The sequence below is a fragment of the Nocardia cyriacigeorgica genome, from assembly GCF_005863245.1.
Taxonomy (GTDB): Bacteria; Actinomycetota; Actinomycetes; order Mycobacteriales; family Mycobacteriaceae; genus Nocardia; species Nocardia cyriacigeorgica_C.
On sequence record NZ_VBUT01000001.1, the window covers coordinates 114,786 to 227,945 of the forward strand.

A 113,160-nucleotide genomic window follows, 5' to 3' on the forward strand; every position below is an offset into this window, starting at 1 on the left:
CGGGTGATCGTCGGCCGCGACGCGCGCCACGGCTCGGCCGAGTTCGCCACCGCGGCCGCCGAGATCTTCGCCGCCGCCGGCTTCCCGGTGACGCTGCTGCCCGAACCCCTGCCCACCCCGGTGACGGCCTTCGCGGTGCGCGAGCTGGGCGCGGTGGCCGGCGTCCAGATCACCGCGTCGCACAATCCGGCCACCGACAACGGCTACAAGGTCTACCTCGACGGTGGCGCCCAGCTCCTGGCACCGGCCGACACCGAGATCGAAGCCAGGATCGAGGCGGTGACCGAACCGATCCCGCGCACTCCGGTGGCGCCGTCGGATGCCGATCTGGTGCGCCGTTACCTCGACCGGGTGACCGCGTTGCCGACGGTGATCGGCGGGCCGGGCGAGCGCGCGACCATCCGGATCGCGCTGACCCCGCTGCATGGCGTCGGTGGCGACACGGCCCGAGCCGCGCTGACCGCCGCCGGTTTCACCGACCTGCACGTGGTGGAGGAACAGTTCACCCCCGATCCGGACTTCCCGACCGTCGCCTTCCCGAACCCGGAGGAGCCGGGCGCGACGGATCTGCTCGTCGCCCTGGCCGAGCGCGTCGGCGCCGATCTCGCGATCGCCCTCGACCCCGACGCCGACCGATGCGCGATCGGTGTACCCGGCCCCGATGGCAGGGTGCGGATGCTGCGCGGCGACGAAACCGGTGTCCTCCTGGCCGATTACGTGCTGCACCACGCACCGGCCGATGCCCTGGTCGCCACGACGATCGTGTCCTCGCGGCTGCTGTCGCGGCTGGCGCCCGCGCGCGGCGCCCGCTACGCCGAGACGCTGACCGGCTTCAAATGGCTGGCCCGCGCGGGCGACGGGCTCGTATACGCCTACGAGGAAGCTATCGGGCACTGCGTCGATCCGGCCACGGTGCGCGACAAGGACGGCATCTCCGCGGCCGTGCTGGCCGCCGATCTGGTGGCGCGGCGGAAGGCCGCGGGGCGCACCTTGCTGGACGAACTCGACGCCTACGCGGTCGAATTCGGGGTACACGCGGGCGATCAGGTCTCATTGCGGCTCGCCGATCAGGCGAGTGCGGCGGCGTTGCTGGCGCGGCTGCGCGCGACGCCGCCGGACGTCATCGCCGGGACGCCCGTGCGGGTCACCGACCTGAGCACCGCGCGCGGCCGGATGCGTACCGACGCACTGATTTTCGAGGGCGAGTCGGCGCGAGTGGTCATCCGGCCGTCCGGGACCGAACCGAAGCTCAAGTGCTATCTCGAGGTCGTGCGGCCCGTCGCTGGGCCAGGTGACCTCGGGCAGGCGAGAGCGATTGCCGCGCAACAGCTCCGCGAACTGCGCGCCTACTGCGAGGCGCTGGGCGAATCATCGTGAGCACACGAACGCACGTCCCAGCGACGACCTCAGACGCGTAGCTGGGGCTCGAACCGCTGAGAGCTCTGACCGCCGAGCGCTTCTCGAACCGCACAGCTCGAACTGCTGAGCGCAGCTCGAACAGCTCTGCGGCCCGAATCGCTCAGCGCGGCCCGAATTGCCGGTCGCCGGCGTCACCGAGACCGGGCACGATATAGGCGTCGGCATTGAGGCCGGTGTCGATGGCCGCGGTGATCAGCTGCACCGGCAGGCCGGAATCCTCCAGCAGCGCAACCCCTTCCGGCGCCGAGACGACGCACAGCGCCGTGATGTCGGTGGCGCCGCGACCGGCCAGCAGTTCCAGGGTGTGCCGCATGGACCCGCCCGTGGCCAGCATCGGGTCCAGCACGAACACCGGAATCCCGGACAGATCGGCCGGCAGCGATTCCAGGTACGGCACCGGCTGATGCGTCGTCTCGTCGCGGGCGATGCCGACGAAGCCGACCCGCGCATCCGGGATGAGTGCTGCAGCGGCGTCGACCATTCCGAGCCCGGCCCGTAGCACCGGCACCAGCAGCGGGGGCTGCGCCAGCCGCGCGCCCTCGGTGACGGTGATCGGCGTGTTGATGTCGAACCGGGTCAGCGGCGCGTCGCGCAACGCCTCGTAGATCAGCAGGCCCGTCAAGTCCCGCAACGCCGAACGAAACGCCGAGTTGGGGGTGCGCTCGTCCCGCAGAACGGTCAGCAGAGCCGCGGCGAGCGGGTGATCCACAGTGTGCGTACGCATGAAGGAACGATAAAGTCGGATCAGGGTTCGCCGCCGTAGTCGCCGAAAACTTTTTCCGACGATCTGGAACCGATCGGCGGATCGCTGCGTCGAATCAGGTAGATGACATACTCTGCCCGGAAACGAAGACGATGGGGGAAGCTCTGATGAAGAGGATCTCAGCGGATACCGAGGGCATCGCCGCGTACGGTGCCACCGCCGGGGTGATGGCGGGCGAGCTCGCGGCGGCGGGAGCGGGAGCCGCCGGTGCGGGCCCGGCGCTACTGGGTCCGATCTTCGGTCTGATCGGCGGTGATTTCCTGGCCGCGTATGCCGCCACCCACGCGGGCCATGTCGCCGCGATCGGCCAGCTGTCGGCCGTGGTGTCGAGCATGAGCACCGCAGCGGTGGGTGCGGCGGCCAACTACGCGGGCACCGACACCGATATCGCCGACTCGCTGCGGACCACGTCCGCAGAAGGGTGAGCCGGTGATCGACATCAATGTGCTGGCGAAACCGATCTTCGATCTGCTCGCCAGTTTCGGTACCGGTGTGCTTCCCGTCGGCGGCCCCGGCGACGCACTGCGCACCACCTCGACCGCGATCGACCAGGTGCACGAGCTCGGCCGCAACAGCATCAACCAGATGAACAGCGTGTGGGACGGTAAGGGCGCCGACGCGGCGACCTCCAAGGCGCTGCGCGTGCAGACCAGCGCGGCCACCATCTCCGACCGCGGCAACGAAATGTCGACCGTCGTCGGCCAGGCCGCGGCCGAGGTGGAGACCGGGCAGAAGGATCTCACCGCCATCGCGCAGTCGTTCGTCGACACCGCGGTGGCCGCGGGCCCGACGCTGACCACTCCGGTCGGACTGAGCATGCTCGTCGGCTCGGCCATCGACCATCTCGGTCAGGCCCTCGGCGTGGTCGGCCGAGTGCAGAACGAGCTGTCCACGCACACCGCCTCGATGCAGCAGCTGGCCCCGCCGCCGTCGACCGCGCCCGCCAGCGTGGCCGCGCCGGTCAGCGCGGCCACCTCCGGCCTCGGCTCGATGGCTTCGGGTGTCATGGGCACGGCGGGCTCGATGCTCAGCACGGTGATGAGCTCGCCGTCCACAAGCTCGGGCTCGCGCAGCAGCAGCTCCGGCAGCCGGACCGCCACCAGCTCGTCGTCGAAGTCCGGTTCCGGCACCACCGGCAGCGGCAAGGCCACCGGCGAGGGCGTCATGATCACCCTGCCCGACGGCAGCCAGGTCGAAGCGCCCAACGAGAAGGCCGCCACCGCGGTGAAGGCCGCGATCGGCGCGGTCGGCACGCCCTACGTCTGGGGCGGCAACACCCCGGGCGCGGGCATCGACTGCAGCGGCCTGACGAAATACGCCTACGGCGAGGCAGGCGTCGAACTGCCGCGTCTGGCGCAGGAACAGCACATCGGACACACCCAGGTGTCCCCCGGCGACCTCATGCCCGGCGATCTGGCGGTCTGGGACGGCCACGTCGCCATGGTCGTCGGCAACGGTCAACTCGTCGAGGCCGGCGACCCGGTCTCCATCAGCGCGATCCGAACGGAGAACTTGGACATGGAGTTCTACGGCTTCTACAGGCCCACCGAATGAGCGAACAGCCGACGCCCGCCATCCCCAACGTCACGGTGGCGGCCAGCAGCAACCGATCCGGCACCATCTCGGTGCGCGCCACCGACCAGGGGATGCCGGTGGAGATCAAGTTCGAGCGCAGCGAATACCGTTACGGCGCACAGGCTCTCGCCGCGGAGATCCTGCGGCTCACCCAGCGCTCCACCGTCGCCGCCAAGGCTCGCCGCCGCGAGGTGCTCGCCGAGTCGGGCATGCCCGACGACATCCTCGACCGGCTCGGGCTGCCGACGCGCCAGCAGGCGGTGGACGAGCTGGACCGCATCGATGACGCCGACACTGGACAGACGAGCTGGATGAGGCCGGTATGAGCGCGGAAATGGACGCCCTGGTCGCCGGGGCCACGCAGAAACTCGAGGCGCTCGAGGCCGCGCTGTACGGCCTCAAGCAGGTGCGCGGGCGTTTCACCACCGAAGACGGCATGGTCAGCGCCGAGGTGAACAGCGACGGCGCGCTGGTCGCGCTGTCGCTGGCGGAAACGGTCACCTCGCTGCCGCCGGCCGAGGTCTCCCAGCTCATCATCTGGGCCTGCCGGCAGGCCGCCGAGGACGCCGGCGGGCAGCGCTCGAACGTCGTTGCCGCACTGAACGAGTCGTTCGCGGCCGACTCGCCGACCGCCACGGGCACCGTTGGGGCCAGCCCGGATAGTGCCTGAGCCAGAAGCTCGATAGGCTTCGGCACATGGCTTCTGGAGACATCGTCCCGATCGAGCTCGGTCTGACCGACGGCGATCTCGTCACCCTGTGGGCACCGCGCTGGCGTGACGGTGACGACGAGTGGGAGGCGTTCCTCGGCCACGAGGACGCCCTCTACGGGTTCGAGTCGGTCGCCGAACTAGCGGCGTTCATCCGGACCGATACCGACAACGATCTGGTCGACCATCCGGCCTGGAAGGTCGTGGCCGGGTTGTCGGCGGTGGAACTGGAGCCGGAGGACAACTTCACCTTCGACCTGATCGGGGTTCCCGAGCTGGTCGCGAGCGATCCGGACGCCGAGATCGTCGCCGAACTCGAGGACACCCTCGCCATGGTGCGCAATATCGGCGAGGTGTGCGAGCTGGAGGTGGTGACCAAGTTCTTCGGCTCGCATCCGGTGCTCGGCGCGCTGCCCAGCGGCATCAACGCCTTCGTCGGCCGCGACGGTGAGGAGCTCTGGGATCAGATCGGCGCGGCCATCGCCAAGGACTGGGACGCCGTCGTCGATGCCATCGACTCGGTGGTGCAGACCCCCGACGTGGATGCCGACGCCGTCGCGGTGGCCGAGGCCGAGCTGCTGGCCGCCGAGGAGAACGTGGTCGAAGCCGACGACGCGGCCGATGCCGACACCGATTACGAGCCGGTCGACCTCACCGCGGACAACGACGAAGCCGAAGAGGACGTCGAAGACGACGAGGACGAGTCGTTCTGGACCGAGGTCGGCATCGACCCGATCAAGATCGTCACCGGCGAGGGCACCTACTTCACGCTGCGCTGCTACCTCGACGACGAGCCGATCTTCCTCGGCAGCAAGGGCTCCATCACCGTGTTCAACTCAGAGCGCGCGCTGGCCCGCTACCTGGCCGACGATCACGAACACGATCTGGCCCGGGTGTCCACCTTCGGTGAGGTGCAGACCGCGGCAGTGGACGGCTCGCTCGAGGTCGAGGTCACCGACGAGAACGTCTACGTGCTGCCCGGCCTGGCCGAGGACCTCGGCGACGGCCCCGAATCGGTCGATATCGAACAACTCGACCTGGCCGTCGAACTGTTCACCGACGCCGCCGACTACGCCGACGACGACACCGTGGAGCAGGGCCTGGCCCAGTCCACCCCGCTCGGCTGGTACGTCTCCTACCTGCTGAACCCGGACCCGTCCCGGATGGCGCCCAACCCGCCGTTCACCGCCGAAGCGAAGGCCTGGCGGGAGCTGGAACGCAACTTCGAGTCGCGACTCGACCCGCAGTGATCCGCACCGGCTGGACCGGGCGTCGGTATCACGCCCGGTTCAGCCGGATCCAGATCTGCTCGGCCCGCCCGAGCAGGCGGCCGTCGGCGCCGTAGACGGCGGTGGAGGCGAACGATTTGCGTCCCTGTTCGCCCTGGTCGGCGCCCACGACGACGCACTTCTCCCCCACCTCGGGCAACGCGAACACACTCGCGGTCATCGATCCGAGCAGCGCCGGACGCTCCAGCATCTCCGGCAAGGCCCAGCCACCCGGGCAGTCCATCGCGGCCCACAGCAGCGTCGGGTCGATCGGCAGCGAATCGCCGGGCACCCACGGCGCGGCGACCACACCTGGTCGTACCGCGCCGGGCGCGAGCCCCAGCCCGTCGCGGCGGGCGGTTCCGCAGACGAAGCAGTACCGGAACATCTCGCTGTCGTTGCGGTAAGCCACGGAGGCCGCGTCGGCGTCGGCGAAGGTCACCGCGTCCGGAACCGTGCGCTCGAATGCCCCGGCCGCGGCTTCGGCGATGACGGTGGCGTCGTCGTACAGCCCGTCCGTGCGCAGCACCAGCGGCACATCGAGCGGCGCGGGCGCCCGCAGCGTCACCCGAACGGGCGCCGCGTCGGCCGAGGCGATCGCGTCCGGCCCCTGAGACTGTGCAACGGCAGCACAGTGGCGTGCGACCAGGCCGGCCACATAACCACCGTTGCCGGAGCCGGAAGGACCATTGAACCGGGCAGAAATCCGCAATTCCGTCACGAATTCAAACTAACCGTTGCCCGTCTCGGCATACGGTGCGCACCCGGCGATCGGTCCCTGCCCCGGCCCGCTGACGCGCCGGACCAGCTCGGCCCGGGGCGTTCACGAAGTCTGCGGCCATCCCCGGCAACACGCCTCCCGGCCCCTACCCCAGCAGCACCGCATACCCCGGCTTGATGATGTCGTCGATGATGCGCAGCCGATCCGGGAACGGGATGAACGCCGACTTCATCGCGTTGATGGTGAAGCGTTCCAGATCGCTCCAGCCGTAACCGAAGGTGTCGACCAGTTTCAGCATCTCCGCGCTCATGGTGGTGTCGCTCATCAGCCGGTTGTCGGTGTTGACGGTGACGCGGAAGCGCAGCCGGGCCAGCAGGTCGAACGGATGCTTGTCCAGCGAGGGCACCGCGCCGGTCTGCACATTCGACGATGGGCACAGCTCCAGCGGGATGCGCATATCCCGCACGTAGTTGGCGACCACGCCCAGCCGGGCATCCTCGACCGCACCCGGTACGTGGATGTCGTCGGTGATGCGCACGCCGTGGCCGAGCCGGTCGCAGCCGCAGAACGCGAGCGCCTCGTGGATGGACGGCAGGCCGAACGCTTCGCCCGCGTGGATGGTGAAGTGGGCGTGGTTGGCGCGCAGGTATTCGAAGGCGTCGAGGTGGCGGGTGGGAGGGTAGCCGGCCTCGGCACCGGCGATATCGAACCCGCCGACGCCCTGGTCGCGGAACCGCACCGCCAGCTCGGCGATCTCGCGCGAGCGGGCCGCGTGCCGCATGGCCGTCAGCAGGCAGATCGCGACGATGGGCGTGCCCGCAGCCTCGGCCACTGCCATCCCCTCACGCAGACCTTCCAGCGTGTGCTCGACCACCTCGTCGAGGGTGAGCCCGGCTTCCAGATGTTGTTCGGGCGCGAACCGCACCTCGGCGTAGACGACGCCGTCGGCGGCCAGATCCTCGACGCATTCGCGCGCCACCCGGCGCAGCCCCTCCGGGGTCTGCATCACGGCCACGGTGTGGCTGAAGGTTTCCAGATAGCGTTCCAGCGATCCGCTGTCGGCGGCTTCGCGGAACCAGGCGGCCAACGCGTCGGCGTCGGTGGCGGGTAGCTGGTCGTAGCCGCAGTCGGCGGCGAGTTCGAGCACCGTGGCGGGGCGCAGACCACCGTCGAGATGGTCGTGCAGCAACGCCTTGGGCGCTTGGCGGATCGAGGCAAGGGTCAACGGCATCGGTCCAGTCATGTCCTGACGGTAGCCGCAGCGCGCCGAATCGGCAGCGGAGTGAGGCGTGGCGGTGGTCTCGGTGCGCCGCCGGTCTGGCGTCGATCAGTTCCCGATGCGGTCCAGGAACAGCGGCGGGGAGGCACCGTGGTCGCCGTCGGGGTCGATAGTTACGGCCGCGGTCACCGCCGCGACCGCATCCGGCAGCGCCTCGGGCGTATCGGTGTGCAGCGTGAACAGCGGACTGCCCGCACGCATCCACTCACCGACGCGCGCGTGCAGCTGCACTCCGGCGCCGGCCTGCACCGGATCGCCTTGCCTGGTCCGCCCCGCGCCCAGCCGCCAGGCCGCGATGCCCACGCCCATGGCGTCGAGCCGAGTGAGGACGCCGTCCGCGTCAGCGCAGACGGTCTCGGTGTCGGTGGCCCGCGGCAGCGGTGCGTCCGGATCGCCGCCCTGGGCGCGGATCATCGCCTTCCAGTGGTCCATGGCGCGGCCGTCGGCGAGCGCGGCGGCGGGGTCGGTGTCGATACCGGCGAGGGCGAGCATTTCCCGCGCCAGCGCCAACGTCAGCTCGACCACGTCGGCGGGCCCACCACCGGCCAGCACCTCGACGGCTTCGGCGACCTCGAGCGCATTGCCCGCGGTGCGACCGAGCGGAACATCCATCCCGGTCAGCAGCGCGACGGTGCGCACGCCCGCGTCCTCCCCCAGCTCGACCATCGTCGCCGCCAGTTCCCGCGCCTGCTCGACGTTCTTCATGAACGCGCCCGAGCCGACCTTCACATCCAGCACCAGCCCACCGGTGCCCTCGGCGATCTTCTTACTCATGATCGAGCTCGCGATCAGCGGAATGGACTCGACGGTTCCGGTGACGTCACGCAGTGCGTAGAGCCGCTTGTCGGCCGGCGCCAGATCCGCACCGGCCGCGCACACCACCGCGCCCGCGGCCGGGTCGGCGAGGATCTCGCGCATCCGGGGCACACTGAGATCGGCCTGCCAGCCGGGGATGGATTCGAGTTTGTCCAGCGTGCCTCCGGTGTGGCCGAGGCCGCGCCCGGACAGCTGCGGCACCGCAGCACCGCACGCGGCGACCAGCGGCGCGAGCGGCAAGGTGATCTTGTCGCCGACACCGCCGGTGGAATGCTTGTCGACGGTCGGGCGGGGCAGGTCGGTGAAGTCCATCCGCTGCCCGGAGGCGATCATCGCCGCGGTCCAGCGCGCCGTCTCCCGCGGCGTCATCCCGCGCAGCAGCACCGCCATGGCCAGCGCCGACATCTGCTCGTCGGCCACCTCGCCGCGGGTGAAGGCGTCGATCACCCAGTCGATCTGCTCGTCGGAGAGCTGTCCGCCGTCGCGTTTGGTGGTGATGATGGATATCGCGTCCAGTGCCGTCACGATCGTCAGTCTCGCAGCCGCCGAGCCGGCTCGCCGGGGAAAGCGCCGCCGTGTCCCCACGGGCCGAGTCCGTTCTCAGCGCTGCCCGGCGTCCAGATCGTCCGGTCCGAACGCGTCCGGCAGTAGCTGCGCCAACCGCACCGCGCCCTGCCGATGATCCACCAGCAGATCCGCCCCACCGAACTCGTAGAGCACCTGACGGCAGCGCCCGCACGGCATCAGGATTTCGCCCCGGGAATCGCTCACCGATACCGCCAGTAAGCGGCCCCCACCGGTGCTCTGAAAGTTACCGACGAGTACACATTCGGCACACAGGCCGAGACCGTATGAGACATTTTCCACATTGCAACCGCTCACAATTCGGCCGTCGGCACAGAGAGCCGCCGCACCGACCGGAAAGCGCGAGTACGGAGCATGCGCATTGCGCATTACTCCAATTGCATTGTCACGCAGGAGTTTCCAGTCGATTTCGGTCATTCCGAACTCCCCTCGAGCCGGCCGCACCAGGGCATGGACGGACCACCGCACAACCCCTCACCCACCGGGAAAGGTAACCCTAACCTACCGGAAATGCACGCAACGCGCGGCACTCCGAATTAGTTCCGCGATTCGGAGAGGATTAGAGTCCAACAACAGATCGGTTCAGGTTCCCGGCGGCGGGCCGGAGCGCAGCCACAAGCGAAAAACTCCTGGTGGCCGCGAGCTGGTTTGCACCGGATTTCCGGCTCGAAGCGCCGGCGTCGGATCTGCGACCGGGTCCATCAACGACGTTGGAGGCACCGCACTCTATGACCACGATAGAAGCTCCGGCTCAGCCGAAGCGGAAGACGCTGTACCGAGGCGACCCCGGAATGTGGTCCTGGGCGCTGCACCGGATCACCGGTGTGACCGTCTTTTTCTTCCTCTTCGTGCACGTCCTGGACACCGCCCTGGTGCGCGTCAGCCCCGCCACCTACGACGACGCGATCGAGACCTACAAAACGCCGATCGTCGCCCTCATGGAGATGGGCCTGGTCTTCTGCGTACTGTTCCACGCGCTCAACGGTGTGCGAGTGATCCTGGTGGACTTCTGGTCCAAGGGCCCGCGCTACCAGCGCCAGATGCTCTGGGGCATCCTCGGCCTGCTGGCCGTGCTACTCGTGCCCGCCATCGGCCGGATGTTCTACCTACTGTTCACGGAGCACTGATCCATATGACCGCACCTGTACTCGGCAAGTCGTATGACCGCCCGGCGAGCCTGGATCTGCCCCGCTCCCCGCGCGCTCGCGCCAACAGCAACTTCGAGAAGTACGCGTGGCTGTTCATGCGCTTCTCCGGCCTGGCACTGATCGTGCTCGTCCTCGGCCACATGTCGATCATGCTGCTGCTCGACGGCGGCGTGAAGCGGCTCAACTTCGCCTTCGTGGCCGGCCGCTGGTCCAGCCCGTTCTGGCAGATCTGGGACCTGGCCATGCTGTGGCTGGCCCAGCTGCACGGCGGCAACGGGCTGCGCACCGTGATCGCGGACTACTCCCGCAAGGACTCGACCCGCTTCTGGCTGAACACGCTGCTGGTGCTGTCGATGATCCTGGTCATGGGCGTCGGCACCTACGTCATCTTCACCTTCGACCCCAACATCAGTTAGGAACAGGCCACCTCCGATGAGTGAATCCCGGATTCAGGAGCACCGCTACGACGTCGTCATCGTCGGCGCCGGTGGCGCGGGTATGCGTGCGGCGATCGAGGCCGGGCCCCGGGCGCGCACCGCGGTGCTGACCAAGCTGTACCCCACCCGCAGCCACACCGGCGCGGCGCAGGGCGGCATGTGCGCGGCGCTGGCCAACGTCGAAGAGGACAACTGGGAGTGGCACACCTTCGACACCGTCAAGGGTGGTGACTACATCGTCGACCAGGACGCCGCCGAGATCATGGCCAAGGAGGCCATCGACGCGGTGCTCGACCTGGAGAAGATGGGTCTGCCGTTCAACCGCACCCCCGAGGGCAAGATCGACCAGCGCCGGTTCGGTGGCCACACCCGCGATCACGGTAAGGCCCCGGTCCGCCGGGCCTGCTACGCCGCCGACCGCACCGGCCACATGATCCTGCAGACGCTGTACCAGAACTGCGTCAAGCACGACGTCGAGTTCTTCAACGAGTTCTACGCCCTCGACCTGGTGCTCACCGAGACCGAGCGCGGTCCGGTCGCCACCGGCATCGTCGCCTACGAGCTCGCCACCGGCGACCTGCACGTCTTCCACGCCAAGTCGATCGTGTTCGCCACCGGCGGCTCGGGCCGGATGTACAAGACCACCTCGAACGCGCACACCCTGACCGGCGACGGCATGGCCATCGTGTTCCGCAAGGGCCTGCCGCTCGAGGACATGGAATTCCATCAGTTCCACCCGACAGGCCTGGCCGGACTGGGCATCCTCATCTCCGAGGCGGTCCGCGGTGAGGGTGGCATCCTGCGCAACGCCGACGGCGAGCGCTTCATGGAACGCTACGCCCCCACCATCAAGGACCTCGCGCCGCGCGACATCGTCGCCCGCTCGATGGTGCTCGAGGTGCTCGAAGGCCGCGGCGCCGGACCGAACAAGGATTACGTCTACATCGACGTCACCCACCTCGGCGAGGACGTGCTCGAGGAGAAGCTGCCCGACATCACCGAGTTCTCCCGCACCTACCTCGGTGTGGACCCGGTGAAGGAACTGGTGCCGGTGTTCCCGACCTGTCACTACGTGATGGGCGGCATCCCGACCCGCATCCGCGGCGAGGTGCTGCGCAACAACACCGACATCGTGCCCGGCTTGTACGCCGCCGGCGAATGCGCCTGTGTCTCGGTGCACGGCGCCAACCGCCTCGGCACCAACTCGCTGCTCGACATCAACGTCTTCGGCCGTCGCGCGGGCATCGCCGCCGCCGAATACGCCGAGCGCACCGAGTTCGTCGACATGCCGGAGAACCCGGCCAAGATGGTGCAGGACTGGCTCGCGCTGATCCTGTCCGACCACGGCAACGAGCGGGTGGCCGACATCCGCACCGAACTGCAGCGGTCGATGGACAACAACGCCTCGGTGTTCCGCACCGAGGACACGCTCAAGCAGGCCCTCACCGATATCCACGCGCTCAAGGAGCGGTACTCGCGGATCACGGTGCAGGACAAGGGCAAGCGCTACAACAGCGATCTGCTCGAGGCCGTCGAACTCGGCTTCCTGCTGGAGCTGGCAGAGGTCACCGTCGTCGGCGCGCTCAACCGCAAGGAATCGCGCGGCGGCCACGCCCGCGAGGACTACCCGGATCGCGACGACGTGAACTTCATGCGCCACACCATGGCCTACAAGGAGGGCACGGACCTGCTGTCCGACATCCGCCTCGATTTCAAGCCGGTGGTGCAGACCCGCTACGAGCCGATGGAGCGTAAGTACTGATGACTGCTGTTGCCGAAGCACCCTCTTCGCAGAAGCCGGCTCCGGTTCCCGAGGGTTCGACCATGATCACCGTGAAGGTGGCCCGGTTCAACCCGGAGGACGACAAGGGCGCGCACTGGGAGTCGTTCCAGGTGCCGGTCCTGCCGACCGACCGCTTCCTGAACGTGCTCATCTACATCAAGTCCTACCTGGACGGCACGCTCACCTTCCGGCGTTCCTGCGCCCACGGTGTGTGCGGTTCCGACGCCATGCGGATCAACGGTGTGAACCGGCTGGCCTGCAAGGTGCTGATGAAGGACATGCTGCCCAAGAACGGCAAGTCCATCACCGTCTCCGTCGAGCCGATCCGCGGCCTGCCCGTGGAGAAGGACCTCGTCGTCGACATGGAGCCGTTCTTCGACGCGTTCCGCGCGGTGAAGCCGTACCTGATCACCTCGGGTAACGAGCCGACCCACGAGCGCATCCAGAGCCAGGCCGACCGCGCCCGGTTCGACGACACCACCAAGTGCATCCTGTGCGCCTGCTGCACCACGTCCTGCCCCGTGTACTGGACCGACGGCAGCTACTTCGGCCCGGCCGCGATCGTGAACGCCCACCGCTTCATCTTCGACAGCCGCGACGAAGGCGCCCGCGAACGCCTCGACATCCTCAACGACGTCGAAGGCGTCTGGCGCTGCCGCACCACCTTCAACTGCACGGACGCCTGCCCCCGCGGCATCGAGGTCACCAAGGCCATCCAGGAAGTCAAGCGGGCGCTGCTGTTCGCACGCTGAGGTTGTGGGGTCCCACCGGATCCGCTGGATGATTCACGAAGGCCGCCTTCCCCGATCGGGAAGGCGGCCTTCGCCGTTCGTGGTGCACTCCGTCTCCGTAGCGGCGACGCACCCCGCTGCTCACTGCCGGCCAGCATCCGAACTTGAAGTTTCGGGTACCCGAACATTACTATTTGGTAGTGGAGAGAGTTAGTGCTCGGCGTGGTTTTCGTGGTCTGGCGGGGATCAGCGCGGTGGTCGCCGCCTGTGTCTTGGCAGTGGGGTCCACCGGTTGCGGTGCGATCGAGGACGACGACGGGAAGCCGACGGTGCTGACGACCTTCACCGTGCTCGCCGATATTGCCGCGAACGTGGCGGGCGAACACCTGACGGTCGAATCGATCACCAAGCCCGGAGCCGAGATCCATGGCTACGAGCCGACCCCCGGTGACATCAAGAAGGCGGCGAAAGCCGACCTGATCCTGGACAACGGAATGAACCTGGAGGCGTGGTTCAGCCAGTTCGTCGAGGATTCCGAGGCCGCGCACGTGACCGTCAGCGACGGTGTCGCGCCGATGAGCATCACCGAGGATGCCTACCAGGGCAAACCCAATCCGCACGCCTGGATGTCGCCGCTGAACGTGCGCACCTACGTCGACAACATGGTCACCGCGTTCAGCGAACTCGACCCGGACCACGCCGCCGATTTCCGTGCCAACGGCGACAAGTACAAGGCCGAATTGCAGCGGGTCAACGATGAGCTCGTCGCCGATTTGAGTGTGCTTCCACAGCATCAGCGGGCGCTGGTCACCTGCGAGGGCGCGTTCTCCTACCTCGCCCGCGACGCCGGCCTGACCGAGAAGTACATCTGGCCGGTCAACGCCGAACAGCAGGCCACGCCGCAGCAGATCACCTCGGCGATCGAGTTCGTCCGCGCCAACCAGGTGCCCGCCGTGTTCTGCGAATCCACCGTCTCCGACGCGCCGATGCGCCGCGTCGTCGAGGCCACCGGCGCCACCTTCGGCGGCGTGCTGTACGTGGATTCGCTGTCCGCACCCGACGGCCCGGTGCCGACCTACCTGGAGCTGATCCGCCACGACGCCGACCTGATCGGCGCGGCACTCACCGGGAGCAAGCCATGAGCGACCGACCAGCCATCGAGGTCCGGGACGTCACCGTCCATTACGGCTCGGTGCTCGCGCTCGACGCGGTCGACCTGACCGTCGAATCCGGACGGGTGTGCGGGCTCATCGGCATGAACGGGTCCGGCAAATCGACGCTGTTCAAGACGATCATGGGCCTGGTCACCCCCGATCGCGGCACGGTCCGCATCGGTGGCGGCACCCCCGCGGCGGCCCGCAAAGCCGGTGTGGTCGGCTACGTTCCGCAGAGCGAGGACGTCGACTGGTCGTTCCCGCTGTCGGTGCGTGATGTGGTGACCACCGGCCGCTACGGGCGGATGGGATTCACCCGGCGGGCCCGTCGCAGCGATCGCGAGGCCGTCGACCACGCGCTCGAGCGGGTCGAACTCACCGAGCTCGCCGACCGGCAGATCGGCCAGCTCTCCGGCGGCCAGCGCAAACGCGCATTCGTCGCCCGCGGGATCGCCCAGGGCGCCACCGTGCTGCTGCTGGACGAGCCTTTCGCCGGCGTCGACAAGCGTTCCGAGGCCACCATCACCGGACTGCTGCGCGAACTGGCGGCCGACGGCGCGACCGTGCTGGTATCGACCCACGACCTGCACGCGCTGCCCGGGCTGGCGGACGAAGCGGTGCTGCTCATGCGCAAGGTGTTGATGCACGGCGACCCGGATGAGGCGCTGCGGCCCGAAAGTCTCGCTCTCGCTTTCGGTCTCGACGTCATGGGACAGCGGTGAGTGCAATGGATCTGGTCGATTTCTTCGTGGACCCGCTGCGCTACGAATTCATGGTGCGAGCGCTGGCCACCAGTGTGATCGCGGCCGTGGTGTGTGCGGTGCTGTCGTGCTGGCTCGTACTGATCGGCTGGTCGCTGATGGGCGACGCCGTCTCGCACGCGGTGCTGCCCGGTGTGGTGCTGGCCTACATCGTCGGCGCGCCGTTCGCGGTGGGCGCGGTGATCTTCGGTTTTCTGGCGGTGGCGTTGATCGGGGTGGTGCGCGACACCAGCCGGGTGAAGGAGGACGCCGCCATCGGCATCGTGTTCACCACGCTGTTCGCGTTCGGTCTGGTGCTGGTGTCGGTGACGCCGAGTCAAACCGACCTCAACCACATCATTTTCGGCAATCTGCTCGGCGTGAGCCGCTCGGATCTGGTGCAGATCGCGATCCTGGCCGCGATCGTGTTCGCCGCGCTGGTGCTCAAACGACGCGACTTCACCCTCTACGCCTTCGATCCCACCCACGCCCACGCCATCGGCATGAGTCCGCGGCTGCTCGGCGCCGGGTTGCTCGGGCTGCTGGCGTTGACCTCGGTCGTGGCGTTGCAGGCGGTCGGGGTGATCCTGGTGGTGGCGATGCTGATCATCCCGGGGTCGACCGCGTATCTGCTGACCGATCGGTTCGGGCGCATGCTCGTCATCGCGCCGGCCGTGTCGGCGGCGTGTGCCGTGATCGGGCTGTACCTGAGCTACCACCTCGATACCGCCTCGGGCGGGATGATCGTGGTCACCCAGGGCGTCGCGTTCGCGGCGGTGTACCTGTTCGCGCCGCGCCACGGGGTGATCGGCGCCCGGATCGCGGCGGCGCGACGCAAGGCGGCCGGGGTCGCCGTCGCTCCCTGATCGGTGCCGTCCCGGTCGGACTCTCAGGAGTCGTGCGTCCGGCCGCGACCCTGTGGCGCCGAGCCGATGCGGTGCGCAGCTGAGCCATCGCCGAATGCCGCCGAGCCGATGCGAAGCGCCGCCGGCTCGCCACCATCTGATCCGGCGCCGATGTGATGCCGCCTCGAGTCGGCGCGCTACTTCGTCGAGCGATCGGATCACTGCACCGAGCCGACGCGTTGCCGCGCTGCACTGCCGTCCGATCCAGGTCGCCCGCATCTCAGGCCTCCGGAAGCGCTGGGGCACTGCGCCATTGCTCGCCGGCGACGACCACGTGGTCGAGGAACCGCAGCCCGACGGTGCGCGCGGCCTCGATCAGCAGGGTGCTCGCGCGCCGATCGTCGATGCTCGGCGAGGGGTCCCCGGAGGGATGATTGTGCGCGAGCGCGAAGGCCCGTCCGTCGTGGCGCAGCACCGTATTCAAGATCTCCCGCACCGGAACCGCCACCTGGTCGATCGCGCCCTCGGCCACGAAGACCGGCTGGCGCAGGCGATTTCGCGCGTCGCAAACCAACACGAGGAGCCGCTCCACCCTGGCGCCCGCGAACATCGGCTGCGCAATCCGGGCGACGTCGGCGGCGCCACGCAGGCATGTCGCGGTGGTGGTTTCGTGCCTGGCCCGGTTGGCCAGGTGGAAGGCGGCGATGATCGAGGCCGCTTTGGCGGCACCGACACCCGAGCGCATGGCCAGCTCCTCGGGGCGCGCGACGGCCAGCCCGGCGATACCGCCGTGCTCGGCGAGCAGTTCGGCCGCCATCTCCAGCGCGCTTTCACCGCGCCTGCCGTTGCGTAACAGCAGGGCGAGTAGTTCTCCGTCGGTGAGGGCGGCCGGGCCGAGCGCGGCCAGCCGCTCACGCGGACGCTGGCCTGTGGGCAGGTGGGCGATCGGGACCGACATCATTCCCCCTCGGTGCGACACCGGATGTTGGACGTCCCCGCATGATGCCAGCACCCACCGACAGATTTCGTTCCTGCGTCGCGGGGTCTATCTGTCGACGACGACCAGATCCGCGCTGGGCCTGCCTGCACCGGAAGCAAGCTTCTCCAGGTGCCTCAGTTGCCGCTCGTGCACCACTATGCGGCGCAGCGCTTCGTTGACGGTCGCCGCACTGGTCGAGGTGCCCATGATGGCACCCGCCGCGGCGAGCAGTTTCTGGTCGAGATCGATCCGCACGGTCGGCATGCGTCCTCCTTCGTACATTCGCCATCTTGCGCCATGAACCGGGCGAATGCGCGGTGAATGGCGCCGCCGAGACGGCTCACACACGGTCCCGGTGGCTGCATCTGCTGTCCGAGGGCACTGAATGTAGACAGTTTGCGCAGTTGAGCGTGTGTTCGTTGTCAGTGTGCCCTGGCGGTGCTTGCATCGAAGTATGTTCACCGAAGCACAGCTCTATTCGCCGGTAACCCGCACCGGTGACGGTGACGTGACGGTGCATCTGAGCGACGAGCACCCAGGCGTCCACGACCCCGAATACCGGGCGAGGCGCAACGCGATCGCCGCGCTCGCGCTCGACTACCGGCCGGGCGACCCCGTGCCGCGGGTCGAATACACCGACGACGAGCAGCAGGTCTGGCGGATCGTGTCCGCCGAACTCGCCCGCAAACACCGCAAGTACGCCTGCACCGAGGTCCTCGAGGCGGCGTCGCTGCTGGCCCTGCCCTCCGACCGTATCCCGCAGCTGGACGAGGTATCGGCAGCTCTGCGACCTTTGACCGGATTCCGCTACGTTCCGGCCGCGGGCCTGGTGCCGCTGCGCGAGTTCTTCGGCTCCTTCGCCGACCGGATCTTCCATGCCACCCAATACATCCGGCATCATTCGGCGCCCCTCTACACCCCCGAACCCGACGCGATCCACGAGGTGATCGGCCACGCGAACCAGATCGCGAGCCCCCGCTTCGCCGCGATCTACGAAACCGTCGGCACCGCCGTCACCCGCCTGGAAACCGAGCAGGCCCTGAAGTTCCTCGCCAACGTCTTCTGGTTCTCCATGGAGTTCGGCGTAGTCCGCGAACACGGCGAAATCCGTTGCTACGGCGCGGGCCTGCTCTCCTCCTACGGCGAGATAGAAGAGTTCCGCCACGCCGACCTGCGCCCCCTCGACGTAGCCGCCATGGGCACCGCCACCTACGACATCACCCACTACCAGCCCACCCTCTACTGCGCCGACTCGATCGGCGAGATCGAAGACGTGATCGGCGGGTTCTTCACCGAGATGGACGACGAGACGCCCATGCGGCTGGCTGCCGCGCGCTGACCCGCCAGGCGCGGCGAATCCGCTCGCGCCCGCTAGGCTCACCCGCGATGAACATGCGGGAACTTCGCCGCCGGGCCGGGGTGGTGGCGGCGGCAGTGCTGACGGTAGGTGTGCTGGTGGCCGGCGGCCCCGCGGTGGCGGAGCCCACGGGGACCACCGGACCGACGACGACACCGTTCACCACGCCGAACACCGACAACTGCGCGCAGCGGACCCTGCCGCCGCCGCCGATCGATCTGTCGGAGGTGCCGGAGCCGGGGCAGCCGACTCCGAAGCCGCTGCCGGTGCCGGATCCGCCGATCGGCGGGAAGCGGATGGGCGAGTGCGGGGTGGTGGTGCCCGATGGTGCGCCGCCGGTGCCCGCCGAGATCTCGGCGACGGCGTGGATGGTGTCGGATATGGACACCGGCGAGGTGCTGGCCGCCAAGGATCCGCACGGCCGGTATCGCCCGGCCAGCACGATCAAGGTGCTGCTGGCGACGGTGGCGCTGCGGACGCTCGACCTGGATACCGTCGTCACCGGCACGCAGGCCGATGCCGACGTCGACGGCACCCGGGTCGGTATCGGCCCCGGCGGCCGCTACACCAATCGCCAGCTGATGCAGGCGCTGATCATGGCCTCCGGCAACGACGCCGCGCATGCGATCGCCACGCAGCTGGGTGGCGACGACGCCGCGGTGGCGAAGATGAACGAGCTGGCGAAGTCGCTGCACGCGCTCGACACCCGCGCCGCGACGCCGTCGGGGCTGGACGGGCCAGGCATGAGCACCTCGGCCTACGATCTGTCGCTGCTGTTCCGCGAGGCGATGACGATTCCGCTGTTCGCCGAGCTGATCCACACCGAGCAGATCGATTTCCCCGGCTACCCGGCCGATCCGCGCATTCCCGGCGACAAGGACCATCCGGGTTTCCCGGTCGGCAACGACAATCATCTGCTTTACAACTACGAGGGGGCGCTCGGCGGCAAGACCGGTTTCACCGACGATGCGAGGCAGACCTTCGTCGCGGCGGCCGAGCGTGACGGCCGCCGGTTGATCGTCACCCTGTTGAAGGCCGATGTGCTGCCGATCCGGCCGTGGGAGCAGGCGGCGCGGCTGCTGGATTACGGATTCGCGCTCGACGCCGGCGAGTCGGTGGGCAGCCTGCCCGGTGCGGACACCGAAAGCGCCCCGACGGGTGTCGCGCTCGCCGCGCCACCGCAGGGATCGGAAGTCGGGCATTTGGCACAACCCCAGGGTGGCCCGGATCGTGACGATCTGCGGTGGGTGCTGGTGGTCGGCGGCGCGATCCTGGTGCTGGTGCTGCTCGGCGGAGCGCGCCGAATCGCCAGACGACGCTGAGCTCTTCGCCCTACTGCCGGCGCCGCCGCAGCAGCGAAAGCCCCAGCGCGGCAACCGCCCCCGCCCCGAAATACGTCGCCCCGCTACCGAACCGCCCGCCGTCCTGCATCCGCGGCCGGATCACCGCGGGCCCCGGCACCGGCACCTCGGCTTCGGGTTCGTTCTCCGCCGCCGTGGCGGCCCACGCGGTCGCGAACAGCACGATCCGATAGGTGATGTAGCTGAACACCATCAGACCGATCACCGAACCGAACGCCGCGCCGGCCGGGCTGCTCATCACCGATTGCAGGTAGATCGAGGCGATCATCTTGAACACCTCGAACGCCACCGCGGCCAGCGCCGCCGCCTTGGCCGCGCTGGCCAGGGTGACGACCTTCTCCCGGGGCAGGCGCGCGATCATCCACGCGAACACCGCCCACGACGCCAGCAGCGCCAGCAGCGTCGACAACAGCCACAGCACGAACCGCGCGCCGGGCACATCATGCAGCCCGACCAGGTCGAGCAGTTGCGCGCCGAGCCCACTGGAGGCCAGGCCCGACAGGCCGAGCGACACCACGAACGCCAGCGCCAGGCCGATCAGCGCACCGAGATCGTTGATCTTGGTGACGAACCAGTTGCCGTCGTCGGTCTTCTGCTCCCACTGTTCGGTCAGCGCGGCACGCAGGTTCGCCATCCAGCCGAGGCCGGTGTACAGACCGGTCAGCAGACCGATGACGCCGACCGCGGTTCGCGACCTGATGGCCTGGTCGATGAGGTCGTTGAGCTGGGTGCCCAGCTCGCCGGGGATGTTCTCGACCACTCGCTGCTCGATCTCATCGAGCAGTTCCGGGTTGCCGGCCAGCACGAAACCCGCCGCAGCGAAGGCCACCATGAGCAGCGGAAACAGCGACAGCACCGTGAAATAGGTGATGCCGGCGGCGAAGTAGTCACCGCGCTGACTCTGATATCGCCCGCCGGCCCGCACCAGATGGTCCAGCCATGGCCGCGCCGCGACCTGTCGGGAAGCCGCCGCTTTGATGTTGTCGATCAACTGCACCTGTCAGCCCCTCAGACGGACCCCGCAGTCGGCGAGAACGAGTCGAGCGGGTCAGAAACCCACTCGCTCGTAAACCTGTGCGAGGGTGTTGCCGGCGATCTCCCGCGCCCGTTCGGCACCCTTGGCGAGGATGCGGTCGAGTTCGCCCTGATCCGCGAGGTACTCTTCCACCTTCGCCTGCAATGGCGTGACAAATTCGACCAGCGCGTCGGCGACGTCGGACTTCAGATCGCCATAACCCTTGCCCGCGTAATCCTTTTCCAGGGTGACGATCGGGGTCTCGGTGAGCGAGCCGAGGATCACCAGCAGGTTGCTGACACCCGGTTTGGCTTCGGGGTCGTAGCGGATCTCGCGTTCGGTGTCGGTGACCGCGGAGCGGATCTTCTTGGCCGTCACCTTCGGATCGTCGAGCAGGTTGATCAGGCCGGCGTCGGAGGCGGCCGACTTGCTCATCTTCGCCGTCGGATCCTGCAGGTCGTAGATCTTGGCCGTGCCCTTGACGATATGCGCCTCGGGGACGACGAAGGTCTTCTTGAACCGAGTGTTGAACCGCTGGGCCAGATTCCGGGTCAGCTCGAGATGCTGGCGCTGATCCTCACCGACCGGCACCTGGTGCGGGCGGTAGAGCAGGATATCGGCGGCCATCAGCACCGGGTAGGTGAACAGCCCGACGGTCGCGTTCTCCGCGCCCTGCTTGACCGACTTGTCCTTGAACTGGGTCATCCGGCTGGCCTCGCCGAAGCCGGTGAGGCAGCTCAGCACCCAGGTCAGTTCCGCGTGCTCGGGGACCTGGCTCTGCACGAACAGCGTCGAGCGGGCCGGGTCGATGCCGATGGCCAGCAGCTGGGCGACGGCCCGGCGGGTACGCGAGCGCAGCTCCTTCGGATCCTGCGGGACCGTGATGGCGTGCATGTTCGGGATGAAGTACAGCGCGTCGTAGTCGTCCTGCATCGTCACCCAGTACTGCAGCGCACCGAGGTAGTTCCCGAGATGGAACGAGGAGCTGGTGGGCTGGATCCCGGACAGGACCCGCTGTTTGCGTTCACCGGCGGCGACGGGGCTGGAGGCAGGACTGGACATGCCCCCGATCTTCGCATGCCGCCGTCTGCCGGATCGAACCCGTTTCCCGGCGGCCCGTGACCCGGACCACGCCGTGACCGGCTCGCCCTATGATCGAATCCGTGACTGCGCAGCGGACCTACGGCGGAATCTCCGCGGACGAGCGCCGCGCGCAGCGACGTGCGGCGCTGCTGGAGGCCGCGCTCGAGATCATCGGCACCCAAGGCCTGGCCAAGCTCACCGTCTCCGGACTGTGCAGCCGCGCCGGACTCAACGAGCGGTACTACTACGAGAGCTTCGACAGCCGCGACGCGGTGCTGACCGCCCTGCTCGATGGCATCGCCGAGGAACTGGCGACGGTGATCGTCGCGGCCCTGCACGCCGCGCCCGCCGACACCAGGTCCAAGGCGCATGCGGCGATCACCGCGGGCATCCATCTGCTCACCGACGATCCGCGCAAAGCCGAGGTGGCGTTGGTGGCGGGCATGGCGACGCCGGAGCTGCGGGCCCGCACCACCGAGACGGTGCGGGTGTTCGCGCGGCTGGTCGCCACCGAGGGCGTCGAGTTCTACGGCATCACCGATCCGCAGCCGGATCCGGTGATCGATTTCCGGGCCACCTATCTGGTCGGCGGGCTGATCCAGACCCTCACCGGCTGGCTGCGCGGTGATCTGCCGATCAGCCGTGACGAACTGATCGAGCACACCACCGACGTGTTCGTGCTGCTCGGCGAGGACCTGGCGCACCGGCTCGGCTGAGCGGTGCCCCGGCGATCCTCAGAGGTGCAGTCCGACAGTGGGCAGTTCTTCCGCTTCGCCCTGGACGACCACCCGGAACACGATTTCGCGATGCCACCAGTAATCGGCCGTATCGCTCAGGGCCGCGGCGAGCCAGCCACGTTCCTGCGGCGCGTCGGCGAGCAGCTGATCGGCGTCACGGATCACCACGACATACCCTTCGGCCGAGCCGAGGCAATCGTCGAGATCACGCAGGCAGTCATCGAAGGCATCCTTGTTGGCGCCGAAGTAGTACGGGAATTGCAGCGCGGCCGCGAACTCGTCGAAGACCCCGGCCACCGTGCGCATCTTCGTGCCGCGCAGCTCCCGCACCCGATACCCGGACGGCGCCTGATAGCGGACGCCACTGAACTCCGGCGCACCCACATCGAGAGCGCCGAACACCGGCGCCGGCCCGCGCACCGCCGGTGCCGGCGACAGCCGCGGAGCCAGGAACTGCGATAACGCGATGGTCATCAGCGCATCCTCGTGAACGTTTCGTAGTGGTCACCGGTATACCAGGCCGAGCCGTCGCTTCCGGTGACGATGCGTTCGGCGTCGCGGGAGCGGCCGGGTTGCTTGGGGTTGACGTCCCATTCCTGGTAGGTGATCGCCTTGCCGTCGGCGTCCTTGGCGGGCAGGTCTCCGCCGCGGTTGTAGAACCTGTCCCCGCCCTTGGTGCCCGGCGAGTTGGCCGAGCCGGGCCAGCGTCCGGCGTCGATCTCGCGCAACGTCGCGTAGGCACGATCGGGGACGCCCGGCGCCTTGGACACCACCGGCGCGGTGGATCCGGTGCCGCGCGGCATACCGTCCGGGGTAGCCGCGCTGGTGGCGGCGGCCTTCGTCGAGGTGACCGAGCTGGTTGCGCTCTTGTCGTCGCCGCCCTGGGTTGTCAGTAGTGCGACCACCACAGCGACCACCACCGCTCCCAGCACGGACAGGATCCGGAGGACCTTCGCTTTCACAACTCCTGCTTTCGTCGGTACAGCCTGTGTTCATTCGAGAGGCTCGCCGGTGCCCGGCCGGGCTGTCGGCGAAAGGTCAGCCGGTCGCGTTCACCGGTACTGGACGGTCACCGGCGCGTGATCGGACCAGCGCTGGTCGTAGGCGTCCGCACGCTCGACGATCGCCTGTTTGGCGCGTTCGGCCAGGTCGGCGGTGGCGAGGTGATAGTCGATCCGCCAGCCGGCGTCGTTGTCGAAGGCGCGGCCACGGTAGGACCACCAGCTGTAGGGGCCGTCGCCTTCCGGATGCAGGGCACGCACGACGTCGACGTAGCCCGCGGCCAGTTGCGCGTCGATCCAGGCGCGTTCCTCGGGCAGGAAGCCGGCGTTCTTCAGGTTGCCCTTCCAGTTCTTGATGTCCCGTTCGGTGTGGGCGATGTTCCAGTCACCTGCGATCACGTAGCTGCCCGTCTTGGTGCGCAGATGGGCCGCGATCTCGGCCAGGAACCGGTATTTCTCGTCCTGCCGCTCGGTGCCCGCTTCACCTGTGTGGACGTACACGCTGGCCACGGTGACCTCGTCGAATTCGACCTCGATGAATCGTCCGGTCGCGGCGAATTCGCTGTCCGGAGTGATCGCGGTCCGCACCGCGCGCGGCGTGCGCCGCGACAGCACACCGACCCCGGCCCTGCCCTTGGCACCCGGCTCGGCGTGCGAGAGCTGCCAGCCTTGGTCGAGCGCGGGGGCCAGCGCGGCCGCGACCTGCGCGTCGGTCGCGCGGGTCTCCTGCACACAGATGATGTCGGCCTCGGTGACCGCGAGCCAGGCCAGCAGGCCTTTGCCCGCGGCGGCACGCACGCCGTTGACGTTCACTGTCGAGATGATGTGGGGCACCCGACGACCGTACAATGCAGAGCACCGACACTCCCGAGGACCATTGCGCCAGGAAGGGGTGATGACGATGACGTCAGGCACCTCCACATCCACTTCCCCACTCGTGCCCGTCAAGGCGCTGCATGTCGGGTCCGGCGACCCGGTGCTGCTGCTGCACGGATTCATGCTGTCCCCGCACTGCTGGGAGCAGGTCGCGGCCCGATTGTCCTCGAATTGCGAGGTATTCGCGCCCGCGTTCCTCGGGCACTGGGGCGGTCCCGAATACACCGGCGGCAGGCTGGGTTTCCGCGATTTCGCCGATCAGATCGAGGCGCAGCTGGACGAACTCGGTTGGCGCACCTGCCATATCGCAGGCAATTCGCTGGGCGCGTGGGTGGGTTTCGAGCTGGCGCGCCGCGGCCGGGCCCGTACGCTCACCGCGATCGCACCGGCCGGCGGCTGGGATTCCCCGTCGTTCACCCAGATACGGGTCGGCTTGAAGTTCGCCTCACTGATTCCGCTGGTGCAGCTCGGGAAACGACTCGGCGATTTCCCGGCGCACAACCGGCTCATCCAGCTGGCCGTGGGACTCCTGCTGAGCAAGAACGTCACCGCCGTGCCGCGCAACGACCTCGCCGCCATGATCACCGCAGCCCTGCATTGCCCGGCGATGGTGCCGATGATCCTCGGCAGCCTGCGCGCGTCGGCCATGGACGACGTGTCGACGCTGACGACCCCGGTGCGGCTGCTGCTGGCCGAAACCGACCGCATCATCCCCAACCGCGTCTACGCCCGCCGCTACCTGCGCCAACTCCCCGCCTCCGCGGACCGCATCATCGTCAACGGCGTCGGCCACGTCCCCATGCTCGAGGCCCCCGACCGCATCGCCACCCTCATCGCCGAGCACATCTACGCCAGCCGCAGCCACCTGCGCGCCGTGTGAGGCCGGCGAGTGCTACATCACCGAGGCGTTTCGCGAGTAGACCTCTCGCTCATGTAGCACTCGCCCTACCGGCTATCGGGTCAGGTCGGAGATCTGGGCGACGAGGTGCCACGGGCGGTTCGTGTCGGTGGTGGCTTTGCCGCTGGTGAGGATGGCTCCGGAGAGGGCGCGGGCGGAGTCGGCCCAGCCGTATTGGGTGGTCAAACCGCTGCGGCCGAAATGGGTTTGGGTGTCGCGGCCGAACTTCGAGCGGCGCGCGCCCAGTTCGAAGCCGGCGCGCGAGACGCGTCCGGCGGCGCCGGGGATGCGATGGGCGGGGCGGACGGCATCGCGCAGTGTGGTGGGTTCGATGATGCGGACGCCGTCGAGTTCGCCGCCGCGGGCGAGGATTTCGTAGAACCGGGACAGCTCGTAGGCGGTGGTCACCAGGTTGCCGGAGGGCAGTTCCGCGGTGAGGAAGGCGGCATTCGCCTCCTTCGATACCGTGCCGCCCATGCCCCCGCCGAGAGCCTTGCGGGCCAGGAACTTCGCGACTCGGGACGGTCCGGGGCCGGTTTTCACGCTCGGCACCACGTGGTCGACGTCCTCGGGGCGCACCCCGAAGTTGGTCCACCGGAAGCCGAGTGGGTCGAGAACCTGTTCGGCCAGATGGTCGCGCATCGGTTTCCCGGTCGCCCGGCGCACGAGCAGGCGTTGGATCAAACCGCTGGTCAACGCGTGGTAGACGCGGAAGCGTCCGGGCCGCCAGCTCGGCACCAGATCGGCGAGCGCCTGCACGGCGAGGTCCTCGTCGACGACCACATCGATGGCCCGGTACGGCGGTGTCATGAACGGCACGCCCGCCGAATGCGAGAGGACGTCGCCGATGGTGATGGATTCCTTGCCGTTGGCCGCGAACTCCGGAATGTATTCGCACACCCGGTCGTTCACGCCGAACGCGCCCTGCTCGATGAGCATGAACATCAGCGTTCCGGCCACGCCTTTGGCGGTGGAGAACCCGCAGAACGGGGTGTCCGGCGTGGCGAGAATCTTCTCGGCGTCCGGACCGTCGTCGGGTCCGTTGCCCCAGCCGTGGCCGATGGTCCGGTTCAGCACGACTGCGCCGTTGTGCCGCACGCACACCTGAATCGCGGGGGTGGTGCCCATCCGGTACCAGTCCTGCACCGAGGCCCATACCGCTTCGACGTCCGCGCGGGCCAGCTTCGCGGCCGACGGATCGTCTTCGTAACCGCGCGTGGTCACGGCCTCCAGATCGTCGCCGACGGTGATCAGAGCGCCAGGTAGTGCCGTCATTCGCCCGAGCTTAACCATCCACCCTGATAGGCGGCTGAGCTGCGCTGAGAGCGAGCGAAGAATGGGCGCGGGGCGGGACGGGCTCAGCCGACGAGCTCGGAGGTGGCGGTGGCGAGCGCGATCACATCGGCCTGGCAGACGGCTGGATCGGCGGCCTCATCGCGACCCCAGGAGACGTCGATGAATGCCGTGCCTTGATCCAGGAAGACACCACATTCCGGTTTGCGGGTCGACTGGCAGAAGGCGGCCCGCTGGGCAGACCCGATCGGCGGAGCGGCTTCGCCGGGACACACCATCATCAGGTTGGTGAAACCCGCGTCGACCAGCGGCTCGGTCGGATAACGCAGGACACCGGCCTCCACGTCCGCGGTCCCTGACTTCCAGGCGCAGACCCGGTAGACGCCGCGGTTGTTGTACCCGGCCGGGTCGTGGTCGGTCTGGGTGCCGCCGGTCAGGTCCGGACGTCCGAGCTGATCTGCGATGGCGTCGCAGGTGGGCAGCCCGGCGAGATCGGGGCGGGTGGGTTCGGCGACCGTGGTGGTGGCGGCCGCCGTCGACGAGCTCGTCGGTGAGGAGGCGGGGATACCCTCGTCGCCTTCGCACCCGGTGACGGCGAGTGTCGCCGCCGCGATAACGGCCGTCGCCAAGAACTTCCGCGGTGATCACATCCGCACCATGCCCCCCTGAATTCGAATCCGGCACATCAGAGTATGTCAGTGGTGCGATCGCGGGCGATCCGGGAGGACCCCCACAGATCACGGGCTCGTCTCGAGATTGTGAAACGCCAGCGCTTCATAGTGATCCGGCGTTACCGTCCGGACATGAAGCGCTCCATCGCAGGCGTTGCTCTCGGCGTCGCCGTCACTCTCATCGCTCCGCTGCCTGCACTGGCCGATACCGGTTCGTCCATTCTGCCCGGCACCGGTTCCTCATCCGGGTCGGCGAAATCCGGTTCGGCGTCCGGGTCGGCGGGATCCGGATCGTCTTCGGGGTCGGCCAAATCCGGATCGTCTTCGGGCTCAGGGAAATCCGGTTCATCGTCGGGCTCGGGCAAGTCGGGTTCGGCGGGATCCGGATCGTCCTCCGACAACGACACGGGCTCGTCGTCGCGCTCGGACGACACCGGATCGTCCTCGCGATCCGACCGCGACACCGGATCGTCATCACGCTCGGAGGACGAATCACCCTCGCGCGCACCGAATTCCCGTTCCCGCTCGGGCGGCGGCGAATCCCGCACGGACTCCGGCGATTCCGACGACACCGCCGGCTCCAGCAGCACCCTCCCGTCCTACGCGGACTGGATCGCCGAGGTGCGGACCGTGGCCGATCAGGCTCGCGGCGCGCTCGAGCAGCGCCTGCCCGGCGCCACCCGCCCGGCCATCGTGCTCGACATCGACAACACCTCGCTGGAAACCCAGTACAACCCGGGCATCATCATCCCCGCCATCGACCCGATCCTGCGGCTGGCGAGCTGGGCGAAAGGGCAGGGCGCGGCGATCATCTTCGTGACCGGCCGGCCCGAGTTGCTGAACGGCTACACCCAGCACAATCTGTCTGCCGTGGGCTACCCGGTCGACGGTCTCTACGGCAGCCCGCTCACCACGCTCTCGGCCGGTTCGACCGGGCTCGAGCAGTACAAGACCAGCGCGCGGATCGACATCGAATCCGACGGCTACACGATCGTCGCCAACATCGGCAACAGCCCGTCGGATCTCGCGGGCGGGCATGCGGAGCTGACGTTCAAACTGCCCGACTACGACGGCGCGCTGAGCTGATCCCCGGTCCAACGCCGCCCACTGTGCAGTGGGCGGCGTTGTTGCGCACAGCGACTCAGGCTGCGCTACGCCAGCAGTCCCTTGGCCACATGCGTCACCTGGATCTCATTGCTGCCCGCATAGATCATCAGCGACTTGGCATCGCGCGCCAGCTGCTCGACCCGGTATTCGGTCATGTACCCGTTGCCGCCGAACAGCTGCACCGCTTCCATCGCCACCTCGGTGGCGGCCTCGGAGGCGTAGAGCTTCATCGCCGACGCCTCGGCCAGCGTGGGCGGCTTGCCCGCCCGGCCACGTTCGAGCACGTTGAACACCATGTTCTGCACGTTGATCCGCGCGACCTCCATCTTGGCCAGCTTCAGCTGCACCAGCTGGAACCGGCCGATCTCCTGGCCCCACAACTTGCGGTTCTTGGCGTAGTCGATGCAGAGCCGGTGGCATTCGTTGATGATGCCCAGCGCCATGAACGCCACCCCGACACGTTCGGCGGTGAAGCTCGACCGCGCGCTGTCGCGGCCGTCGCCGCCCTTGTGCTCCTCGGTCTCCCCCAGCAGCCGGTCCCGGCCGACCCGCACGTTGTCGAAGAACAACTCACCGGTGGGCGAGGAGTGCAGGCCCATCTTCTTGAAGGGTTTGCCCTGGGTGAGCCCTTCCATGCCCTTGTCGAGCACGAAGGTGAGCACCTTGCGGTCGCGCTTGTCGACGCCGGCATCGCCCTCGTCGAGCTTGGCGTAGACGATCATCACGTCGGCGAAGGGACCGTTGGTGATGAAAGTCTTCTGACCGTTGAGGATGTAGTCCTCGCCGTCACGCTTGACATAGGTCTTCATGCCGCCGAAGGCGTCGGAACCGGAATCCGGCTCGGTGATCGCCCACGACGCCACCTTCTTCAAGGTGACGATGTCGGCCAGCCAGCGTTCCTTCTGCGCCAGCGTGCCGCGCGACATGATGGTGGTGGCGCCGAGCCCGATGCTGACACCCAGCGCCGTCACCAGGCCCATGCACACCCCGGACAGCTCCCCGATCAGCACCGCCATCAGCGATTCCTGACCCGCGAACGGGCTCGATCCCTCCGAGGATTTCTTCTTCTCCGGCAGCGGCTCCCCCGCCGCGAGCGCTTCTTCGCGTTTGCGCTGTTTGGCCAGCATCTTGGCCACCGCCTCGGCGCCCATCGCCTCGATCCCGAAGTCGGCGAACAACTTCCGCAGGATCGGGTACGGCGACATCTCACCGCTGTCGAGGGCGTCGAGATTCGGGCGGACCTCCTTGTCGATGAAGGTCCGCACCGCCTCGCGGATCATTTCGTCGGTCTCGGACCATTCGAACATCGTTGTTCTCCTGTGCTCAGTGGTGCTCAGGGCAGGCGGGCGGCGATATCGTCGATCAGCCAGGGTCCGTCGGCCTCGATGGTCTTCACGTCATGCCAGCCTGCCAGCTCCGAGATGGCACCGCCCTGAACTGCGAAAACCTTGCCGGTGATCGGGCACTTCTCCGAGGCCAGGTAGGCCACCAGCGGGGAGATGTTGGCGGGGCTGAACGCGTCGAACTCGCCTTCTTCGACCTCGGCGGCGAAGATCGCGCCCATGCCGGGGGTGGCGAGGGTGAGCCGGGTGCGGGCCATCGGCGCGATGGCGTTGACGCGCACGCCGTAGCGCTCGAGCTCGTCGGCGGCGACCAGCGTCAGCGCCGCGATGCCGGCCTTGGCGGCGCCGTAATTGGCCTGGCCGGGGTTGGGGATGGTGACGCCGGAGGCCGAGGCGGTGTTGATGACCGCGGCATTGGGCTGATTGCCCGCCTTGCTCTGGTCCTTCCAGTACGCCGCCGCATGGTGCAGCACCGCGGCATGCCCCTTCAGGTGGACCGCGATCACCGCATCCCACTGGGATTCTTCGAGACCGGCGATGAAACCGTCGCGCAGGATGCCCGCGTTGTTGACGACGATGTCGAGCTTGCCGAATTCGGTGATGGCCTGATCGACCAGCTGCTTGGCACCGTCCCAGGTGGCGACGTTGGCGGTATTGGCCACCGCGCGCCCGCCGGCGGCCACGATCTCGTCGACCACCTCCTGGGCGGGGCCGGCGTCGGATCCCTCACCGGCATTGCTGCCGCCGAGATCGTTGACGACCACCGCGGCACCTTCGGCGGCGAACAGCAGCGCGTGTTCGCGGCCGATCCCCCGGCCCGCGCCGGTGATGACGGCGACCCGTCCTTCGAGTGCACCCATGTGTCGAAACTCCTTCACAGCTCAGGGAAAACGCCGTGGCGGCAGCCGGTCCGGTCCGCCGCCACGGCGTGGGAATCAGTCGGTGACGACGGCGAGTCCGTCGGTGAGTACCAGGTCCGCACCGCGCGCGGTCCGGAAGGCGTAGGTGGTGGCGCCGTCCTCGGCACCGACCCGCCAGATCTGGGTCTCCAGATCGTCGCCGGGGAACACCATCTTGGAAAACCGCACCGCGAACCGCTTCAGCCGATGCACATCCGAACCGGCGACGGCGGTGAGCACACCCCACGACGACATCGCCATGGTGCACAACCCGTGCGCGATGATGCCGGGCAGGCCGGCGTCCTTGGCGACCTGCTCGTCGAGGTGCAGCGGGACCGGATCACCGGACGCGGGCGCGTACCGGTAGGTCTGGTCGTCGTCCACATGGTGGGCGACCGTCGCCAGCGGCGGCTGCTCGGCCAGCGCCGGATCGAACTTGTGCGCCGGCGCCTGCTCGCCGACCTTGGTGCCGACATCGATATTGCGGAAGAACGCGGTCAGGTACTGCTCGTTGACCAGTTCCCCGTCCTCGGTGCGGCATTCGATGAGAATGGTGATCGTGGTCCCGTTCTCGCGGCCCTCGTAGCCGATGGCCTTGGCCCGCGAGACCAGCTTGTCGCCGGGACGGATGGGGCGGTGGAAGTGGAAGTCCTGCTCCCCGTGCACCACCCGGCCGAAGATGTCCATCGGCACCACGTCGATCACCGGCATCATCATGGCCTCGAAGACCGGGACGATGCCGAAGACCGGCGAGGCCACCTCGCCCGCCAGATGCGCCGGGATCGGGTCGTTGGTCGCGGCCGCGTATTCGGCGATGCGCTCCGCGGTGACCTCGAAACGCTCCTCGTCGCTCCAGACGTTCAGGCCCGAATCGTCGAATTCGACGCTGGTGCCCGCTGTTCCGGTCGTCATGCGCGCGTCCGCGTTCAGGCCGACGCCAGCGCGTCGAGCTGCTCGAGGGTCTTGTCCAGCTGCTTGGCGCCGTCCTTCTCGACCGCCTTGCCGAGCGCGCCCTTGATCAGCGCACCCTCGAAATCACCGTCGACGGAGAACTTGCTGCCTGCACCTTCCGGCTGGATCTCGAAGGAGAAGCGCACCTTCACCCCGGCCATGCCGGTGCCGCTGAGCACCAGCTTGTTGGGGGCGTCGACGCTCTCGACCACCCATTCGATCTTGTTGGCCATGCCGAGCATGAAGATCTTGGCGACCAGTTTGGCGCCCGCGGTCAGGGTGGCGGGCGGCTCCTCCATCCAGCGCTCGTGGATGGTGAACCACTTGTCCCAGGTGGAGGTGTCGGAGACAACGGCCCAGACGGCGTCCGGGGCGGCGTTGAGGTTCTTGGTGGCGTCGATATGACCCATGGTCGTGCTCCTCGTCGAGTACGGTTCCGCGGTGTCGCGGCGGAATTCGGGTGGTCGGATCAGCGCACGGCGCGCTGGTAGGCGGTGACGACGGCGGCGCCGCCGAGACCGATGTTGTGCTGCAAGGCGGCGGTGACGCCCTCGACCTGACGCTTGTCGGCGGTGCCGCGCAGCTGCCAGGTGAGCTCCGAACACTGCGCCAGGCCGGTCGCGCCCAGCGGGTGGCCCTTGGAGATCAGGCCGCCGGACGGGTTGACGACCCACTTGCCGCCATAGGTGGTCTGGTCGGCGTCGAGCAGCTTGGCCGCCTCGCCCTCACCGCACAGGCCCAGCGCCTCGTAGAGCAGCAGCTCATTGGCGGAGAAGCAGTCGTGCAGCTCGATGACCTGGAAGTCCTCCGGGCCGAGGCCGGCCTGGTCGTAGACCTGGCGGGCGGCCTGCACGTTCATGTCGTAGCCGATGATGTTCTTGGCGGTGCCGTCGAAGGTGGAGGCGAAGTCGGTGGTCATGGCCTGCCCGACGATCTCCACGGCCTGTCCGGCCAGATCGTGCGAGTCCACGAACGCCTCGCTGGCCAGGATCACCGCGCCGGAGCCGTCGGAGGTGGGCGAGCACTGGAGCTTGGTGAGCGGGTCGTAGATCATCCGCGCGCCGAGGATGTCGTCCATCGTGTACTCGTCCTGGAACTGCGAGTACGGATTGTTCACCGAGTGCTTGTGGTTCTTGTAGCCGATCTTGGCGAAATGCTCCGGCGTGGTGCCGTACTGCTTCATATGTTCGCGACCGGCCGCGCCGAACATCCACGGCGCCACCGGGAACAGCACCTCGGAGATCTCGGCCAGCGCCAGAATGTGCTTGCCCATGGGCTGCTCGCGGTCGTCCCAGGTGGATTCCAGCGAGCCCGGCTTCATCCGCTCGAAACCGAGCGCCAGCGTGCACTCGGCCAGGCCGCCCCGAATCGCCTGCGCCGCAAGATAGAGCGCGGTGGAACCGGTGGAGCAGTTGTTGTTGACATTGACCACCGGGATACCGGTCATGCCCAGCTCGTAGACCGCGCGCTGGCCGGAGGTCGACTCACCGTAGACGTAGCCGACGTAGGCCTGTTCCACTTCGCGGTAGTCGATTCCGGCATCGGCGAGGGCCTTGGTGCCCGACTCGCGCGCCATATCCGGGTAGTCCCAGTCGCTGCCGTCTTCGTTCTTGCGCCGGCCGGGCTTTTCGAACTTCGTCATCCCGACACCGACGACATAGACCTTGTTCGCCATCGAACTCCTCACCTTGTGCCGCCCGAAACGTCGGAGCCGCTCGCAGGTAACCGCGCCGGTCGCGCGGTTCGACAAAAACAAACATACAAGCGTGTATGTAAGCATGCAAGAGCGCGGACATTTCCTACCAAAGAACACCGGTTGTCGCCGGTAGAGCGCGGGGTGCCGGCATTCCCGTCGACCTGCGGCGGGACAGGACCCGGCGCTCACCGGGTCGTCGACATGCACGTGCGGCGGCAAGGCACGAATGTCGGCCCGGCACACCGCAGGTGGCGACTAGCGAGAAGCGGCAAACGTCGCCCGATCGGATACCGGCATGCACCGGCCGACGCAGTGGCGCGGCCCCGGACCGTCAATGCAGCGACGCGCGGGCCGCTAGCAGGAGCGGGTGTTCGTTTTGTGCGACATCGCCGATGAGCCCACCCGACCGATGATGCGTCCGCGCTCCAGCCGAGCAGATAGTCAACTCACGCAGGCCGCTGACGGCCCGGCCGGGCACTACCCGTCGGGGGCGGGTTCGGGCAAGGATGCGCTGCTACTCCGACGCCACGTTCGGAGTCAGCGCGGCAGCCGCGATGGTGCGCAGATGCGCGCACGCCCGGCCCCACCGCCGCCGGGCCCGGTCCGGATCTGGGTCGATGAAGTTCGAGATCAAGATGCCACGCAGGGCGTCCATGGCGGTGTAGACGAAATCGCGGGCGTCCTTGCGGCGCACCTCATCCGGCACGAACCGGGCCACCGCGAGCAGCACCGCGTTGTTGACGAACGGCTCCACCTTCTCCATCGCCGCGGCCAGCACCGGATCGGTTCGCCCCGCCACCCAGAGTTCGACGGTGGCGATGAACAGCGGCCCCTGATGCAGTTCCCAGAGGAATTCCAGCGCGGCGTCGACCGGATCGTCGACGTTCTCCACCCGGCCCATATCGCGCATGGCGGTTTCGGCCCTGCGTTGGGCGAGATGGCTGATGGCCGCGACCACCAGGTCGTTCTTGGAGCCGAAGTGATGCACCTGAGCGCCGCGGGTGACCCCGGCCCGTTCGGCGACGCGCGGTGTCGTGGTGCCCGCGTAACCGTATTCGACCAGGCAGTCGATGGTGGCGTCGAGCAGCCGCACCCGCATCTCGCTACTGCGCTGCTCCTGGGTGCGGCGCGCGGGCTTGGTGAGTGCGGTTCTGGCCATTCGGGTGATTCTACCTTTACATGCAGGTCGGTATGTTCACGAGGCGTTGGACCCTCATCGAGAATCCGGATGCGTTACCTTGCGAACGTCGATCAGATCTTCCAATCCGCCGAAATCGGCAGGGTTCACCGTGTACAGCGGCAACTGACCGACCGAGGCGATCGCGGCGATCATCAGGTCGACCCGGCGCGGCTTCGGGTTCCGCCCCGACGCGAGCACGGATGCCACGATGTGGCCGTAGCGACGCGCGGCGCGCGTATCGAACGGCAGCGGATCGAAGAGCGCCTCGGCGTTCTGCAAGCGTTCGATTCGCTCCGCTCGCTCACCGCTCGTGCGGGCGTAGTGTGGCCCGGCCGCCAGCTCCGCCATGGTCACCGAGCTGATCACCATCTCCTCGGGCAGCTCTTCGGGATCCAGCCCGTCGAGAAGGATGATCACGTTGGTATCGACGAGTCCGCGCGCCACCTCGCCGGTCACCGATCATCTCGCGGCGCGAACTCGCCCCGGCGATGCGCGCGATCGTAGGGGTCGTACAGCGAGTCATCAACGGCTTCGTCGAGATCCTCACGCCACCTCTCGGCGCCGGCTGGTAGCCCGGCGAAGGCCGTGATCACTTCCTCGCGCGGCACCGCGACTCGACGATTCAGGTGACGATGCGGCACCAGGTCGGCGACCGGAGTGCCGTCCACGGTGATGGTGTAGCCCTGCCCTGCTCGAACCTCGCGCAGCACCCGGCTCGCATCGTTGCGAAGCTCGCGCTGGGGGATCTCGGGTAGCTCGGCGGGCAGGCTCATCACCCCAGCATAGCCCGCCTACTACACCCTAGCTACGCCATTGCTACGGGAATCATCGGGCGCGGGACGCGTTGGCGTATTCCGCTGCGCGGCGCCGTAATCCGAGTCGTGGCGGCCAGACACCCCGCGTCTATCAAAAGGAGTCACATCATGACCGACAACAGCACTTCGGTGACCGTGCTCGGACTGGGCCGCATCGGCTCCGCCCTCGCCGAGCTGTTCCTGCGCAACGGCCATCCGACGACGGTGTGGAACCGCACGCCGGGCAAGGCCGACCATCTCGACGGGCTCGGGGCGCGGCGAACGGAATCCGTGGCGGAGGCGATCGGTGCGGGTGAGCTGATCGTGGTCGCGGGCGTCGATACGGAGACGGCGACGGCGCTGGTCGGCGAGGCCGGCGAGCTGGTGGCCGGACGCGACGTCCTCAATGTCGCCACCGGCCGCCCGGATCAGGCGCGTGAGCTGGCGACCTTGGTCACCGAACGCGGCGGCCGGTTCCTGGACGGCGCGATCCTCGGTGTCCCGCAGACCCTCGGCAGTACCGACACGCTGTTCCTCTACAGCGGCTCCCCCGAGGCTCAGCAACGGCACGCGGACACCCTCGCCGAACTCGGCACCGTGAACTACCTCGGCGCCGACGCGGGTCTGGCCGGACTGCACGACATGGCCGTGCTGGCGGGGATGTACGGGCTGTTCGGCGGCTTCTTCCAGGCGGTGGCCATGGTGGACAGCGAGGGCGTGGGTGCCGTGCCCTTCACCGAGGGCTACCTGATCCCGTGGCTGCGTTCGCTGCTCGACCTGCTGCCTGCACTGGCCGCCGAGATCGACTCGCGGGAGTTCCCGGTGAACTTCTCCGACCTCGCCGCCAATCGCATCGGGCTCGACAACATCCGCACGGCCGCGCGCAACCAGGGCGTGTCGACCGAGCTGCTCGACCCGCTGCAACGGGTGTTCGACACCCAGACCGAGCTCGGTCTGGGCGCGGACAGCTTCACTGTCGCCGTCCGCGGTCTGCTCGCCGACCGTCCCGCCGGCGTGCACTGACCCCGGAAAACACTTCGGGCACCCCGCATGATGTGCGGGGTGCCCGTTATCCAGCCGGAATCCTTGTCCGCCGGCCGCGGCGCCTCGGTAGAGGCGCCGCACGGCCGGCAGCGGTCCTTGCCGAGCGGATCGGCTCGGCGGATCGGCTCAGCGGATGGCGCGCGCCAGGTTGGCGTCCAGCGCGGCCAGGAACTCCTCGGTGGTCAGGTAGCCCTGGTCACCGCCGACGAGCAGCGCGAGGTCCTTGGTCATCTGACCACCCTCGACGGTCTTGATGACGACATCCTCGAGGGTCTGCGCGAAACCGATCACCTCGGGGGTGTTGTCCAGCTTGCCGCGGTGCTCGAGACCACGGGTCCAGGCGAAGATCGACGCGATCGGGTTGGTCGAGGTCGGCTTGCCCTGCTGATGCTGGCGGTAGTGCCGGGTGACGGTGCCGTGCGCGGCCTCGGCCTCGCAGGTCTGGCCGTCCGGGGTCAGCAGCACCGAGGTCATCAGGCCCAGCGAACCGAAGCCCTGCGCCACCGTGTCGGACTGCACGTCGCCGTCGTAGTTCTTGCAGGCCCAGACGTAGCCGCCCTCCCACTTCATGGAGGAGGCCACCATGTCGTCGATCAGCCGGTGCTCGTAGGTCAGGCCCGCGGCGTCGAACTGGCTCTTGAACTCGGCGTCGAAGATCTCCTGGAAGGTGTCCTTGAACATGCCGTCGTAGGCCTTCAGGATGGTGTTCTTCGTCGACATGTAGACCGGGTAGTTCTGCTGGAGGCCGTAGTTGAACGACGCCCGCGCGAAGTCCTCGATCGACTTCTTGAAGTTGTACATACCCATGACGACGCCGCCGTCCTCGGGCATCTTCACGACCTCGTGCACGATCGGCTCACTGCCGTCGTCGGGGGTGAAGGTCAGGGTGACGGTGCCACCCTGGAAGACCTTGAAGTCGGTGGCGCGGTACTGGTCGCCGAAGGCGTGACGGCCGATGATGATCGGCTTGGTCCAGCCGGGCACCAGGCGCGGAACGTTGGAGATGATGATCGGCGCGCGGAAGATCGTGCCGCCGAGGATGTTGCGGATGGTGCCGTTGGGCGAGCGCCACATCTTCTTGAGACCGAATTCTTCGACCCGGGCCTCGTCGGGGGTGATGGTGGCACACTTCACGCCGACGCCGTGCTTCTTGATGGCGTTCGCTGCGTCGACCGTGACCTGGTCGTCGGTCTTGTCGCGGTACTCGATGCCGAGGTCGTAATACTCGAGGTTCACATCGAGGTACGGGTGGATCAGCTTGTCCTTGATGAACTGCCAGATGATCCGGGTCATCTCGTCGCCGTCGAGTTCTACGACGGTGCCTTCAACCTTGATCTTGGACATGGATCTTCGTGTCCTCCTAGGATGGTGCCCTCATTGCACGGCCAGGCGAACACGCTTGTGAGCGGACCCCAGCTGTTCAACAGACAACGTATACGCCTCGTGTTGTCCGCGAGACGTCTGGTGCAAACAAGACAAGCGTACTGCTGGTGACTATCTCACCGCGCGGGTAGGGCAGGGTGTGAGGCGGATTACCCTCCGCCCCCGATTCCACCGCAGGTCACCCGCCACCTACACCGGGCATGGGAAGCCGGGGTTCGGTCCGCGACATGGCGCCGGTTACGATGTCGGTCAGGTCATGAGAGCCAGTGCAAAGCCCCGGCTAGCTGGACGGCAACCCTCCTGCAGCGGTGGGGTGCTCCGGGTGAGGACCGGGCTTCCGAAAGCCGGGAGCAAGCGCGCATGTAGGAGGTCACCGAGATGTGTTGTTGTTGTTTGTCGCTCACGCACAGATAACCCAGTAGTCCCGGCGAACACCTTCTGGAGCCTTCCTTGACCGACACCATCACGCCCGATCCCACTGCTTCTTGGTCCTTCGAGACCAAGCAGATCCACGCGGGTCAGGCCCCCGACGCCAGCACCGGCGCCCGTGCGCTACCGATCTATCAGACGACCTCTTACGCGTTCCGCGATACCGATCATGCGGCGGCGTTGTTCGGTTTGGCCGAGCCGGGCAACATTTATACCCGGATCATGAATCCGACCCAGGACGCGGTCGAGCAGCGTATCGCCGCGTTGGAGGGCGGGGTCGCGGCACTGTTGGTGGCGTCGGGGCAGGCCGCGGAAACGTATGCGATCTTGAATGTGGCCGGGGCGGGGGATCACATCGTGTCCAGCCCGCACCTGTACGGCGGCACCTACAACCTGTTCCGCTACAGCCTGCCCAAACTCGGGATCGAAGTCTCCTTCGTCGAGGACCCCGACGACCTGGCGCAGTGGGAAGCGGCGGTACGCCCCAACACCAAGGCCTTCTTCGGTGAGACCATCGCCAACCCCTCCAGCGCGGTCTTCGACATCCCCGGCATCGCCGGCATCGCGCATGCGGCGGGGGTGCCGTTGATCGTGGACAACACCGTCGCCACCCCCTACCTGATCCAACCGTTGGCCCACGGCGCCGACATCGTGGTGCATTCGGCCACCAAATACCTCGGCGGCCACGGCGCCGCGGTGGCCGGGGTGATCGTCGACGGCGGCCACTTCGACTGGACCGTCACCGACGCGACCGGCCAGTCCCGGTTCCCGGGGTTCACCACCCCCGACCCCAGCTATCACGGGGCGGTGTTCGCCGACCTCGGTGCTCCCGCGTATGCGTTGAAGGCGCGGGTGCAGTTGTTGCGGGATCTGGGGTCGGCGGTGTCGCCGTTCAATGCCTTCCTCATCGCCCAGGGCATCGAAACCCTGAGCCTGCGGGTGGAACGTCACGTCGCCAACGCGGTCGCGGTCGCGCAGTTCCTCACCGAGCAGCCGCAGGTGGAGTCGGTCGCCTACGCCGGACTGCCGTCCTCGCCGTGGTACGAGCGCGGTCAGCACCTCGCGCCGAAGGGGGTGGGGGCGATCGTGTCGTTCGAACTGGCCGGCGGGGTCGACGCGGGCAAGAAGTTCGTCGACGCGCTCACCCTGCACTCCCACGTCGCCAACATCGGCGACGTCCGCTCCCTGGTCATCCACCCCGCCTCCACCACCCACTCCCAACTCACCCCCGAACAACAACTCGCCGCAGGCGTCACCCCCGGCCTGGTCCGCCTCGCCGTCGGCATCGAAGGCATCAACGACATCCTCACCGACCTGCGTGCGGGACTGACGGCGGCGGCGACGTGACCGTGAGCGCCGACCACAGCAGCCCCCGTCTGGCGGCGGCCGAGTTGCCGCCGCCGGACGGCCGACTCGGCATCATCGCCGTCGGGGATATCGCGCTGGAGAACGGCGCCACCATCCCCGACGTACACCTGGCCGTGCAGCGCTGGGGCGAGTTGTCGCCCGCCCTGGACAACGTGGTGCTGGTAGAGCACGCCCTGACCGGCGACTCGCATGTGGTCGGCGGCCCGAACGACGTCCACCCGGAACCCGGCTGGTGGGAGGGCATGGTCGGCCCCGGCGCGCCGCTGGACACCGACGAATGGTGTGTCGTCGCGACGAACGTGCTCGGCGGCTGCAAGGGCAGCACCGGGCCGTCGTCGCAGGCGCCCGACGGGAAGCCGTGGGGTTCGCGGTTCCCGGAGATCTCCATCCGCGATCAGGTCACTGCCGAGGCAGCCCTGCTGGACCGGCTCGGCGTCGAGCGGCTGGCCGCCGTCGTCGGCGGGTCGATGGGTGGCATGCGGGTGCTGGAGTGGATGGTCGGCGCACCCGAGCGCGTCTCGGCGGCACTGGTCCTCGCGGTCGGCGCACGCGCGACCGCCGACCAGATCGGCACCCAGACCACCCAGATCGCGGCCATCCAGGCCGATCCGGACTGGCAGGGCGGCGACTACCACGACACCGGCCGCAGCCCCACCGCCGGCATGGGGATCGCGCGGCGCATCGCGCACCTGAGCTACCGCACCGAGGCCGAGCTCGACCATCGCTTCGAGAACCGGCCGCAGGGCGATGAGGATCCGTGGCGCGGCGGACGGTACGCGGTGCAGAGCTACCTCGAATACCAGGCCGAAAAGCTGTGCAAGCGTTTCGATCCGGCCACCTATGTGCTGCTGAGCGAGGCGATGAACCGGCACGACGTGGGCCGCGGGCGCGGCGGTATCGCGGCCGCCCTGGCGAATACGCCGGTGCCGTGTGTGGTCGGTGGGGTGGATTCCGACCGGCTGTACCCGCTCTACACCCAGCAGGAGCTGGCCGACGCGCTCCCGGGCTGTCAGGGCTTGGAGGTCGTGCACTCCCGCGACGGGCACGACGGGTTCCTCACCGAAGCGGCGGCGGTGTCGAAGCTACTGATCCAGACCATGAACCTGGCCCGCAACACGCGCTGAGACAGCACCGGCGGCCTGGGCGGCCGGTGTCTAACTGACGCCGAGGGAGTTGATGGTGGCCGCGATGAACACGATCGAGCTACCGAGCAGCGTCAGCGCGCCGACGTCGAACGGCTTGCTGCGCACCGCGAGCAACCCGACGCGCGCCGTGGGCAGGCACAGCCGGAACGCGGCGGCCAGCAGCGTGGCGCCGCCGAAGAACAGCGCACCGCGGCGCCAGCGCTCCGAGGCCACGAACACGATCGCCACCACGATGACCAGCGCCACGATCACCATCGGCAGGTGACAGCGGAAGAACTGCGTCGCCCAACTCTCGCCGGGCCGTCGTTCGGCGGTCGGTGTGTCGGCATCGGTCACGCCGTCGATTGTTGCAGACCTGCCGCGGGCGGCCGTGCGCTGGACATCGCAACGGCTTTCACCCAGCACGGCCACCACCGCGGCCTAGTCGACGACCGCGACTCCCTCGACCTCGATCAGATGCTCGGGTGTGAACAAGGCCGCCACACCCACCAGCGTCACCGCGGTCTCCGGGAACGCGTAGTGCTCACGCGCGGCCGCACCGCCGGCCCCGAGCTCCGCGAACTTCGACGGGTCCCAATCCACCACATAGAACCGCACGCTCACCAGGTCGGCCGCCGTCCCGCCTGCCGCCTCGAGTGCCTTCCCGAGGTTGATCAACGCCTGCGCCGTCTGCGCCGCCAGCCCGTCGGCGACCACACCCGATTCGTCGACGCCGACCTGGCCGGACAGGTGAATGATCGTGCTCCCCTTGGCCGCCGTGGCGTGCGCGAAGCCTGGTGCGGGCGGCTGTGCCCCCGCCGGATTGTGCGATGTGCTGACCATGGCGCGCACTGTATCGGGCCCCACCGACACGTGCCTGCCATCGCACCACCCGGATGATCGACCTCCGGTCCATCCACCGAGAATGGTGGCGTGTTCCGACTGATGTTCCATGAGTCTAACATCATGTTCCGCACAACAACTAGTAAAATTCCCCCGTTCCTACGCTGGGAGAGCGGGAGCGGAGGGAAGCGCAGGGGCACCCCGGTACCGCAAGGTACGGGAGCGCCCTTAACGCAAGAGAAGCCACGCCGGTCGGTTGGTCGCTTCGGTTGCTTGGTACGCACGCGGGCACGGGGATTACTCGGCCCGCCGGGACTGGGATTCTGCACAGAGCCACGCACGTGGATACAGCGCCCGGAAACCGGGATGTCCTCCACATGCGTTGCCCCAACCACGGGGCAACCGCCCGAGTCCGCCTTTACCGGCGGCTCTGTGTCATCGGAATAGATGCAGTTGCCCCACAACGGGCGACGGCATCCGGGGTGAGCGGACCTACCCGTGTCGGTCGCTACGGGCACACAGCGCCAAGGTTGGGTGAGTGGCTGAAGCGCCAGAATCGCGTAGGGTCATCCCTACGGCGGAATCTGCTAGACCCAGGTTCTCGCCCAGGCCCCGGTCCGGACTGCAATCCGTTCCGGGGCTGACTTGTATCGGCGAGAGTAGCAGGCCCCTGCCAGAATCTCGAGCCAGTGAGGCTATAGCCTGCCGTCACGACAGGTCAGATTGGCCCAATTGGACCGGTACACTTCGTCAATGACTCAGCCTGCGGCAACAATCATTGCTGGATCGTTGGCTGTCGTGGCAGCGGCGATCGCGTTCATCGGCTTGCTTGTGAACCTCCATCACCAGCACCGAGCCGAAAGGCGCAGTCGGGCGATAGATCAGATCACAGAAGCTGTGGCTGCGGTCGAGACCCTGGCAGCTGTTCTCGGATGGTTGCCCAAGGCTGAACCAGGAAGTGACAGCACCAAACGAGCCAACCAGAAGGCGATCGACACAATCGAGCGTGTTCAGATCGCCACTGCACGGCTTGAGGTCTTCGGGCTGGATAAAGCGGCCGAAGCGACGAGGGCATATACGTTAGCAGCCGTAGCGGCAGGCGGTAGCAAGTCGAACCCGCCATCGGAAGCCGATAACGCACGAGCCGCCAGCCGCGCACACGCCGTAGATTTACTTCGAGATGCCCGACGACAACTTGAGATGGGTGCTACCCGGACCGCATACGAGAAGACCCGTAGGTGGATCAAACATCAGAGGCTAGATCGTGCTTGAGCCCGGCCAGCCCTTCTTTCACCACGGGTTTCGGGATACCCACCACTTCGACATGGACGGCGAGATCCCGCCCGTAATCGGCATATCTACCGGGGAAATAATCAAGCCGCGCGGATCCAGTACGAATTCTTGTTTATCGTCGTAGAAACCCAACACCTCATGCCTGGTAATCATAGGCGTGGAGTAAACCTGACCCTCACCGGTACGTATGGCATGAGTCCGCGCATACTTCTCGGCAACCCTGAAATCACTAGTCCACGACATACCGAGCTTGAATTCCGGGTTACAACCACGGTAAAGATCACCGTCGCCCGGTGGGGTTTCGATACGCATGAACGAACGAGCCTTCCGATACATCTCGGACCACTCGGCAGGCCCCAGATCCGTAGTCGGGAACGGCCCATGCCAAGAAATCTCGATCGCCTCAGCCAGCGATTCGTTATCCGTGAATCCGCCGTCTTTGAACACGGCGTACAGGTCCCGTGGCGGGATATCCCCCTCACCCCGCACCAGCCCTGATGGGAAGTCAGCCACGCGGATACCCGCTTGCGTCGAACCGGTCAGCGGGTGCGCCCCACCAGTTCCGGGACAGCGGAAGACCTTTCCGGCCACCCCAGCGTTCCGGGCCTTCGCCCGGCTCGTGGTTGTGTGTAGGTGCTGGCACTACTCGGTTACCTCGGCGAGCGTTGCAGCCCCGGTGGGCGGCACGGAGTTCGCCGAGCCGGTGACCCCCCAAGCTCACCGGGGCGACGTGATCAGCGGTGAAACTCCGGGCGTCGGTGTACGGAAGGTCCAGGTCGATATCCTCTCCGCAGATCCAACACGCATTGTTCTGTTGCCGAAGCCGGGCAGCGGCCCGGCGGTAGTCCCGCCGGTCCAAGTCCCTGCGCCTGCGGCGAATATCTCCGGACGATCTGACAGCCATGAAAGGCCTCTCCAATCAAGGTAACGATTCGATAACTAGCGAATTTGGCCCGTCCAGGCCGAAAGAAGGCCACGCACCCCAAGGTTCTGACCAGGGCTTTTGCTCTACGGTCGATATATACGGGACGGGGGTATTTTTTGACGGTATGCCGAGAGAGCGTCAGGCACCCCGCCGAGGGGTACCCCGCCCACCCCAGAGGCCGGAGGAGGGCAGAAACCTCCGGCCCAAATCACGCCTGGACAGTCACCACTTGACGATCTGAATCTCAGCGTCTTCGGAATCGACCCAAGTCTGTCGCCATCCGCCATTGACGCGCTCGGTCTTATTCACCTCGGTAGGCCGCGCATACGGCTTGTACTCACGCACCGAGCTGATCGGCTTGACCTCGATGCCCGCCTTGAGCAAGGCAGACCACTTACCACCACGCCCCTTGGAATCCCATGCCTCCCACAGCGCTCGACGTTCGGCACCTGTGCCTGTGGTTGGGCACACCAAACCCACGCACTGATCGAGCGTCGTCAGTACACGACCTTCGAGGGCGGCGGCGGCACGGAAAGCGTTGAAACCTTCCTCAATCTCGGCGATCAGATCACCAGCCTTCATCCACGCTGTTTGAATCTCCATCGGCTTACCGACCAGCGTGGACGGGTCAGCATCAGGATCGATCTGCTCGGCCAGTGCACGGAACTGCTGGAGATTGAGACCGAGGTGAGCGCCGACCGCCTTGAAGTTCTCTGCACTGGTCTTGTTGTACTCCTGCACCAGAGCGGCAGTGACCTGCTGCTTAACCTGCTGGTCGATTAGGCTCTCGGCAGTACCCGCGACCTGCCATGTGTGCGTACCCTGCTGGCTGCCCACGGCAGTGGCGATAGCCAAGGTGTGCAGGTCATTCAACCGGGATTCCGGCTCGCCATTGATGACCGCCTGAGTCAGGTCATGGACGTAGCTGACCTGGCGATATTTGTAAGCGTCGTAGTTGGCATCGATCTGAAGCCACTTCTTCGACAAGGCACCGCCGTTGGCTGCCACGAGTCGGGCACGGCTGGTGTGGTCCTGGTAAGCGTCGTGAAATTCGTACACAGTTGATCTTTCTCTAGATACAACAAAGGGCCGCTAGATCGGCGGCCCCGAATCGGTATGTGGTTGGAGAGCTATAGCGCTCTCAAGTTCCGGAGAGGGTGGATCCCTCAGCCGTTGTATTCGCTGAAACTGTGGTTGAGGTCGCCAGGTCCAGCCATGCGGTGGCTCAGCCGGCCGTTACCCTGTCGAGCCTCCATCTCTCGCTCACGCTCGATCTTTGCGGCAAGGTTCAGGAGGTTCTCCACAGCAGGGTCCACCACCACCCGATCCTTGGAATGCGTGTGGTTCTTCGTCTCGCATCCCGCATCGGACAACGCATCGAGCAGCGCTTGCCGGAGGTTCTTACGAGATACCCGCGTAGTCTCCTCGGCCTTGCGGACCTCACGTGAATCGGAATTGAGTAGGCTTTCCAAGCTCTCTTTGAGAGAGCGAGCGCGGTTATTCATCAGGGGTTCACACTTCCTAGTAACTGTCACGTGACGGCTCACGCGACATATCTTTGATGTCCTGGGCTTGATCCAAGCCTTCGAGTAAAGGCGCTAGCGCCGACTGGATGTCATCCGCCCGTCGCCTTGCAGCTTCGGATACCATGCCTTCATCATCTAAGGCGTCGCCTTTCCTGCGTCGTCTCACTACAAGCTGTAGGGCCTCGCCGAAGCCATCTCGGTTCCGGTTACCAGACCAATAGGCTATTGTCATAACCCTTCCTTTTCGATGAATTCCAGCGACTTCACGAGCAATGTCCGAAACTCCGGGATACTCAGGTACATCCGAATCACCTTCCCGGATGTCGAGTATTTGATAAGTTCGATACGGTCGGGATACTCAAGGTCCCTCCGGACCGTCACCTCACCGTTCGGTTTGTGCTGCATCACGCTTGATCTTCCATTCTTCGAATTTCGAATACTTCTCTTCAGCAAGGTCCAGGAAATCCCGGAACTGCTCAGGACTCACCGAAATCCGGATCTTTCGGCACCGGTCGTAAATACTGAACGCCGGTCTACGCCCGTTGCCGACAGCGAGAAAAACTGTCAACTCTTGACCCCTCACCGCGTCGCCCTTCTCGGATCAACGTGTAGACCAGGCCCGGCCGGCGGATCCGGCCTGGTCCATCTGCGACGGAATAGCCCGAAAGCTTCTTCGGGGTCGTCAAGCGGAGTACCGCCCCGCTCACGGACAACGGTGATATACCGCTGATGAGGCTCGCCATAAAACCAGAACTCGAATCGTTCGCGCTCCTCATCAGTAGTTGTCGGCTTCCGTCGATACTTCTCGAAATACGTCATTCGCCCTCCGGGCATGAAAAAAGGCCCCCAGCGTTAAAGCTACGGGCCTAACGGATCTGTTTGGTCTAGTTACCCACCCCTAGTTATTCCAAGGGCTTAGAAAGGCACGATGTTCGAGAATCCTCCGTGAACGTCGCAAACGGAATCACGGCACGAGGAACTGAAGCACTTGGGTCGACGCCGCGACGGAGAGCGATAGCTCTCATGCGTGGGGTGATCCTCGACATCATGCGTAGAGCATTCGTGGTCATCCACGAACGGATCCTTCTTGCACGACGCATACGGGGAGGCTCCGCACGGCCGAGCCGACGAGCCCGATGTATTACCCATAGTCGGGACCTCCAACGGGGATGGTTCGGACGGCTCGCCGGACGAGCCTATTGGACTTCCAGTTTCACGGGATACCCTCGCAGAGGGTTTCTGGTTATCGTCCGAAGGACTCAACCAGTCGTCAGTTACATCCCATGACGGAACTTCGTTCCGTGTGTGACCATCGCTGGTTCCCTTTGAGGGTGATAAACCAGCGGTGGTCTCTTCTAAGGGATCGCCAGATCCCATCGCTTCTTCAGCGCTGGCACCAATGGTGACATCTGTGTCACCATCTCTAGGAGTAGTTATATTAGTAGTTCTTGGAGTAGTTCTAGGAGTAGTAGGTGTGACATCTGTGTCACCCTCCAGGTGACATACATGCCCCCTAGTAGGTGACATCTGTGTCACCATCTCCGGGATGGTCAGTTCGTAGGTGTTCGCCCAACCCGAGGAGTTCCCCCGGTCGATGACCCTCACCCAGCCTGCGTCGATGTTGGCCCGGATCTGTCGTTTGACCGATCGAACATCCAACCCCGTGGCTTCTGCCAACGTCTCTTGCTTCACCCACCCGCGAAGAGTCTTGTTGTCGACGTAAGTACGGATCACGTTCATAGCCGTGCGCGGCAGCTTCCGGTCACCGTTTCGGTTGTAAGCCTGATCCCATGCGAGGATCGGAAGAATGTTACTTGACCGGCGGGTCATTTTCAGTGCCTCCAAGCACAGTATGAATATCGGACACCAGCGCGGAGAGTTCCGCGTGGTTGAATATCAGAGTCTTCGAATTAGTCGTTGTTCCGATCCGGTACAGGATCTTCCCGTCACGGGAACTAAGGACTTGGATCTTGTGGCTCACGCAAGGTTCTCCAGCCATAAAAAATGAGCCCGTAGCGGTTCGCTAGGACTCGGGGGTTCTTCGGTGTGCGGTTTATAGGTATTCGTTCGTCTACGTGGCGTCCAGGGCCTCGAAATCGTTCGGGTCCGGCTCCCGGCGGTCCCTCAGCGCTGTGATGATTCGCAGCGCTGCACGCGCTTGTTTCTGCTTACGGGCGGTCACCGCCCGGCGGCACATCCGGCAATACCCTTGCGTGTCACGGTCACTTGCCGTCCGTATCTGGTGTCCGTTCGGGCACCACCTATCCTCGTTCACGTCTCACCTCCTGATGACATCATGGTTCGAGTGCATAAAAAAGCCCCGCCGTCGAGATGACGCCGGGCGCGTGGAGGGCTCTAGCGTTCGGTCGCTTCGCTCCCTCACTCTATATATACGTTCTATTTTTCAAGCTTCTCCCTAGATTGTGACGTACTTCACGATAGGGTAAACCGGTTCGGCCTCTAGGCCCTTCCATTTTCGAGGCTTCGACACCTGATGTGAGCGAGGATACTGAATTAAGAGTCTTCGATTCTCACCAACTACATAAGGGACAGTTTTACCCCTCACTAAATAGATAGGGGCGATTCTTCAATCGACACGCTCACGTATGCCGGAATGTTACCATTATTGTGATCAGAGTCACTAGAGAAGCGGTAAGAGTCTACGACTCTGGGGGGCACTTCGAGCCCTACAGGGTCCTTCTAGTTAGTTCATCGTCCTCTGCGAGGACTCTAAGCGTTCGGTCGCTTCGCTCCCTCACTATATAAGTACGGGTGATTTTTCAAGAACTACCCTAGATTGTGACGTACTTCACTAGAGGGCCTGGGCACGGTCACGAACCGACGATGAGGGCTAGTGCGCATTCCGGGCCAGCCATGCGGCGTACTCGGCCGGACTGAATGCCCGAGCGTCACTACAGCTCTGGGCGGCCAGCTCCTCAGGCTTGTCGACTACCCGACCAGCAGTCAAGTCCAGGTGAATCTGTTCCGGCGCGAATCCCGTCATCTGCGCCAGTAGCCGCCGCGCGGTCGGCTCGATGTCGCGCTTGTCCGTGACGTACGTCTGCGTGCCGGTGCACGGAACCACGACCATCCACCCAGCGCCGCAGCAATGCGACCGAACCAAGTACGTCGGCATAACTCGCCCCTCTCTCGGTGGCTCTGTTGGCAAGCGCACCGTGCCGGGGACCTCTCACACCCGGCACGGCGGCCTGAGACCCGACGTTAGGGAGCCCGGAACCTCTGCTGCTACTAACTTGACGGAACTTGACAGAACTTCACTGTACGGGGCATACAGCCGGTCTGAATGCGGCACCATTGACCACGGGGGTGTCACACACGGTCACACTCCTAGACGGGAGCAAGGATCATGCGCTTAAAGTTCCTCGGCAAAGGTGGATCAGGTGGCGGCCATTGCCCGACGTTGTACGCCACCGACCAGGACACGTACCTGGTCCAAGGTTGGGAGACCGACGAAACCGGCACAATCGAGATACCTCACCTGCTGCTCGGGTTCGCTGAGCCCGATACGTTCATCGGGGCAGAGTTGACCGACACCGGGCGAGGTACGTTCACGGTCTCGGGCCGGCCGATCACCGAGCCGGATGTACTGGGGCAACTCGACCTAGCCGACGACGAAACGGCTATCGAGGTGCCGAAGCGAGCAAGGGAGTTCTACGGTGCGGCTGCTGCAAGGCGAAGCGTTTCTGGATCTGTTCCGGCAAGCTGAGCGCTCGGCGTTCCACCTCGAAACCAAGGACGCGTACGACGTAGCCGAAGAGAACCCGCAACTCGAACGGTTCTTGGACGGCCACGATGATGACGACTACGAATGGTTCCGGCCGTGGCTGGACCTTATTCGGGACGCCGCCAAACGGGGCGTAGCTGTCTCACGGGTCCGTGTCGTCACGGTGCCTTTGACCGACTATCACCGTTGGCTGTTGTCGATCACGCCGGAGAACCAGGACGCCGGAGAGGATATCCGCTATCTAGCTCGGCACCGGGCCGGAGCGGTGCCCTCGGATGACTGGTGGTTGTTCGATGACTCGGTGGTCGCCTACAACCTCGTTGACGCCTCCGGCCGGGCCATCGGTGTCGGTGTAACCGACGACCCGCACACGGTCGACCGCTGCCGCAGCGTGCGACAGCGACTTTGGGAGATTGCTACGCCTTACGCCGAGTTCGCTCACGCCACGCTGTGACCAACTCGGTTCACGAACAGCGTCAAGCGCTCGGGCAGCGCTTACGCGAGATCAGGAAGGATGCCGGACTCACAGGTCGCCAGCTCGCCGCATTGGCGGGCTGGCACGAGTCCTTGGTGTCCAAGATCGAGACCGGGAACCGAACCCCGACCGAGGCGCAACTACACGCGTACTGCACTCACACCGGCACCGAAAGCCAGCTACCCGACCTCGTTGCAACGGTCCGAAATATCGAATCGGCGTACCTCGAATTCAAGCGGCTGCTACACGCTGGCACCAAGCGCCGACAGCAACAGTCGGTGACGTTGGCCGAGCAGACCAAGGTTATGCGGATCTATGAACCGGTGCTGATTCCGGGGATGCTGCAAACAGCGGATTACGCCGCAGCCGTGCTACGCCGGGTGACCGAGTTCTACCGGGTACCCAACGACGTAGACCAAGGCGTCTCGAAACGGCTTGAACAGCAAAAAGTCCTGTACCACGGTGATCACCGGTTCCATATCCTGATCACCGAACAGTCGTTGGCTACGACCGTGGGGAACGATGGGGTCATGGCCGGCCAGTTGGACCGGCTCCTAGCCGTTATCGGCCTGCCCCGGATGCTGTTCGGGATAGTCCCCGCCGGTGCTGAATGGCTCACCCCCGCAACCAACTTCGTCATGTTCGATGACCGCATGGTGATGGTGGAGGCCATCACGGCAGAGCTGACGATCACCCAGCCCCGAGAGATTGCGTTGTACGCCCGAGCGTTCGAGACGCTGGCCCGGCAGGCTGTCACCGGTGAGGATGCCCGAAGGCTGATCCGGGCAGAGATAGACCGTAGGTCACACAAACCTTAGAGCAGCCCGCTATAGCTCTCGCCACACTGTGAGAACTCGGGGGTATCCGGTAGCGCTGGTGTATCGGTGTTCCAGCTCTTTCATAGCCGGGCCGCCGAAGTGGTTATATGCGGCGGCTATATGAGCTGATCCACACCCTTTCCGGTCCTCGGTGAGGATCGACAAAGCGCCGTCCGGCTCCAGGTCGATCAATGCCGGGAACGCATCACCGGCGAACGACGACAACGTGAGCAGACCGAACGGGGTACCAGAGGTCCCCACGCCGACAGGCTTCCACTTGTCGGAGGTCAGCGAACCTTCGACGACCCTTGTCGCCTCAGTGATAGTCATCGGCTCTCCAGGTACCTGGGGACGATGCTCGGGTGCGGCGAGGGTATGTAGCCCCCGTTCGGGTGCTCCAGAATCATCCCGTCTTGGACCTGGACGGCGAAGTACTCGTCAAAACTCATGCCGCACCTGAGAGCGGCCATGTACATGCTCATGCTGTCCGTATTTTCGGCCGGTGCGCCGGGCCTGGTGTAGATCGAGTAGGCAGCTTCACCGAAGAACATGGAATCGTCTTCGTGCACGTCGCTGGCCGCAAGGACCAGGCCGTGACGCTGGATGTAATCGGCCACCGGCCGGTACACATCGTGTCGGTCTTTGACCACCGGGGACCTGTAGACCTCGATCCGATCCGGTCCGCCGACCGCGTACAGCCGATTGGATACCGCAAGCTCCAGTTCCATTGGATTGCCCTTCTCTTAAGCACCGTCGCGTGACGGTGTTGCTTCGGTCCTGACGATGTCGGCGGCTGATCGGCGCTCGAACACGGGGATAAACGAGCCGCTGATCTTCTTCCATGGCTGCTCGCCGTCTTTCGGGTGACCAAGGTTTGCCATCAGCTCAGTTGGGAAGTCCACTCGGTACTCAAACGTTCCCGAGTTATCCCCAGACCGCTTTCCGTCTATGCCGGTGAGGCTCACTGCGACTGTGATCCCTGAACGCCGGAGAAGTTCCCGCCTACCTTCCGGGTCCGACGACTCCCACACATCTCGGTAGATGCCGCCGGTCGGCTTGTACTCCCATCGAGATTCACGCGCAGGCGTGGCCTCCAGCTCGGCGATCTTGGCGTCCAAGGCGCTGATCTGCCTCTGAATACGATCCCGCACCGTTGATGACGTTGCGTTGCCGAGCACCCTGACCAGATCGTCTACGGCCGCGATGGCCTCCCGGAGTTCGGTCTCCCTGGAATCACCGGGCACCCAGACCCGTTCCAGGATCTCGACATCCCCGATCTCGTCCACGACCAGTTCCCCCACCAGATCCTCAAGGAAGTCGGCCCGGATATCGCTGGTGTCCTTGTTCTCGCAGCGGTAGTACCGATACTCGATCCCTCGGGCGACCTTCCTGGTGTGATGGAGCGTGTAGCCGCACACGAGGCATACCGCTACGCCAGCGAGCGGGCTCAGCTGGACCCGGCGTTTCGCCCGGTTCGTGTCGCGCCGACGATCCAACGTCGATTGGATCAACTCCCACTCATCCAGCGTTACCAGCGGCTCGGCAAGCTGGATCGGCATACCGTCATCGTCACGAACTACTTCGCCCTTGTGGTGGACGTACCCGCGTATCGCGTCGCTTCGGAGCATGTTGCGGATCGGGGTCTGAGTCCACGGGTTCTCGGTTCGGACTTTGCGACGGCGCACCTTGCCCGGTTCCTGCTTCGGCGTCACGTCCAGATCCGCTGGCAGTTCCGACCGGAGCAATGTCGGATAGCCAGCGCTCCGGGCTCGGTGGTACTGAGAGGGCGTTAGTACCCCCTCACGGTTCAGTTCGGCCGCAATCTGGGTCGATGGCTTCCCGGCTATGGTGTCGTCGACTATTCGGCGGATCAGCTTCGAGGCCACGGGGTCGACCTCTAACGCCCACCCCTCACCCTGTGGGTTCTTCACGGCGACGTACCCGAACGGCGGTTTGCCACCTCCCCAGCGAGCCGAGTTCCTGAGCTTGTGACGGGATCCGCGCTGACGCTCCCGGATCGCCTCTAGCTCCCCCTCGGCCAGACCGGCAATAACGTTCGCCAGCATCCGGCCGGCCCAGCTGCTCAGGTCGATGGACTCGGAACAAGACACCAATGTCTTGTCGTGATCCATCACCCAGCCGAATAGCTTGCTGAGCTGGATAGCATTCCTGCCGAGCCGGTCCAGCTTCCATGCTGCGAGGACGTCCCATTCATGCGGCCGGTCATTCAGCCACGGCCCGAGCTGAGGTGTCTCGAACGGGTCGATAGAACCGGATACGTCTACGTCCTCGGCCCAACCGACGACCGTGTGTCCGTGAGCGTCGGCCCACTGCTGGATGGTCTCGCGCTGGCGGTCAATCGAGGTTGATTCCTCCGTGGACCGGGACAGGCGTAGCCTACCGAGTACGCGAAGCTTCTCGCTGGTAGAGGACATATCGAGAGGATACCGTTCTGTTGTGCTAAAGCTGATGTTCCATGAGCCGTGCATTCCGCCCAATACCGGGAACGCGATCCGGTTGGCGGCGGGGACGGGGTGTGAGCTGCATTTGGTCGAGCCGCTGGGGTTCGATCTGTCGGAGCCGAAATTGCGGCGGGCGGGGCTGGACTACCACGATCTCGCCTCGGTGACGGTGCACGCGGATCTGGCGGCGGCGTGGGCGGCGATCCGGCCGGAGCGGGTGTATGCGTTCACCACGCAGGCGAGCACGCGGTTCACCGATGTGCGGTATCAGGCCGGTGATGTGCTGCTGTTCGGCACCGAGCCGACGGGGCTGCCGGCCGAGGTGCTCGCCGATCCGCACATCACCGACCTGGTGCGGATTCCGATGCTGCCGGGGCGGCGGTCGATGAACCTGTCCAATTCGGCCGCGGTCGCGGTGTACGAGGCGTGGCGCCAGCACGGATTCCCCGACGCGGTGTGAGCACGCTCAGGCGTCGATCTCGAAGCGTTTGAAGCGCGAGGTCGCGCCCGCGGTGAGCCGGACCGCGCTCTTGGGTACGCCGTAATGCTCGGCGAGCAGCTCGATCGCGGCCTTGTTCGCCTTGCCTTCGACGGCCGGGGCACGCACGTAGAGCCGCAGGGTGCCGTCGTCGAGAATCTCGACCAGCGGGCCTTTACGGCTGTTCGGGGTGATCGTCGCCCGGACGGTCGGCACGCGATTCTCCTGTTGCGCCAGTGTCTTTGCCTGCCTCGCCGGGCTTTTCGGCACGGGACGGCGCCTGTGCCGTGGCGGCCTTCGCGCGGCGGGGCCTGCGGACGAGCCGCGCGAGCACCCAGACGACCGCGCCGATGACGGCGACGAAGCCGATCCACGGGACGGCCTTGCCGAGGAAGACCACCGCATCCTTCAACCAGTCGACCAGCGAGTTCCAACCGGAGACGATGCCGTCCCAGAAGTTGGTCGGCCCCTCCTCGGGTTCGGTACGGGTACTGGAGATTTCGATGGTCAGCGTGGACAGCGCGATCTGATCGTCGAGCAGGCGCTTCTGCCCGGTGAGGCTGTCGAGTTCGGCCTGGCGGCTCGACAGCGCCTGTTCGGCGGCGAGCAGATCGGCGGTATTGGTGGCCTCGGCCATCAGCACCCGCAGCCGGTCGACGGAGGCCTGCAAGGCCTTGATCCTGGCGTCGAGGTCCTGCCACTGCATGGTGACGTCGTCGCGGTTGGTGCTCACCTCGGTGACTTCGCCGATATCGCCGAGCGCGGCGATGAAGTCGTCGGTGTGTTCGGCCGGGATCCGGACGGTGAGCCTGGCACTGGGGACGTTGTCGTCGGTGCCGGGACGTTCGGTGCGGCTGTCGACGCGGCCCTGCAACGCGGTGACCTGCGCTGTCACCTTGCCCGCCGCGTCGATGGGATCGGCGGAGACGATCTCGACCTGCCCGGTGATCACTTCCTTGCGGTCGGCGTTCACCTCCCCGCCGGTGTCCTGTTCCCTGGCCGGGGCTTGTTCGCGGAAGCCCGGTGTCGCGGCGGGGCCAGGCATGTCGGCGACGGTGGGCGTGCGGCCACCGACGGCGGACTCGCCGTCGTCGTCATCGCCGCAGCCGCCGACGAGCAGGGCCAGGCCGAGCAGGGCGATCAACAACACCGCGAGCTTGCGCATGGTCGCAGCGTAGCGGCTCGTCCGGGCCGCGACACGCTTCTCGCTCACCGGAAGTCGCGGGACTTGCCCGCCATCCGCAGATCCAGCTGCCGCAACTGCTCGGCGTACACACTCACCGCGCCTTCGGCGTTCTGGATCCGGCCGCGAATGATCAACGCCCGCGCGGTCTGGGCGAGCCTGCGGTAGCGGGTCCACAATCCGACCGAGCAGACGATATTGACCATGCCGGTCTCGTCTTCCAGATTCAGGAAGGTGACCCCGGCGGCGGTGGCCGGGCGCTGCCGGTGGGTGACGGCGCCGCCGACCAGGACCCGGGAGCCGTCGGGCACCGATAGCAGCCGGTCGGCCGGGATCACACCCATCGCGTCGAGTTCGGCGCGCAGGAATTCGGTGGGGTAGCTGTCGGGCGAGATGCCGGTGGCCCAGACGTCGGCGGCGGCCAGTTCCAGCGCGCTCATTCCGGGGAGCGCGGGGGCGGTGGTGGCGGCGACCATGCCGGGTAAGCGATCCGGGCGTTCACCGGCCGCGGCGCCTGCCGCCCACAGCGCGGTGCGCCGCAGAATGCTGCGCTCCCCTGGCAGCTCGGTGCCCGAGGGCATGTGGACTGCCGAGGTTTCCGCCGCCCGAGCCGGTGTCGCGGTGGTGATGCTGTCCAGCGCACCGGCCGTCGCCAGCGATTCCGCCTGGCGGACAGTGAGTTCCACGCGCCCGGTCAGGTCGAGCAGCGAGGTGTAAGGTCCGCCCTCCTCGCGGGCGGCGACGATCTTCTCGGCGAGCTCGTCACCGATATACCGGACCGCCGCCAGCCCGAGCCGCACCTGGGTGCCACGCTGTTCGAGGGTGGGTTCGGCGCGACTGGCATTGATATCGGGCCCGTGCACCAGCACACCGTGCCTGCGCGCGTCGGCCACCAGCGATTGCGGCGAGTAGAAGCCCATCGGCTGGGCACGCAGCAGACCGGCACAGAAGGCGGCCGGATGATGCAGTTTGAACCACGCCGAATAGAACACCAGCGCCGCGAAACTCTGCGAGTGGCTTTCCGGGAAACCGAAATTCGCGAAGGCGTACAGCTTTTCGTAGATGCGGTCGGCGACCTCTCCGGTGATGCCGTGCAGATCGCGCATGCCCTGGTAGAGCCGTGCCTTGAGCCGCTCCATCCGTTCGGGTGAGCGTTTGGATCCCATGGCGCGACGCAATTGATCGGCTTCGGCGGCGGTGAATCCGGCGACGTCGACGGCTATCTGCATGAGCTGTTCCTGGAACAGTGGCACGCCGTAAGTACGTTCCAGGGTCTTTTCCAGTGCGGGATGGTCGAATTCCCAGTCCTCCTGACCATTGCGGCGGCGAATATACGGATGCACCGAACCGCCCTGGATCGGGCCGGGCCGGATCAGCGCCACCTCGACCACCAGGTCGTAGAACTCACGCGGTTTCAGCCGGGGCAGCGTCGCCATCTGCGCCCGCGACTCCACCTGGAACACCCCGATCGAATCGGCCCGCGACAGCATGTCGTACACCGCGGTTTCGGCCAGGTCGAGCTTGTGCAGTTCGACGGTGACGCCTTCGTGTTCGCGCACCAGATCGATCATGTAGTGCAGCGCCGAGAGCATGCCGAGGCCGAGCAGATCGAATTTCACCAGCCCGGCGGCGGCGCAATCGTCCTTGTCCCACTGCAATACGCTGCGGCCGGGCATGCGCGCCCATTCCACCGGGCAGACGTCGGCGATGGGGCGGTCGCAGATCACCATGCCACCGGAATGGATACCGAGATGGCGCGGTAGCCCTTCGATATCGGCGGCCAGTTCCAGCACCTGTTCCGGGATATCGGTCCCGGTTTCGGCGCCGACACCCGTCCAGCGGCTCACCTGTTTGCTCCACGCGTCCTGCTGGCCGGTCGAGAAGCCGAGCGCGCGGGCGGCGTCGCGGACGGCCGATTTACCGCGGTAGGTGATCACATTCGCCACCTGGGCGGCATATTCCCGGCCGTAGGCGTTGTAGACGTGCTGGATCGCTTCCTCGCGACGGTCGGATTCGATATCGATGTCGATATCGGGCGGGCCGTCGCGCGCGGGTGAGAGGAACCGTTCGAACAGCAGGTTGTTGCGCACCGGGTCGACATTGGTGATGCCGATGGCGTAGCAGACCGCGGAATTGGCCGCCGATCCCCGGCCCTGGCACAGGATGCCGTTGTTCTTGCAGAACATGACGATGTCGTGCACCACCAAGAAGTAACCGGGGAACTTCATGCCGGTGATCACCGCGAGTTCGTGCTCGATCTGGCGGTAGGCAGCGGGATTCTGCTGCGGCGTTCCGTAGCGTTCGGCGGCCCCCTTCAACGTGAGATGCCGCAGCCAGGAGTTCTCGTCGTGGCCCTCCGGCACCGGGAACGGCGGCAGCTCCGGTGCGATCAACTTCAGGTCGAAGGCACATTCGCGGGCGAGGGCGACGGCGTTGGCGATGGCCTGCGGGCAGTCGGCGAACAACCGCGCCATTTCCGCCCCGGAACGCAGATGCGCACCACCGGTGGGGGCCAGCCAGCCGGCCATCTCGTCGAGGCTGCTCCTGGACCGGATCGCGGCCAGCGCCATGGCGCGATGCCGTTGCGCCGGGGAAGCGAAATGCGCGCCGGTGGTGGCGACGACGGGCAGCCCGAGCCGATCGGCCAGCGCGATGAGGCGGGCGTTGCGCTCATCGTCGGCGGGCAGGCCGTGGTGGGTGAGTTCCACGCTCACCCGCTCGGCGCCGAAGCGCTCGACCAGATCGCGCAATGCCGCCTCGGCGCACACCGGCGGCCCACCCGCGCGCAGATCCTGTTCCAGCGCTTGGCGCAACTGTCCCTTGCGGCATCCGGTCAGGATCTGCCAGTGCCCACCCGCCGCCGCGGTGAGGGCATCCAGGTCGTAGCGCAGAATTCCTTTCTCCCCCGCGGCCATATGCGCCGCCGCGATCTCCCGCGACAACCGCCGGTATCCCTCCTGTCCCCTAGCCAGCACCAATAGATGAGTTCCCGGTGGATCGGGTTCCCCTGTGCGCGGCGCGGAGTCGGTCGAATCCGCCAGCGACGAGGCAGCAGAGAAGTCGGTTCGCCTTGCGGTGAGGGTCAATTCGGCGCCGTAGACAGTGGCTATGCCCCATTCCCGCGCCGCTTCATAGAAGCGGACCACGCCGTAGAAACCGTTGTGGTCGGTGAGGGCGATGGCCTCCAGCCCGAGCCGGGCCGCCTCCTCGACCAGTTCCTCCGGATGGCTCGCGCCGTCGAGGAAGCTGTAGGCCGAATGCGCGTGCAGCTCGGCATAGGGCACGACCGGGCCGAGGGGGCGGAGGTCACCGCCCTCGGCGAGGTATTCACCGCGTTTGCGCGACCACGCCGGACTGTCGCCGCCGTCGCCCGGGTACATCGACTCCGGATCGTGCCTGCCCGGCCGCCCGGACAGCACCCGCTCCAGCTCCGACCAACTCGGTGGCCCGTTACTCCAGCCCATGGCGTGGCCTCCACCTCACCGGACGCCGGTCAGCTCGCCTTGAGCCGCTCGGTGGAGCCGGCGTCGAGCGCGCCGGCCACATGGTCGAGCCCGGTGCGGATCACCTGGCCGTAGGCATCGTTGGCCAGGACCTCGAGGTGTCCCTTGGCCAGCGCCAATTGCATACGGGCGGAATCGAAATCGCCGACGCGGCGGTGGCTGTCGGCGAGGTTCAGATACAGCGAGGGCAGGAATCCGCGCATGCCCTCATCGAGCGGACTGCCCGGCGCGAACACCGCCGCGAGCGCCCGCTGATCCCACAGCAGCGCCTCCTCGGCCGTGTCCACCACATCGGCCAGATGGTGGGCGATCACGCAGCGGTGCAGCGGATCTCCGTGTTCGCCGATCTCCTCCCACAGCCTGTGTAGCGCGCTTCGCGCCGCCTGCTGATCAACACCGCCGAGCCGCACCGCGGCATAGATATCCGCCATCCGATCGTCCGTCATGCCATCAGTATCGCACATATGTTCGAATGATTTCGAGCGTTCGAACGCGCCGCATCGATGTTCTTCAGCTGTGATGTAAACCACTTGGCAGAGAACTTACTTGAGAGTAAGTTCGGTGCCGACAGACCTGCAAAGGAGCAGCGATGACCTCAGCCGACGACGACGACGCGCGCGAGAAGATCCGGCGCAATCAGCGCAACCGCGACCTCACCGGCCGCCATGTCGTGATCACCGGCGCCTCCTCCGGCATCGGCCGGGCCGCCGCCATCGCCGTGGCCGACAAGGGCGCGGTGGTGTTCCTGCTCGCCCGCCGCGGCGAGGAGCTCGCGGCCGTGGTCGAGGAGATCCGCGCGGCCGGCGGCAGCGCCTACGGATACCAGTGCGACGTCACCGATTCCGAGTCGGTGGATCACGCGGTCAAGGCGATCCTCGACGAGCACGGCCACGTCGACATGCTGGTGAACAACGCGGGCCGCTCCATCCGGCGCGCCATCCACCGTTCCACCGACCGGCTGCACGATTTCGAACGCACCATGGCCGTCAACTACTTCGGCGCCCTGCGGATGACGCTGGCGCTGCTGCCGCAGATGCGTGAGCGCAAGTTCGGTCACATCGTCAATATCAGCAGCGCGGGCGTGCAGGTCGCCACTCCCCGCTTCGCGGCCTATCTGGCCAGCAAGGCGGCGCTGGACAAGTTCACCGAGGTGGCGGCGGTGGAGACGCTGGCCGATGGCGTCACCTTCACCACCATTCACATGCCGCTGGTGCGCACGCCGATGATCGCCCCGAGCGGAAATCAGGGCCCGTCCGAATCGCCGGAGTGGGCCGCGGCCACCATCGTTCGCGCACTCAGCGAACGCCCCAAACGCATCGACGTCCCGCTCGGCACGCTGGCCGAATACGGCGGCATCATCACCCCCAAGCTGCGCGATCGCATCCTGCACCGCTACTACCGCGCCCTGCCCGACTCCCCCGCCGCCCGCGGCGAACAGGACGACACCGCCGAGCCCGCCGCGACCCTCGCCCCGCCCCGTGAACCCCGCCCCCGCTCGGCCGCCCGCAAGGCCACCGGCGCCGCCCTGCGCCGCGCCGCCCGCTGGGTCCCGGGCACCCACTGGTGAACCCGGCGACGGAAGCGCACGGCGACCGGCCGACTGGTCAGTGGCCGAGGAAAGGCAGTACGGCGGCGGCGAATTCGCGGTAGCGGTCGCGGTGGATGCTGTGCCCGCAGGTGAAGGCGGTGACCGAGCAGTCGGGGATCGAGGTGCGCATGACCTCGAGTTTCTCCGGATCGACCATGCCGCCGGGGCCGCCGCGCAGCACCAGCGTCGGCGCGCTGATCTCGGTGAGCCGCTCCCACCATTCCGGATGCGGTTTGCGGAACTGTTCGAGCGCGGTGCGCGTCATCGACCGGTCGAAGGCCAGCACGGCACGCGGATGACGCACCAGGCTGGAGGTGGCGTGCCACAGTTCGGGCAGGGTCGGCAATCTGCGGGTGAGCGTCAGCTCTTCGGTACCGGAGCGCAGCGGCAGCGGGCATTCCTCCATGACCAGGCGACGGACCAGGCCCGGCCGCTCCTGCGCCACACAGGACACCGCGTAGCCGCCGAGTGAATGCCCGACCAGATCCACCCGCTCCAGCCCGAGGTGATCGCACAAGCGCAGCACATCGGCGCCGAACTCGCCGAACAGGTAGGACTCGGTGTGCGCGCTACGACCGTGGCCGCGCAGATCGGGGATGATGACGCGGCGCCCGGCCCGCACGAGTTCACGCGCGAACCGGTCCCAGGTGTGGCCGTCGCCGCCCATCCCGTGCACCAGCACCACCGGGACGTCGTCGACCGCGACCGCCCCGGAGTCCCGGTAGGCGATCAGCACGTCGCCGAGCGCGACCCTGGCCGTCGTCAGATCCACGATTGTCGAGAGTACCGGCGATCATCAGGGCAAACTCGATGATCTGGCACACACACGGGCAGGCCCGAGCTCATTCGTAGAGCCCTTCCACATGCCACTGACCGTCGCGGGTGATGAGCAGCAGACTGTGCGGGCCCGGTAGTTCGACCTGCACGCGGGCGCTGGGCGCGGACCCGGTGGACCACCAGTGCTCGTCCATCGGCCACGGGCCCGTCCACGCGGTCAGCTCCCACTGCTTGCCGCCCCAGCGCAATCGTGCGGGAGTCGCGCTGAACAGCCCGCGCTCGGTGACGTGCACCGGGGCGCCGCCCGCCGATTCCAGCTCCACCCGCGGCCGGTTCATCATGAGCACCGCGGGCGCCGGTTCGGGCAGCCGGCCCGGCCACGGCAGCGCGGGGTCGGCGGCGGGCACCTGCTCGTCGCCGAGCGCGACCATGGTGATCCGTTCCGCGGGGCCGCGGCCGCCGCTGAGCACCCCGACCTGCACCGCCGCCCCACCGAGCAGGCCCTGCACCCGGACCAGCGCGCGCATCGCCCGCGCGTCGGTGCCGCCCGCGTCGCCCCACAGGCCGAGCTGGAGCGCGGCGGCCGGAATCACTTCGACCGGTTCCAGCCGCAGCAGAGTGATCGGCGCGGTGGGCCCGCCGGAACCGCCGGTGTCGCGGTGGGTGAGCCAGCCGTCCAGCTGCCAGCGCACCCGGTCGGCGACGCCGTCGGCGGTCAGCGGTTCGGCGCAGCGCCAGACCCGGCTGAGCTGTTCACCCGCCGCGGTCTCGGCGAAGACCGCGAGCCTGGTGCAGGCCACCGCCGCGGCCGAGAACGCGGCATGGGCGCGGGTGGCGAGCATGCGCCCGGCGAAGGCGGCGGCGTCGACGCGGTCGATCGGCGGATCGCAGTGCAATTCCACCGTCAGGTCGCGCGGCGGGGTGCGCGCGGACGGCGGACGTTCGGGCAGGGCGCGGGCGCAGCGGTGGGCCGCGATCGCGTCGGCGCCGAACCGGGAGCCGACCTGTGCCGGAGTGAGCGCGGCGAAATCGCCGACACGCCGCAGCCCGAGCCGATGCAGCAGATCCACCAGATCGACTCGCTCGGGTGCGGCCAGCGCGGGTTCGACGGCCAGTTCACCGATCGGCAGCGGCGCCAGGAACTCCGCGCCCGCGCCCGGCGCCACGATGGTGTCGCGGCGCGCGGCGAGCACCGCGGTGGACACTTCGTCGGCGATCCCGATCTGGGCCTCGGCCCCGGCCGCGGCCACCACGTCGACGAGCCGTTCGGCCGCCGCTTCCTCGGAGCCGAAGAACCGGGCCGCGCCGCGCACGCCGAGGACCAGCAGTCCGGGTCGCAGCACCTCCACTCCGGGGACCGCGGCGTCGACCGCGGCCACCACCGGCTCGAACAGCCGCGCGTCCCGATCCGGATCGGCCTTGGCGATATAGAGCTCGGGGCAGCGGGCCTGCGCCTCCCGCCGGCGCAGCCCGCGGCGCACCCCGTCGGCCCGTGCGGTGGCCGAACACGCCACCACCTTGTTGGCCGACAACACCGCGACCGGCCGGCTGGCGGGCACCTTCCCCAGTGCCGCCGCCGCGACCGCGGGCCAATCCGGGCACCACACCGCGAGCACCCGGGCAGGGCGGGTCATGGTGGATCACCGTCTCTGGCCGCATGCTCGTTCCGTGACTGTGCCGCCGAAGTCCTGCGCGGCATCCACTTGCGCGCGGCCCGTCCGGAGGCCTTCATGAGGCAGCGTCCCGCACATCGCCGGGTTCACTTGTGGCCGCCAGGGTTTCGCGGCGTACCCATTCCATCCGCCCCTCGTGCTGTCGCAGCGTGATACCGCCGGTGCGCGGCGCCGAGGCCCGGCCCGCCACCTCGACGTCGAGGGAGATCGAATCGAGCCTGCCGCGGCCGGGGCCGAGCCCGGTGTAGGCCGCCACCCGGGTGCCGAGCCGCAGCGACGGGGCCGGCCAGCGGCCGCCGGTGACGACCAGGACGGCCCCCTTGTTCCTGGCTCGCGCGGCGATCACCCTGGCCCTGGACGGGGCGACGGCAGCGCCGCCGAGGTCGAGCAGGACCAGATCGAGCCCGTCGAGCAACACCGCGGCCACCTCCAGCGCATCCGGGCCCGGATCGGCGACGACGGCGATCCGGCCCAGCTGCGCCCCCATCTCCGCCGCGGCGAGCAAACCGAGCTTCGGCATGCCGACCACCGCCGCGTGTCCGCCGTCGGCGGTGACCGCGGCCAGCAGTCCGGCCAGCAGCGACCCGGCGCCCGCGTACGCCACCACCGACCCCTTGACCAGACCACCATCGGGCAGGAGCTCGACCAGGGCTGTCGGTACTGGCAGCGTTTGCCTGCGTACCCCCTCCGAGGTGGGCAATCGGGCGGCCGCGGATTCGCCGCGCCCCGGCACCGCCGCGATCTTGCGCCGCAGCTCCGCCAGCTCCTGCGCGGTCGCACGCCCCGGTTCCCGCGAATCCGAACCCATCACTCACCTACCTCCACGGGGACTCCTGCTCCGGCCGACTGCGCCGGAACCCGCCCGAGACCACCCGGCACCGGCCGGGCGATCGTCACGCCACGCGCACCTCGCGGCGCCCATCCGCCGAAGCAACCGTGGCTCCTCGACGGTTCAGCACCGATCCAGCTATCGATCTGTCTCGAATATACGTTCGAATGATTCCCAGTAGAAGCCCGCCCCTGAGATCCGTCAAGCGCGCACCGCGACCCCTCGCGCGACGGCCGCCGTGACCACCGTCACGACGGCGAACTCCCGGTCCGAATCCGGCCAGCTACCACGGAATTCGGCTAGTCTCGCACCATGATCGATCGTCCCCGTCCCATCGTCGGCCCGGACTATCTGGTGGCCGGCCGCTACCGCCTGCAATCGAAACTCGGCGGCGGCGGTATGGGCGCGGTCTGGCTCGCGACCGACCGGCTGCTGAACCGCGACGTCGCCATCAAGCAGGTGCTGTCCACCGCCGGGCTCGACGAGGACGAGGCGAACCGGATCCGCGAGCAGATCATCCACGAGGGCCGAGTCGCGGCCAAGCTCTCCCACGAACATGCCATCGCGGTCTACGACGTGGTGCTCGAGGCGGGTGAGCCCTGGCTGGTGATGGAGCACCTACCCTCGCGCAGCGTGGCCAAGGCGCTCGGGCTGGTCGATACGCTGCCGCCGATCGAGGTCGCGCAGATCGGCGCGCAGGTCGCCGACGCGCTGGCCGCCGCGCATGCCGTCGGCATCGTGCACCGCGACATCAAACCGGGCAATATCCTCGTCGCCGACCGCGGGCCCGGGGTGGGGATGGCCAAGCTCAGCGACTTCGGCATCTCGCGCGGCGCCGGCGAGTCCGCCGACGAACCCGACGGCGTCATCACCGGCACTCCCGCCTACCTGCCGCCGGAGGTGGCCCGCGGCGCCCGGCCGACCGAGGCCAGCGATGTGTTCTCCCTCGGCGCCACCCTCTACACCGCCATCGAGGGCCAGCCGCCGTTCGGCTTCGACGACGACAGCGACGCGATCGTCGAGCGCGCGGCCATGGCGCAGATCATTCCGCCCAGCCGCAGCGGTGTGCTCACCCAGGCGCTGCTGCACATGATGGAACCGGCGCCGCAGCGTCGCCCGACCATGGCCGAGGCCAGGGACGAAATCCTCACCGCCGCTTTTGGTCCCGGCACCGCGCCCTACATCATCGGTGCCCCGGTGCGCACCGAGGACGGCACCATCCCGGCGTGGGCGGCCCGCAATTCGGCGTCGGGTCTGCGCAGCCCGCTGTCCACCCCGCTGCCGCGCCGCACCCAACCGGCACCCGCCCCCGTCGCGCCCGCCGCACCGCAGCTGGGCACCAAGAAGTTGCCGCAGCCGAGCAACGCGCCGCTGGCGATCGCGGTCGGGATGCTGATCGGGCTGGTCATCATCATCGCCGTCATCGTCGCGCTGTTGTAGTCGAGCTCAGTCGATCCGTCTGCGGTGCGCCCAGCGAGTGAGCGCGTTGCGGTTGGACTGCTGGGTTTTGCGCAGCACGTTGGAGGCGTGGGTCTCCACCGTTTTCACCGAGATGAACAGGGTTTCGGCGATTTCGCGGTAGGTGTAGCCGCGCGCCAGCAGCCGCAGCACCTCCAGCTCACGCGGGGTCAGCGAATCCAGTTCCGGGTCCAGCGGCGGTTCCGGCGCCGGGGATTTCCCGGTGAACGAGTCGAGTACGAAACCGGCCAGCCGCGGGCTGAACACCGCGTCGCCGCCCGCGACCCGGCGGATGCCGTCGGCCAGTTCGGCGCCGGAGATGGTCTTGGTGACGTAGCCGCGCGCGCCCGCCCGGATCACCGCGATGACGTCCTCCGCGGCATCGGACACGCTCAGCGCCAGGCATACCGGGCCGTCATCGATCCCGGACAGCACCGCGACACCGCCGCCGTCGGGCATGTGCACGTCCAGCAGCACCACATCGGGGCGGGTGTTGTTGATCCCGGCCACGGCCTCGGCCACCCCGCCGGCCTCGCCGACCACCTCCATATCGGTTTCCCGGCTCAACTCCGCCCGCACCCCGGAGCGGAACACGGCGTGATCGTCGACGAGAAAGACCTTCACCGCCACCTACTTCTCCTTCACCGGACAGCCCTATCCGCCGTCACCACTGTGTCCCGGTCGCCCGCGACAGTTCCATCGGTACCACACCGCGAGCGGCGGTCAGCGCTGCTCGGCGCGCACCGCGGACCCGCTCGACTGGGTCAGCGGCTGCTCGACGACCGACTCGGCGGGTTCCTCCGGACGAGCGCCGGCGACGGTGTCGTCCTCGGCCCCGGAATCGGCCTCAGCCCCGGCCTCGGTCCCGGAATCGGTGCGCGGCATGATGATCCGCACCTCGGTGCCGCGGCCGGGCGTGGACACGATCTCCACCTGCCCGCCGCGCCGCTCCACCCGGCCGCGAATGGATTTGGCCAGCCCTTGACGGTCCGCGGGCACCGCGTCGACGTCGAAGCCCACTCCACGATCGCGCACGAACACGCTCACCTGATGCGGTTCGGTCTCGGCGAACAGATCGATGACGGGCACGTCCGCGTGTTTGGCGGCATTCACCAGCGCCTCTCGGGCGGCGCCGAGCACCGCGGTGAAATGCTCCTTTGGCAGACCGGAGCCGGTATCGGCGATATCCATCGATACGTCGCCGACGGTCACCGGCGTCACCTTCACCCCGTGCTGGTCTTCCACCTCACCGGCAATCGTGCGCAGCGCCGCGGCCAGGCTCGACTGGGCCGGCGCGGCATCCTCGAACAGCCATCGGCGCAGTTCGCGTTCCTGGCTGCGCGCCAACCGCACCACCTCGTGCGGATCGTCGGCTTGACGCTGGATCAGCGCGAGCGTCTGCAAGACCGAATCGTGCAGGTGCGAGGCGATCTCCTCGCGTTCCTCGTTGCGGATGCGGGCCGCGCGTTCGGCGTTCAACGCCCGCATCATCCGCAGCCACAGCGGCACCGACAGCAGCCCGGCCCCCAGCAGCGTGACCGCGACGGCCAGCAGCGCCGAGCCGAGCGAACCGATATCGATCCCGGCCAGCACCACAACGGCCAGGCCGGCCACGATCAGGGTGATGCCCGCGACGATGCGTGACCAGGTCACCATCGTCGGCTTGGCGGGCAGGCCGAGCAGCGACCGCGGTCCGTCCGCGTCGTACTCGCGCCACACCAGCGCCGCACCCACCGCGACCGCGATCAGCGGGACGATGATCCGCGCCGCCGTCCCACTGAACAGCGCCGACATCGCCACCGACAACCCGAACCCGAGCAGCGCGAGCCCGATGGCCTGGCGCCGCTCCTGCCCCGACGGCCGCACATCGTCGGCGCCGCCCGGGGTGAAGATCCACAGCATCGCGTACGCGACGATCCCCGCCCCCGCGAGCGCGGACAGCAACACGAACGCCATCCGCACCTTGAACACGTCGACATCCAGGTGATCGGCGATCCCACCGGCCACCCCGCCGACGATCCGCCCACCCGAGCGCCGCACCAACCGCCCCCGCGCCCCTTCGCCGGGTTCGACCCCGCGCGCAGCATCGAACCCGCGTGAGTCGAAGGCTGGAACAGACGGATACATACTCCCGATACTGGCACGCCCCACCGACACCAGCCATCGGGAAACACCCTGAAATCCGAGTCTCGGGGCTACCTCCCGCGAATGATTCGCCCCATCGCCCCGGAATCTGTCCGGACCGGACAGAAAACACCGATTCACCTGCGGTTTTTCTCAACAACCCGGCTCAGCGACATCGGCCGGACCGGACAACCGGCGATCATCGCCCGCTGCACGCCCGTTCCGGTCCGGATGATTGCCTCTCGTTGCCCTGAACTGGCTTTTCTCGCCGAGAACGGTCCTCGGGCGATGGAACGGCCCAGGCCGCCGCCCATACGTTTCATCTGGGTCGAGAACACGGCCCGCACCGCAGCACACAGCGGTGCACCGCTCCCCTCACGGAGCGGCGGACACAGTTCGGGGAGGACACAATGATCCGCAAGTTCATGCTCGCAGGAGCCACCGCCGCCGCCGGGGCGGCCATGACCCTGGGGCCGGCCATGCCGCCCACCGCCCAGGCGGATGCCGGGACGATCCCCTCGACCGGCGTGCCCATGCTGGCACCGCACGAGAACAGCTACACCGGGCCCGAGGGGTTCCGCTTCACCGTCGGTCATACCGATCACGCGGCCCGGCCCGTCGCACCGTTGAACGCGATGCCGACCAACCGCGAGGTGTTCCTCGACAACACCTCCTACGGTCAGGTCGAGGGCGGCGGGTCGGGCACCTTGAAGGCCGGCTACTTCGTCGCGTGTGCGGTCGATCTCGAGGTGCAGTTCAGCGCCGACGCCTCGGCGGGGTTCGATGCCGGAGTGAGTGTCGGCGCCGGCGGCTCGCCCGACTCGCTGTCACCGAGCGTGAGCGCGAGCATCGGGCCGAGTATGTCGGCGGGCATCGGATTCGGCCTATCGATCACCCCGGGCAAGATCGTCGACGTCGAAGTCGGCGAGAAGGCCCTGACCCCGGGCGGCCCCGGCTACCTGGTGAGCCGCGACTTCCATCTGCTGGTACAGGGCTGCGGCGGGCCGCTCACCATCCGCGCCTACACCAAGATCACCGCCGACTCCCCCGCCGTGACCGGCAACGGGGCGGTTTTCGGTGATCCGATCGTGCTGTAGCCGACGAGGATCTCGCATGTGGAAAGGCACCGCGTTGCGCGCACGAATCGGCCGGGCACTCACCGACCGGCTAGGTTGTTCCTATGTTTGTGTCGCCCAAGCACTTCGATGGGCGCGCGTGGTGACCGGGGGCACCACGGCCGAAAGCCGGGGGGAAATCCGTTCACCACGCGCGATTTTCGCGCAGCGCTTCGCCGATCTATATGCCGCGGCGGGTAATCCGACGCTGCGCCGGGTCGCCGCCGCGGCGCAGGGCCGGATGCGCACCGCACGTGGGACAACCTCCGGTGCGGCTTCCGCGCAGCGCATCAGCGACTGGAAGGCCGGGCGGAACGTGCCTGCCCGGTTCGAATCTCTGTTGCCGGTAGTGCTCACACTGGTCGAGCTGACCAGGAAGTCCGGCCAGGACGTCGCACCGGAACTGCGCGATCCCCGTGAGTGGCAGCGGTTGTGGCAGGCCTGCACCTCATGGACTCCTGGTGAGACCGACGGCACCACCTGCCCATATCCAGGCCTGAAGGCGTATCGCAGCGCCGACCACGACCGGTTCTTCGGCCGGACCAGAGCGACCGCGGAATTGGCCGAACTCGTCCGCGCCGGAAGCGGCGTCATCGTCCTGATCGGCGCTTCCGGCGCGGGTAAATCCTCACTGCTCGCGGCCGGTCTCGTGCCCGCTCTCACCGAGTCCGGCGAATGGTCGGCGGTCACCATCACCCCGGGTACCGAACCCCTGAACAGACTGGCAGCCGCCACGGACACCGACGACGGCCCTGCCCGCCTGCTGATCGTCGACCAATTCGAGGAGCTGTTCACCGCCTGCGCCGACGAACGTGAGCGCGAATCGTTCCTGACCGAGCTGGCTGCCACTGCCGACAACGCGAGTGTCGTCATCGCCCTGCGCGCCGACTTCTACGCCCGCTGCCTCGACTACCCGGTCCTACAGGACGCGCTGGAGCACCGCAGCCACCTGCTCGGGCCGATGCGCCTGGACGAACTCGCCACGGCCATCGCGGGTCCAGCCGAACGCGCCGGGCTCAAACTCGAGCCGGGGCTGGAAGAACTCGTCATCACCGAGCTGTGCGGGCTCGGCGATCACAGCAGTAGACAGAGCTATGACCCCGGCGCACTGCCCCTGCTCTCGCATGTGATGGCAGCGGCCTGGCAGCACCGAGAGGGACAACGCCTCACCGTCGCCGGCTACCGCAAGGCGGGCGGCGTCGTCGGATCCATCGCCGACACCGCCGAACAGGCATGGAGCGAACTGTCCGACACCGAGCAAGCCGCGGCGAAACAACTCCTGCTCGGCATGGTCACCGTCGGCCAGGACTCCCGCGACACGCGCCGGATCACCGCACGCACCGAACTCCTCGCCCGCGTCACCGATACCGAAGCCGCCGACGCCGCGCTCGAACTGCTCTCCCGCACCCGCCTGATCACCATGGACGCCGATTCGGTCTACCTCACCCACGAGGTCGTCCTGAGCGCTTGGCCGCGACTGCGCGCCTGGATCGACGAGGACCGCGTCGGCTATCTGGTCCGTCAACGGCTGGAAGCGGATGCGGTGGAATGGGATACGAGCGGGCGCGATCCGTCGCTGCTGTATCGGGGAACGCGGTTGGAGACAGCGAGTGAGCAGAGCGCCGGTATGCCGCTCAGCCCGCCGGCGCGGGCGTTCGTCACCGCGGCGCTCGGTGCCCGGCAGCGCTCCCGGCGGCGTTCTTCCGCGACAAAGGTGGCACTGGCGTTGCTCTGGGTGGGGCTGCTCGTGGTCGGTATCGCGGCCTTCGCGCAGAACCGGGTCGCTACCCAGCAACGTAATGACCGGGATTTCGGCGCCGTGCTGGCCGAAGCACAGCGGTTGCGGACGATCGATCCATCCTTGGCCGCGCAGCTCTATCTGGTCGCCCATCGGATGCGGCCTGACGACGCCACAGCACGTTCACAGCTGCTTGCCACGCAAAACCTTCCGTTGGCGACGACGATCGATGCGCATCCGGTCGGGGTCGAGCAAGTCGCCTATCGACCTACCGGTGGTCTGCTCGTTTCTGTCGATTTCAAGGGTGCGACCAAGCTGTGGGACATTGCGGATCCCCTGAACCCTCGCCCGATCCCACACGGGATCGATGGAAACACCAGAGAAGTCGACTTCAGCCGCAACGGCAATCTACTGGCGACCGCGGGCACCCAACTGCGACTGTGGAATGTCGAGCGTCCGACCGAACCTCATCTGATCACGGAACTTTCGATAGGCGAAGGGAATTCGGTCGACCACGTCGCATTTCATCCCAGCGGCAAGGTACTCGTCACGACGATGATCGACCGCGCGGTGTTCTGGAGTGTGGCCGACCCCGCACACCCGAGGGAACTGCTGTCGATTCCGGTACCGAACGCCAAAACGAGCCCGCAGATCCCCCGCTTCAGCCCAGATGGACGAATGCTGGCCATATCCACCGCCGCTCTCCCCGATCGCGAAGGTGTCCAGCTCTGGGATGTCACCCAGCCCGAACAACCCACGCCCGTCGGCCCTGCGCTACCCACCCCGTCGTATGAGGCGACGGAGCTGGCCTTCAGCCCGGACAGCCGCACCCTTGCCATCGGCAGCGGCCGCGGATCCATCGACGCCGACGGAACCGACGACGCCAAGGTTCAGCTGTGGAATGTCGACAACCCAGAACGTCCGGGCCAACTCGGCACGCCGATTGTGGTCGGCCGGTCCAGCCTGCTCACCATCGCATTCAGCCTCGACGGTGCCGTCCTGGTGACCAGCACGCTCGACGAGACAAGGCGCTGGAATATCGCCAATCCAGGGCGGCCCATCCCGCTCGGTCAAACGCTGGCGATCGGCACGACCACCTGTCGACTCGAACGCAGTGCCTACACCTGTCGACCAGGGGCCGGCTCGCTGGCGTTCGACCCCGCAGGTGAGCACCTCGCCGACGGGGGCCGGGACGGCAAGATTCGTATCTGGTCGCTGCCGGCAGCCGATGTCGCAGCGCTGCCCGCGTGGGTGACATCGCCGCAGTTCAGCCAGGACGGTAGCCGTGCGCTGACCACGACGAGCAATGGTGAGCTGAGAATCTGGGATACCCGCGATCCCAGGGAACCCCGGCCGATCATGCGGCGATCGACAGGCTCGGAAGCGTGGTTCGTTTCATTGAGCCCGGATGGCAGATCGGTGATCGCGCCGACGCCGGATGGCGAATCGCTCGAGATCATCGACGTCAGCGATCCGGCCCGGGCACACACACTGGCACCATTTCCTATACCGCGCCACAGTCCGACCGGTGGCCAAATGAGCCCGGACTGGCGCCTCGCGATCATCGAAGATTTCAGCGGCACGATGCAGCTCTGGGACACCAGCGATCTCGCCCATCCGCGCGCACTCGGTACTCCGACACCAATCGATGCCAACATGTTGGGCAAGGCTTTCAATCACGACAACACCCTTCTCGCTACCTACGCTGTGGACGGCGAGGTTTGGACTCTCACGTTGTGGAATCTCGCCGATCCGGCGCATCCGACGCCGTTCGGCGAGCCGATCGAACTGGCGGTCGACGGAATCAGCGGGTTCGCGATCAGCCCCGATCAGCGCACGTTGATCGTGCAGGACTACGAGTCCATCCAACTGTGGGATATCGGCGACCCGACCAAGCCGGCGCTGATCGGGGACCCGGTCACGCTGGACGGCCTGCAGTACGGGGTGCTGGAACTGAGCCCAGATGGTCGCACGCTTGCCATCGGGTCGGACACCTCGGTGCAGTTGTGGGATATCTCCGACCGCGCACACCCGACGCGGCTGGGCGACTCGATCACGTTCCCCGATGACCGAGCCCGGCGAATCCGCTACCACCCCAGCGGGAAATTCCTCGCGGGCGTCGGCAACGACGGGGTGGTGCGCATCTGGGACCTCGATCCGCAACACGCCATCGACCGCATATGCGACGAAGCCACCCCGATGACCCCCGAACTCTGGCAACGGCACCTCCCCCAGCTCCCCTACAGCCCGCCCTGCGAGTAGATCGACTCTCCCGGCACGGATAGCTCGCCACGACCACGCGTCACCGTCCATTCGGTTCAGGAGGATTTTCAGGGTGAACCCCGATGCGCGGGGAGCGTGCCGGGGCCGACCATGGATCCCATGACGAAGACGAGCTTCGGTGAGCAGCTTCAGCAGATGTGGCGGACGCGGCCGGTGCGGTTGCCGCGGCGCGGGCCGATCGCGGGGGTGGCCGCCGGGTTCGGGCAGCGCTACAACGTCGATCCGGTGCTGGTGCGGGTGGCGTTCGTGGTGTCGACGATCTTCGGCGGCGCCGGGATCGTGCTGTATCTGATGGCCTGGCTGTTGTGCAGCGCGGAGGGCGACGAGACTTCGGCGGCGGAGTCGCTGGTCGGCAAGGGGCACAGCTCTCAGTCGCAGACCAAGACCATCGTGTTGATCGTGGCGCTGGCCATCGCGGTGAGCGCGGTCGGGCCGATCGGGGTGGGGATGGGTGGGTCCGGGGTGATCGGGCTGGCGTTCATGCTGGCGGGCTGGTGGATGCTCTACTTGCGCACCCCGCAGCCGCCCGCGCCCGAATACGGCGACACGCTCACCGGTACGGGGTATCCGGGCACCGTCTTCCCGCAGACCGCGCCGCTGTGGACCGGCGCTCCCCCATTCCCCACACCCACCTACGGCCCGTACACGCCGTACACGAAGCTGCCCGAGCAGTACGTCCCGGATCAGCCGGTGGTGCTCGACAAGGCCGCCGATGCGCCCCGGGCTGCGCAGTCCGAGGAGAACAGGTCCGAAGTGCTGAATAGCGATCGCCCCACCGAAGTCCTCACGGGCACCCAGACCACCGAGGTCCTCGACACCGGCGATTCCGCTCCGGCCAGTGGTACACCCACCACCTCGCCGGACGACGAGCCAGGCTCCACTGCCGCCGGACCCGCCGAACCGGCGAAACCGCAGCTCACCAAGGCCCTGCACCCGGAGCCGGCCACCCTGCACACCGCGGGCCGGACCCCGCCCTCCTGGGATCCGCTCGGTGTGGCGCCACTGGCCTGGGACCTGCCCGAGCCCTCGCCCGCGCGCACGGTGGTCGCGCCCGAGCCGAAGAAACCGCGCTCCCGGCTCACGCCGGTGGTGCTCGGCCTGGCGATTCTGGCCGCGGCGGGCGCGGGTGCGGCGGCCGCCTCCGGGGTGGAGTGGATGACGCCGGGCCGGATCGCCGCGGTCGCGCTCGGCGTCGTCGGTCTCGGCCTGATCCTCGGTGCGTTCCTGCGCCGCGGCTACGGGCTGCTGGTGGTGACCGCGCCGCTGGCCGGGTTCGTGGTGTTCGCCTCCATGATCGGACCCATCGACTTCGACGGCGCCACCATGGGTGAGCGGACCTGGACCCCGGCGGCGACCGCCGACCTGAAGCCGGAATACGGCGTCACGATGGGTTCGGGGACGCTGGATCTGCGCGAGATGGCGCTCACCGAGAACCGCACCGTCGACGTGTCGGTGCGGATGGGCGAGGCGATCGTGCTGGTACCTGAGAACATGAACGTCCGCGCCGACTGCACGGTGCGGATGGGCGAGGCCCTATGCCCCGAAGGTCTGGTCGGGCCCGGCGGTGACGCACCGGTGCTCGATCTCACCATCGATGTCCGAGCCGGAAGTGCGGAGGTGCGCCGTGGCTGACAACCACACCGACACCCGTCGCGGGCCGTCGTTCTCGCTGCTGATCGTCGGCCTGCTCGCGGTGGCGTTGAGCGTGTGGGCCCTGCTCGGGCCGGTGTCGTGGCCGGCGACGGGCGTGATCTCGATCGGCTGGATCGTGGTCGTGACGGCCATCGTCGTCGGCCTGGTGCTCGTGCTGTCCCCGCGTAAACACCGATAGGACAACAGAATTCGAATGGCCCGCCGGTTCCGGCGGGCTGTTCGCGTCGAACAACCCGGAACCACCCACCGCGGTTCGATCGAGACCCCGCCGCGGCACCCGATTCGACCGACAGGAGATCCGATGTCGCAGCACAGTTCCGAGCATCCCGACCCGCGCGACCAGCCGCGGATAGCGCCGGAGGAACCTCCGGTCGAGCCCGATCCCACCGCACCGGCAGGCGGAATCCCGCTCGGCCGCCTCATTCTCGGCCGGGCCTGGCCCTACCGGGTCGGCTGACTCATTCCCACTCGATGGTGCCCGGCGGCTTGCTGGTCACGTCCAGCACCACGCGGTTGACCTCGGCCACCTCGTTGGTGATCCGGGTGGAGATGCGCTCGAGCACGTCGTAGGGCAGCCGGGTCCAGTCCGCGGTCATCGCGTCCTCGCTGGAGACCGGGCGCAGCACGATCGGATGACCGTAGGTGCGACCGTCGCCCTGCACGCCGACACTGCGGACATCGGCGAGCAGCACCACCGGGCACTGCCAGATCTGGCGGTCCAGCCCGGCCGCGGTGAGTTCCTCGCGGGCGATGGCATCGGCCTGACGCAGCGTGTTCAGCCGGTCCTCGGTGACCTCGCCGACGATGCGGATGGCCAGGCCGGGGCCGGGGAACGGCTGCCGGTTGATGATCTCCTCGGGCAGGCCGAGCTCGCGACCGACCGCACGCACCTCGTCCTTGAACAGCAGCCGCAGCGGTTCGACGAGCTCGAATTCCAGATCGTCGGGCAGACCGCCGACGTTGTGGTGGGACTTGATGTTGGCCGTGCCCGCACCGCCGCCGGACTCCACCACGTCCGGGTAGAGCGTGCCCTGCACCAGGAACTCGACCTTCGGGGCGGTGCCCTCGCTCGCGGCCTGTTCGCCGACGACCTCGGAGACCGCGTCCTCGAAGGACCGGATGAATTCCCGGCCGATGATCTTGCGCTTCTCCTCCGGGTCGGTGACGCCCTTCAGCTCGCCGAGGAACTGATCCACCGCGTCGACGGTCACCAGCCGGGCGCCGGTCGCGGCGACGAAGTCCTGCTGCACCTGCTCACGCTCGCCCGAACGCAGCAGGCCATGGTCGACGAACACGCAGGTCAGCTTGTCGCCGATGGCGCGCTGTACCAGCGCACCCGCGACGGCGCTGTCCACGCCGCCGGACAGTCCGCAGATGGCGTGCCCGTCACCGACCTGCTCGCGCACCCGCTCGATCAGCGATTCGGCGATATTGGCGGGAGTCCAGGTGGCCGGAATGCCGGCGATCTCGTGCAGGAAGCGGCTGAGTACCTGCTGGCCGTGCGGGGAATGCAGCACCTCCGGGTGGTACTGCACGCCGGCCAGCCTGCGCGCCGGATGCTCGAACGCGGCCACCGGCGCACCGGCGGTGGTTCCGGTGACCTCGAAACCGGCGGGCGCGTCGGTGACGGCGTCACCGTGGCTCATCCACACCGGCTGAATGGTCGGCAGGCCGCCGTGCAGCACACCGCCGTCGATATTGAGTTCGGTGCGGCCGTACTCGCGGGTGCCGGTGTGCGCGACGGTGCCGCCGAGGGCCTGGGCCATCGCCTGGAAGCCGTAGCAGATGCCGAACACCGGCACCTCGAGGTCGAACAGCCGCGCGTCCAGCTGCGGGGCGCCCTCGGCATAGACGCTCGACGGACCACCGGACAGGATGACGGCCAGCGGCTGCTTCTCGGCGATCTCCTCGACCGAGGCGGTGTGCGGGATCACCTCGGAGTAGACACTCGCCTCGCGGACTCGACGGGCGATCAGCTGCGCGTACTGCGCACCGAAGTCGACGACGAGGACGGGTCTCTGCGAATCTGCCACTCGAACAGTTTAGAGCTCGGCCTTGCCCGCTCCGACCGCAGCCCGCGCGGCGCCGAATCGCCCGACGCGCCCCCGTACAGCTGACTATCCTCGACGTCGTGCCATTCGCCCGCGCGATCGATGCCGACATCCACTACGAGGACACCGGCGGCAACGGTCCGCTGGTGCTCCTGGCACACGAATTCTTCATGGACCGCACCATGTTCGCCGAACAGATGGACGCGCTGGCCCCGGAGTTCCGCATCGTCACCTGGGATGCGCGCGGGCACGGCCGCACCAGGGACCAGGGCCTGCCGTTCACCTACTGGACCGCCGCCAGGGACGCGCTGACCGTGCTCGACCATCTCGGCGCCGAACGCGCCGTGGTCGGCGGCACCGCACAGGGCGGGTTCACCGCGTTGCGCACCGCGCTCATCGCCCCCGAACGGGTCGCGGGATTGATCCTGATCAGCACCGAAGCACACGGCCCGACCCCCGAACAGTCAACGGCCACACAGCGTTTCCTGGCCGAGTGGTACGACGACGGCTCCCGTCCGCGCGCGGTGCAGCGCCTGGCGCACTGGCTCATCGGCGACCACGATCGGCATCGCACGGTGTGGACCGAACGCTGGCTCACCCACGACCGTCACCGCATCGAAGTCGCCGCCGGCTGCCTGCTCGGCCGCGATTCGGTGCTGGACCGGCTGTCGGAGATCAGCTGCCCGGCCCTGGTCGTGCACGCCAGTCACAGCGGCATCGCCCGTGAACGCGGCAAACTGCTCGCCGAATCGATCCCCGGATCGACCTTCGTGGAGATCGACGGCGCGCGGCTGGCGGTGACAATGACCCATCCGGATCCGGTCAATCACGCGATCCGGCAGTTCCTGCGCGGCCGCGCCGTCAGCACCGCCACCCGCCGCCGCTGAGCCGATCGGCCGCGACCGCCGAGTGTGCTACGCGCGGACGCTGAGCCCGACCTTCTGGAATTCCTTCAGGTCCGAGTACCCGGCCTTCGCCATCGAGCGGCGCAACCCGCCGACGAGGTTGAGCGAACCGAACGGGTCGTCGGACGGTCCGAACAGCACCCGCTCCAGGCTCGGCCGCACCGAGTCCTCGCCATCGCCGCCCAGCTCCCACGGATCGTCGACATGCAGCAGCGAGCCGCGCGGCACCGACGGATGCGCCGCCGCCGACGGCCAGTACCAGCCACGTCCGGGCGCCTCGGCGGCCGACGCCAGCGGCACCCCGATCATCGCCGCGTCCGCGCCGCAGGCGATGGCCTTGGCCAGCTGGCCCGAGGCGGCGATATCGCCGTCGGCGATCACGTGCACATAGCGGCCGCCGGTCTCGTCGAGGTAGTCGCGCCGGGCCGCGGCGGCATCGGCGATCGCCGTCGCCATCGGCACCCCGATGCCGAGCACCTCGCCGGTGGTGGTGGCACCCGGGTAGGAGCCGTAGCCGACGATGACACCCGCCGCGCCGGTGCGCATCAGATGCAGCGCGGTGCGGTGATCGCTCACCCCACCGGCCACCACCGGCACATCCAGTTCGGCGATGAAGGTCTTGAGGTTCAGCGGCTCACCGTCGCCGACGTGCTCGGCGGAGATGATCGTGCCGTGCACCACCAGCAGGTCGATACCGGCCTGCACCAGCGCGGGGGTCAGCGACTGCGCGTTCTGCGGGCTCACCCGCACCGCCGTCGTCACGCCTGCGGCCCGCACCTGCGCGACCGCGGCCGCCAGCAGATCCGGCTGCATCGGCGCGGCATGCAGCTCCTGCAGGAACGAGATCGCGCGCTCGTAGCCGCCCTTGGCGACCAGATCGAGCAACTGATCGATCTTGGCCGACACATCCGCGTGCCGTGCCCACAAACCCTCACCATTGATGACGCCGAGACCGCCGAGACGCCCGAGCTCGATCGCGAACTCCGGCGAGACCAGCGCGTCGGTCGGATGGGTCAGGAACGGGATCTCGAACCGGTAGGCATCCAGCTGCCACGCCAGCGACACCTGCTTGGCCGAGCGGGTGCGGCGCGACGGGACGATATCGATATCGTCCAGCTCATAGGTACGGCGGGCCGTCCGGCCCATCCCGATCTCGACCATGTCGCGCACTGCTAGCTCCTGTATTGATCGGCCGCTGGCGCGGCGTGCTCGCGGTCCTGGTGTCTCGCGCTTCTGCTGCCGCCGCGTGACTTCGGCGTGCGCAGCGGCAGCGTGAACGGGCCGCGAACCGGGGCTCCCCGAGGGCGCCCCTCCGATGTGGGGACTTGCTGCATTTCCTGCATCGCAAGCTCGCGCCCGTGGGCAGGCCACGGGCTCATATTGTGTGTGGTGGTCACGGCACAGCCGTGCCGTCACCGATACCGAACGATACCCACCGCGCCACCGTCGACGGTCGAGGGCATGCCGCTACGGCCCGGAAGAACAGGTTTCCCGGGCCGCGCCGGACAGTACCGGCGCCGGTCGTACCCGCGGGGCACGACCGGCTCGGATCAGCCGCGCCCGGTGTAGTTCGGCGCCTCGACCGTCATGGTGATGTCGTGCGGGTGGCTTTCCTTCAGCCCGGCCGCGGTGATCTGCACGAACTGGGCTTCCTGCAGCTCGGCGACGGTCTGCGAACCGGTGTAGCCCATGGCCGCGCGCAGCCCGCCGACGAGCTGGTGGATGACCTGGTTGACCGGGCCGCGGAAGGGCACCCGGCCCTCGATGCCCTCGGGGACCAGCTTGTCCTCGGCGAGCACGTCATCCTGGAAGTAGCGGTCCTTGGAGAAGGACTTCGCCTGGCCCCGGCCCTGCATGGCGCCCAGCGAACCCATGCCACGGTAGCTCTTGAACTGCTTGCCACCGACCAGGATCAGCTCACCGGGCGATTCGGCGGTACCGGCCAGCAGCGAACCGAGCATCACCGTGGACGCGCCCGCGGCGATGGCCTTGGCGATATCGCCGGAGAACTGGATGCCGCCGTCGGCGATGACCGGCACACCGGCCGGCTTGCACGCCGCGACGGCCTCCAGGATGGCGGTGATCTGCGGGGCGCCGACACCGGCGACCACGCGGGTGGTGCAGATCGAGCCGGGCCCGACACCCACCTTCACCGCGTCCGCGCCCGCCTCGACCAGCGCCTGCGCACCGGCGCGGGTGGCGATATTGCCGCCGACCACCTGGATGCGGTCGCCGACCTCGGCCTTGACCTTGGTGACCATCTGCAGCACCTGCGCCTGATGGCCGTGCGCGGTGTCGACCACCAGCACGTCGACGCCGGCGTCGGCCAGCGTCATCGCGCGCGACCAGGCGTCGTCGCCGACACCGACGGCTGCGCCGACCAGCAGCCGGCCGTCGCGGTCCTTGGTGGCGTTCGGGTACTGATCGGTCTTGACGAAGTCCTTGACGGTGATCAGGCCACGCAGCCTGCCCTCACCGTCGACGATCGGCAGCTTCTCGATCTTGTGCCTGCGCAGCAGGCCCAGCGCCGCCTCCGCGGTCACGCCCTCCTGGGCGGTGATCAGCGGCGCCTTGGTCATCACATCGGCGACCCGGCGATCCTGGTCGACTTCGAAGCGCATATCGCGGTTGGTGATGATGCCGACCAGCGCGCCGGTCTCGTCCACCACCGGCAGGCCGGAGATGCGGAACCGCGCGCACATCGCGTCCACCTCGGCCAGGGTGTCGGTCGGGCGACAGGTCACCGGGTCGGTCACCATGCCCGCCTCGGAGCGCTTGACCGTCTCCACCTGGCTCGCCTGATCGGCGACCGACAGATTGCGATGCAGTACACCCATACCGCCCGCGCGCGCCATCGCGATCGCCATCCTGGCCTCGGTGACGGTATCCATCGCCGAACTGCACAGCGGGGTACGCAGCCGGATCTCCCTGGTCAGCTGGCTCGAAGTCTCGACCGAACTGGGAATGAGATCCGACGCCGCGGGCAGCAGCAGCACATCGTCGAACGTGAGGCCGAGCATGGCGATCTTGTTCGGATCGTCACCACCCGTATGAGGGCGGACAGCGCTTCGTTCGCCCGGTACGGGATTACTCATTCGGATCGACCCCTCCTGGACGTCGACAGTGCCGCGAGGGCCGGACCGGCCGTGCGGACTGTTTCATGGGATGGACTGTGCGGATCTGACACCGCCGACGGGTGTCGGGTACACGTCGGCGGGTTTCACCTATGGTATCTGTCCGGTGGAACACGCCTCGAGTGAGGCCGCCGGGGAAACTGGCGGCGCGCATAGCTGGCGCAGACCGCCCTGTTCTGCGTACCGTGGGGATGTGCGTGACCATCTACCACCTGGCTTGCCGCCGGATCCATTCGCCGGAGACCCCTCCGACCCGTCGGCCGCGCTCGATGCCATCGAGCCGGGCGAACCGCTGGATCCTCATGAGCGCCTCGCGGTCGAGGAGGATCTCGCCGACCTCGCAGTGTATGAAGCGCTACTGGGCCATCGCGGCATCCGCGGCCTGGTCGTGAGCTGCGAGGACTGCAGGCAGGATCACTACCACGACTGGGACATGCTGCGCGCCAACCTGCTCCAGCTACTGGTCGACGGCACGGTCCGCCCGCATGAGCCGGCCTACGATCCGACCCCCGAGGCCTACGTCACCTGGGATTACTGCCGGGGCTACGCCGACGCTTCGATGAACGAGGCATTCCACGGCGACGGCTTCGACGGTTTCGACAGCTGATCGGTTCCCTCGGCCACACCGGTCCGATTGCTCGGTCCGCCACGCGAACACGCCACGCGTGCGCCAGATCATGATGTGCGGCATCTCACGCCACTTCCCGCCGTCTGGAACAACCACGGACACAAAAACACCGACCGTCTTTCGACGATCGGTTTCACCCGTCTTTGGATCCCGCTTCCGTTGTGGTGGCCGCCGCCCGTTCCTGGGCAGAACCGGCACTAACTCGTCGTACCGCCCGTACCCGGAATCCCGGTACCGCCGCCGGCCGACGGCACGGTCGGGACGGTGGTGATGACCGGCGGCTCGATGATGGTCGACTGCGACACCGTGGTCGGCGTCACCGGCGGCTGTGTGGTCTCCGGCGGCGTGGTCGGCTCGACGGTCGGCGGAACGCCGGTGTCCTGCGGGCCGGTCGTCGGCGGAGTGGTCGGTGCTGTCGTATCCGGAGCAGTGGTCACCGGCGGCTTGGTGCCCGACACCGACGGATCCACACCCATGATGGTGGGCGCGGTGCTGCCGCTGTCGCCGCCGACCCCACCCGGACGCGTGGTCTCGGGCGAACCCGGACGTGTCGTCTCGTTGGGCGCGGTGGCGTCGCTGCCCGGACGTGTGGTCTGCTCCAGCTGCGCGGCCGCCTCCGGCGACACCTTGCGTAGCTCGTCGAGCAGCTGCTGCCAGCGTTCCATCAGAACTTCGCGCTTGGCCGGATCGTCGACCTGGGTCGCGTTGGTCGACGCCTGCGCCAACCGGGCACGGGCACGTTCGGGATTGCCCTGCTCGATCAGCTCCTGCGCCGCGGCCAGATCGTCGTCGGCGCGCTGCACCACGGTCGACTGCGCCTGCTCGCTGAACACCACTTCCTTGACCCGCCACAGCGGATCACCGGGCTCGGCGTTATAAGAGAAGGCCGTCATACCGCCGAACACCAGCGCCAAGGCCGCAGCGGTGCCCGCGATCGGGCGCACCAGCCGCAGCCGGCCACCCGCCTTGGCACCGACCCGCGCCTGGCGCGCGCCGATTTCCTGATTGACCGCCGCGACCACCGTGTCGAGATCCGGAGCGTCCGGAATCGGTGGTGCGATGATCTCGGCCCGCCAGTCGGCCAGCAAAGCCGCCAGCTGGAACTCTTCGGTGCTGTCGGTCTGAACCGGCCCGTCGCTGGCGATGGCATCGATCAGCGCGTCGTCGCGGCGTACCGCCGCGATGTCCACCGGAGCGTTGTCGCCAGAGGACCCCTCGGCGTAGGGACCGCTGTCCCGCGATCCACGTCGCGCCCTCCAGTCACCCCGACCGCGCCCGCCATCCCTAGCCATACATTTCACCTGCCCTCGCCACTTGTGACTTCAATTTCGCGAGTGCCCGGTGCTGGGCTACTCGTATAGCTCCCGCCGTACTGCCCACGGCGGTCGCGGTTTCTTCTGCCGACAAACCCATGACCAAACGCAGGATCAGGATCTCTCGATGCTTTTCCGGAAGCGTGGCAAGCAAACGGTTCATCTGCCTGCTCGTTTCCGATTCGAGAGCGCGCTGCTCCGGCCCGTGGTCGGTGGATATGACATCTGGTACTTCGGCCATCGCCTCCGCCTTGTTACGTGAGGCGTTGCGATGAGCGTCGGCGACCTTGTGCGAAGCGATTCCGTAAACGAAGGCCATGAAAGGCCTGCCCTGGTCTTGATACCTGGGCAGAGCTGTCATGACCGCCAGACAGACCTCCTGCGCAACGTCATCCGCGGATAGCGATCCACGCTCCGCAGCTCCGATCCGTGCGCGGCAATAACGCATCACCAGCGGGCGGATCAACTCCAGTACCTGAGCTAGAGCGGATCTGTCGCCCTGCGCAGCGGCAGCGACGGCGAGGTCCAACTCTTCGCCCGTGTGCGTCATCGTCAGAGATTTTCCTGGCGTTACAAGTGGCACGGCCGGTATCGACCGATGCTTCCGCGGGTGTAGCGGAACGGATCTAACAATAGCGACACCCGTTGCCGAACCGGGCAACTGCGTCGTCAACCGGCCGCCGACCGGGGCCTATCGGGGGCCGGAAGATCGTCAGCCGGCGGCAGCCGGACGGAAGCGGCCACCGAGCTGTTCGATGGCGGCCGCGCATTCGGCCGCCTCGCGCTGTGCCGCAGTGCGATCGATGTCACGTGCGGCCACTCCGGATCGCAGCATGGCGCAGGCCCAGCGCAGCGGCAGCAGCCCGTGCTCACGGCAGTCGGCGGCGACGGTCTCGGCGAGCTCGCCTGCCCGGCCGGCGGAGCCGTTGGCGGCGGTCGCGGCGGCGAGCAGCAGTCGCGATTTCACCTGATGCCGCACCGACGGACCCTGTTCGGCGAGGGCGAGCGCCGCCTCGGCATGAGGTAGGGCCTCGGCGAAGCGTCCGGCCGCGAGGGCGGTCTCGGCACTCACCCAGCGCAGCCGGATCGCGAGCCGCAGCCGATCCGGGCCCGGCGCTTCGGCGGCCTCGCCGAGCACGGTGCGCACCCGGGCGAGCAGGTCGGCGGCGAGATCGGTGCGTCCGGTCCCGAGCGCGTCGGCGGCCAGCCCGGTCAGCGCGTCACAGGCGGCGTCGAGCCGGTCGGGCGCGTGCCGCGCCGACGAGCGGTCCTCCCCGGAAAGGCCGGGCAAGACGAGTGCCGCGGCGGCCCCGTCGTGCCGGGCGGCGACGGCATGCCAGCCCAGTTGACGCAGCAGTGAGCCGCGCGTGGACGCGGCGAGGGCGGCGAGCACCGGGTCGACCCGGTGTTCGGTCGACCCCCGCAGTTCGGCACGGGCGGCGGCATAGCGGCCCTGGCCACCGAGCACCACCGCGCGCAGCCAGGCTTCGCGCGCATCGCGGGCGGCCGGCAACTCGGTAGCGGACACTCCGGGGCGGGTGCCGAAAGCGGCGTCGGCGAGCAGCGCGGCGTGCGGGTCGTGGCGGGGAACCGGGACGAACACGGCCGCACTCTATCCCGGCCCGTTCCGCGACCACCGCCTGCGGCGTGGCAACGCGCCACACGAGCAACCGTTCAGCGTTCTTTTGCGCGCGAAGCATATGGAGAAACGAATGTGTCGGTGCGCGTCATGTTTCCATCAGGTAAAACTCGCCCCGGCAATCGGCCGGCGTGCACCCCTCGAATTCATATGCGTTTCGCGCAATTAACCCGCGCGCCCCGTTATCGCCATCTCCCCCTGCCTGGATCACACCCCCGGCGGAGCGCGCCCGCAACGCCGCGCGGGCGATGACGACTCCGCCATTGATCGTGCACACCGAAGACCACTGCCACCTGCACGGATTCGCCGATGCCGGAGACATGGGGGCGCACCGCCGTCAAGCCAACCGGCCATTATCGCCGGAAGGAACGTTAAAAGTAAACAGTGCCGAGGTTAAATTTGGCCGCTGAACATTTGAGAAACCGCTGCGCCGAACTATTGACGGAAATTCGCGGCGGGACCTAACGTAACTCATCGCCACGGACGGCGCCGCGCGAAATTGCAGCGACCATCATTGGCGGGCTCTCGGACGACACACGCCGCACCGTGGCCGGAATGTGCTCGGCCGGATCACTATCCGCGCCGGGAGAAGTTGCAGACCACCTGCTCGACAACGTCGACGAGCTCGCACCACGAGGAGTTCACACATGCCCATGCCCACCCACCTTCCCGGACCGAACGCCGATGTCTGGGATTGGCAGATGCGCGGATCCTGCCGCGGTGTGGACTCCGCGGTGTTCTTCCATCCCGACGGCGAGCGCGGCCGCGCCCGCACCGCGCGCGAGATGCGCGCCAAGGAGATCTGCCAGAGCTGCCCGGTGCTGATGCAGTGCCGCAGCCACGCCCTCAAAGTCAGCGAGCCCTACGGCATCTGGGGCGGCATGTCCGAGACCGAGCGGGAGATGCATGCCCGGCGCAATCGGCGCCGGATGGCGGTCTGAGTCGCCGCTGGTCACCCTCACACGTCGGCGTTCGCGACGGATTGCGAATCCCTTCCCATCCGCATCGCGCAGGGCGCCGAATTCCTAGCAACAACTGCTGACAGCACTATCGGTCGAGTCGCGCGCCGGCACACGGTCGTTCGGCTCGTACGCACGACAACGCCCGTCAGGCCCTCGGTCACCACCGAGTGCGCCTGTCGGCGTCGAAACGCACGCTGCCGCACAGGGCCCCTGCCGAGCGAATCCCATAGCGGCACGCTACGGTAGTGACCGATGACACAGAATGGAGCGTTGTGACAACGCGGCCGCCGGCCGCAGAGGGCGACTCGTTCCGTGGAGAAGCCTTTCCACTCAGTGTGGAATCTGCGGTCTCGGCACGCGCAGCTGAAAGCATCGAACTCGCCGCGCTTTTACATCGGTGTGGCCAGTCCGACCAGGAAGCCTTCGCCGAGCTCTACGACCGAACGTGTGCGCGCGTCTACGGTCTGGTGTTGCGCGTCCTCCATGACCCGGGCTATGCGGAGGAGACCGCTCAAGAGGTCTATCTCCAGGTCTGGCGAACGGCGGCGAGTTTCGATCCGGACAAGGGGTCGGCCGCCACCTGGCTGATGACGCTGGCACATCGCCGCGCCGTCGACCGGGTGCGGGCCGAGCAGGCCCATACCCAGCGCGAAGTCGCTTACGGGATACGGGTTCTCGGCAACGACTTCGACGAGGTCACCGAGGAGGTCGAGCGTAAATTCGAACAGCAGGCCGTCCTGGACAGCCTCGGTGCCCTCACCGAGACGCAACGGGAGGCCATCTCGCTCGCCTACTACGGCGGGCGAACCTACGCCGAGGTGGCCAGCCATCTGGGCGTAGGGTTACCGACCGTTAAGTCCCGTATTCGGGATGGATTGACACGACTGAAGAAAAGTTTGGGGGTGACGTGAGATGAACGAACGCCAGATCGATCTCGCGCACACCGTCGCGCTCGGATCGATCGACGACGAAGACCATCAAGCGGTACAAGAACTGCTCGACAGTGAAGACCCCGCTCGGCGTGCCGAGTTCATCACCGAGGTGCACCTCACCAGGGAGGCCCTCGGAGCGCTCGCCGCCGCGACGGCTGTTCAGCCGCCGGCGGCGCTGCGCGGGCGGCTGCTCACCGCGATCGCCGCGGAGCAGCCGCCGGTCGCTTCCTGACTTCTTCCCGGGGTCTCGCCCCGGATTCTCTTGCGGTGTCCCGCGTCCCGCGCTCGAACGGCCGAAAGACGAACGGACCGTTCACGTCCGCGGGGAACATGAACGGTCCGCTCGATCGACCCGAAGGCCGCGGCCTGCCCGTCAGTGGCTGTGGCCGTGCCCGTGATCGTCGCCCTCGTCGGCAGGCTTGTCGACGATCGCGCTCTCGGTGGTGAGCACCATTCGCGCCACCGACGCGGCGTTGATCACCGCCGAACGAGTCACCTTCACCGGATCGACGACGCCGTCGGTGAGCAGATCGCCGTAGCTGAGGGTGGCGGCGTTGAAGCCCTCCTTGCCCTCGGCGACCTTGCTGACCACGACCGAGCCGTCGACGCCCGCGTTGGTGGCGATCCAGAACAGCGGCGCGCGCAGCGCCTGGCGCACCACCTCGACACCGACCGCCTCGTCGCCGGACAGCGAGTCACGCAGCTCGACCAGCTTGGCACTGGCCTGCACCAGCGCGGTGCCGCCGCCGGGGACGATGCCCTCCTCGACCGCTGCCTTGGCCGCGCTGACCGCGTCCTCGACCCGGTACTTGCGTTCCTTGAGGGCGGTCTCGGTGGCCGCGCCGACCTTGATCACCGCGACGCCACCGGCCAGCTTGGCCAGCCGCTCCTCGAGCTTCTCCCGATCCCAATCGGAATCGGTCGCCTCGATCTCACGACGCAGCTGGGCGCCGCGGGCCGCGATGGCGTCGGGGGTACCCGCACCGTCGATGATGGTGGTGTCGTCCTTGGTGACGACGACGCGGCGGGCCTTGCCGAGCACCTCGAGTCCGGCCTCACGCAGCGTGATACCGAGGTCGGGGTTGACCACGGTGCCCGCGGTGACGACGGCGAGGTCGTCGAGGAAGGCCTTGCGACGGTCACCGAAGAACGGCGCCTTGACCGCGACGGCCTTGATCGTCTTGCGGATGGCGTTGACCACCAGGGTGGACAGCGCCTCGCCCTCGACGTCCTCGGCGATGATCAGCACCGGCTTGCCGGATTCGGCGATCTTCTCCAGCAGCGGCAGGAAATCGGGCAGCGAGCTGATCTTCTCCCGGTGCAGCAGGACGTAGGCGTCCTCGAACACGGCCTGCTGGGTGTCGGTGTCGGTGACGAAGTAGGGCGAGAGGTAGCCCTTGTCGAACTGGACACCCTCGGTGACCACGAGCTCGGTCTGCAGGGTCGAGGACTCCTCGACGGTGACCACGCCGTCCTTGCCGACCGTGGTCAGCGCCTTGCCGACCATCTCGCCGATCTCCTCGTCCCGCGAGGAGACGGTGGCGACCTGCGCGATGGCCTGCTCACCGGAGACCGGGGTGGCCTGCGCCAGCAGCGCCTCGGAGACGGCGTCGGCGGCCTTGGCGATACCGGAGCCGATCGCGATCGGGTTGGCGCCCGCGGCGATGTTCTTCAGTCCGGCGCGCACCAGGGCCTGGGCCAGCACGGTGGCGGTGGTGGTGCCGTCACCGGCGACATCGTTGGTCTTGGTGGCGACGCTCTTGACCAGCTGGGCGCCGAGGTTCTCGAACGGGTCCTCGAGATCGATGTCGCGCGCGATGGTGACACCGTCGTTGGTCACGGTCGGGCCACCGAACGCCTTGGCGAGCACGACGTGCCGGCCGCGCGGGCCGAGGGTGACCTTGACCGCGTCGGCGAGCTTGTCGACACCGCGCTCGAGAGCCCGGCGAGCCTTCTCGTCGAACTCGATCTGCTTTGCCATATGTGTTCGCTCCTGTGTTTCGGTGCGCTGTCACAGTGCGCGGAACGCACTCCGCCCCGGGGTCAGAAGTCGACACCGGGGCGGAACGCCAAGCGCAGCGATGACTTACTTGCTGACGACAGCCAGCACGTCGCGCGCGGACAGGATCAGGTATTCCTCACCCTGGTACTTGATCTCGGTGCCGCCGTACTTGCTGTAGATGACGGTGTCGCCCTCCTGGACATCCAGCGGGATGCGCTTCTCGCCATCCTCGTCCCACCGGCCGGGGCCGACGGCGACAACGGTGCCCTCCTGCGGCTTTTCCTTCGCCGTGTCCGGGATGACCAGGCCGGAGGCCGTCGTCGTCTCGGCCTCGTTGGCCTGGACGAGGATCTTGTCCTCGAGCGGCTTGATGTTCACGCTCGCCACGTTGAGCCCTCCACTTTCAGGGGATAACGGTCGTCCGGGACTGTTGTCCCGGACCATCGGTTCGGTCACGATGCCGACGCCTGCGCACGGCCCCGTCGTCGCGGGTGCCGGGACCTGCTCAGTAGTCGAACTGGCACTGGCACACACATCACACAGCGCCACTAGCACTCTATACATGAGAGTGCCAGCGCTCAAGGGCGGGCTGTGCCAATTCGCCGGATCGTCATCACAGTCATCGCCGCAGCGCAGGGCCGATCTATACATTCGGCACGCCCCCAGCTCCGAGGGCTTCCTATTACTTCACAAAATCTGTAACGTTCGGATAACGGATTGTGACAGTATGGACGACGGTCGCTGTGCGGCCGCCGGGTTCATCACGAACCGGCGTCCCCGCGGACGCCAGGCCGTCACGAACGATCCGGCCCAGCTGCACAGTAGAGCCAAGCAACACCTGATCCACGACCGTCCCCGCGCCCACCCGGCAACGAGACGGCCCGGATAGCGAACCCGGTTCGATCGTCATCCACGCGGTGCTCCGGGAGTCCATTCGAGATGGTCGCCCGACACCAGGACCATCCGCTCGAAGGGAGGTGAACATGCGAACATCCCTCGGTATCTCCGCCGGGAACGAGGTGGTGTGCTCGGCGCTCGTCGCCACCGCGGGCAACGGTGCCCAGAGCTTCGACTACCGCGTGGTGTCGGCCGACGCCCATTCCGATCTCGGCGATCTGGTCGCCTCGTCGATCGAGCTGATGACCACCCAGCTGCCGACGACCCACCCGCACGATACGGGCTACGCGGGCACCAAGGCCTTCGAACTGGACGCGGCGCTGAGCAGCCCGCCGACCGCCGTCGCGGTCGCCTACCGCAGCAAGTCCCAGGCCCAGGCCATCCGCTCGGCCACCGGCAAGCAGCACGAGCTCCAGCTGGTGCCCGAGGCCACCGCCGCACTCGCCTACCTACGCCACACCGGCCTCGTCGACCGGTACCGCACCGTCGCGCTGGTCGACTTCGGCGCGTCCGGGGTCACCGTCACCGTCGCCACCCAGGCCGACGGCACCGTGCTGCATTCGGCGCGCACCACAACCGTCAGCGGCAACGCCATCGACGAGCTGATCTACCACCATCTGGTCGACGCCCACTACGCCCGCCGCGGCACCCGCCCCAACCGGACCATGCTCACCAACCGGGGCCGCGCCGCCAAAGAGCACCTGTCCATCGCGCCCGCGGTCACCATCGACCACGTGGCCGGGCGCCCACTCAAGCTCACCCGCACCGACTTCGAAGAACTGATCGCCGATCAGTTGCGCGAACTGGCGGCGTTCACCGCGGTCACCTTCGGGCGCGCACCCGAACGTCCGGAAGCGGTCTGCGTGATCGGCGGCGGCGCCAATGTTCCCGCCGTGGTCGAGACCCTCCAGCACGAACTCGACATCCCGGTGCTCACGGTCCCGGATCCGGACGCCGTCATCGCCAAGGGCGCCGCGCTGGTCGCCGATGAGACCCAGCCCGCCGCGGGCTCGGTCGCCGCGCTCGCCTCGGATGCCCCGGTGGGCACGTTCACCAAGGTCGTCGGCACACTGGCCGGGGCGATCGTGGTGGTCGGCCTGGTCATCGGTTACGGGGTGAAGGCGCTCGCCCCGACCTCGGGCGAGGACGTCTCCCCGGCGGGCACCACCAGCAGCACCGAACTGCCGCCGACGATGACGTCCTACCCGCCCGCGATCCCAGGCAGCGCCACCACCGGCGGCGAGCGCGAGTCCCCCATCCGCCCCACCGGCACCACCGTCGCACCCAGCCCGAGCCCCGACCAGGTGCCCAGCACCACCGGCGCCGCGCCGAGCACACCGCGCAGTTCGTCCACGCAACCGACGCTGCGGCCGGACCCGAACCTGCCGTCGATCCCCTTCCCGGAGCTGCCCGAGCTGCTCGGCCCGCTGTTCCCGCCCAGCACCACCGCACCATCCGGTTCGGGGGCAGCTCCCGAGACGGGCCGCGAAGGCGCCGGCACAGAGCCGAGCACCAGCAGCACACCAACTCCGGGCACCGCGCCGACGACCGTTCGGCCGAGCGGCCCACCAGCTCAGGCTCCCGCGCAGGGCCGCGTGCCACTCCCCAGGCCCGGCACAGGGTCCTCGGACGGACAGCCGACGGCACCCGCGCACTGACGGGCCGGTTGTCGGCCGGCCCGCCCGGCCTGGCAGGCAGGTAACGGGCTCAGGACACCTGACTGACCGACACCGGCAGTCCGGGATCGGTCGCCACGGTCAGCGGCGAAGGTTGCGCACCACCCGCGATGACGTGGGCGCCCAGCGCCGCGATCATCACTCCGTTGTCGGTGCACAGCCGCGGCTTCGGCACCCGCAGCTCCAAACCGGCCGCCGCGCAACGCTCTTCGGCCAGCGAGCGGATCCGCGAATTGGCCGTCGCGCCGCCGCCGAGCACCAGCGTGCCGACGCCGACGTCCTGCGCGGCGCGCACCGCCTTCATGGTGAGCACGTCGGCGACCGCCTCCTGGAAAGAGGCCGCGATATCCGGGATCGGCAGATCCTCGACGGCGACCCCGTCGCGCTGAGCGGCCTCGACATAGCGGGCCACCGCGGTCTTCAACCCGGAGAACGAGAAGTCGTAGCGGGGATCGCGCGGGCCGGTCATGCCGCGCGGGAACGCGATGGCCTTCGGATCGCCGGAGGCGGCGGCCTTGTCGAGTGCGGGGCCGCCGGGGAATCCGAGGCCGAGCAATCGCGCGACCTTGTCGAACGCCTCGCCCGCGGCATCGTCGACGGTGCTGCCCAGCTCGACGATCGGCTCGGCCAGATCGGTGACGTGCAGCAGGTGCGTATGCCCGCCCGACACCAGCAGCGCCACGCACGGCGGCATCGGTCCGTGTTCGAGGGTGTCGACCGCGACATGCCCGCCGAGATGGTTGAGCGCGTAGAACGGCACATCCCAGGCCGCCGCGTACGCCTTGGCGGCGGCCACACCCACCAGCAGCGCACCGGCGAGACCGGGGCCGATGGTGACCGCGAGCGCGTCAGGGGCGACGATGCCCGCACTCGACAGCGCGCGCCGCATCGCGGGCACGATGGCCTCCAGATGCGCGCGCGAGGCGATCTCGGGCACCACACCGCCGAAGCGGGCATGCTGGTCGACGCTCGACGCGACCTCGTCGGCCAGCAGCTCACACGTGCCGTCCGGGTGGCGGCGCACGATGCCGACACCGGTTTCGTCGCAGGAGCTCTCGATACCCATGACGATCACGACAGCACCTCATCCGGTCGATTCGCCTCGCCCCACTGCGCGTTGGCCGAGGACAGCGCGGGCCTGCGCATGGTGTAGGCGTCGGCGCCGCTGGGGTGGTAGTAGTTCTTGCGCAGGCCGATGATGTGGAATCCGTGCTTGGCGTAGAGCGCGATGGCCGCGGCGTTGTCGGTGCGGACCTCGAGGAACACCGGCCCGCCGCGCAGTGCGGCCTCCGCGAGCAGCGCCTCGAGCAGTTTGGTGCCGATACCGGCGCGATGGCATTGCGGGTCGACGCCGATGGTGTGCACCTCGGCCTCGGGGTGTTCGTTGTCGCCGAGCAGCGCGATGCCCGCGTAGCCGACCATGCGGTCGTCCTCGTCACGCGCGGTGATGTAGCGGTTGTGCCCGGCCGCGAGTTCCGACCGGAACGACACCGCATGCCACGGATCGTCCTCGGGGAACAGCAGCTGCTCGAGTTCCACGCAGCGGTCGATATCGGCGACCGTCATCGGTTCGATGCGGATGCCCACGGCTACGCCCCTGTCCGATCGAGGGTGCGGTAGCTCTGCTCGACCGCGTCCGGCCTGCGCAAATACAGCGGGACCAGCGGTTCGGGCACCGCACGAGCCAGCACCTGCGGCGCCGCGACCCGGACCAGCCCGGCCGGGGACGGGGTCTCCACCGGAAGCACCGGCAGGTCGAACAGGTCGACGTGGGAGGCCGAGCCCGCGATGACGGTGGCCTTCTCGGTGTCCAGCTCGGCCGGTTTGCCGACCTCTGGACCCGCTACCCGGCGGCCGATGCCGCCGAGCGCCCACGGCACGTCCTCGCGGTAGCGCGCCGAATACACCTCGCGACGGCGGGCGTCGGTGACCACCAGCAGCTCCGCGCCGGGGGCCAGGTCACGGGCGCCGTCGGCGGCGATGGCGTCCAGGCTGCACACGCCGTACACCGGGATGCCGAGGGCGTCGCCGAAGGCCGCCGCGGTGGCCATGCCGACCCGTAATCCGGTGAACGGTCCGGGGCCGACGCCGACCACGACGGCCGCGATGTCGGTCCTGGATCGCCCTGCCTCGGTGAGGCATTCGAGGATCTGCGGGGTGAGCACCTCGGCGTGGGCGCGGGCGTCGACCCGCACCCGGACGGCGATGGTGCGCACGTCGGCCGGTGTCTGGGCACCGGCCGCGGACTGCTCCAATTCCACCAATCCCGCTGTAACGGCGGGCGTCGCGGTGTCGACAGCAAGTACAAGCATGATTGGCCCAACGATACCGGTTGGTCCCCACGCGCCGCGCAGCCATGAGGGTCGCGGCGCGCAGCCGTGTGCGCGGACCTCGCACGAGGTTGCCCACGTCACAGCCCTGCCGAGCATGCGCGGGCGGGCGAAACCACCGCTGCCGATGACTCGAGTAGGCCGCTAGCCCGCGTCGGGATCGTCGGTGCGCTCGATCCATTCCCAGGTCGCGACGCGCACATCCGATTCCGGTTCGCGGGCCAGCCGCACCCGCAGATGACGGTCGGTGAGGTGCTCGACGACCCCGCCGCCCCACTCGACGACGACCACCGCGTCGTGCAAATCGGTGTCGAGGTCGAGGGCGTCGAGCTCGTCCAGCCCGCCGCCGAGGCGGTAGGCGTCGACGTGCACCAGCGCCACCGGGGCCGCGCCACGGCGCTCTCCGGCGCGGTGCCTGCGCGCGATGATGAACGTCGGCGAGCTGACCCGTCCCTGCACGCCGAGTCCGTCGGCGATGCCTCGGGTCAGTGCGGTCTTGCCCGCGCCGAGCGGGCCGTCGAGCACCACCAGATCGCCCGCGACGAGGCCGGCGGCCAGTTCCCGGCCGAGCGCTTCGGTGTCGGCCACGGTGGGCAGGGTGCGGCGGTGTTCAGTCACCGGTCACCTCCGGTGTGTCGGTGACGACGCCGGCGCGCAGCAGCAGCCGGTCCAGCGCCGCGTCGACCAGGTCGGCGAATTGCAGCTGCGGCATGTGCGCGGCTTCCGGCAGCTCGACCAGTTCGGCGTCCGGCAGTTCACGCGCCAGCGCGCGGGAGTTGCGGAACGGGATCACCAGGTCGTGTTTGCCGCCCAGGATGAGCACCGGGATGTCGGCGAGCACCGGCAGCGCGGCCGACTCGTCGTGCAGTTCGATCGCCTTCAGGAACTTGACGATCGTCTCCACGGGAGTGCGGTCGATCATCAGGGTGGCGAACCGCGACAATGTCGGGCTCACCGAGCCGTGGAACGAGCTGACATGCAGGATCGGCGCGATCACATGCTTGGCCGTCATCCGCCCGGTCTGCACCAGCGCGGGCGCGGTGTGCACCGCCATCCGGAAGCCGTCGAGGGTGGGGTTGCGCAACAGCTGGCCCAGCCCCGCGCTGGCCACCTCGGCCGCCGCCGTCGACAGCAACGCGACCCCCGCGACCCGCTGCTCGAACAGCTGCGGGTACTGCGCCGCCGCGGCCAGGATCGCCATCCCGCCGAGCGAATGCCCGACCAGCACCAGCGGCCCGCCCGGTGCCTTCGCCTCGATGACGCGCACGAGATCGCGGCCGAGCTGACGGACCGTGCAACTGTCGGTCTCCGGCACACCCGAGCGCCCGTGCCCGCGCAGATCGAACAGCACCATCCGCACCTGCGGACCCCAGCGTTGCTCCAGATGACGACGCTGGAAGTGGAACGACTCCATGGTGTTGCAGAACCCGTGCACGAACACGACCGTGACGGGGGCATCGGCGGGACCGCATTCGCGGATGGCCAGCGGCACGCCGTCGTCGGCGAGGACCTCGTCGGCGGGATCGGAGTCGATCAGCGAGAAGTCCTCGCCCCGATAGGGATCCCGGCTCACCGGTACCAGTACCCGCGCCCCGGCCCGGCGCAACGCGTGCACCCCGGCCAAAGCCGCGACCAGGCCGGCGGTCGCCATACCGCCGCGCAGGACGGTCACTTTCCGTTTGGTCACCGCGGGCCGCCTCGGAATCGCCGGACCACCCGGCCCCTGGGCGAACACACCACTTCGTAGTGGATGGTCTCGAGCAGGTCGGCCCATTCCTGGGCGTGCGGTTGCCCGTTGTCACCGGCGCCGAACAGCACAGCGGTATCGCCCTCGGTGACGCCGTCGAGGTTCTCGCCGAGGTCGATGACCAGCTGATCCATACACACCCGCCCGATGCTCGGCCGGCGCGCGCCGCGCACCCAGACGTCGAACCGTCCGCCGAGCCTGCGCGAGACGCCGTCGGCGTAACCGGCGGGGATGAGCGCGACGGTGGTGTCGTGCGGGGCGATCCATTCATGCCCGTAGGAGACGCCCTCACCGGCGGCGACCTGTTTGATCAGCGAGACCTCGGCCTGGAAGGTCATAGCCGGGCGCAGCCCGAAATCGCCGAGTTCGGGGACCGGCGACAGGCCGTACACCGCGATGCCGGGGCGCACCATGTCGAAGGCGAGATCCGGGCGGGTCAGCGTGGCCGCCGAGTTGGCCAGGTGCGTGATCTCCGGTTCGAGGCCGTACTCCTTGGCGGTGGCGATGGCCTCGACGAAGCGGTCGCGCTGGACGTCGATGATCGGGTGGTGCGGCTCATCGGCGTGCGCGAGATGGGAGAAGATCGCGCGGAAGCGCACCACCTGCTCGTCGACCAGAGCCCGCAGCGCCGTGAGGACCTCGCGGTATTCGGTGACCGAGACGCCGTTGCGGTTGAGGCCGGTGTCGACCTTGAGGGTCAGGATCGCGGTGCGCCCGAGCCGCCGGGCCGCGGCCTCGACACCACGCAGCTGCGACAGCGACGACACGCCGATCTCGATATCGGCGGCGATCGCGGCACCGTAATCGGCGTCGGAGTTGTTGAGCCAGGTCAGGATCGGCGCGGTGATCCCGGCCTCGCGCAGCTGCACCGCTTCACCGATCGTGGTGACGCCGAGTTCGGCGGCGCCCGCCGCCAGCGCGGCCCGCCCGACCTCGACCGCGCCATGGTTGTAGCCATCGGCCTTCACCACGATCATCACCGTCGCCCCGCCGGCGTGTTCACGCAGGATCCGCACGTTATGAGCGATGGCATCCAGATCGACGACCGTCTCCACTTGCGCATTCACGATTCCCGATCCTGCCACCAACGCGGTCGTCCGGGGTGGGCGACCACCCTGGTCTTCGGCATCGGCAGGCTTGGGTCGAGCGGCAAGGGGCGCGGCGACCCACGGGGGCGCGGCCGGTGTCACAGCAGCGCGTCGCGGAGATCACAGCGATGACCGGAACTCCGCGTGCAGACCAGCAGGCTGTCGAGCGCCACGAAGCGAGAACATGCAGCGTGCCGATCGCAGGCCTCAGGTGCCGCAGCAATGGGGTCGCGGAGAACAGAGCGACGGAGGGAGTTTCGGAGCGCGGTCCGACGATCACTCGGCGAGTGCGCGAAGTGTGCGAATCGCGGGCCGCAGGTGATGCAGCAGCGGCGTCGCCGAGATCGGCGCGGCGGCCGGACCCTCGGCGGCGGCGAGGTTGGCGGCCAAGGCATGCACTCGCGCGGCCGCGGCCGCCGACCAGCCCGGTTCCCGGCCGGCGGCGAGCAGCGCACCGATCACACCGGACAACACGTCACCGGCGCCCGCCGTCGCTGCCCATGATCCGCCCGCCTCGTTCACCAGCACCGGTTTACCGGGTTCGGCGACCAACGTGGCGCGCCCCTTGAGCAGCACCGTCACGCCCCACGATGCGGCCAGTTCGCGGACCGCGGCGACGCGATCGGCGCCGAGCGGCTGCCCGGTGAGGCGGGCGAATTCGCCGGCGTGCGGGGTCAGCACGGTCGGTGCCGTGCGGTCGCGCACCATGGCGGGATGGTCGGCGAGCAGGGTCAGGCCGTCGGCGTCGACCACGACGGGCAGGTCGGTGGCCAGGATCTGGGCCATCCGGGCCCACGCGCCGTCGTCGGTGCCGGACCCGGGACCGAACACCCAGGACTGGACCCGCCCGGCCAACGCGACATTGCGCGCGGCCACCACCTCCGGGTAGTGGGCGAGCACCTCGTCCGCGCCGCTGCCCGCATAACGCACCATCCCGGAGGTCGCCGCCACGGCCGCCCCGGTACACAGCACGGCCGCACCCGGATACGCCGCACTGCCGGCACAGATACCGGTGACGCCCTGGCTGTACTTGTCATCGGCCGCGCCCGGTACCGGCCACTTCGCCCCGATCTCACGCGGTTCGAGGGCGACGAGATCGGGCTCGGGCAGCCGTAATCCGATGGGCACCAACTCGATTCGCCCGCACCGGTCCGCGGCCAGCGCATGCACGGGTTTATAGGCGCCGAAACTGACGGTCACCTGCGCCCGCACCGCCGGACCGTCGACGGCGCCGGTGTCCGGGTCGACGCCGCTCGGCAGATCCGCCGCCACGATCGGCGCCTCGATCCGCGACACGATCTCCGCCGCCCGCGGCCGCAACGAACCACGTCCGGAGATGCCGACGATGCCGTCGATCACCAGATCCGGCCGGCCGACGTCCGCCCACACCCGTCCGCCGGCTTTGCGCAGCGCCGCAAGCCCTTCCGCATGCGCGCGCTCCGGATTCAACAACACCGCGTCGACCACCACGCCGCGACGCCTCAGGAACGAACCCGTCCACAACGCGTCACCACCGTTATCGCCCGAGCCGACCAGCAGCGTCACCGACCGACCCGCGACACCACCGGTGCGGGCACGCAACTCCTGCGCGACGACGATCGCCAGCCCGTACGCCGCCCGCCGCATCGGCACCCCGGCCGCGACCCTGGTGAACAACTCCGCCTCGGCCGCCCGGACCGCGTCGACGGAGTAATAGCCCCGCTGCGAACACATCGCCACACGCACCTCCACTGGTTGCTCGGGCCGTGACCTCCGCAGACTACGCTTGATCATCATGCCTACGCCGCGTCGTCACGCCACCGTCATCGCCGCCGGATTCGTCGTCGCGGCGGCGCTACTGTCCGGCTGCGGCTCCGACGAGGAGGCCCCCGCCGGGCCGACGACCACCGCGACCTCGGCCGCCACCTCCGCCCCCGCCGCCGACGGTCAGGCCCAGACCTTCGTGGTCGACGTCGACGACATGACGTTCTCCCCCGCCGACCTCACCATCGCCGTCGGCGACACCGTCACCTGGAAGTTCTCCGACGACGTCGTGCACGGCGTGCAGGGCATCGGCGACAAGGCGATGGGCATCAACAGCCCGCTGTTCACCGAGGGCGAGTGGAGCCACACCTTCACGACCCCCGGCACGTTCCGCTACCTGTGCCCCATCCATCCGGAGATGCGCGGCACCATCACCGTGCGGTAGGCCCTCACACGGGACGATATTCGCAGCTGCTCGCACTGCCCGCGTTCAACGCTTCGACCGCCGAGACCAGCGGCGCCAGTTCGGGATTCGCGGCGGCCTGCTGAAGTGCGCTGGTCAACGCCGCGTCGTGGGTGGGCCGGGCCCGGTCGAGTAGTTCGAGACCGGCCGGGGTGACGTCGGTGTAGATGCCGCGGCGATCGTCAGGGCACAGGTATCGCTGCAACAGCCCGCGATCCTCCAGCCGGGAGACCAGCCGCGTCGTCGCACTCTGACTCAGCACGACCGCCTCGGCCACCTGATGCATCCGCAGGTGCCCGCCCGGCCCGTCGTGCTGCCGGGACAACACCACCAGCAGCGAGTACTCGCGCACGCTGAGCTCGTGGCCGGTCTGCAGAGCGCGTTCGATATGCGCCTCGATCCGGTCGTGCAGTAGCGACAGCGCGTACCAGCCATCGGCGAGGCCGGTGAGAGCGGCGTCGGCGGTCATGGATGGTCCTTCCCTCGGAACTCTGCCCCCAGGATAGATGACTTCCGAAATAGCCAGCGCTTGCAATTAAATGCACACGCAATTATTGTCAGCGCCTGTAAAGCTCGTAGACAACAGTGGAGGCGTTTCCATGCCGCTCGCCCTGCTCGCCCTGACCCTCGGGGCGTTCGCCATCGGCACAACCGAATTCATCGTGGTGGGGCTGCTGCCCGACATCGCGGCCGACTACACGGTGTCCATCCCCACCGCGGGCCTGCTCGTCACCGGCTACGCGCTCGGCGTCGTCGCCGGCGCGCCGGTGATGACCGGGCTCGGCACCCGCGTCTCCCGCAAACGCATGCTGCTCGGATCATTGCTGCTGCTGATCGCGGGAAATCTGCTGTCGGCCGTGGCACCGAGCTTCGCGCTCATGCTGACCGGACGGATCGTCGCCTCACTGGCGCACGGCGCGTTCTTCGGCATCGGCGCGGTGGTCGCGGGCAGTCTGGTCGCCGCCGATCGCAAGGCCGGTGCCATCGCCATCATGTTCACCGGTCTCACCGCAGCGACCGTCGTCGGCGTGCCGCTCGGCACCCTGCTCGGCCAGCAGTTCGGCTGGCGACTCACCTTCGCGCTGGTGGCCGTGATCGGTGTGATCGGACTCGTCGGCGTCGCCGCGCTGGTGCCCGACCAGCCGGCACCGCGCGATGCCCGGTTGCGTTCGGAATTCTCCGCCCTGGCCAATCCGCAGGTGCTGCTCGCCATGGCCATGACAGTGCTCGGTTTCGGTGGTGTGTTCGCCGCCATCACCTATCTCGCGCCGATGATGACCGAGGTCAGCGGCTACGCAGAAGGCTCGGTGACCTGGCTGCTGGTGCTGTTCGGCCTCGGCATGTTCGCAGGCAACCTGATCGGCGGCCGTTACGCCGACCGGCACCTCATGCCCATGCTGTACATCTCGCTCGGTCTGCTCGCGGCGGTGCTGGCGTTGTTCACCGTCACCGCGCACAGCAAGCCGCTGGCCGCCGTCACCGTCGTGTTGATCGGCGCGCTCGGTTTCGCCACCGTGCCGCCCTTGCAGAAGCGCGTCCTCGACCAGGCGGCCGGCGCACCGACCTTGGCCTCGGCGATCAATATCGGCGCGTTCAACCTGGGCAATGCGCTGGCCGCATGGCTCGGCGGTCTCGTGATCTCGGCCGGGCTCGGCTACACCGCCCCCAACTGGGTCGGCGCGCTGCTCGCCGCCAGCGCGCTGGGGTTGGCCGTCGTGTCGGCAAGGCTGGAACGTGGCGCCGCGCCGAACCGCCCCGGCCCGAGCACGGCCGATCCGGCCCCGATCGACAGCCAGGCCATGGCACCAGCCCGCTAGCACGCAGGCCTTACCCACCCGCACTCCACGCGACAGCCCCCGTCTCCGGGCACGAGAGACACATGAGCGAGAGGTCTACTCGCACGATGCTTCAGTCATGTAGCTCTCGACGCCCGCGAGCTCGGGCCCCGGTGGCGGAACGGACAACGACCCGGACCGATAGTGGTCCGGGTCGTTGTCTGTCGTTGGGCGATCTATTCGACGGTGACAGATTTGGCCAGGTTGCGCGGCTTGTCGACGTCGTACCCACGCGCCTGCGCCACCTCGGCGGCGAAGATCTGCAACGGAACCGTCGACAGCAGCGGCTGGAACAGCGTCGGCGCGGACGGGATCTCGATCAGATCGTCGGCGAACGGGCGCACCGTATCGTCGCCCTCCTCCGCGATGACGATCGTGCGCGCCCCACGCGCCTGGATCTCGCGGATATTGCTCAGCAGCTTCGAGTGCAGCACCGCGCGACCCTTCGGCGACGGCATCACCACGATCACCGGCAGCCCGTCCTCGATCAGTGCGATCGGACCGTGCTTGAGCTCACCCGCCGCGAAACCCTCCGCGTGCATGTACGCCAGCTCCTTGAGCTTGAGCGCACCTTCGAGCGCGACCGGGTAGCCGACGTGGCGGCCGAGGAACAGCACCGTCGGCACCTGCGCCAGCTCCCGCGCGATCGCTCGCACCTGCGGCGCCGTCTCCAGCACCCGCGACACCAGCTTCGGCATCGCCTCCAGCTCGGCGAACTCGCGCGCCACCTCGTCGGGGTATTTGGTGCCGCGCGCCTGCGCGAGAGCCAGCCCGACCAGGTAGTTGGCCGTCACCTGCGCCAGGAACGCCTTGGTCGAGGCGACGCCGATCTCCGGCCCGGCCCTGGTGTAGAGCACCGCATCGGATTCGCGCGGAATCTGCGCGCCGTTGGTATTGCAGATGGCCAGCACGCGCGCCTTCTGCTCCTTGGCGTGGCGCACCGCTTCCAGCGTGTCGGCGGTTTCGCCGGACTGCGAGACGGCCACCACCAGCGTGGAGCGGTCGAGCACCGGGTCGCGGTAGCGGAACTCACTGGCCAGCTCCACCTCGACGGGCAGCCTGGTCCAATGCTCGATCGCGTACTTGGCCAGCAGGCCCGAGTGGTAGGCGCTGCCGCAGGCCACGACGAACACCTTGTCGACGTCGCGCAGTTCCTGATCGGCCAGCCGCTGCTCGTCGAGCACGATCCGGCCGGAGCCCCCGTGGCTGGTGTCGAAATGCCCCATGAGCGTTTCGGCGACCGCGGCGGGCTGCTCCTCGATCTCCTTGAGCATGAAGTAGTCGTGCCCGCCCTTTTCGGCGGCGGCCAGATCCCAGTCGATGGTGAACGGCCGGGTGCGTGAACCCGCGTCGTTGCCGGCGAAGTCGGTGACCCGGTAGCTGTCGGCGGTGATCACCACCGCCTGGTCCTGGCCGAGTTCGACGGCCTCGCGGGTGTGTTCGATGAACGCCGTCACGTCCGAGGCGATGAACATCTCGCCCTTGCCGACACCCACGACCAGGGGGGTGGAGCGGCGCGCGGCAATGATCTTGTCCGGATGGTCGGCGTGAGTGAAGACCAGCGTGAACGCGCCCTCCAGGCGGCGCAGCACAGCCAGCGCGCTCGCCTCGAAATCACCCGCCGTCGGGCCCTCGGCGTAGGCGCGCGACACCAGATGCACCGCGACCTCGGTATCGGTATCGCTGCGCAACTCGACACCGGCCTCTTCGAGTTCACGACGCAGCGGCGCGAAATTCTCGATGATGCCGTTGTGCACCACCGCGACCGATCCCGCTTCGTCCCGATGCGGGTGCGCGTTGCGATCGGTCGGCGCGCCGTGCGTGGCCCAGCGGGTGTGCCCCATGCCGGTGCTGCCCGCGAACGCGCCCGCACCGGCTTCGCCCAGCTCAGCCTCCAGATTCGCGAGACGCCCGGCCTTGCGTTCCACCGCGATGGCGCCCGCTCCGTCGAGGATCGCGACGCCCGCCGAGTCGTATCCGCGATACTCCATGCGGCGCAACGCGTCGACGACGACGCCGAGAGCATCCCGGTACCCGACGTACCCCACGATTCCGCACATGGCTCACCAGAGTACTTATCGGATAACGTTCACGTCGTGTCGGCGTCTGTGAAATCCCTCCTGAGCACCCTGACCAGCCGCGGCCCGCACCGGGTGCTGCGCGGCAACCTGGCCATCGCGGGCCAGCCCGGCGTCGTGTACACCCCCGACTCGGGCCGCAACCTACCCGCCGTGGCGTTCGGCCACGGCTGGATGACCGGCTCCGACCACTACCGGTCGCTGCTGGAACACCTGGCGTCCTGGGGTTTCGTCACCGCCGCCCCCGACACCGAACGCGGCCCCATCCCCTCACACCTCGGCCTGGCCACCGACCTGCTCACCACCCTCGACATCTGCGCCGGCGTGCGCCTCGGTGACGGCGCGATCAGCGTCCACCCCGACAAGCTGGCCTTGGCAGGCCACGCCATGGGCGCGGGCGCCGCCGTCATCGCCGCCGCCCAGCGCCGGGTAGCCGCCGTAGCCGCCCTCTTCCCGGCCCCCACCGCCCCCGCCGCCGAATCCATCGCCGCCGACATCGACACCCCCGCCCTCATCCTCGCCGGCGCCACCGACCTGCGCTCCACCAACTCGAACGCCATCCCCCTGGCCGCAGCCTGGGGCGGCCCCATGCTCCTGCGCACCATCGACAAAGCCTCCGCCGACGGCCTCCCCGAAGGCCGCCGCCTGATGACCCTGCTCGGCGCAGGCAAACACGAACACAAAACCGCCCGAACCACCCGCGCCCTGCTCACCGGCTACCTACTCGCCACCGTCCAGGGCGACAAAACCTACTCGGCCTTCGCCGACCCCGAAGCCTCCATCCCCCACACCCACCTCATCGACCCCCACGCCGACGAGGTACCCGTCGAGAAGCCGAGCCCGGCCAAGCTGGGGCAGTTGGTCGCGTTGGTGCGGAAGTAGTCGGAGCGCGTCTTCTCCACGCCCGTATCGCGCAGCGGTCGGCCTTCACATCGCGCCACCTGCTAGGCCGAATCCGCCGCGGCGATCGCGCGGGTTACGCACACATCGCTCCACCCGCCCCAATTCGGATCCGAATCCGCCCCGCGGTCACACGGACGACAGATCGCCACCCACGAGTGGCACAGCAGCGTGGAGCTTCCCGGGTTTCACCGCGCTGATGTGCCCTCGTCACGTCTTCGCCCAGACGCCCCAGCTAGCTAAACCAACCAACTCTTCCGCTGGTAGTACTGCGCCTCTTCATCGTCCTCATCGACCGGGGCAACCACGTCCTTGCCTCGTCTCGCCGCCATCGACCGGGCAATCGCGTCGCGCTGCTCCTGGGCTTCGGCCTCGAGCCGCTCACGCTCTTCTGCTTCTGCTCGAGCTTTCTCTTCAGCTTCTGCGGCTTCAGCATCAGCCACTGCCATTGCCTGGAAAAGTTCCGCACTGCGGGCTTCGAGTCGGCTCTCGAGTTCTTCCTCATCCTCTCTGATCGCGGCTAAGCGTCGACGATGAGCTTCGAGGATCTGTTCGATTCTGTCATCGGTGTTACTCATGGCCACCCCACTTATATTCCGGGTCGATCACAACGGTCCAGCCTCCGAAAGCTCCGCGCCCGTATCGAATGGCTGCGCCGGCGGCACTTCGGGCACTGGTGGTACGAGCGGCGGCACCGGCTCCGGCACGGGCTCCACCTCGGGTTCGCTAGGCGGATAGTCCTGCGGCAGGTGCTCGTTATCCTCTGCCCGCTTCCCGCCTGATGCTCCCGGCGGGGGCACCGAGCCCTGTCCGGATCCCGGTTGCGCGCCGTCAGCCTGGCTGTCGGCCGGTGACGGTTCAACTTCATCAGATTTGTTCTGATCGGTTACGACCTCGGGAATGCCCTGTTCGTTCAGTTCAACCTTGTAATCAGTTGTTGTTCCGTCGGGTTCGGTGACGACCATCTTCAACTGACCGTCCGGCCCCATCTCGAGCTTCACTTGCTTGCCGGCGAGATCCAGACCATTGCCCTCATCCGGCTGTCCGTCGCCGTCCTTATCCGCGTCCGGCTTCCCGTCGCCATCCTTGTCATTGTCTGGCACGCCGTCACCATCTGCGTCTACCAGCCCAGTGGCAGCGGTCTGCAACTGCTCGATCGCGCCGGTGACGCCCTCGGTGATCGATCCGGCCAGGGAGCTCAGGCCATCGCCGACAGCCGAGGCGACGGTCGTGATGAGTGGCGACAATTCTGTGGCGACATCGGCCAGAGTCGCCAACCCGCTAAGGGCTGAATCGATTACCGATTCCTCGTCGGTGTCTTCCTCAGTCACCTCGCTCGGTGTACTCGGTGTACTCGGTGTACTCGGACTGGGACTGGGACTCGGGCTCGGACTCGGGCTCGGACTCGGGCTGGGAGCGGCCGGTTCCGAAGGCATCGGGTAGGCATCGGTATTCACCCGGCCGAGCAGATCCGCCAGTTCGCCGTATACCAGGCGAATGGAATCCTCAGTTGAGCGGCACAGCGCGTTGAAGCCGTCTACCTTGTTTTCCACGTGGGGCATAAAAATGTCACGCAACCATCGCTTTCGCTCTTCACGAGCCCCTTCTGTAAAACAGTGTTCAGCCTCATCGATAACTCGATCCAGGTCCTTTCGCCCCGTGTTACCGGGAAGATCTGGCCCATTTTCATTCCAGTAGGCATCGACGGTTTTGGCTTTATGGACGAGGATCGCCCTAAGTGCACCGTCGACCGCGACCAGCTTTTCCCGCACGCCGGCTACGGTTTCCTTGTCCAACTCAGCTCTGGCCACTTGCTGATTGAGCATGCTGTGGGCAGCGTCGCCAGCGTCACCCTGCCATACTTCAGCGACCGCGGTGAGTTGCACCTTTTGGTTCTCGAGCTCTCCCCCGACCACGGACATGACTCTGTCGAACTCGTCACCGATTCGCTGAAGGGTCTCGAGATCCATGCCACGTTCCCAGTCGTACTTCGCGTAAAGCGCTTCGACTGCGGGCATATCCGACCGGCCCATCCCGAACTTTTCGTGACAGGTTGCGTAACGTGCCAGGTACTCCTTGAAATACTGGAGGCCCGTTGCGCCGTCGTCCAGGATGTCCTGTGAAGTCGCGTTCTCCGCTGCGGTATATGTCATCGGACATCGCCCTCAGCCTGAGTCTTATCGATCACAGCGGGCCCGCTTCGGCCAGCTCAGCACCAGTGCTGCCTACAGGAGACGTGAGTTGAACGCCGGTAGCCTGGAACTTCTCGACGTTCCCATCTTCGGTGGTTGCGTATGTGCTTGCGTTTGAAGACATCAGCGACCCAGACTTGTCAATCGCGGTTTGCCAATTCTTCAACCAAGTGGCTATCCGGGCCAGCCCATCGTGAATCTTGGTCCCCTCGCTGGCATAGAGACGTCCCGCCTGTGCGGGCCCGAACTCGTGGCGTTCGATGTCTGTCGCTCGATTGCCCAGTACGCTCGCCGACGCTCGCAGGTTGGATCCGATCTGCTGCAGGGTAGTCGGATCGACCTTGACGGTTCCTGCCATGCGCACCCCTCCGTTCTGACCTCCCGGGCATCGCGGCTGCCCGGGATATATGTGCTGGCTACCTACTTCGACGCATGCCATGCCGGTTCGGTTCCATCAGACCTGACCCGATGCAGCCAGACCTTCATCCCGGGGAAATCTACTGGGCCCGGCAGGGCAGGGCCAAGCGCTGGCGAACGCCCCTACTTCTCCCCCAACCGCCCCTCATCGGTCTTCCTCCACTCCCCCGACCCATCCGGATTCCGGTGGTACTCCCACGCCGCGTAATCCCCGTCGTCCTCGACGATGGTGACGTGGTCGGCGTAGCCGTCGAGGTCGGTGTCGGTCCAGACGTGCATGCCGTCGTCGTCGGTGGTGGTGATGGTGTCGAGGATGCCGTCGCCGTTGATGTCCTGGGTGGGGCTGTTGAGTTCGACGGCGCCTAGGCCGTCCAGGGACGAGGATGCGTCGATGTCGGGCATATCCAGGCCGGGGAATTCACCCGAGCTGATCATGGCTCCTCCTGAAACGGGGCTCGTGTGGGGCGCGGTCACCAGCCGAATGGCGGACGGCTACATCCTGTCATCCGCGTGCGGTCGCCGTCGAGTGCGCCGGCGCCGCTGTTTGTTCGGCGACGAGCAGGCGGCGACCTCGCATCGGGCGCGGTTCGGCTGCACGAGCAAGCGGCCGCGCGGTGGTTCGCGCGGCCGCTGTTCAGAGGGCCGGGCAGACTACTCCTTCGGGATGATGATCCACAGCACCAGGTAGACCAGGAACTGCGGTCCGGGCAGCAGGCAGGACAACACGAAGGCCAGGCGGACGACGTTGGCGTTCCACCCGAAGTATTCGGCGATGCCGCCGCAGACTCCGGCGATCCACTTGTCGCTGGTGGAGCGGGTGAAACGGCGTGCGGGTGCGGTCATGGGAGCTCTCCTCGGTGTCGATCGCTTCCCCATCCACTGTCCGCGAATCCGGCCGCCGCGGCATCGGTCCGGGTACTGATTCCCACCCTGATTTCCGCAGGCCCCGGACTCAGGGTGTCCACCGACACACGGCACACTCGTGCAGGTGAGCACCACTCTGCACGCGCGCGGCCTGTCCGCCGAACACGGCGAACGCACCTTGTTCAGCGGCCTGGACCTGACGCTCGCGCCGGGCGATGTGATCGGTCTGGTCGGCGTGAACGGCGCGGGCAAGTCGACGTTGCTGCGCATGCTGGCCGACCGCAGGGCAGCGTCGGGATCCATCACGCTCAGCCCGCCGGACGCGACGATCGGCTACCTCGCGCAGGAACCCGAACGCATCCCCGGCGAGACGGTGCTCGAATTCCTCGGCCGCAGAACCGGCGTGACGGCCGCGCAGCAGACGATGGACGCCGCCGCGGAACGCCTGGCCGACGGTGGCGACGACGTATACTCGCCCGCCCTCGAGCATTGGCTCGCCCTGGGCGGCGCCGACCTGGATCAGCGCGCGCTGGAGGTGGCCGACGAGCTCGGCCTGGCCGACAGCCTGCCCAATGGCCTCGACACCCCGATGACGGGCCTGTCCGGCGGTCAGGCCGCGCGTGCGGGTTTGGCCTCGGTTTTGTTGTCCCGCTTCGACATTCTCCTGCTGGATGAACCGACCAATGACCTGGATCTGGACGGGTTGGCCCGCCTGGAGCAGTTCGTCACCGGTGTCCGGGTTCCGCTGATGGTGATCAGCCATGATCGAGAATTCCTGGCCCGCACGGTGAATCGGATCGTCGAATTGGATCTGCCGCAGCAACGCGTCGACGTTTATGACGGCGGCTACGAGGCTTTTCTCGCCGAACGCGAAATCGCCCGCAGGCACGCCCGCGAAGCCTTCGAAGAGTTCGCCGACACCAAGGCGAATCTCGAAGCCCGGGCGCAAATGCAACGCAACTGGCTCGAACACGGCGTCCGCAACGCGCGCCGGAAATCCCGCACCGACTCCGACAAGGCCGGCCGCAAGATGCGCGCGGAATCCACGGAGAAGCAGGCCGCCAAGGCCAGGCAGACCCAGCGCCGCATCGAACGACTCGAGGTGGTCGAGGAGCCGCGTAAGGAGTGGGAGCTGCGGATGACGATCGCCGCCGCACCACGCAGCGGCGCGGTGGTCGCCACCCTGTCCGAGGCGACGGTACAGCGCGGAGATTTCCGGCTCGGCCCGATCACCACGCAGATCGATTGGGCCGACCGCATCGTGCTCACCGGCGCGAACGGCGCGGGCAAGTCGACGCTGATCGCCCTGCTGCTCGGAAAGTTGCTCCCGGACAGCGGAACCGCGTCGCTCGGTTCGGGCGTCGAAATCGGCGAGGTCGACCAAGCCCGCGGCCTGTTCCGCGGTGAGTCGCCCCTCGCGCACACCTTCGGCACCGAAATGCCCGACTGGCCCGACGCCGACGTCCGCACCCTCCTCGCCAAATTCGGCCTCCGCGGCCCACACGTCCAGCGCCCCTGCGAAACCCTGTCCCCCGGCGAACGCACCCGAGCCGCCCTCGCCCTGCTCCAGGCCCGCGGCGTCAACCTGCTCGTCCTCGACGAACCCACCAACCACCTCGACCTCCCCGCCATCGAACAGCTCGAGCAGGCCATCGACTCCTTCACCGGCACCATGCTGCTGGTCACCCACGACCGCCGCATGCTCGACTCGGTCCGCGCCACCCGCCGCTGGCATCTGGCCGAGGGCCGGTTGACCGAGCAGTGAGGCGGCCACCCGGGCTGCCGACCGATGACACACGTCCTAGTATCGACCCGGTTGACCGATCGGACGGGGGAAGGCGAGCTGGATGCGTGAGGGTGATGTCTTCGCCGGCTACACGATCGACCGGCAACTGGGCCGGGGCGGGATGGGCGCTGTCTTTCTGGCGCGGCACCCGCGTCTGCCGCGCCGGATCGCACTCAAGCTGCTGAACGAGGAACTGTTCTCCGACAAGGAACTCCGGGCCCGGTTCGAACGCGAAGCCGACCTGGTCGCGCAGCTCGACCACCCCAATATCGTCACCGTCTACGACCGCGGCGCCGACGACGGCAGGCTGTGGATCTCGATGCATTACGTCGACGGCGTCGATGCCGCGACCGTCGACCCGCGCACGCTACCCCCGACGCGTGCCGTCCAGATCATCGCCGAAACCGCCAAGGCACTCGACTTCGCGCACAGCAGAGGAGTGCTGCACCGCGACGTCAAACCCGCGAACATCCTCCTCGCCAACGGCGGCAACGGCCAGGAACGGGTGTTCCTCACCGATTTCGGGATCGCCCGCATCGCCGGCGAAGCCAACCGGCTCACCCAAACCGGCACGTTCACAGCCACTCTCGCGTACGCGTCGCCGGAACAGCTCACCGGCGCGGACATGGACGGCCGGTCCGATCAGTACTCGCTGGCATGCACGCTGCACTGGCTGCTGACTGGTTCCGCACCTTACGAATCCACGCATCCGGCCACGGTCATCCAGGGCCATCTGCAACGGCAACCGCCGCCGGTGTCGACGGCTCGTGCCGGACTTCCCCCGGCCCTCGACGTCGTGTTGGCCCGTGCGATGGCGAAACGTCCGGCCGACCGGTTCGCCTCGTGTTCGGAGTTCGCGGAGGCGGCGCGGCGCGCGTTGGCCGGTGACGGCCCGCATCGATCTGCACCGCATATATCGCATTCATCGGCACCACATGCGTCGGTGGCACCGGGATCCGCCCCGCATATCGCGGCGCCTCCGATGGCCGGTGCGCCGGCCGTCGGCCCGGGGCCTGCGAGCTTCCCGCAGCACATCCACGGCCATCCACCGCAGCAGAGTCCGATCCCACCGCGTCCGTTCGCCTATCCCCCGATGCCCCCACGCCGCCGTTCATACGTCGGCTTGTGGATCGGTCTCAGCATGATGCTCGTCATCGCTGTTGTCGCCGGCATCGGAACGTGGGTGGCGATCGCCAACCGCGATACCACTCCGCCCCAACGTGATATCGAGGAAATGCGACTGGCCTTCCCGAACATGCTCCCACCAGGTGAGGTTCCGGCGGGACAGACCTGGGCGCAGGGCCGTGGTTTCGGCGACATGGGTTGCAGCGCCACCGTGATGAACGACCGCAGCAGGCTCCACTGGACCTTCATTCACGGCGCCGCCCCGGACATGGGTAAGCCGACCGCCTACTGGGATTGCTACTACGCCGGCAGCTACATGATCCCGGAAGACATCATCCGCTGGCCGCAGATGCGAGTCTTCCGATACAAGTCGGCCTCCGAGGTACAGCAAGTCATCCAGGGCCTCGGGGCGAGCCCCGTCGAACAAGACCTCAACAACAACGGCAGACAGTACTCCAACGTCAAGGCGGGCTCCGAACCCACTTCTTCTCCGCGAATCGCGACGATCTTCCCGAACGACCCGAAGCGCGCGAACCTGCTGATCTACTCCTATGGCCTCGGCGCAAGCAATGACCCGTCGACCGAAAGGCGCCGGAGCCGGTCCGGTAGACGCCTCAGGTAGTGCGGTAAGCGGGCCCGCCAGTCCGATAGGCGACTCCGCAGGACCGACAGCCACCGCCACCAGACCGGTCGGCGACGATACTTCGGGGACGAGCACGCCTACCGTTCGAGCAGCAGGCACCGCCAGCACGACGGCCAAGACGATGCGTCCGGGTATCGACCTCGACAGCCTTCCTGGCGTATTCCCTGATTCCGTGGTCGGCCACGCGATGCCGGCAGCGGAACCGATCTCGGACCCCGAACCCATGGGCCAGACCACGGGGGCTGATGCGGCCATCCGCCTCCACCAGACCGCCGCCAAGCCGATCAGCGACAATACCGCCCAGGCAAGCACGCATACCGATCCAGCAGCAGGCACCGCCCACACGACGGCCAAGACAATCGGCCCGGCGATCGACCCTGACAACCTCGACGACTTATCCACCAATTCCGTGGTTGGCCAGGCGGATCCGCCAGTGGAGCCCGTCTCGGGCACCACGCTCACAGAGCATGCCTTGCTTGCCGGGGCAGCGATTCACGAGCACAGAACCGCCGCCCGGCCGGCCGGTTCGGGAGGCAGCCTTGCCGGTCAGAGAGACGCCGCCACCGACACCCTGATCGGCCACGCGAGCCGACCAGCATGGCGCGCTCCCGACAACACGTCCGCAGAGCACGAGCTGCTGGCCGAGGCGGCCGCGCGCGACCACCGAACACCCGCGCAGCGTAATCACGACGCACTCAAAGCGATTCTGCAATCCGGGGTGATCGCGGAGCGGCTGGGCGCCCACCGCGGGGTTCCGGTCGCGACCATTCTCACCATGAGCATCGACGACGTCGAACGCGGCGCCGGCGTGGCGACTACCGCGACCGGCGGCACCGTCCCCATGCGCGACGCGCTCGCCTTGGCCGAGCGATCACAGCCGTGGCTGGCGGTATTCGACCACGCCGGGTTACCGCTGCATCTGGGCCGGATGAAGCGCCTTGCCTCCAGAGAACAGCGGCTGGCCTTGATCGCCGCGTTGAAGGGCTGCTCCCGGCCGGGCTGCGACGCCCCGGCCAGCCTGTGCGCGGTGCACCATGTTCGCGACTACCGCAGGAATGGCATTACCGACATCGAAAACCTCACCCTCGCATGCGATTCCTGCCATGCATTGATCCACGACGGACCCGGTGGCTGGGCAACGGTGGTCCAAGGCCCGGACTCGCCCTACGCCGGACGCACGGCGTGGATCGCGCCGCCCCATATCGATCCACGCCGCGTCCCCCGGGTCAACCACCGCCACCACGCCCGGGAGCTCCTCGTCGAGGTACTCACGCGCATCGACCACCGCAACGAACGCGCTCGCGAACGACATCACCGATGGCGCCGCATGCGTAGCGCCGACGCTCACAGCCGAGTGGACACGACCTCGACCCGGCATCACGCAGCTACGTAGTCACGCACGTATGAGCGCGAAGGGCGCAACGTGAGTCCCGCGTTCAAGACTCGGGACTCACGTCGACGCGTCAGCGCTCAGCTGCGATCGAACCTGCCGTCGGCGATCTCAGCGGTGAAGGCGTGCCATACGCTCGGGGCGAAGGTGAGCGCGCCGCCTGCGGGGTTCTTGGAATCGCGGACGCCGACCTGGTTGTTCGCGAGGAAGGCGACTTCGACGCACTCGCCGTCGCCCTGGCTGTGGGAGCTCTTGAACCACTTGGTCGAGGCTGAATCGACAGTCACGCCAGATACTCCTTCGCTACCTGCCGTAGCAGGTTCCTGCTGCTCACCGCATCCAGCGACCGTTGGCGACTCCGGCGGTGAAGGCTTGCCAATCGCTCGGGGCGAAGGAGAGAACGCCGCCTGCCGGGTTCTTGGAGTCGCGAACGGCTACCCGGTTGTTGGCGAGGAAGGCGACTTCTACGCACTCGCCCGTGCCCTGGCTGTAACTGCTTTTGAACCACTCGGCAGATGTTGGATCGGATGTCATGCCAAGTACTCCTTCGCTACCTGCCGTAGCAGGCCCCTGCTGGTCACTGCATCCAGCGATCGCGCACGGATGCGGTCGTACGTTTGACGGTAACACGCGACGTCCGCAGGCTTCTCCAGATACAGATTGCCCACCGTACTTCCTTCGATGAAGACGACGGATGGCTCGACGGGCTTGTTTACCGCACTTGTGCCGAAATCCAGAATCACGCACGGGCCGACTGACATCCCGGCAGGAAACCCCGCGCTGAACGGCAACACGAGCAGCTCTACGTTCGGAAGCGTCGACATGTCGGCAAGCTTCTTCAGTTGCATTGCCATCACTCTCGGGCTGCCGTTTATCCTGCGCAACGCACTCTCGCCGATGACAGCATTCACAGTGACCGGCTGGCGCTTCCGCGTGACGATGTGCTGACGTTTCAGCTTCAGCTGTACCCAGGCATCCTGTAGCTGGTCGCTGGCGTTCGGCATGGCCACCACGTTCAAAGCACGCACGTAGTCAGCGGTCTGAAACAGTCCTGGTACCAGCTCGGGCTGAAAGGTAGTGATCTTGGTTGCCGCAGACTCCAGCCCGAAATACACGTCGAAATCCCTCGGGATCAGATCGCCGAACTCATGCCACCAGCTCTTCACGTTCTTCTGCTTGCCGAGCCCGGTGAATGCGGCGACTAGGCCTTCTGGAACCCCGTAGAGCTCACACGCTGCCTCGACGTGGCCGATGTTGACCTTGTCGTTCTGTCCGTGTTCCAACCGGTACAGAGTGGTCTGTCCGATCCCGAGTAGCTCAGCCGCCTGCCGCAGGCTCAGCCCGGCGCGCGTTCGCCAGTCCATCAAGTAATGCCCGAGCCGTCGTCGCGGCACATTGGATCCGGTGTCCTGCATGGAGTCCTCCCCATCGAGGGCGGGCCAGTCGACCCGCAAAACGGGTAGAGCATGGGCACTGCCGCGGGACAAATGCTGGGCCTTTACGCGATCGAAGCCGCTCGGCCGCACATCCATCGCATAGCCCCGGGACAGATGGTTCGCTGATGCGTGCCGATGCCGCCCCCGAAGAATCCGAACTCAATGTAGCAGCAACGGTGACCGATGAAAGCCCTTATCCCAGAGACTGATCGGAGTTCTACACGAAGGAGGTCGCATGTAGCGAAGACTTGCAATGGAATCCGCCGACCGAATCCGGCACCGCGAGACGCGCAGTCAGAAGAAGGAATCGTCTTCCTGTTCACCCAGTACCCGCACACCATCGTCGAAAGCTGTTCCCGTTGTCCAGCTCCTCGCGGAACCACCACGTGGTGCTCACCGCGCCAGGAAATGCCAACCGAGCCAGAGCCACACGGGGAGCGTGATCAGGCGCGCGGTTCGTGTGCGGAGGGCCAGAGCGACGACGGTGCCCAGCGGGGCGAGGGTGTCGCGGCGGACGTGGGCGACGAGCGTCAGGATGAGCGCGATACCGAGCAGGATCGCGAAACCCGTGATGAGGATGTCTCTTTCGCTCATCGCCGCACCAGCCACCAGCCGGCCGCGAGCCAGGCCAGCCAGCCCGCGAATCGTGTCGGGCCGTGCTCGAGTAGCGGATCGAGCAAGGTCGACAGCGTCGGGTAGTCGTAGTGGGCGATGGACCGGTCCGGTTGCCGCAGATAGGCGTAGCCCTGCCAGGCGAGCAGCGCGACGAGCAGGGTGCACCAGACGAGCACTCCCCTGCGGAGCGCCGCAGGTGTAGAGGCACCGCGCGACGCCTCACCGGGCCGAGCGCCGGCGCTACGGCGCGGACGAGCCCACGGAAGGAAGCGGGCAGGACAGACCGCCAGCGCTGTCGCCAGGAGGCCGACGGCGACGACCAGTGCGGTCGAGGCCCAGTGGAACGGTGGCGTGAGCGTCCCGACGAGGGCGAGCCCGATCAGGCAGGCCAGCGGCAGTGCACGACCGCGCCTGATGCCCGGGTCTGCGGCGAGTGGCGGCTCAGTGGCCATAACCGCAGGATACGGCCGGGCAACCGACTTCAGACCCGGGTTGGAGACCTTGGTCCGGCTCGAAGGCCCGGAGGTCGGCACCGCCGGGCTCCGGGCTGTGGTGGAGCCCGGACGGATCCACGCCATTGGCCGGCAGTCGTGGAACCGCGCGTTCGGGCACCAGCCCAGCATGCAAGATCAGGTCCCGCCCTCGCCGGCGGCACGTGAGCAGTCCGTCCGCGCCACCGACCGCTAGTTTGAGGACGTGAGTAGTACCGAAGGTTTGCAGCTGGTCCTGGCGCACGGCGCCGAGGCGGAGTTCGCGCTGGGGCTCGACACGCGCCTGACGCTTCTCGCCACCGGGCTGATCTTCCTGTCGGCGCTGGCCCTCGGCACCTGGAAGTACCACGGCATCCGCACCTCACCCGACGGCGCCGCGCACATCTACGTCGACATCGCGCACCGTGCGGCGCTCATGTATGCCTTCGCCGGCCTGGTCCTGGCCGTATTCACCGAGCTCAGCGCGTGGCCGACGGCGGTGAATCTGGCGGCGGACGCGGTCGTGCTCGCGTTCTTCGCCGGCGCCATCGCCACCTACGCCTGGCACGGGTACCGGCGCGACACCACCAACCAGTTCCGCGGCGATATCGACCTGAGCCTGCGGCTGACCATGTTCGCGCTCATCGCCGGCGAGATCGGCGGCTTTCTGGTGCTGTTCACCGGGTTCCTGGCCGGCCAGTTCTGACGAACCCGGCCGGCCGGAACCCTCAGACCGCGGCGACTCGTTTGGCGAGGTCCTCGGCCAGCTGCTCGGCGCGGGCCAGGTCGGTGGCTTCGACCATGACCCGGATGAGCTGCTCGGTTCCGCTGGGGCGCAACAGGACTCG

At 67.6% G+C, this 113,160-nt stretch carries 117 protein-coding genes and 1 riboswitch (2 of these 118 running past the window's edge); of the genes, 46 read left to right on the forward strand and 71 right to left on the reverse strand.

Going from position 1 to position 113,160, the window contains the following annotated elements; translation table 11 throughout:
* Nucleotides 1–1,377 carry the 3' portion of a phospho-sugar mutase gene (locus FEK34_RS00550; protein ID WP_138445921.1) on the forward strand. Its footprint begins 132 nt before the window's first position, so the window shows 1,377 of its 1,509 coding nt (coding positions 133–1,509); its start codon lies beyond the left edge, outside the window; its stop codon occupies nt 1,375–1,377.
* 142 nt (nt 1,378–1,519) lie between these two features.
* Here the strand turns inward: FEK34_RS00550 and upp are convergent, their stop codons facing one another.
* A complete protein-coding gene (gene upp / locus FEK34_RS00555; RefSeq protein ID WP_138445922.1) occupies nt 1,520–2,143 on the reverse strand; it encodes a uracil phosphoribosyltransferase in 624 nt (207 codons plus the stop codon).
* Nucleotides 2,144–2,289: 146 nt separating this feature from the next.
* Here upp and FEK34_RS00560 point away from each other — a divergent pair, with 146 nt between their 5' ends.
* Genes FEK34_RS00560 through FEK34_RS00580 form a run of 5 tightly spaced genes read left to right on the forward strand, consistent with a single transcriptional unit; the run spans nt 2,290 to nt 5,716 of the window.
* A complete protein-coding gene (locus tag FEK34_RS00560; RefSeq protein WP_138445923.1) occupies nt 2,290–2,607 on the forward strand; it encodes a type VII secretion target in 318 nt (105 codons plus the stop codon).
* A gap of 4 nt (nt 2,608–2,611) precedes the next feature.
* Nucleotides 2,612–3,736, forward strand: coding sequence for a C40 family peptidase (locus FEK34_RS00565; RefSeq protein WP_138445924.1), 1,125 nt, complete (start codon nt 2,612–2,614; stop codon nt 3,734–3,736).
* Nucleotides 3,733–4,083, forward strand: a complete 351-nt coding sequence (locus FEK34_RS00570; protein WP_036533558.1) for a hypothetical protein — start codon at nt 3,733–3,735, stop codon at nt 4,081–4,083. The genes FEK34_RS00565 and FEK34_RS00570 overlap by 4 nt, the downstream gene beginning before the upstream one ends.
* Nucleotides 4,080–4,427: a YbaB/EbfC family nucleoid-associated protein gene (locus FEK34_RS00575; RefSeq protein ID WP_138445925.1), complete on the forward strand. Its 348-nt coding sequence runs from the start codon at nt 4,080–4,082 to the stop codon at nt 4,425–4,427. The genes FEK34_RS00570 and FEK34_RS00575 overlap by 4 nt, the downstream gene beginning before the upstream one ends.
* Nucleotides 4,428–4,453: 26 nt before the next feature.
* Nucleotides 4,454–5,716, forward strand: a complete 1,263-nt coding sequence (locus FEK34_RS00580; protein WP_138445926.1) for a primosomal protein — start codon at nt 4,454–4,456, stop codon at nt 5,714–5,716.
* 28 nt (nt 5,717–5,744) lie between these two features.
* Here FEK34_RS00580 and FEK34_RS00585 read toward each other — a convergent pair whose 3' ends face one another.
* The 4 genes from FEK34_RS00585 to FEK34_RS00600 form a co-directional block, all read right to left on the reverse strand.
* On the reverse strand, nt 5,745–6,455 hold the full coding sequence (locus tag FEK34_RS00585) for a hypothetical protein (RefSeq protein ID WP_249358728.1): 711 nt from the start codon (nt 6,453–6,455) through the stop codon (nt 5,745–5,747).
* A gap of 145 nt (nt 6,456–6,600) precedes the next feature.
* Nucleotides 6,601–7,698 (reverse strand): adenosine deaminase, encoded by a 1,098-nt coding sequence (locus FEK34_RS00590; RefSeq protein ID WP_138445927.1) that lies wholly within the window; start codon nt 7,696–7,698, stop codon nt 6,601–6,603.
* 84 nt (nt 7,699–7,782) lie between these two features.
* A complete protein-coding gene (locus tag FEK34_RS00595; RefSeq protein WP_212748675.1) occupies nt 7,783–9,075 on the reverse strand; it encodes a thymidine phosphorylase in 1,293 nt (430 codons plus the stop codon).
* 75 nt (nt 9,076–9,150) lie between these two features.
* Nucleotides 9,151–9,552, reverse strand: coding sequence for a cytidine deaminase (locus tag FEK34_RS00600; protein ID WP_138445928.1), 402 nt, complete (start codon nt 9,550–9,552; stop codon nt 9,151–9,153).
* Nucleotides 9,553–9,863: 311 nt separating this feature from the next.
* Between FEK34_RS00600 and sdhC the strand changes: the two genes are divergently transcribed.
* The 7 genes from sdhC to FEK34_RS00635 all read left to right on the forward strand — a co-directional run bounded on the left by sdhC (nt 9,864) and on the right by FEK34_RS00635 (nt 15,994).
* Entirely contained in the window at nt 9,864–10,262 is a 399-nt protein-coding gene (sdhC, locus tag FEK34_RS00605; RefSeq protein WP_138445929.1) for a succinate dehydrogenase, cytochrome b556 subunit, read from the forward strand.
* A 5-nt stretch (nt 10,263–10,267) separates the two neighbouring features.
* Entirely contained in the window at nt 10,268–10,699 is a 432-nt protein-coding gene (locus tag FEK34_RS00610) for a succinate dehydrogenase hydrophobic membrane anchor subunit (RefSeq protein ID WP_138445930.1), read from the forward strand.
* Nucleotides 10,700–10,715: 16 nt separating this feature from the next.
* Complete coding sequence (gene sdhA, locus FEK34_RS00615; RefSeq protein ID WP_085996156.1) at nt 10,716–12,482, forward strand: succinate dehydrogenase flavoprotein subunit; 1,767 nt, start codon at nt 10,716–10,718, stop codon at nt 12,480–12,482.
* Nucleotides 12,482–13,255 carry a succinate dehydrogenase iron-sulfur subunit gene (locus tag FEK34_RS00620; protein ID WP_138445931.1) on the forward strand — a complete coding sequence of 258 codons (774 nt, stop codon included), beginning with the start codon at nt 12,482–12,484 and terminating at the stop codon, nt 13,253–13,255. The genes sdhA and FEK34_RS00620 overlap by 1 nt, the downstream gene beginning before the upstream one ends.
* 179 nt (nt 13,256–13,434) lie before the next feature.
* Nucleotides 13,435–14,376, forward strand: coding sequence for a metal ABC transporter substrate-binding protein (locus tag FEK34_RS00625; protein ID WP_432760915.1), 942 nt, complete (start codon nt 13,435–13,437; stop codon nt 14,374–14,376).
* Nucleotides 14,373–15,110: a metal ABC transporter ATP-binding protein gene (locus tag FEK34_RS00630; RefSeq protein ID WP_138445932.1), complete on the forward strand. Its 738-nt coding sequence runs from the start codon at nt 14,373–14,375 to the stop codon at nt 15,108–15,110. The genes FEK34_RS00625 and FEK34_RS00630 overlap by 4 nt, the downstream gene beginning before the upstream one ends.
* Nucleotides 15,111–15,115: 5 nt before the next feature.
* On the forward strand, nt 15,116–15,994 hold the full coding sequence (locus FEK34_RS00635; protein ID WP_138445933.1) for a metal ABC transporter permease: 879 nt from the start codon (nt 15,116–15,118) through the stop codon (nt 15,992–15,994).
* A gap of 259 nt (nt 15,995–16,253) precedes the next feature.
* Here the strand turns inward: FEK34_RS00635 and FEK34_RS00640 are convergent, their stop codons facing one another.
* Both FEK34_RS00640 and FEK34_RS00645 read right to left on the reverse strand, forming a co-directional pair.
* Nucleotides 16,254–16,931, reverse strand: a complete 678-nt coding sequence (locus FEK34_RS00640) for a JAB domain-containing protein (RefSeq protein WP_138445934.1) — start codon at nt 16,929–16,931, stop codon at nt 16,254–16,256.
* An 87-nt stretch (nt 16,932–17,018) separates the two neighbouring features.
* Nucleotides 17,019–17,216, reverse strand: coding sequence for a type II toxin-antitoxin system VapB family antitoxin (locus FEK34_RS00645; protein ID WP_138445935.1), 198 nt, complete (start codon nt 17,214–17,216; stop codon nt 17,019–17,021).
* Nucleotides 17,217–17,406: 190 nt separating this feature from the next.
* Between FEK34_RS00645 and FEK34_RS00650 the strand changes: the two genes are divergently transcribed.
* Nucleotides 17,407–18,291 carry a phenylalanine 4-monooxygenase gene (locus FEK34_RS00650; protein ID WP_138445936.1) on the forward strand — a complete coding sequence of 295 codons (885 nt, stop codon included), beginning with the start codon at nt 17,407–17,409 and terminating at the stop codon, nt 18,289–18,291.
* A gap of 53 nt (nt 18,292–18,344) precedes the next feature.
* Nucleotides 18,345–19,631 (forward strand): D-alanyl-D-alanine carboxypeptidase family protein, encoded by a 1,287-nt coding sequence (locus FEK34_RS00655; protein WP_138446339.1) that lies wholly within the window; start codon nt 18,345–18,347, stop codon nt 19,629–19,631.
* A gap of 10 nt (nt 19,632–19,641) precedes the next feature.
* On the opposite strand, the gene yhjD is transcribed toward FEK34_RS00655, so the two are convergent.
* Both yhjD and trpS read right to left on the reverse strand, forming a co-directional pair.
* The gene (gene yhjD / locus FEK34_RS00660; RefSeq protein WP_138445937.1) at nt 19,642–20,667 is read right to left on the reverse strand and encodes an inner membrane protein YhjD; all 1,026 of its coding nucleotides are present in this window, start codon (nt 20,665–20,667) and stop codon (nt 19,642–19,644) included.
* A 51-nt stretch (nt 20,668–20,718) separates the two neighbouring features.
* Nucleotides 20,719–21,747 (reverse strand): tryptophan--tRNA ligase, encoded by a 1,029-nt coding sequence (gene trpS, locus FEK34_RS00665; RefSeq protein ID WP_104361445.1) that lies wholly within the window; start codon nt 21,745–21,747, stop codon nt 20,719–20,721.
* 101 nt (nt 21,748–21,848) lie between these two features.
* On the opposite strand from trpS, the gene FEK34_RS00670 reads away from it, so the two are divergent.
* Nucleotides 21,849–22,484 carry a TetR/AcrR family transcriptional regulator gene (locus tag FEK34_RS00670; protein WP_249358189.1) on the forward strand — a complete coding sequence of 212 codons (636 nt, stop codon included), beginning with the start codon at nt 21,849–21,851 and terminating at the stop codon, nt 22,482–22,484.
* A gap of 18 nt (nt 22,485–22,502) precedes the next feature.
* Here FEK34_RS00670 and FEK34_RS00675 read toward each other — a convergent pair whose 3' ends face one another.
* From FEK34_RS00675 to FEK34_RS00685, 3 genes are all read right to left on the reverse strand, one after another.
* Nucleotides 22,503–22,979, reverse strand: coding sequence for a barstar family protein (locus FEK34_RS00675; RefSeq protein ID WP_138445939.1), 477 nt, complete (start codon nt 22,977–22,979; stop codon nt 22,503–22,505).
* Nucleotides 22,979–23,467, reverse strand: a complete 489-nt coding sequence (locus FEK34_RS00680) for a ribonuclease domain-containing protein (protein ID WP_138445940.1) — start codon at nt 23,465–23,467, stop codon at nt 22,979–22,981. Before FEK34_RS00680 ends, FEK34_RS00675 begins: the two co-directional genes overlap by 1 nt.
* Before the next feature lie 90 nt (nt 23,468–23,557).
* A complete protein-coding gene (locus FEK34_RS00685; RefSeq protein ID WP_138445941.1) occupies nt 23,558–24,340 on the reverse strand; it encodes an exodeoxyribonuclease III in 783 nt (260 codons plus the stop codon).
* 61 nt (nt 24,341–24,401) lie between these two features.
* Here FEK34_RS00685 and FEK34_RS00690 point away from each other — a divergent pair, with 61 nt between their 5' ends.
* Nucleotides 24,402–25,262 (forward strand): alpha/beta fold hydrolase, encoded by an 861-nt coding sequence (locus FEK34_RS00690; protein ID WP_249358188.1) that lies wholly within the window; start codon nt 24,402–24,404, stop codon nt 25,260–25,262.
* A gap of 72 nt (nt 25,263–25,334) precedes the next feature.
* Here FEK34_RS00690 and FEK34_RS00695 read toward each other — a convergent pair whose 3' ends face one another.
* From FEK34_RS00695 to FEK34_RS00705, 3 genes are all read right to left on the reverse strand, one after another.
* A complete protein-coding gene (locus FEK34_RS00695) occupies nt 25,335–26,555 on the reverse strand; it encodes a serine hydrolase (protein ID WP_138445942.1) in 1,221 nt (406 codons plus the stop codon).
* 83 nt (nt 26,556–26,638) lie between these two features.
* Nucleotides 26,639–27,202: a hypothetical protein gene (locus tag FEK34_RS00700; RefSeq protein WP_138445943.1), complete on the reverse strand. Its 564-nt coding sequence runs from the start codon at nt 27,200–27,202 to the stop codon at nt 26,639–26,641.
* A 161-nt stretch (nt 27,203–27,363) separates the two neighbouring features.
* The gene (locus FEK34_RS00705; RefSeq protein WP_138445944.1) at nt 27,364–27,834 is read right to left on the reverse strand and encodes a hypothetical protein; all 471 of its coding nucleotides are present in this window, start codon (nt 27,832–27,834) and stop codon (nt 27,364–27,366) included.
* 40 nt (nt 27,835–27,874) lie between these two features.
* Here FEK34_RS00705 and FEK34_RS00710 point away from each other — a divergent pair, with 40 nt between their 5' ends.
* Entirely contained in the window at nt 27,875–28,330 is a 456-nt protein-coding gene (locus FEK34_RS00710; protein ID WP_138445945.1) for an HAD family acid phosphatase, read from the forward strand.
* A 65-nt stretch (nt 28,331–28,395) separates the two neighbouring features.
* Here the strand turns inward: FEK34_RS00710 and FEK34_RS00715 are convergent, their stop codons facing one another.
* The 8 genes from FEK34_RS00715 to FEK34_RS00750 form a co-directional block, all read right to left on the reverse strand.
* Nucleotides 28,396–29,658: an acyl-CoA dehydrogenase family protein gene (locus tag FEK34_RS00715; RefSeq protein ID WP_138445946.1), complete on the reverse strand. Its 1,263-nt coding sequence runs from the start codon at nt 29,656–29,658 to the stop codon at nt 28,396–28,398.
* A gap of 26 nt (nt 29,659–29,684) precedes the next feature.
* Nucleotides 29,685–30,554 carry an SDR family oxidoreductase gene (locus FEK34_RS00720; protein ID WP_138445947.1) on the reverse strand — a complete coding sequence of 290 codons (870 nt, stop codon included), beginning with the start codon at nt 30,552–30,554 and terminating at the stop codon, nt 29,685–29,687.
* A gap of 75 nt (nt 30,555–30,629) precedes the next feature.
* Nucleotides 30,630–31,505 (reverse strand): MaoC/PaaZ C-terminal domain-containing protein, encoded by an 876-nt coding sequence (locus FEK34_RS00725; RefSeq protein ID WP_014349263.1) that lies wholly within the window; start codon nt 31,503–31,505, stop codon nt 30,630–30,632.
* A 14-nt stretch (nt 31,506–31,519) separates the two neighbouring features.
* Nucleotides 31,520–31,954: a type II toxin-antitoxin system Rv0910 family toxin gene (locus FEK34_RS00730; RefSeq protein WP_014349262.1), complete on the reverse strand. Its 435-nt coding sequence runs from the start codon at nt 31,952–31,954 to the stop codon at nt 31,520–31,522.
* Between the two features lie 59 nt (nt 31,955–32,013).
* Complete coding sequence (locus FEK34_RS00735; RefSeq protein WP_014349261.1) at nt 32,014–33,219, reverse strand: lipid-transfer protein; 1,206 nt, start codon at nt 33,217–33,219, stop codon at nt 32,014–32,016.
* A 535-nt stretch (nt 33,220–33,754) separates the two neighbouring features.
* Nucleotides 33,755–34,399 (reverse strand): TetR/AcrR family transcriptional regulator, encoded by a 645-nt coding sequence (locus FEK34_RS00740; RefSeq protein ID WP_138445948.1) that lies wholly within the window; start codon nt 34,397–34,399, stop codon nt 33,755–33,757.
* Between the two features lie 54 nt (nt 34,400–34,453).
* Nucleotides 34,454–34,876 carry a type II toxin-antitoxin system VapC family toxin gene (locus tag FEK34_RS00745; RefSeq protein ID WP_138445949.1) on the reverse strand — a complete coding sequence of 141 codons (423 nt, stop codon included), beginning with the start codon at nt 34,874–34,876 and terminating at the stop codon, nt 34,454–34,456.
* Entirely contained in the window at nt 34,873–35,193 is a 321-nt protein-coding gene (locus tag FEK34_RS00750) for a type II toxin-antitoxin system Phd/YefM family antitoxin (protein WP_138445950.1), read from the reverse strand. Before FEK34_RS00750 ends, FEK34_RS00745 begins: the two co-directional genes overlap by 4 nt.
* Before the next feature lie 150 nt (nt 35,194–35,343).
* Between FEK34_RS00750 and FEK34_RS00755 the strand changes: the two genes are divergently transcribed.
* Nucleotides 35,344–36,237: an NAD(P)-dependent oxidoreductase gene (locus tag FEK34_RS00755; RefSeq protein ID WP_138445951.1), complete on the forward strand. Its 894-nt coding sequence runs from the start codon at nt 35,344–35,346 to the stop codon at nt 36,235–36,237.
* A 147-nt stretch (nt 36,238–36,384) separates the two neighbouring features.
* Here FEK34_RS00755 and FEK34_RS00760 read toward each other — a convergent pair whose 3' ends face one another.
* Nucleotides 36,385–37,602 carry an NADP-dependent isocitrate dehydrogenase gene (locus FEK34_RS00760; RefSeq protein ID WP_036533511.1) on the reverse strand — a complete coding sequence of 406 codons (1,218 nt, stop codon included), beginning with the start codon at nt 37,600–37,602 and terminating at the stop codon, nt 36,385–36,387.
* A gap of 291 nt (nt 37,603–37,893) precedes the next feature.
* Nucleotides 37,894–38,004, forward strand: a riboswitch (SAM riboswitch).
* 87 nt (nt 38,005–38,091) lie between these two features.
* Here FEK34_RS00760 and FEK34_RS00765 point away from each other — a divergent pair.
* Both FEK34_RS00765 and metX read left to right on the forward strand, forming a co-directional pair.
* Entirely contained in the window at nt 38,092–39,417 is a 1,326-nt protein-coding gene (locus tag FEK34_RS00765) for a bifunctional o-acetylhomoserine/o-acetylserine sulfhydrylase (RefSeq protein ID WP_138445952.1), read from the forward strand.
* Nucleotides 39,414–40,562: a homoserine O-acetyltransferase MetX gene (gene metX, locus FEK34_RS00770; RefSeq protein ID WP_171047988.1), complete on the forward strand. Its 1,149-nt coding sequence runs from the start codon at nt 39,414–39,416 to the stop codon at nt 40,560–40,562. The genes FEK34_RS00765 and metX overlap by 4 nt, the downstream gene beginning before the upstream one ends.
* A 30-nt stretch (nt 40,563–40,592) precedes the next feature.
* Here metX and FEK34_RS00775 read toward each other — a convergent pair whose 3' ends face one another.
* Nucleotides 40,593–40,838: a DUF3017 domain-containing protein gene (locus FEK34_RS00775; RefSeq protein ID WP_249358037.1), complete on the reverse strand. Its 246-nt coding sequence runs from the start codon at nt 40,836–40,838 to the stop codon at nt 40,593–40,595.
* 165 nt (nt 40,839–41,003) lie between these two features.
* Nucleotides 41,004–41,405, reverse strand: a complete 402-nt coding sequence (locus tag FEK34_RS00780) for a RidA family protein (protein ID WP_171047989.1) — start codon at nt 41,403–41,405, stop codon at nt 41,004–41,006.
* Nucleotides 41,406–42,158: 753 nt separating this feature from the next.
* Between FEK34_RS00780 and FEK34_RS00785 the strand changes: the two genes are divergently transcribed.
* A complete protein-coding gene (locus FEK34_RS00785) occupies nt 42,159–42,677 on the forward strand; it encodes a hypothetical protein (RefSeq protein ID WP_138445955.1) in 519 nt (172 codons plus the stop codon).
* A gap of 18 nt (nt 42,678–42,695) precedes the next feature.
* Here FEK34_RS00785 and FEK34_RS00790 read toward each other — a convergent pair whose 3' ends face one another.
* The 4 genes from FEK34_RS00790 to FEK34_RS00810 all read right to left on the reverse strand — a co-directional run bounded on the left by FEK34_RS00790 (nt 42,696) and on the right by FEK34_RS00810 (nt 48,240).
* Nucleotides 42,696–43,289 carry a hypothetical protein gene (locus FEK34_RS00790; RefSeq protein WP_171047990.1) on the reverse strand — a complete coding sequence of 198 codons (594 nt, stop codon included), beginning with the start codon at nt 43,287–43,289 and terminating at the stop codon, nt 42,696–42,698.
* A 556-nt stretch (nt 43,290–43,845) separates the two neighbouring features.
* Entirely contained in the window at nt 43,846–44,682 is an 837-nt protein-coding gene (locus FEK34_RS00800; protein WP_138445957.1) for a hypothetical protein, read from the reverse strand.
* Between the two features lie 107 nt (nt 44,683–44,789).
* Complete coding sequence (locus FEK34_RS00805) at nt 44,790–45,128, reverse strand: hypothetical protein (protein ID WP_138445958.1); 339 nt, start codon at nt 45,126–45,128, stop codon at nt 44,790–44,792.
* Between the two features lie 2,872 nt (nt 45,129–48,000).
* Entirely contained in the window at nt 48,001–48,240 is a 240-nt protein-coding gene (locus FEK34_RS00810; protein WP_138445959.1) for a hypothetical protein, read from the reverse strand.
* A 276-nt stretch (nt 48,241–48,516) separates the two neighbouring features.
* On the opposite strand from FEK34_RS00810, the gene FEK34_RS00815 reads away from it, so the two are divergent.
* From FEK34_RS00815 to FEK34_RS00825, 3 genes are read left to right on the forward strand one after another with little or no spacing between them, the layout of a single operon-like run.
* Nucleotides 48,517–48,876, forward strand: coding sequence for a hypothetical protein (locus FEK34_RS00815; protein ID WP_138445960.1), 360 nt, complete (start codon nt 48,517–48,519; stop codon nt 48,874–48,876).
* Nucleotides 48,827–49,348 (forward strand): DUF6879 family protein, encoded by a 522-nt coding sequence (locus FEK34_RS00820; protein ID WP_138445961.1) that lies wholly within the window; start codon nt 48,827–48,829, stop codon nt 49,346–49,348. Before FEK34_RS00815 ends, FEK34_RS00820 begins: the two co-directional genes overlap by 50 nt.
* Nucleotides 49,345–50,187 carry a helix-turn-helix domain-containing protein gene (locus tag FEK34_RS00825; protein ID WP_014349247.1) on the forward strand — a complete coding sequence of 281 codons (843 nt, stop codon included), beginning with the start codon at nt 49,345–49,347 and terminating at the stop codon, nt 50,185–50,187. The genes FEK34_RS00820 and FEK34_RS00825 overlap by 4 nt, the downstream gene beginning before the upstream one ends.
* A gap of 9 nt (nt 50,188–50,196) precedes the next feature.
* Here the strand turns inward: FEK34_RS00825 and FEK34_RS00830 are convergent, their stop codons facing one another.
* The 3 genes from FEK34_RS00830 to FEK34_RS00840 are packed head-to-tail and all read right to left on the reverse strand — an operon-like array spanning nt 50,197 to nt 52,622.
* Nucleotides 50,197–50,517 carry a hypothetical protein gene (locus FEK34_RS00830; RefSeq protein ID WP_138445962.1) on the reverse strand — a complete coding sequence of 107 codons (321 nt, stop codon included), beginning with the start codon at nt 50,515–50,517 and terminating at the stop codon, nt 50,197–50,199.
* A complete protein-coding gene (locus FEK34_RS00835) occupies nt 50,514–50,915 on the reverse strand; it encodes a hypothetical protein (protein WP_138445963.1) in 402 nt (133 codons plus the stop codon). The genes FEK34_RS00830 and FEK34_RS00835 overlap by 4 nt, the downstream gene beginning before the upstream one ends.
* 15 nt (nt 50,916–50,930) lie before the next feature.
* On the reverse strand, nt 50,931–52,622 hold the full coding sequence (locus FEK34_RS00840; RefSeq protein ID WP_138445964.1) for a recombinase family protein: 1,692 nt from the start codon (nt 52,620–52,622) through the stop codon (nt 50,931–50,933).
* Between the two features lie 22 nt (nt 52,623–52,644).
* Here FEK34_RS00840 and FEK34_RS00845 point away from each other — a divergent pair, with 22 nt between their 5' ends.
* The gene (locus tag FEK34_RS00845) at nt 52,645–53,109 is read left to right on the forward strand and encodes a tRNA (cytidine(34)-2'-O)-methyltransferase (RefSeq protein ID WP_138445965.1); all 465 of its coding nucleotides are present in this window, start codon (nt 52,645–52,647) and stop codon (nt 53,107–53,109) included.
* Nucleotides 53,110–53,115: 6 nt separating this feature from the next.
* Here FEK34_RS00845 and FEK34_RS00850 read toward each other — a convergent pair whose 3' ends face one another.
* Genes FEK34_RS00850 through FEK34_RS00865 form a run of 4 tightly spaced genes read right to left on the reverse strand, consistent with a single transcriptional unit; the run spans nt 53,116 to nt 58,259 of the window.
* A complete protein-coding gene (locus tag FEK34_RS00850; protein ID WP_138445966.1) occupies nt 53,116–53,343 on the reverse strand; it encodes a DUF167 domain-containing protein in 228 nt (75 codons plus the stop codon).
* Nucleotides 53,303–54,292 carry a DUF4349 domain-containing protein gene (locus FEK34_RS00855; protein WP_138445967.1) on the reverse strand — a complete coding sequence of 330 codons (990 nt, stop codon included), beginning with the start codon at nt 54,290–54,292 and terminating at the stop codon, nt 53,303–53,305. Before FEK34_RS00855 ends, FEK34_RS00850 begins: the two co-directional genes overlap by 41 nt.
* Nucleotides 54,293–54,336: 44 nt before the next feature.
* The gene (locus tag FEK34_RS00860; protein ID WP_138445968.1) at nt 54,337–57,774 is read right to left on the reverse strand and encodes an error-prone DNA polymerase; all 3,438 of its coding nucleotides are present in this window, start codon (nt 57,772–57,774) and stop codon (nt 54,337–54,339) included.
* A 29-nt stretch (nt 57,775–57,803) separates the two neighbouring features.
* On the reverse strand, nt 57,804–58,259 hold the full coding sequence (locus FEK34_RS00865) for a hypothetical protein (RefSeq protein WP_036533497.1): 456 nt from the start codon (nt 58,257–58,259) through the stop codon (nt 57,804–57,806).
* 143 nt (nt 58,260–58,402) lie between these two features.
* Between FEK34_RS00865 and FEK34_RS00870 the strand changes: the two genes are divergently transcribed.
* Nucleotides 58,403–59,380, forward strand: a complete 978-nt coding sequence (locus FEK34_RS00870; protein WP_138445969.1) for an SDR family NAD(P)-dependent oxidoreductase — start codon at nt 58,403–58,405, stop codon at nt 59,378–59,380.
* A gap of 37 nt (nt 59,381–59,417) precedes the next feature.
* On the opposite strand, the gene FEK34_RS00875 is transcribed toward FEK34_RS00870, so the two are convergent.
* From FEK34_RS00875 to FEK34_RS00885, 3 genes are all read right to left on the reverse strand, one after another.
* The gene (locus FEK34_RS00875) at nt 59,418–60,173 is read right to left on the reverse strand and encodes an alpha/beta fold hydrolase (RefSeq protein ID WP_138445970.1); all 756 of its coding nucleotides are present in this window, start codon (nt 60,171–60,173) and stop codon (nt 59,418–59,420) included.
* Between the two features lie 70 nt (nt 60,174–60,243).
* Nucleotides 60,244–61,812, reverse strand: coding sequence for a DNA polymerase Y family protein (locus tag FEK34_RS00880; RefSeq protein ID WP_138445971.1), 1,569 nt, complete (start codon nt 61,810–61,812; stop codon nt 60,244–60,246).
* 94 nt (nt 61,813–61,906) lie between these two features.
* Nucleotides 61,907–62,659: a hypothetical protein gene (locus FEK34_RS00885; RefSeq protein WP_138445972.1), complete on the reverse strand. Its 753-nt coding sequence runs from the start codon at nt 62,657–62,659 to the stop codon at nt 61,907–61,909.
* A gap of 333 nt (nt 62,660–62,992) precedes the next feature.
* Between FEK34_RS00885 and FEK34_RS00890 the strand changes: the two genes are divergently transcribed.
* Nucleotides 62,993–64,120 (forward strand): serine/threonine-protein kinase, encoded by a 1,128-nt coding sequence (locus FEK34_RS00890; RefSeq protein ID WP_138445973.1) that lies wholly within the window; start codon nt 62,993–62,995, stop codon nt 64,118–64,120.
* Between the two features lie 6 nt (nt 64,121–64,126).
* Here the strand turns inward: FEK34_RS00890 and FEK34_RS00895 are convergent, their stop codons facing one another.
* The 3 genes from FEK34_RS00895 to FEK34_RS00905 all read right to left on the reverse strand — a co-directional run bounded on the left by FEK34_RS00895 (nt 64,127) and on the right by FEK34_RS00905 (nt 66,600).
* The gene (locus FEK34_RS00895) at nt 64,127–64,762 is read right to left on the reverse strand and encodes a response regulator (protein ID WP_138446342.1); all 636 of its coding nucleotides are present in this window, start codon (nt 64,760–64,762) and stop codon (nt 64,127–64,129) included.
* A 99-nt stretch (nt 64,763–64,861) separates the two neighbouring features.
* Nucleotides 64,862–66,265 (reverse strand): PspC domain-containing protein, encoded by a 1,404-nt coding sequence (locus FEK34_RS00900; protein WP_249358729.1) that lies wholly within the window; start codon nt 66,263–66,265, stop codon nt 64,862–64,864.
* A gap of 134 nt (nt 66,266–66,399) precedes the next feature.
* A complete protein-coding gene (locus tag FEK34_RS00905; RefSeq protein WP_138445974.1) occupies nt 66,400–66,600 on the reverse strand; it encodes a hypothetical protein in 201 nt (66 codons plus the stop codon).
* Between the two features lie 72 nt (nt 66,601–66,672).
* Here FEK34_RS00905 and FEK34_RS00910 point away from each other — a divergent pair, with 72 nt between their 5' ends.
* The 5 genes from FEK34_RS00910 to FEK34_RS29855 all read left to right on the forward strand — a co-directional run bounded on the left by FEK34_RS00910 (nt 66,673) and on the right by FEK34_RS29855 (nt 73,508).
* Nucleotides 66,673–67,359 (forward strand): MspA family porin, encoded by a 687-nt coding sequence (locus FEK34_RS00910; RefSeq protein ID WP_138445975.1) that lies wholly within the window; start codon nt 66,673–66,675, stop codon nt 67,357–67,359.
* 118 nt (nt 67,360–67,477) lie between these two features.
* Nucleotides 67,478–71,377, forward strand: coding sequence for an NACHT and WD repeat domain-containing protein (locus FEK34_RS00915; RefSeq protein ID WP_171047991.1), 3,900 nt, complete (start codon nt 67,478–67,480; stop codon nt 71,375–71,377).
* A 111-nt stretch (nt 71,378–71,488) separates the two neighbouring features.
* Entirely contained in the window at nt 71,489–73,030 is a 1,542-nt protein-coding gene (locus FEK34_RS00920) for a PspC domain-containing protein (RefSeq protein ID WP_138445977.1), read from the forward strand.
* A complete protein-coding gene (locus FEK34_RS00925) occupies nt 73,023–73,229 on the forward strand; it encodes a hypothetical protein (RefSeq protein WP_138445978.1) in 207 nt (68 codons plus the stop codon). The genes FEK34_RS00920 and FEK34_RS00925 overlap by 8 nt, the downstream gene beginning before the upstream one ends.
* 123 nt (nt 73,230–73,352) lie before the next feature.
* Nucleotides 73,353–73,508, forward strand: a complete 156-nt coding sequence (locus tag FEK34_RS29855; protein ID WP_171047992.1) for a hypothetical protein — start codon at nt 73,353–73,355, stop codon at nt 73,506–73,508.
* A gap of 1 nt (nt 73,509) precedes the next feature.
* Here the strand turns inward: FEK34_RS29855 and guaA are convergent, their stop codons facing one another.
* Nucleotides 73,510–75,084, reverse strand: coding sequence for a glutamine-hydrolyzing GMP synthase (gene guaA, locus FEK34_RS00930; protein ID WP_138445979.1), 1,575 nt, complete (start codon nt 75,082–75,084; stop codon nt 73,510–73,512).
* 98 nt (nt 75,085–75,182) lie between these two features.
* Here guaA and FEK34_RS00935 point away from each other — a divergent pair, with 98 nt between their 5' ends.
* Nucleotides 75,183–75,989 (forward strand): alpha/beta fold hydrolase, encoded by an 807-nt coding sequence (locus FEK34_RS00935; RefSeq protein WP_138445980.1) that lies wholly within the window; start codon nt 75,183–75,185, stop codon nt 75,987–75,989.
* 27 nt (nt 75,990–76,016) lie between these two features.
* On the opposite strand, the gene FEK34_RS00940 is transcribed toward FEK34_RS00935, so the two are convergent.
* Together FEK34_RS00940 and guaB are read right to left on the reverse strand one after the other, a co-directional pair.
* Nucleotides 76,017–77,177: a GuaB3 family IMP dehydrogenase-related protein gene (locus FEK34_RS00940; protein ID WP_138445981.1), complete on the reverse strand. Its 1,161-nt coding sequence runs from the start codon at nt 77,175–77,177 to the stop codon at nt 76,017–76,019.
* Nucleotides 77,178–77,557: 380 nt separating this feature from the next.
* Nucleotides 77,558–79,102, reverse strand: coding sequence for an IMP dehydrogenase (gene guaB / locus FEK34_RS00945; RefSeq protein ID WP_138445982.1), 1,545 nt, complete (start codon nt 79,100–79,102; stop codon nt 77,558–77,560).
* 232 nt (nt 79,103–79,334) lie between these two features.
* On the opposite strand from guaB, the gene FEK34_RS00950 reads away from it, so the two are divergent.
* A complete protein-coding gene (locus FEK34_RS00950; RefSeq protein WP_036533470.1) occupies nt 79,335–79,748 on the forward strand; it encodes a DUF5319 domain-containing protein in 414 nt (137 codons plus the stop codon).
* A gap of 218 nt (nt 79,749–79,966) precedes the next feature.
* Here the strand turns inward: FEK34_RS00950 and FEK34_RS00955 are convergent, their stop codons facing one another.
* From FEK34_RS00955 to FEK34_RS00965, 3 genes are all read right to left on the reverse strand, one after another.
* The gene (locus FEK34_RS00955; protein ID WP_249358730.1) at nt 79,967–80,959 is read right to left on the reverse strand and encodes an anti-sigma-D factor RsdA; all 993 of its coding nucleotides are present in this window, start codon (nt 80,957–80,959) and stop codon (nt 79,967–79,969) included.
* Between the two features lie 94 nt (nt 80,960–81,053).
* The gene (locus FEK34_RS00960; protein ID WP_036533448.1) at nt 81,054–81,632 is read right to left on the reverse strand and encodes a sigma-70 family RNA polymerase sigma factor; all 579 of its coding nucleotides are present in this window, start codon (nt 81,630–81,632) and stop codon (nt 81,054–81,056) included.
* A gap of 162 nt (nt 81,633–81,794) precedes the next feature.
* Nucleotides 81,795–82,685, reverse strand: coding sequence for a hypothetical protein (locus FEK34_RS00965; protein WP_138445984.1), 891 nt, complete (start codon nt 82,683–82,685; stop codon nt 81,795–81,797).
* 683 nt (nt 82,686–83,368) lie between these two features.
* Here FEK34_RS00965 and FEK34_RS00970 point away from each other — a divergent pair.
* From FEK34_RS00970 to FEK34_RS00980, 3 genes are all read left to right on the forward strand, one after another.
* The gene (locus tag FEK34_RS00970; RefSeq protein ID WP_138445985.1) at nt 83,369–83,662 is read left to right on the forward strand and encodes a WhiB family transcriptional regulator; all 294 of its coding nucleotides are present in this window, start codon (nt 83,369–83,371) and stop codon (nt 83,660–83,662) included.
* Between the two features lie 356 nt (nt 83,663–84,018).
* The gene (locus tag FEK34_RS00975; RefSeq protein ID WP_036533445.1) at nt 84,019–84,594 is read left to right on the forward strand and encodes a sigma-70 family RNA polymerase sigma factor; all 576 of its coding nucleotides are present in this window, start codon (nt 84,019–84,021) and stop codon (nt 84,592–84,594) included.
* A 1-nt stretch (nt 84,595) separates the two neighbouring features.
* A complete protein-coding gene (locus FEK34_RS00980; RefSeq protein ID WP_104362060.1) occupies nt 84,596–84,847 on the forward strand; it encodes an RskA family anti-sigma factor in 252 nt (83 codons plus the stop codon).
* A 141-nt stretch (nt 84,848–84,988) separates the two neighbouring features.
* Here FEK34_RS00980 and groL read toward each other — a convergent pair whose 3' ends face one another.
* Both groL and groES read right to left on the reverse strand, forming a co-directional pair.
* The gene (gene groL, locus FEK34_RS00985; RefSeq protein WP_138445986.1) at nt 84,989–86,596 is read right to left on the reverse strand and encodes a chaperonin GroEL; all 1,608 of its coding nucleotides are present in this window, start codon (nt 86,594–86,596) and stop codon (nt 84,989–84,991) included.
* 105 nt (nt 86,597–86,701) lie between these two features.
* Nucleotides 86,702–87,004, reverse strand: coding sequence for a co-chaperone GroES (gene groES / locus FEK34_RS00990; protein ID WP_014349218.1), 303 nt, complete (start codon nt 87,002–87,004; stop codon nt 86,702–86,704).
* A 596-nt stretch (nt 87,005–87,600) separates the two neighbouring features.
* On the opposite strand from groES, the gene FEK34_RS00995 reads away from it, so the two are divergent.
* On the forward strand, nt 87,601–89,172 hold the full coding sequence (locus tag FEK34_RS00995; RefSeq protein ID WP_138445987.1) for an Hsp70 family protein: 1,572 nt from the start codon (nt 87,601–87,603) through the stop codon (nt 89,170–89,172).
* 49 nt (nt 89,173–89,221) lie between these two features.
* On the opposite strand, the gene tsaD is transcribed toward FEK34_RS00995, so the two are convergent.
* The 7 genes from tsaD to FEK34_RS01030 form a co-directional block, all read right to left on the reverse strand.
* Nucleotides 89,222–90,265 (reverse strand): tRNA (adenosine(37)-N6)-threonylcarbamoyltransferase complex transferase subunit TsaD, encoded by a 1,044-nt coding sequence (gene tsaD / locus FEK34_RS01000; RefSeq protein WP_138445988.1) that lies wholly within the window; start codon nt 90,263–90,265, stop codon nt 89,222–89,224.
* Nucleotides 90,262–90,777, reverse strand: a complete 516-nt coding sequence (gene rimI, locus FEK34_RS01005; RefSeq protein ID WP_138445989.1) for a ribosomal protein S18-alanine N-acetyltransferase — start codon at nt 90,775–90,777, stop codon at nt 90,262–90,264. Before rimI ends, tsaD begins: the two co-directional genes overlap by 4 nt.
* 2 nt (nt 90,778–90,779) lie before the next feature.
* A complete protein-coding gene (gene tsaB, locus FEK34_RS01010; protein ID WP_138445990.1) occupies nt 90,780–91,502 on the reverse strand; it encodes a tRNA (adenosine(37)-N6)-threonylcarbamoyltransferase complex dimerization subunit type 1 TsaB in 723 nt (240 codons plus the stop codon).
* Between the two features lie 162 nt (nt 91,503–91,664).
* On the reverse strand, nt 91,665–92,138 hold the full coding sequence (gene tsaE, locus FEK34_RS01015; protein WP_138445991.1) for a tRNA (adenosine(37)-N6)-threonylcarbamoyltransferase complex ATPase subunit type 1 TsaE: 474 nt from the start codon (nt 92,136–92,138) through the stop codon (nt 91,665–91,667).
* On the reverse strand, nt 92,131–93,207 hold the full coding sequence (locus tag FEK34_RS01020) for an alpha/beta fold hydrolase (RefSeq protein ID WP_138445992.1): 1,077 nt from the start codon (nt 93,205–93,207) through the stop codon (nt 92,131–92,133). Before FEK34_RS01020 ends, tsaE begins: the two co-directional genes overlap by 8 nt.
* Nucleotides 93,204–94,334 carry an alanine racemase gene (gene alr, locus FEK34_RS01025; protein ID WP_349292399.1) on the reverse strand — a complete coding sequence of 377 codons (1,131 nt, stop codon included), beginning with the start codon at nt 94,332–94,334 and terminating at the stop codon, nt 93,204–93,206. Before alr ends, FEK34_RS01020 begins: the two co-directional genes overlap by 4 nt.
* Nucleotides 94,335–94,631: 297 nt before the next feature.
* Complete coding sequence (locus FEK34_RS01030) at nt 94,632–96,068, reverse strand: NAD(P)H-hydrate dehydratase (protein WP_138445994.1); 1,437 nt, start codon at nt 96,066–96,068, stop codon at nt 94,632–94,634.
* Nucleotides 96,069–96,129: 61 nt separating this feature from the next.
* Between FEK34_RS01030 and FEK34_RS01035 the strand changes: the two genes are divergently transcribed.
* Nucleotides 96,130–96,543 carry a plastocyanin/azurin family copper-binding protein gene (locus FEK34_RS01035; protein ID WP_249358731.1) on the forward strand — a complete coding sequence of 138 codons (414 nt, stop codon included), beginning with the start codon at nt 96,130–96,132 and terminating at the stop codon, nt 96,541–96,543.
* A gap of 4 nt (nt 96,544–96,547) precedes the next feature.
* On the opposite strand, the gene FEK34_RS01040 is transcribed toward FEK34_RS01035, so the two are convergent.
* Complete coding sequence (locus tag FEK34_RS01040; protein ID WP_138445996.1) at nt 96,548–97,030, reverse strand: MarR family winged helix-turn-helix transcriptional regulator; 483 nt, start codon at nt 97,028–97,030, stop codon at nt 96,548–96,550.
* A gap of 130 nt (nt 97,031–97,160) precedes the next feature.
* On the opposite strand from FEK34_RS01040, the gene FEK34_RS01045 reads away from it, so the two are divergent.
* Nucleotides 97,161–98,378 (forward strand): MFS transporter, encoded by a 1,218-nt coding sequence (locus FEK34_RS01045; protein WP_138445997.1) that lies wholly within the window; start codon nt 97,161–97,163, stop codon nt 98,376–98,378.
* A 194-nt stretch (nt 98,379–98,572) separates the two neighbouring features.
* Here FEK34_RS01045 and glmS read toward each other — a convergent pair whose 3' ends face one another.
* On the reverse strand, nt 98,573–100,456 hold the full coding sequence (gene glmS, locus FEK34_RS01050; protein ID WP_138445998.1) for a glutamine--fructose-6-phosphate transaminase (isomerizing): 1,884 nt from the start codon (nt 100,454–100,456) through the stop codon (nt 98,573–98,575).
* A gap of 36 nt (nt 100,457–100,492) precedes the next feature.
* Between glmS and FEK34_RS01055 the strand changes: the two genes are divergently transcribed.
* Nucleotides 100,493–101,356, forward strand: coding sequence for a chlorophyllase/cutinase-like alpha/beta fold protein (locus FEK34_RS01055; RefSeq protein WP_138445999.1), 864 nt, complete (start codon nt 100,493–100,495; stop codon nt 101,354–101,356).
* A gap of 257 nt (nt 101,357–101,613) precedes the next feature.
* On the opposite strand, the gene FEK34_RS01060 is transcribed toward FEK34_RS01055, so the two are convergent.
* The 5 genes from FEK34_RS01060 to FEK34_RS01080 all read right to left on the reverse strand — a co-directional run bounded on the left by FEK34_RS01060 (nt 101,614) and on the right by FEK34_RS01080 (nt 104,826).
* Nucleotides 101,614–101,952, reverse strand: coding sequence for a hypothetical protein (locus tag FEK34_RS01060; protein WP_138446000.1), 339 nt, complete (start codon nt 101,950–101,952; stop codon nt 101,614–101,616).
* A 27-nt stretch (nt 101,953–101,979) separates the two neighbouring features.
* The gene (locus FEK34_RS01065) at nt 101,980–103,527 is read right to left on the reverse strand and encodes a hypothetical protein (RefSeq protein ID WP_138446001.1); all 1,548 of its coding nucleotides are present in this window, start codon (nt 103,525–103,527) and stop codon (nt 101,980–101,982) included.
* Between the two features lie 31 nt (nt 103,528–103,558).
* Nucleotides 103,559–103,924: a hypothetical protein gene (locus tag FEK34_RS01070; protein ID WP_138446002.1), complete on the reverse strand. Its 366-nt coding sequence runs from the start codon at nt 103,922–103,924 to the stop codon at nt 103,559–103,561.
* 182 nt (nt 103,925–104,106) lie between these two features.
* Nucleotides 104,107–104,418 (reverse strand): DUF6802 family protein, encoded by a 312-nt coding sequence (locus FEK34_RS01075; RefSeq protein WP_138446003.1) that lies wholly within the window; start codon nt 104,416–104,418, stop codon nt 104,107–104,109.
* 216 nt (nt 104,419–104,634) lie between these two features.
* Nucleotides 104,635–104,826, reverse strand: coding sequence for a PspC domain-containing protein (locus FEK34_RS01080; RefSeq protein ID WP_138446004.1), 192 nt, complete (start codon nt 104,824–104,826; stop codon nt 104,635–104,637).
* A 145-nt stretch (nt 104,827–104,971) separates the two neighbouring features.
* Here FEK34_RS01080 and FEK34_RS01085 point away from each other — a divergent pair, with 145 nt between their 5' ends.
* The 3 genes from FEK34_RS01085 to FEK34_RS30530 all read left to right on the forward strand — a co-directional run bounded on the left by FEK34_RS01085 (nt 104,972) and on the right by FEK34_RS30530 (nt 109,794).
* Nucleotides 104,972–106,612, forward strand: coding sequence for an ABC-F family ATP-binding cassette domain-containing protein (locus tag FEK34_RS01085; protein ID WP_138446005.1), 1,641 nt, complete (start codon nt 104,972–104,974; stop codon nt 106,610–106,612).
* 82 nt (nt 106,613–106,694) lie between these two features.
* Nucleotides 106,695–108,380, forward strand: a complete 1,686-nt coding sequence (locus FEK34_RS01090) for a serine/threonine-protein kinase (protein ID WP_138446006.1) — start codon at nt 106,695–106,697, stop codon at nt 108,378–108,380.
* 142 nt (nt 108,381–108,522) lie between these two features.
* The gene (locus FEK34_RS30530; RefSeq protein ID WP_249358732.1) at nt 108,523–109,794 is read left to right on the forward strand and encodes an HNH endonuclease signature motif containing protein; all 1,272 of its coding nucleotides are present in this window, start codon (nt 108,523–108,525) and stop codon (nt 109,792–109,794) included.
* Nucleotides 109,795–109,871: 77 nt separating this feature from the next.
* On the opposite strand, the gene FEK34_RS01100 is transcribed toward FEK34_RS30530, so the two are convergent.
* From FEK34_RS01100 to FEK34_RS01120, 5 genes are all read right to left on the reverse strand, one after another.
* Nucleotides 109,872–110,078, reverse strand: coding sequence for a DUF397 domain-containing protein (locus FEK34_RS01100; RefSeq protein WP_138446007.1), 207 nt, complete (start codon nt 110,076–110,078; stop codon nt 109,872–109,874).
* Nucleotides 110,079–110,121: 43 nt separating this feature from the next.
* Nucleotides 110,122–110,325: a DUF397 domain-containing protein gene (locus FEK34_RS01105; RefSeq protein ID WP_138446008.1), complete on the reverse strand. Its 204-nt coding sequence runs from the start codon at nt 110,323–110,325 to the stop codon at nt 110,122–110,124.
* Nucleotides 110,322–111,206, reverse strand: a complete 885-nt coding sequence (locus FEK34_RS01110; protein WP_138446009.1) for a helix-turn-helix domain-containing protein — start codon at nt 111,204–111,206, stop codon at nt 110,322–110,324. Before FEK34_RS01110 ends, FEK34_RS01105 begins: the two co-directional genes overlap by 4 nt.
* A 414-nt stretch (nt 111,207–111,620) precedes the next feature.
* Nucleotides 111,621–111,821 (reverse strand): DUF6186 family protein, encoded by a 201-nt coding sequence (locus tag FEK34_RS01115; protein ID WP_138446010.1) that lies wholly within the window; start codon nt 111,819–111,821, stop codon nt 111,621–111,623.
* A complete protein-coding gene (locus FEK34_RS01120; protein WP_138446011.1) occupies nt 111,818–112,294 on the reverse strand; it encodes a hypothetical protein in 477 nt (158 codons plus the stop codon). The genes FEK34_RS01115 and FEK34_RS01120 overlap by 4 nt, the downstream gene beginning before the upstream one ends.
* A 244-nt stretch (nt 112,295–112,538) precedes the next feature.
* Here FEK34_RS01120 and FEK34_RS01125 point away from each other — a divergent pair, with 244 nt between their 5' ends.
* A complete protein-coding gene (locus tag FEK34_RS01125; RefSeq protein WP_249358733.1) occupies nt 112,539–113,018 on the forward strand; it encodes a hypothetical protein in 480 nt (159 codons plus the stop codon).
* A gap of 22 nt (nt 113,019–113,040) precedes the next feature.
* Here the strand turns inward: FEK34_RS01125 and glmM are convergent, their stop codons facing one another.
* Nucleotides 113,041–113,160, reverse strand: the 3' portion of a protein-coding gene (gene glmM, locus FEK34_RS01130) for a phosphoglucosamine mutase (RefSeq protein ID WP_138446012.1). It continues 1,254 nt past the right edge of the window; 120 of the gene's 1,374 nt are visible here — the last part of the coding sequence; its start codon lies off the right edge, out of view; its stop codon occupies nt 113,041–113,043.

Coding starts and splice junctions, on each gene's coding strand:
- FEK34_RS00715 (WP_138445946.1), bottom strand. CDS start 29,658: ATGTTCGAATGGTCCGAGACCGACGAAATGATCCGCGAGGCGGTGCGG.
- groL (WP_138445986.1), bottom strand. CDS start 86,596: ATGGCAAAGCAGATCGAGTTCGACGAGAAGGCTCGCCGGGCTCTCGAG.
- FEK34_RS01045 (WP_138445997.1), top strand. CDS start 97,161: ATGCCGCTCGCCCTGCTCGCCCTGACCCTCGGGGCGTTCGCCATCGGC.
- FEK34_RS00890 (WP_138445973.1), top strand. CDS start 62,993: ATGATCGATCGTCCCCGTCCCATCGTCGGCCCGGACTATCTGGTGGCC.
- FEK34_RS00650 (WP_138445936.1), top strand. CDS start 17,407: ATGTTCACCGAAGCACAGCTCTATTCGCCGGTAACCCGCACCGGTGAC.
- FEK34_RS00620 (WP_138445931.1), top strand. CDS start 12,482: ATGACTGCTGTTGCCGAAGCACCCTCTTCGCAGAAGCCGGCTCCGGTT.
- FEK34_RS01110 (WP_138446009.1), bottom strand. CDS start 111,206: ATGCAGGACACCGGATCCAATGTGCCGCGACGACGGCTCGGGCATTAC.
- FEK34_RS00590 (WP_138445927.1), bottom strand. CDS start 7,698: ATGACTGGACCGATGCCGTTGACCCTTGCCTCGATCCGCCAAGCGCCC.
- FEK34_RS00880 (WP_138445971.1), bottom strand. CDS start 61,812: ATGACCCGCCCTGCCCGGGTGCTCGCGGTGTGGTGCCCGGATTGGCCC.
- FEK34_RS00760 (WP_036533511.1), bottom strand. CDS start 37,602: ATGTCCAAGATCAAGGTTGAAGGCACCGTCGTAGAACTCGACGGCGAC.
- FEK34_RS00560 (WP_138445923.1), top strand. CDS start 2,290: ATGAAGAGGATCTCAGCGGATACCGAGGGCATCGCCGCGTACGGTGCC.
- FEK34_RS00910 (WP_138445975.1), top strand. CDS start 66,673: ATGATCCGCAAGTTCATGCTCGCAGGAGCCACCGCCGCCGCCGGGGCG.
- FEK34_RS01105 (WP_138446008.1), bottom strand. CDS start 110,325: ATGACATCCGATCCAACATCTGCCGAGTGGTTCAAAAGCAGTTACAGC.
- FEK34_RS00735 (WP_014349261.1), bottom strand. CDS start 33,219: ATGGCGAACAAGGTCTATGTCGTCGGTGTCGGGATGACGAAGTTCGAA.
- FEK34_RS00600 (WP_138445928.1), bottom strand. CDS start 9,552: ATGACCGAAATCGACTGGAAACTCCTGCGTGACAATGCAATTGGAGTA.
- FEK34_RS00860 (WP_138445968.1), bottom strand. CDS start 57,774: ATGGGCTGGAGTAACGGGCCACCGAGTTGGTCGGAGCTGGAGCGGGTG.
- FEK34_RS00830 (WP_138445962.1), bottom strand. CDS start 50,517: ATGACTATCACTGAGGCGACAAGGGTCGTCGAAGGTTCGCTGACCTCC.
- FEK34_RS00695 (WP_138445942.1), bottom strand. CDS start 26,555: ATGACGGCACTACCTGGCGCTCTGATCACCGTCGGCGACGATCTGGAG.
- FEK34_RS00635 (WP_138445933.1), top strand. CDS start 15,116: ATGGATCTGGTCGATTTCTTCGTGGACCCGCTGCGCTACGAATTCATG.
- FEK34_RS00610 (WP_138445930.1), top strand. CDS start 10,268: ATGACCGCACCTGTACTCGGCAAGTCGTATGACCGCCCGGCGAGCCTG.
- FEK34_RS00855 (WP_138445967.1), bottom strand. CDS start 54,292: ATGCGCAAGCTCGCGGTGTTGTTGATCGCCCTGCTCGGCCTGGCCCTG.
- FEK34_RS01060 (WP_138446000.1), bottom strand. CDS start 101,952: ATGAGTAACACCGATGACAGAATCGAACAGATCCTCGAAGCTCATCGT.
- tsaB (WP_138445990.1), bottom strand. CDS start 91,502: ATGCTTGTACTTGCTGTCGACACCGCGACGCCCGCCGTTACAGCGGGA.
- FEK34_RS00970 (WP_138445985.1), top strand. CDS start 83,369: ATGCCCATGCCCACCCACCTTCCCGGACCGAACGCCGATGTCTGGGAT.
- FEK34_RS00720 (WP_138445947.1), bottom strand. CDS start 30,554: ATGGGTGCACTCGAAGGACGGGTCGCCGTCATCACCGGCGCGGGCCGG.
- FEK34_RS00575 (WP_138445925.1), top strand. CDS start 4,080: ATGAGCGCGGAAATGGACGCCCTGGTCGCCGGGGCCACGCAGAAACTC.
- glmS (WP_138445998.1), bottom strand. CDS start 100,456: ATGTGCGGAATCGTGGGGTACGTCGGGTACCGGGATGCTCTCGGCGTC.
- FEK34_RS01080 (WP_138446004.1), bottom strand. CDS start 104,826: ATGACCGCACCCGCACGCCGTTTCACCCGCTCCACCAGCGACAAGTGG.
- FEK34_RS00730 (WP_014349262.1), bottom strand. CDS start 31,954: ATGGGTCATATCGACGCCACCAAGAACCTCAACGCCGCCCCGGACGCC.
- FEK34_RS01030 (WP_138445994.1), bottom strand. CDS start 96,068: ATGTGTTCGCAGCGGGGCTATTACTCCGTCGACGCGGTCCGGGCGGCC.
- FEK34_RS01075 (WP_138446003.1), bottom strand. CDS start 104,418: ATGATCAGCTCGGGTGAATTCCCCGGCCTGGATATGCCCGACATCGAC.
- FEK34_RS00835 (WP_138445963.1), bottom strand. CDS start 50,915: ATGGAACTGGAGCTTGCGGTATCCAATCGGCTGTACGCGGTCGGCGGA.
- FEK34_RS00840 (WP_138445964.1), bottom strand. CDS start 52,622: ATGTCCTCTACCAGCGAGAAGCTTCGCGTACTCGGTAGGCTACGCCTG.
- FEK34_RS00810 (WP_138445959.1), bottom strand. CDS start 48,240: ATGGTCGTGGTTCCGTGCACCGGCACGCAGACGTACGTCACGGACAAG.
- FEK34_RS01065 (WP_138446001.1), bottom strand. CDS start 103,527: ATGACATATACCGCAGCGGAGAACGCGACTTCACAGGACATCCTGGAC.
- FEK34_RS00900 (WP_249358729.1), bottom strand. CDS start 66,265: ATGTATCCGTCTGTTCCAGCCTTCGACTCACGCGGGTTCGATGCTGCG.
- FEK34_RS00775 (WP_249358037.1), bottom strand. CDS start 40,838: ATGGTGATCGTGGCGCTGGTCATCGTGGTGGCGATCGTGTTCGTGGCC.
- FEK34_RS00570 (WP_036533558.1), top strand. CDS start 3,733: ATGAGCGAACAGCCGACGCCCGCCATCCCCAACGTCACGGTGGCGGCC.
- sdhA (WP_085996156.1), top strand. CDS start 10,716: ATGAGTGAATCCCGGATTCAGGAGCACCGCTACGACGTCGTCATCGTC.
- FEK34_RS00580 (WP_138445926.1), top strand. CDS start 4,454: ATGGCTTCTGGAGACATCGTCCCGATCGAGCTCGGTCTGACCGACGGC.
- FEK34_RS00750 (WP_138445950.1), bottom strand. CDS start 35,193: ATGAGCCTGCCCGCCGAGCTACCCGAGATCCCCCAGCGCGAGCTTCGC.
- FEK34_RS01115 (WP_138446010.1), bottom strand. CDS start 111,821: ATGAGCGAAAGAGACATCCTCATCACGGGTTTCGCGATCCTGCTCGGT.
- FEK34_RS00780 (WP_171047989.1), bottom strand. CDS start 41,405: ATGGTCAGCACATCGCACAATCCGGCGGGGGCACAGCCGCCCGCACCA.
- FEK34_RS30530 (WP_249358732.1), top strand. CDS start 108,523: ATGCGTCCGGGTATCGACCTCGACAGCCTTCCTGGCGTATTCCCTGAT.
- FEK34_RS01120 (WP_138446011.1), bottom strand. CDS start 112,294: ATGGCCACTGAGCCGCCACTCGCCGCAGACCCGGGCATCAGGCGCGGT.
- FEK34_RS00920 (WP_138445977.1), top strand. CDS start 71,489: ATGGATCCCATGACGAAGACGAGCTTCGGTGAGCAGCTTCAGCAGATG.
- FEK34_RS29855 (WP_171047992.1), top strand. CDS start 73,353: ATGTCGCAGCACAGTTCCGAGCATCCCGACCCGCGCGACCAGCCGCGG.
- upp (WP_138445922.1), bottom strand. CDS start 2,143: ATGCGTACGCACACTGTGGATCACCCGCTCGCCGCGGCTCTGCTGACC.
- guaB (WP_138445982.1), bottom strand. CDS start 79,102: ATGAGTAATCCCGTACCGGGCGAACGAAGCGCTGTCCGCCCTCATACG.
- FEK34_RS01070 (WP_138446002.1), bottom strand. CDS start 103,924: ATGGCAGGAACCGTCAAGGTCGATCCGACTACCCTGCAGCAGATCGGA.
- FEK34_RS00870 (WP_138445969.1), top strand. CDS start 58,403: ATGACCTCAGCCGACGACGACGACGCGCGCGAGAAGATCCGGCGCAAT.
- FEK34_RS01040 (WP_138445996.1), bottom strand. CDS start 97,030: ATGACCGCCGACGCCGCTCTCACCGGCCTCGCCGATGGCTGGTACGCG.
- FEK34_RS00805 (WP_138445958.1), bottom strand. CDS start 45,128: ATGAATAACCGCGCTCGCTCTCTCAAAGAGAGCTTGGAAAGCCTACTC.
- trpS (WP_104361445.1), bottom strand. CDS start 21,747: ATGTCCAGTCCTGCCTCCAGCCCCGTCGCCGCCGGTGAACGCAAACAG.
- FEK34_RS00960 (WP_036533448.1), bottom strand. CDS start 81,632: ATGACGCACACGGGCGAAGAGTTGGACCTCGCCGTCGCTGCCGCTGCG.
- FEK34_RS00980 (WP_104362060.1), top strand. CDS start 84,596: ATGAACGAACGCCAGATCGATCTCGCGCACACCGTCGCGCTCGGATCG.
- FEK34_RS00995 (WP_138445987.1), top strand. CDS start 87,601: ATGCGAACATCCCTCGGTATCTCCGCCGGGAACGAGGTGGTGTGCTCG.
- FEK34_RS00675 (WP_138445939.1), bottom strand. CDS start 22,979: ATGACCATCGCGTTATCGCAGTTCCTGGCTCCGCGGCTGTCGCCGGCA.
- FEK34_RS00690 (WP_249358188.1), top strand. CDS start 24,402: ATGACGATGACGTCAGGCACCTCCACATCCACTTCCCCACTCGTGCCC.
- FEK34_RS00630 (WP_138445932.1), top strand. CDS start 14,373: ATGAGCGACCGACCAGCCATCGAGGTCCGGGACGTCACCGTCCATTAC.
- FEK34_RS00785 (WP_138445955.1), top strand. CDS start 42,159: ATGACTCAGCCTGCGGCAACAATCATTGCTGGATCGTTGGCTGTCGTG.
- sdhC (WP_138445929.1), top strand. CDS start 9,864: ATGACCACGATAGAAGCTCCGGCTCAGCCGAAGCGGAAGACGCTGTAC.
- FEK34_RS00755 (WP_138445951.1), top strand. CDS start 35,344: ATGACCGACAACAGCACTTCGGTGACCGTGCTCGGACTGGGCCGCATC.
- FEK34_RS00885 (WP_138445972.1), bottom strand. CDS start 62,659: ATGGGTTCGGATTCGCGGGAACCGGGGCGTGCGACCGCGCAGGAGCTG.
- FEK34_RS00865 (WP_036533497.1), bottom strand. CDS start 58,259: ATGACGGACGATCGGATGGCGGATATCTATGCCGCGGTGCGGCTCGGC.
- FEK34_RS00645 (WP_138445935.1), bottom strand. CDS start 17,216: ATGCCGACCGTGCGGATCGATCTCGACCAGAAACTGCTCGCCGCGGCG.
- FEK34_RS00725 (WP_014349263.1), bottom strand. CDS start 31,505: ATGACGACCGGAACAGCGGGCACCAGCGTCGAATTCGACGATTCGGGC.
- FEK34_RS00640 (WP_138445934.1), bottom strand. CDS start 16,931: ATGTCGGTCCCGATCGCCCACCTGCCCACAGGCCAGCGTCCGCGTGAG.
- FEK34_RS01090 (WP_138446006.1), top strand. CDS start 106,695: ATGCGTGAGGGTGATGTCTTCGCCGGCTACACGATCGACCGGCAACTG.
- FEK34_RS01035 (WP_249358731.1), top strand. CDS start 96,130: ATGCCTACGCCGCGTCGTCACGCCACCGTCATCGCCGCCGGATTCGTC.
- FEK34_RS00740 (WP_138445948.1), bottom strand. CDS start 34,399: ATGGCCAGAACCGCACTCACCAAGCCCGCGCGCCGCACCCAGGAGCAG.
- FEK34_RS00655 (WP_138446339.1), top strand. CDS start 18,345: ATGCGGGAACTTCGCCGCCGGGCCGGGGTGGTGGCGGCGGCAGTGCTG.
- FEK34_RS00815 (WP_138445960.1), top strand. CDS start 48,517: ATGCGCTTAAAGTTCCTCGGCAAAGGTGGATCAGGTGGCGGCCATTGC.